This window comes from Arthrobacter sp. UYCo732 (assembly GCF_040547265.1).
Classification (GTDB): Bacteria; Actinomycetota; Actinomycetes; order Actinomycetales; family Micrococcaceae; genus Arthrobacter.
Map to the genome: position 1 here is coordinate 1 of NZ_JBEPPJ010000015.1, position 95,103 is coordinate 95,103.

At 65.1% G+C, this 95,103-nt stretch carries 94 protein-coding genes and 5 pseudogenes; 64 read left to right on the forward strand and 35 right to left on the reverse strand.

What is annotated here, in order from left to right; all coding sequences use genetic code 11:
* The first annotated feature begins 382 nt into the window (after positions 1–382).
* The 21 genes from ABIB45_RS16355 (at position 383) to ABIB45_RS16455 (ending at position 24,897) form a co-directional block, all read left to right on the forward strand.
* Positions 383–526 (forward strand): hypothetical protein, encoded by a 144-nt coding sequence (locus ABIB45_RS16355; protein ID WP_354216904.1) that lies wholly within the window; start codon positions 383–385, stop codon positions 524–526.
* A 62-nt stretch (positions 527–588) separates the two neighbouring features.
* Positions 589–2,055, forward strand: a complete 1,467-nt coding sequence (locus tag ABIB45_RS16360; protein ID WP_354216905.1) for a glycosyltransferase family 87 protein — start codon at positions 589–591, stop codon at positions 2,053–2,055.
* Positions 2,048–3,490: a phytoene desaturase family protein gene (locus ABIB45_RS16365; RefSeq protein WP_354216906.1), complete on the forward strand. Its 1,443-nt coding sequence runs from the start codon at positions 2,048–2,050 to the stop codon at positions 3,488–3,490. Before ABIB45_RS16360 ends, ABIB45_RS16365 begins: the two co-directional genes overlap by 8 nt.
* Before the next feature lie 71 nt (positions 3,491–3,561).
* Positions 3,562–5,550 (forward strand): penicillin-binding transpeptidase domain-containing protein, encoded by a 1,989-nt coding sequence (locus ABIB45_RS16370; RefSeq protein ID WP_354216907.1) that lies wholly within the window; start codon positions 3,562–3,564, stop codon positions 5,548–5,550.
* A 111-nt stretch (positions 5,551–5,661) separates the two neighbouring features.
* Positions 5,662–7,344, forward strand: a complete 1,683-nt coding sequence (locus ABIB45_RS16375) for an ABC-F family ATP-binding cassette domain-containing protein (protein ID WP_354216908.1) — start codon at positions 5,662–5,664, stop codon at positions 7,342–7,344.
* Between the two features lie 157 nt (positions 7,345–7,501).
* The gene (locus ABIB45_RS16380; protein WP_354216909.1) at positions 7,502–8,737 is read left to right on the forward strand and encodes an MFS transporter; all 1,236 of its coding nucleotides are present in this window, start codon (positions 7,502–7,504) and stop codon (positions 8,735–8,737) included.
* 59 nt (positions 8,738–8,796) lie between these two features.
* The gene (locus tag ABIB45_RS16385; protein WP_354216910.1) at positions 8,797–10,293 is read left to right on the forward strand and encodes a bifunctional phosphatase PAP2/diacylglycerol kinase family protein; all 1,497 of its coding nucleotides are present in this window, start codon (positions 8,797–8,799) and stop codon (positions 10,291–10,293) included.
* A gap of 163 nt (positions 10,294–10,456) precedes the next feature.
* Positions 10,457–11,419, forward strand: coding sequence for an ABC transporter ATP-binding protein (locus tag ABIB45_RS16390; protein ID WP_354216911.1), 963 nt, complete (start codon positions 10,457–10,459; stop codon positions 11,417–11,419).
* Positions 11,420–11,433: 14 nt separating this feature from the next.
* On the forward strand, positions 11,434–12,321 hold the full coding sequence (locus ABIB45_RS16395) for an ABC-2 transporter permease family protein (RefSeq protein WP_354216912.1): 888 nt from the start codon (positions 11,434–11,436) through the stop codon (positions 12,319–12,321).
* 20 nt (positions 12,322–12,341) lie between these two features.
* Positions 12,342–13,697 (forward strand): sensor histidine kinase, encoded by a 1,356-nt coding sequence (locus tag ABIB45_RS16400; RefSeq protein ID WP_354216913.1) that lies wholly within the window; start codon positions 12,342–12,344, stop codon positions 13,695–13,697.
* Entirely contained in the window at positions 13,694–14,386 is a 693-nt protein-coding gene (locus tag ABIB45_RS16405; RefSeq protein ID WP_354216914.1) for a response regulator, read from the forward strand. Before ABIB45_RS16400 ends, ABIB45_RS16405 begins: the two co-directional genes overlap by 4 nt.
* A gap of 27 nt (positions 14,387–14,413) precedes the next feature.
* Positions 14,414–15,730: a M18 family aminopeptidase gene (locus ABIB45_RS16410; RefSeq protein ID WP_354216915.1), complete on the forward strand. Its 1,317-nt coding sequence runs from the start codon at positions 14,414–14,416 to the stop codon at positions 15,728–15,730.
* A 478-nt stretch (positions 15,731–16,208) separates the two neighbouring features.
* Positions 16,209–16,658, forward strand: a complete 450-nt coding sequence (locus ABIB45_RS16415; RefSeq protein WP_354216916.1) for a GtrA family protein — start codon at positions 16,209–16,211, stop codon at positions 16,656–16,658.
* Positions 16,655–16,792, forward strand: a complete 138-nt coding sequence (locus ABIB45_RS16420) for a hypothetical protein (RefSeq protein WP_354216917.1) — start codon at positions 16,655–16,657, stop codon at positions 16,790–16,792. Before ABIB45_RS16415 ends, ABIB45_RS16420 begins: the two co-directional genes overlap by 4 nt.
* A complete protein-coding gene (locus ABIB45_RS16425; protein ID WP_354216918.1) occupies positions 16,783–17,901 on the forward strand; it encodes a glycosyltransferase family 2 protein in 1,119 nt (372 codons plus the stop codon). Before ABIB45_RS16420 ends, ABIB45_RS16425 begins: the two co-directional genes overlap by 10 nt.
* Entirely contained in the window at positions 17,901–18,068 is a 168-nt protein-coding gene (locus ABIB45_RS16430; protein ID WP_354216919.1) for a hypothetical protein, read from the forward strand. The genes ABIB45_RS16425 and ABIB45_RS16430 overlap by 1 nt, the downstream gene beginning before the upstream one ends.
* A complete protein-coding gene (locus ABIB45_RS16435; protein ID WP_354216920.1) occupies positions 18,065–19,561 on the forward strand; it encodes an ArnT family glycosyltransferase in 1,497 nt (498 codons plus the stop codon). Before ABIB45_RS16430 ends, ABIB45_RS16435 begins: the two co-directional genes overlap by 4 nt.
* Positions 19,558–22,323, forward strand: a complete 2,766-nt coding sequence (locus tag ABIB45_RS16440) for a galactose oxidase-like domain-containing protein (RefSeq protein ID WP_354216921.1) — start codon at positions 19,558–19,560, stop codon at positions 22,321–22,323. The genes ABIB45_RS16435 and ABIB45_RS16440 overlap by 4 nt, the downstream gene beginning before the upstream one ends.
* A 31-nt stretch (positions 22,324–22,354) precedes the next feature.
* On the forward strand, positions 22,355–22,834 hold the full coding sequence (locus ABIB45_RS16445; RefSeq protein ID WP_354216922.1) for a hypothetical protein: 480 nt from the start codon (positions 22,355–22,357) through the stop codon (positions 22,832–22,834).
* On the forward strand, positions 22,831–23,658 hold the full coding sequence (locus ABIB45_RS16450) for a polysaccharide deacetylase family protein (protein WP_354216923.1): 828 nt from the start codon (positions 22,831–22,833) through the stop codon (positions 23,656–23,658). Before ABIB45_RS16445 ends, ABIB45_RS16450 begins: the two co-directional genes overlap by 4 nt.
* A 66-nt stretch (positions 23,659–23,724) precedes the next feature.
* The gene (locus tag ABIB45_RS16455) at positions 23,725–24,897 is read left to right on the forward strand and encodes a glycoside hydrolase family 18 protein (RefSeq protein WP_354216924.1); all 1,173 of its coding nucleotides are present in this window, start codon (positions 23,725–23,727) and stop codon (positions 24,895–24,897) included.
* A gap of 35 nt (positions 24,898–24,932) precedes the next feature.
* On the opposite strand, the gene ABIB45_RS16460 is transcribed toward ABIB45_RS16455, so the two are convergent.
* From ABIB45_RS16460 to ABIB45_RS16475, 4 genes are all read right to left on the reverse strand, one after another.
* Positions 24,933–25,592, reverse strand: a complete 660-nt coding sequence (locus tag ABIB45_RS16460) for an acetyltransferase (protein ID WP_354216925.1) — start codon at positions 25,590–25,592, stop codon at positions 24,933–24,935.
* On the reverse strand, positions 25,589–26,755 hold the full coding sequence (locus ABIB45_RS16465) for a DegT/DnrJ/EryC1/StrS family aminotransferase (RefSeq protein WP_354216926.1): 1,167 nt from the start codon (positions 26,753–26,755) through the stop codon (positions 25,589–25,591). The genes ABIB45_RS16460 and ABIB45_RS16465 overlap by 4 nt, the downstream gene beginning before the upstream one ends.
* Before the next feature lie 148 nt (positions 26,756–26,903).
* A complete protein-coding gene (locus tag ABIB45_RS16470; protein ID WP_354216927.1) occupies positions 26,904–29,594 on the reverse strand; it encodes an AAA family ATPase in 2,691 nt (896 codons plus the stop codon).
* Between the two features lie 238 nt (positions 29,595–29,832).
* On the reverse strand, positions 29,833–30,504 hold the full coding sequence (locus tag ABIB45_RS16475) for a DUF1345 domain-containing protein (protein ID WP_354216928.1): 672 nt from the start codon (positions 30,502–30,504) through the stop codon (positions 29,833–29,835).
* 445 nt (positions 30,505–30,949) lie between these two features.
* Here ABIB45_RS16475 and rpsF point away from each other — a divergent pair, with 445 nt between their 5' ends.
* From rpsF to ABIB45_RS16510, 7 genes are all read left to right on the forward strand, one after another.
* Complete coding sequence (gene rpsF, locus ABIB45_RS16480) at positions 30,950–31,255, forward strand: 30S ribosomal protein S6 (RefSeq protein WP_013602900.1); 306 nt, start codon at positions 30,950–30,952, stop codon at positions 31,253–31,255.
* Positions 31,256–31,328: 73 nt separating this feature from the next.
* The gene (locus ABIB45_RS16485; RefSeq protein WP_354216929.1) at positions 31,329–31,907 is read left to right on the forward strand and encodes a single-stranded DNA-binding protein; all 579 of its coding nucleotides are present in this window, start codon (positions 31,329–31,331) and stop codon (positions 31,905–31,907) included.
* A gap of 127 nt (positions 31,908–32,034) precedes the next feature.
* The gene (gene rpsR / locus ABIB45_RS16490; protein ID WP_003800144.1) at positions 32,035–32,274 is read left to right on the forward strand and encodes a 30S ribosomal protein S18; all 240 of its coding nucleotides are present in this window, start codon (positions 32,035–32,037) and stop codon (positions 32,272–32,274) included.
* Positions 32,275–32,291: 17 nt separating this feature from the next.
* Positions 32,292–32,744 (forward strand): 50S ribosomal protein L9, encoded by a 453-nt coding sequence (rplI, locus tag ABIB45_RS16495; protein ID WP_354216930.1) that lies wholly within the window; start codon positions 32,292–32,294, stop codon positions 32,742–32,744.
* A 264-nt stretch (positions 32,745–33,008) separates the two neighbouring features.
* The gene (locus ABIB45_RS16500) at positions 33,009–33,863 is read left to right on the forward strand and encodes a PhzF family phenazine biosynthesis protein (protein WP_354216989.1); all 855 of its coding nucleotides are present in this window, start codon (positions 33,009–33,011) and stop codon (positions 33,861–33,863) included.
* Between the two features lie 91 nt (positions 33,864–33,954).
* Positions 33,955–34,581, forward strand: a complete 627-nt coding sequence (locus ABIB45_RS16505) for a CE1759 family FMN reductase (RefSeq protein WP_354216990.1) — start codon at positions 33,955–33,957, stop codon at positions 34,579–34,581.
* Between the two features lie 71 nt (positions 34,582–34,652).
* Positions 34,653–34,916 carry a TFIIB-type zinc ribbon-containing protein gene (locus tag ABIB45_RS16510; protein WP_354253843.1) on the forward strand — a complete coding sequence of 88 codons (264 nt, stop codon included), beginning with the start codon at positions 34,653–34,655 and terminating at the stop codon, positions 34,914–34,916.
* Positions 34,917–34,932: 16 nt separating this feature from the next.
* On the opposite strand, the gene ABIB45_RS16515 is transcribed toward ABIB45_RS16510, so the two are convergent.
* Together ABIB45_RS16515 and ABIB45_RS16520 are read right to left on the reverse strand one after the other, a co-directional pair.
* Positions 34,933–35,505 carry a hypothetical protein gene (locus ABIB45_RS16515; protein WP_354216931.1) on the reverse strand — a complete coding sequence of 191 codons (573 nt, stop codon included), beginning with the start codon at positions 35,503–35,505 and terminating at the stop codon, positions 34,933–34,935.
* 2 nt (positions 35,506–35,507) lie between these two features.
* Entirely contained in the window at positions 35,508–35,963 is a 456-nt protein-coding gene (locus tag ABIB45_RS16520; RefSeq protein ID WP_354216932.1) for a hypothetical protein, read from the reverse strand.
* Between the two features lie 669 nt (positions 35,964–36,632).
* Here ABIB45_RS16520 and dnaB point away from each other — a divergent pair.
* Positions 36,633–38,015 carry a replicative DNA helicase gene (gene dnaB / locus ABIB45_RS16525; protein ID WP_354216933.1) on the forward strand — a complete coding sequence of 461 codons (1,383 nt, stop codon included), beginning with the start codon at positions 36,633–36,635 and terminating at the stop codon, positions 38,013–38,015.
* A 28-nt stretch (positions 38,016–38,043) separates the two neighbouring features.
* Here dnaB and ABIB45_RS16530 read toward each other — a convergent pair whose 3' ends face one another.
* Both ABIB45_RS16530 and ABIB45_RS16535 read right to left on the reverse strand, forming a co-directional pair.
* Complete coding sequence (locus tag ABIB45_RS16530; protein ID WP_354216934.1) at positions 38,044–39,012, reverse strand: acyl-CoA thioesterase; 969 nt, start codon at positions 39,010–39,012, stop codon at positions 38,044–38,046.
* A gap of 172 nt (positions 39,013–39,184) precedes the next feature.
* Positions 39,185–39,477, reverse strand: a pseudogene (locus ABIB45_RS16535) (DoxX family protein).
* A 123-nt stretch (positions 39,478–39,600) separates the two neighbouring features.
* On the opposite strand from ABIB45_RS16535, the gene ABIB45_RS16540 reads away from it, so the two are divergent.
* The 3 genes from ABIB45_RS16540 (at position 39,601) to ABIB45_RS16550 (ending at position 42,039) form a co-directional block, all read left to right on the forward strand.
* Positions 39,601–40,950, forward strand: coding sequence for an MATE family efflux transporter (locus ABIB45_RS16540; protein WP_354216935.1), 1,350 nt, complete (start codon positions 39,601–39,603; stop codon positions 40,948–40,950).
* A 25-nt stretch (positions 40,951–40,975) separates the two neighbouring features.
* Positions 40,976–41,566 (forward strand): hypothetical protein, encoded by a 591-nt coding sequence (locus ABIB45_RS16545; protein WP_354216936.1) that lies wholly within the window; start codon positions 40,976–40,978, stop codon positions 41,564–41,566.
* Between the two features lie 107 nt (positions 41,567–41,673).
* Entirely contained in the window at positions 41,674–42,039 is a 366-nt protein-coding gene (locus ABIB45_RS16550) for a hypothetical protein (RefSeq protein WP_354216937.1), read from the forward strand.
* Here the strand turns inward: ABIB45_RS16550 and ABIB45_RS16555 are convergent.
* Positions 42,036–42,581: a CGNR zinc finger domain-containing protein gene (locus tag ABIB45_RS16555; RefSeq protein ID WP_354216938.1), complete on the reverse strand. Its 546-nt coding sequence runs from the start codon at positions 42,579–42,581 to the stop codon at positions 42,036–42,038. The genes ABIB45_RS16550 and ABIB45_RS16555 overlap by 4 nt on opposite strands.
* Positions 42,582–42,652: 71 nt before the next feature.
* Between ABIB45_RS16555 and ABIB45_RS16560 the strand changes: the two genes are divergently transcribed.
* A complete protein-coding gene (locus tag ABIB45_RS16560; RefSeq protein ID WP_354216939.1) occupies positions 42,653–43,654 on the forward strand; it encodes an EamA family transporter in 1,002 nt (333 codons plus the stop codon).
* A 97-nt stretch (positions 43,655–43,751) separates the two neighbouring features.
* On the opposite strand, the gene ABIB45_RS16565 is transcribed toward ABIB45_RS16560, so the two are convergent.
* Positions 43,752–44,015, reverse strand: a complete 264-nt coding sequence (locus ABIB45_RS16565; RefSeq protein ID WP_354215227.1) for a WXG100 family type VII secretion target — start codon at positions 44,013–44,015, stop codon at positions 43,752–43,754.
* A gap of 242 nt (positions 44,016–44,257) precedes the next feature.
* Between ABIB45_RS16565 and ABIB45_RS16570 the strand changes: the two genes are divergently transcribed.
* Positions 44,258–44,530, forward strand: a complete 273-nt coding sequence (locus ABIB45_RS16570) for a DUF2277 domain-containing protein (RefSeq protein WP_354216940.1) — start codon at positions 44,258–44,260, stop codon at positions 44,528–44,530.
* 7 nt (positions 44,531–44,537) lie between these two features.
* On the opposite strand, the gene ABIB45_RS16575 is transcribed toward ABIB45_RS16570, so the two are convergent.
* From ABIB45_RS16575 to ABIB45_RS16600, 6 genes are all read right to left on the reverse strand, one after another.
* On the reverse strand, positions 44,538–46,844 hold the full coding sequence (locus tag ABIB45_RS16575) for a heavy metal translocating P-type ATPase (protein ID WP_354216941.1): 2,307 nt from the start codon (positions 46,842–46,844) through the stop codon (positions 44,538–44,540).
* A gap of 24 nt (positions 46,845–46,868) precedes the next feature.
* Positions 46,869–47,099, reverse strand: coding sequence for a heavy-metal-associated domain-containing protein (locus tag ABIB45_RS16580; protein ID WP_354216942.1), 231 nt, complete (start codon positions 47,097–47,099; stop codon positions 46,869–46,871).
* Positions 47,100–47,185: 86 nt separating this feature from the next.
* Positions 47,186–47,533 carry a metal-sensitive transcriptional regulator gene (locus tag ABIB45_RS16585; protein WP_354216943.1) on the reverse strand — a complete coding sequence of 116 codons (348 nt, stop codon included), beginning with the start codon at positions 47,531–47,533 and terminating at the stop codon, positions 47,186–47,188.
* A 298-nt stretch (positions 47,534–47,831) separates the two neighbouring features.
* Positions 47,832–48,350, reverse strand: coding sequence for a universal stress protein (locus ABIB45_RS16590; RefSeq protein WP_354216944.1), 519 nt, complete (start codon positions 48,348–48,350; stop codon positions 47,832–47,834).
* 60 nt (positions 48,351–48,410) lie between these two features.
* On the reverse strand, positions 48,411–49,172 hold the full coding sequence (locus ABIB45_RS16595; RefSeq protein ID WP_354216945.1) for a class F sortase: 762 nt from the start codon (positions 49,170–49,172) through the stop codon (positions 48,411–48,413).
* 117 nt (positions 49,173–49,289) lie between these two features.
* Positions 49,290–49,889, reverse strand: a complete 600-nt coding sequence (locus ABIB45_RS16600) for a hypothetical protein (protein ID WP_354216946.1) — start codon at positions 49,887–49,889, stop codon at positions 49,290–49,292.
* Positions 49,890–50,296: 407 nt separating this feature from the next.
* Between ABIB45_RS16600 and ABIB45_RS16605 the strand changes: the two genes are divergently transcribed.
* From ABIB45_RS16605 to ABIB45_RS16615, 3 genes are all read left to right on the forward strand, one after another.
* Entirely contained in the window at positions 50,297–50,497 is a 201-nt protein-coding gene (locus ABIB45_RS16605) for a hypothetical protein (protein ID WP_354216991.1), read from the forward strand.
* Between the two features lie 79 nt (positions 50,498–50,576).
* Positions 50,577–51,713 (forward strand): WD40/YVTN/BNR-like repeat-containing protein, encoded by a 1,137-nt coding sequence (locus ABIB45_RS16610; RefSeq protein ID WP_354216947.1) that lies wholly within the window; start codon positions 50,577–50,579, stop codon positions 51,711–51,713.
* The gene (locus ABIB45_RS16615; RefSeq protein WP_354216948.1) at positions 51,706–51,993 is read left to right on the forward strand and encodes a MoaD/ThiS family protein; all 288 of its coding nucleotides are present in this window, start codon (positions 51,706–51,708) and stop codon (positions 51,991–51,993) included. Before ABIB45_RS16610 ends, ABIB45_RS16615 begins: the two co-directional genes overlap by 8 nt.
* On the opposite strand, the gene ABIB45_RS16620 is transcribed toward ABIB45_RS16615, so the two are convergent.
* Positions 51,976–52,230: a hypothetical protein gene (locus ABIB45_RS16620; RefSeq protein WP_354216950.1), complete on the reverse strand. Its 255-nt coding sequence runs from the start codon at positions 52,228–52,230 to the stop codon at positions 51,976–51,978. The genes ABIB45_RS16615 and ABIB45_RS16620 overlap by 18 nt on opposite strands.
* Before the next feature lie 169 nt (positions 52,231–52,399).
* Here ABIB45_RS16620 and ABIB45_RS16625 point away from each other — a divergent pair, with 169 nt between their 5' ends.
* Entirely contained in the window at positions 52,400–52,879 is a 480-nt protein-coding gene (locus ABIB45_RS16625; RefSeq protein ID WP_354216951.1) for a hypothetical protein, read from the forward strand.
* A gap of 15 nt (positions 52,880–52,894) precedes the next feature.
* Here ABIB45_RS16625 and ABIB45_RS16630 read toward each other — a convergent pair whose 3' ends face one another.
* Positions 52,895–54,121 (reverse strand): pyridoxal phosphate-dependent aminotransferase, encoded by a 1,227-nt coding sequence (locus ABIB45_RS16630; RefSeq protein ID WP_354216952.1) that lies wholly within the window; start codon positions 54,119–54,121, stop codon positions 52,895–52,897.
* 142 nt (positions 54,122–54,263) lie between these two features.
* Here ABIB45_RS16630 and ABIB45_RS16635 point away from each other — a divergent pair, with 142 nt between their 5' ends.
* The gene (locus tag ABIB45_RS16635; protein WP_354216992.1) at positions 54,264–55,340 is read left to right on the forward strand and encodes an ATP-dependent DNA ligase; all 1,077 of its coding nucleotides are present in this window, start codon (positions 54,264–54,266) and stop codon (positions 55,338–55,340) included.
* 56 nt (positions 55,341–55,396) lie between these two features.
* Here ABIB45_RS16635 and ABIB45_RS16640 read toward each other — a convergent pair.
* Positions 55,397–56,041, reverse strand: a pseudogene (locus ABIB45_RS16640) (MFS transporter); the annotation flags it as partial.
* Between ABIB45_RS16640 and ABIB45_RS16645 the strand changes: the two are divergent.
* From ABIB45_RS16645 to ABIB45_RS16675, 7 genes and pseudogenes are all read left to right on the forward strand, one after another.
* A pseudogene (locus tag ABIB45_RS16645) lies at positions 56,033–56,482 on the forward strand (3-oxoacid CoA-transferase subunit A); the annotation flags it as partial. The pseudogenes ABIB45_RS16640 and ABIB45_RS16645 sit on opposite strands and share 9 nt — an antisense overlap.
* 2 nt (positions 56,483–56,484) lie before the next feature.
* Positions 56,485–57,102: a 3-oxoacid CoA-transferase subunit B gene (locus ABIB45_RS16650; RefSeq protein WP_354216953.1), complete on the forward strand. Its 618-nt coding sequence runs from the start codon at positions 56,485–56,487 to the stop codon at positions 57,100–57,102.
* A pseudogene (locus ABIB45_RS16655) lies at positions 57,045–57,281 on the forward strand (IclR family transcriptional regulator domain-containing protein); the annotation flags it as partial. The gene ABIB45_RS16650 and the pseudogene ABIB45_RS16655, both read left to right, overlap by 58 nt.
* Before the next feature lie 107 nt (positions 57,282–57,388).
* A complete protein-coding gene (locus tag ABIB45_RS16660) occupies positions 57,389–58,597 on the forward strand; it encodes a Re/Si-specific NAD(P)(+) transhydrogenase subunit alpha (RefSeq protein ID WP_354216954.1) in 1,209 nt (402 codons plus the stop codon).
* A gap of 2 nt (positions 58,598–58,599) precedes the next feature.
* Positions 58,600–58,950 (forward strand): NAD(P) transhydrogenase subunit alpha part 2, encoded by a 351-nt coding sequence (locus ABIB45_RS16665; protein WP_354216993.1) that lies wholly within the window; start codon positions 58,600–58,602, stop codon positions 58,948–58,950.
* Positions 58,947–60,320 (forward strand): NAD(P)(+) transhydrogenase (Re/Si-specific) subunit beta, encoded by a 1,374-nt coding sequence (locus ABIB45_RS16670; RefSeq protein ID WP_354216955.1) that lies wholly within the window; start codon positions 58,947–58,949, stop codon positions 60,318–60,320. Before ABIB45_RS16665 ends, ABIB45_RS16670 begins: the two co-directional genes overlap by 4 nt.
* 51 nt (positions 60,321–60,371) lie before the next feature.
* Positions 60,372–61,304 carry a diacylglycerol/lipid kinase family protein gene (locus ABIB45_RS16675; protein ID WP_354216956.1) on the forward strand — a complete coding sequence of 311 codons (933 nt, stop codon included), beginning with the start codon at positions 60,372–60,374 and terminating at the stop codon, positions 61,302–61,304.
* Positions 61,305–61,370: 66 nt separating this feature from the next.
* Here ABIB45_RS16675 and ABIB45_RS16680 read toward each other — a convergent pair.
* Positions 61,371–61,783 (reverse strand): annotated as a pseudogene (locus tag ABIB45_RS16680) (amino acid-binding protein); the annotation flags it as partial.
* Between the two features lie 177 nt (positions 61,784–61,960).
* Here ABIB45_RS16680 and ABIB45_RS16685 point away from each other — a divergent pair.
* From ABIB45_RS16685 to ABIB45_RS16695, 3 genes are all read left to right on the forward strand, one after another.
* Entirely contained in the window at positions 61,961–63,013 is a 1,053-nt protein-coding gene (locus tag ABIB45_RS16685; protein WP_354216957.1) for an FUSC family protein, read from the forward strand.
* A gap of 43 nt (positions 63,014–63,056) precedes the next feature.
* Positions 63,057–63,821 carry an IclR family transcriptional regulator gene (locus ABIB45_RS16690; protein WP_354216958.1) on the forward strand — a complete coding sequence of 255 codons (765 nt, stop codon included), beginning with the start codon at positions 63,057–63,059 and terminating at the stop codon, positions 63,819–63,821.
* A 106-nt stretch (positions 63,822–63,927) separates the two neighbouring features.
* Entirely contained in the window at positions 63,928–65,118 is a 1,191-nt protein-coding gene (locus ABIB45_RS16695; protein ID WP_354216959.1) for a 4-hydroxybenzoate 3-monooxygenase, read from the forward strand.
* Here ABIB45_RS16695 and ABIB45_RS16700 read toward each other — a convergent pair.
* The 5 genes from ABIB45_RS16700 to ABIB45_RS16720 all read right to left on the reverse strand — a co-directional run bounded on the left by ABIB45_RS16700 (position 65,115) and on the right by ABIB45_RS16720 (position 70,487).
* Complete coding sequence (locus ABIB45_RS16700; protein ID WP_354216960.1) at positions 65,115–65,741, reverse strand: thymidine kinase; 627 nt, start codon at positions 65,739–65,741, stop codon at positions 65,115–65,117. The two genes, ABIB45_RS16695 and ABIB45_RS16700, sit on opposite strands and share 4 nt — an antisense overlap.
* A 57-nt stretch (positions 65,742–65,798) precedes the next feature.
* On the reverse strand, positions 65,799–67,628 hold the full coding sequence (locus ABIB45_RS16705; protein ID WP_354216961.1) for an ABC transporter permease: 1,830 nt from the start codon (positions 67,626–67,628) through the stop codon (positions 65,799–65,801).
* Complete coding sequence (locus ABIB45_RS16710) at positions 67,625–68,692, reverse strand: ABC transporter ATP-binding protein (RefSeq protein WP_354216962.1); 1,068 nt, start codon at positions 68,690–68,692, stop codon at positions 67,625–67,627. The genes ABIB45_RS16705 and ABIB45_RS16710 overlap by 4 nt, the downstream gene beginning before the upstream one ends.
* Before the next feature lie 66 nt (positions 68,693–68,758).
* Positions 68,759–69,844: an extracellular solute-binding protein gene (locus ABIB45_RS16715; protein WP_354216963.1), complete on the reverse strand. Its 1,086-nt coding sequence runs from the start codon at positions 69,842–69,844 to the stop codon at positions 68,759–68,761.
* Positions 69,845–70,058: 214 nt separating this feature from the next.
* A complete protein-coding gene (locus ABIB45_RS16720; RefSeq protein WP_354216994.1) occupies positions 70,059–70,487 on the reverse strand; it encodes an acyl-CoA thioesterase in 429 nt (142 codons plus the stop codon).
* 410 nt (positions 70,488–70,897) lie between these two features.
* On the opposite strand from ABIB45_RS16720, the gene ABIB45_RS16725 reads away from it, so the two are divergent.
* On the forward strand, positions 70,898–71,422 hold the full coding sequence (locus tag ABIB45_RS16725; RefSeq protein WP_354216964.1) for a MarR family winged helix-turn-helix transcriptional regulator: 525 nt from the start codon (positions 70,898–70,900) through the stop codon (positions 71,420–71,422).
* Between the two features lie 373 nt (positions 71,423–71,795).
* The gene (locus tag ABIB45_RS16730) at positions 71,796–72,653 is read left to right on the forward strand and encodes a serine/threonine-protein kinase (RefSeq protein WP_502909160.1); all 858 of its coding nucleotides are present in this window, start codon (positions 71,796–71,798) and stop codon (positions 72,651–72,653) included.
* A gap of 34 nt (positions 72,654–72,687) precedes the next feature.
* On the opposite strand, the gene ABIB45_RS16735 is transcribed toward ABIB45_RS16730, so the two are convergent.
* Both ABIB45_RS16735 and purB read right to left on the reverse strand, forming a co-directional pair.
* Positions 72,688–73,356 (reverse strand): histidine phosphatase family protein, encoded by a 669-nt coding sequence (locus ABIB45_RS16735; RefSeq protein ID WP_354216966.1) that lies wholly within the window; start codon positions 73,354–73,356, stop codon positions 72,688–72,690.
* 109 nt (positions 73,357–73,465) lie between these two features.
* A complete protein-coding gene (gene purB / locus ABIB45_RS16740; RefSeq protein WP_354216967.1) occupies positions 73,466–74,908 on the reverse strand; it encodes an adenylosuccinate lyase in 1,443 nt (480 codons plus the stop codon).
* A 231-nt stretch (positions 74,909–75,139) separates the two neighbouring features.
* Here purB and ABIB45_RS16745 point away from each other — a divergent pair, with 231 nt between their 5' ends.
* Positions 75,140–75,403 (forward strand): hypothetical protein, encoded by a 264-nt coding sequence (locus ABIB45_RS16745; RefSeq protein WP_354216968.1) that lies wholly within the window; start codon positions 75,140–75,142, stop codon positions 75,401–75,403.
* On the forward strand, positions 75,403–76,860 hold the full coding sequence (locus ABIB45_RS16750) for a hypothetical protein (RefSeq protein WP_354216969.1): 1,458 nt from the start codon (positions 75,403–75,405) through the stop codon (positions 76,858–76,860). The genes ABIB45_RS16745 and ABIB45_RS16750 overlap by 1 nt, the downstream gene beginning before the upstream one ends.
* A 61-nt stretch (positions 76,861–76,921) precedes the next feature.
* Here the strand turns inward: ABIB45_RS16750 and ABIB45_RS16755 are convergent, their stop codons facing one another.
* Both ABIB45_RS16755 and ABIB45_RS16760 read right to left on the reverse strand, forming a co-directional pair.
* Entirely contained in the window at positions 76,922–77,350 is a 429-nt protein-coding gene (locus ABIB45_RS16755; RefSeq protein ID WP_354216970.1) for a phage holin family protein, read from the reverse strand.
* A 12-nt stretch (positions 77,351–77,362) separates the two neighbouring features.
* The gene (locus tag ABIB45_RS16760; RefSeq protein ID WP_354216971.1) at positions 77,363–77,539 is read right to left on the reverse strand and encodes a hypothetical protein; all 177 of its coding nucleotides are present in this window, start codon (positions 77,537–77,539) and stop codon (positions 77,363–77,365) included.
* A gap of 86 nt (positions 77,540–77,625) precedes the next feature.
* Between ABIB45_RS16760 and hisC the strand changes: the two genes are divergently transcribed.
* The 5 genes from hisC (at position 77,626) to ABIB45_RS16785 (ending at position 83,133) form a co-directional block, all read left to right on the forward strand.
* Entirely contained in the window at positions 77,626–78,744 is a 1,119-nt protein-coding gene (hisC, locus tag ABIB45_RS16765; RefSeq protein ID WP_354216972.1) for a histidinol-phosphate transaminase, read from the forward strand.
* Between the two features lie 149 nt (positions 78,745–78,893).
* Positions 78,894–80,171 (forward strand): thiamine pyrophosphate-dependent dehydrogenase E1 component subunit alpha, encoded by a 1,278-nt coding sequence (locus ABIB45_RS16770; RefSeq protein WP_354216974.1) that lies wholly within the window; start codon positions 78,894–78,896, stop codon positions 80,169–80,171.
* Positions 80,171–81,151 (forward strand): alpha-ketoacid dehydrogenase subunit beta, encoded by a 981-nt coding sequence (locus ABIB45_RS16775; RefSeq protein ID WP_354216975.1) that lies wholly within the window; start codon positions 80,171–80,173, stop codon positions 81,149–81,151. Before ABIB45_RS16770 ends, ABIB45_RS16775 begins: the two co-directional genes overlap by 1 nt.
* Positions 81,152–81,203: 52 nt before the next feature.
* Positions 81,204–82,676, forward strand: coding sequence for a dihydrolipoamide acetyltransferase family protein (locus ABIB45_RS16780; protein ID WP_354216976.1), 1,473 nt, complete (start codon positions 81,204–81,206; stop codon positions 82,674–82,676).
* Positions 82,669–83,133, forward strand: a complete 465-nt coding sequence (locus ABIB45_RS16785) for a hypothetical protein (protein WP_354216977.1) — start codon at positions 82,669–82,671, stop codon at positions 83,131–83,133. Before ABIB45_RS16780 ends, ABIB45_RS16785 begins: the two co-directional genes overlap by 8 nt.
* Here the strand turns inward: ABIB45_RS16785 and ABIB45_RS16790 are convergent.
* From ABIB45_RS16790 to ABIB45_RS16815, 6 genes are all read right to left on the reverse strand, one after another.
* Positions 83,101–83,295, reverse strand: a complete 195-nt coding sequence (locus tag ABIB45_RS16790; RefSeq protein WP_354216978.1) for a hypothetical protein — start codon at positions 83,293–83,295, stop codon at positions 83,101–83,103. The two genes, ABIB45_RS16785 and ABIB45_RS16790, sit on opposite strands and share 33 nt — an antisense overlap.
* A gap of 37 nt (positions 83,296–83,332) precedes the next feature.
* Positions 83,333–83,680: a hypothetical protein gene (locus ABIB45_RS16795; RefSeq protein WP_354216979.1), complete on the reverse strand. Its 348-nt coding sequence runs from the start codon at positions 83,678–83,680 to the stop codon at positions 83,333–83,335.
* Between the two features lie 155 nt (positions 83,681–83,835).
* A complete protein-coding gene (locus ABIB45_RS16800) occupies positions 83,836–84,264 on the reverse strand; it encodes a universal stress protein (RefSeq protein ID WP_354216980.1) in 429 nt (142 codons plus the stop codon).
* A 53-nt stretch (positions 84,265–84,317) separates the two neighbouring features.
* Positions 84,318–85,622 (reverse strand): aminotransferase-like domain-containing protein, encoded by a 1,305-nt coding sequence (locus ABIB45_RS16805; RefSeq protein ID WP_354216981.1) that lies wholly within the window; start codon positions 85,620–85,622, stop codon positions 84,318–84,320.
* 78 nt (positions 85,623–85,700) lie between these two features.
* Positions 85,701–86,528 carry a hypothetical protein gene (locus ABIB45_RS16810; protein ID WP_354216982.1) on the reverse strand — a complete coding sequence of 276 codons (828 nt, stop codon included), beginning with the start codon at positions 86,526–86,528 and terminating at the stop codon, positions 85,701–85,703.
* A gap of 237 nt (positions 86,529–86,765) precedes the next feature.
* Complete coding sequence (locus ABIB45_RS16815; protein WP_354216995.1) at positions 86,766–87,260, reverse strand: NAD(P)H-dependent oxidoreductase; 495 nt, start codon at positions 87,258–87,260, stop codon at positions 86,766–86,768.
* A 33-nt stretch (positions 87,261–87,293) separates the two neighbouring features.
* On the opposite strand from ABIB45_RS16815, the gene ABIB45_RS16820 reads away from it, so the two are divergent.
* The 6 genes from ABIB45_RS16820 to ABIB45_RS16845 all read left to right on the forward strand — a co-directional run bounded on the left by ABIB45_RS16820 (position 87,294) and on the right by ABIB45_RS16845 (position 95,007).
* Complete coding sequence (locus ABIB45_RS16820; RefSeq protein ID WP_354216983.1) at positions 87,294–87,473, forward strand: hypothetical protein; 180 nt, start codon at positions 87,294–87,296, stop codon at positions 87,471–87,473.
* Between the two features lie 355 nt (positions 87,474–87,828).
* Positions 87,829–88,812 (forward strand): ABC transporter permease, encoded by a 984-nt coding sequence (locus ABIB45_RS16825; RefSeq protein ID WP_354216984.1) that lies wholly within the window; start codon positions 87,829–87,831, stop codon positions 88,810–88,812.
* A 2-nt stretch (positions 88,813–88,814) separates the two neighbouring features.
* Entirely contained in the window at positions 88,815–89,789 is a 975-nt protein-coding gene (locus ABIB45_RS16830; RefSeq protein ID WP_354216985.1) for an ABC transporter permease, read from the forward strand.
* Positions 89,786–92,023, forward strand: a complete 2,238-nt coding sequence (locus ABIB45_RS16835; protein ID WP_354216986.1) for an ABC transporter ATP-binding protein — start codon at positions 89,786–89,788, stop codon at positions 92,021–92,023. Before ABIB45_RS16830 ends, ABIB45_RS16835 begins: the two co-directional genes overlap by 4 nt.
* Before the next feature lie 49 nt (positions 92,024–92,072).
* Positions 92,073–93,791, forward strand: coding sequence for an ABC transporter family substrate-binding protein (locus ABIB45_RS16840; protein WP_354216987.1), 1,719 nt, complete (start codon positions 92,073–92,075; stop codon positions 93,789–93,791).
* A gap of 157 nt (positions 93,792–93,948) precedes the next feature.
* Positions 93,949–95,007: a Gfo/Idh/MocA family protein gene (locus ABIB45_RS16845; protein ID WP_354216988.1), complete on the forward strand. Its 1,059-nt coding sequence runs from the start codon at positions 93,949–93,951 to the stop codon at positions 95,005–95,007.
* The last annotated feature ends 96 nt before the right edge of the window (positions 95,008–95,103 follow it).

Here is a 95,103-nt window from a genome sequence, read left to right on the forward strand (position 1 = left end):
CACCCGCTACGACAAACTGGCTCTCACCTACCGCTCAGCAGCCGTTCTGCACGCCGTCGTCATCTGGAGCACCGCATTAGGAGACACACCCTAGGGAACATGAGCAGATTTGGGCTGAGCTTCCCGTACTTCCTGGTCGTGGAACCACGCGTAGCGCTGCGGCGCCTTCTTGCCGGGCCACGCGGTAACGCAGCATCCCTGTAATTTGGAACCCTGCTTGTTGTTGGGTACCGCGCCGCCGCTATCCTCACGTGCTCTTTTGACGCATATTCGAACAATTCATAAACCTCAGGCATTTCTGTGCCTTTTCACGCTTTTATCGTCCTCACTTTAGATGACGTTATTGCCATGCCCAATTTCCTTTCGAAAGGAGGTGGCCGCCATGGTCAAGAAGATGCCCAGGGCCCTGAGCCGTCTGCGCAGGCCTCTCCGGGCCGACCGCCGCGCATTCAACGGGGAGTTGCTGGATCAACAACGCGACGATGTGTTTGTTCTGATGCATCAGCAGATATCCGGCCTGAAGTGAGCCGGCGTGCATGCGGTCCATCGCGGGGCCGGCGTGCATTACGCTCCCGGTAAGCTCGGAGAATGCAGGAGACGAAGCACCCGGGGCGCCCACAGCGTGCCCGCCTGGTTGTTCCCAGCCGCAGTGACCTGCTGCTGAAGAACTTCACGGAACTGATTGGCGGGCCGATGGGCGCCCGGTCGGCGCCCGGCGTGGTCTCCCCCGGGGTGTTCACGGTTGAACGGGTGCTGATCATCCTGACAGTCCTGGCAGCGTTGGCGAGCCTCGCCATCAAGAGCTACTGCCGGACCAACGGCTGGCAGACCCCCGGTCAGTTCTACTCCACCTGCTATTCCGACTTCCCCGAGTTCTTCCGGGACCGTGGCCTGAGCGAGGATCCGTTCACGTTCCTTAGCCAGGGGAGCCTCTTTGAATACCCGGTCGTGATGGGCCTCATCGTTGGCGCTACGGCCTGGCTCATCCCGGGCGACGGCGTCACGGATGCCCGGATCCTGGGGTATTTTGACGTCAATGCCACGCTGATCACAGCCGTCTGGATCGTCACCGTCCTGGCCACAGCCCGGATGACCCAGCGGCGCCCCTGGGACGCGGCCATGGTGGCACTCGCCCCTGGCATCGTCCTGGCCGGAACCATTAACTGGGATCTGTGGGCGGTTGGGCTGCTGGCCGTTGGCATGCTGTGTTTTGCGCGCGGGCGGCTGGTACTGGCCGGACTCCTGTTCGGCCTTGCCGCAGCCACCAAGCCCTACACCGCCCTGATTCTCGCCGCCATCTTCCTCCTGTCCGTCCGTACGGGCCGGATGAGGGCATTCCTGATCACCGCCGGCGCGGCCGCCGCGGCGTGGCTCGCTGTCAACGCCCCTGCCGCGTTGGCCAATCCGACCGGGTGGGGGTACTTCTTCGGGTCCACGCAGTCCCGGGAAGCCGGCTACGGTTCGGTGTGGTTTGCCTACAACCTGGTGGCCCGGCGGCTCCGCTGGCAGGTCCTTGATCCGGCGGTCATCAACGTGCTGGCACTGGCCACCTTCCTGCTGGCGTGCGCCGCCGTGGCCTGTGTGGCGTGGACAGCCGCCAGGCGGCCGCGCCTGGCCCAACTGGCCTTCCTGCTGGTCGCCGCCCTTATTCTGACCAACAAGGTCTACTCTCCCCAGTTTGTGCTGTGGCTGATTCCGCTCCTGGCACTGGCCAGGCCGCGTTGGCGGGATTTCCTGGTCTGGCAGGGCATTGAAGGGCTCTATTGGGCTGCCGTCTGGATGTACTTGGGGCAGGTGACGAGCGAGGGTCCCACGCAGCACAATATTGATATGCCTTACTACGTCCTGGCAGTTTCCCTGCATATGCTTGTAACGGCATATTTGATGGTTCGGGTTGCGTGGGACATCTATGACCCCAACTACGACCCCGTGCGCCGGCACCACCTCGACGACCCCCACGGCGGACCCTTTGACGGGTTGCCTGACTGGTTGCGTTTCAGGCCCTTCCGACCCGCCCAGGCCGTCCTCCCATGGCGGGCGAAACACAATGCCTGATGTCGCCGTCGTCGGATCCGGGCCCAACGGACTGGCCGCCGCTGTGGTCATGGCCCGGGCCGGACTCTCTGTGGAAGTCCACGAAGCAGCTGCAACCATCGGCGGCGGCACACGGACCTCCGAACTGATGCAGCCGGGGCACCTCCATGACATCTGCTCGGCCGTGCATCCGATGGCGCTGGCCTCACCTTTCTTCCGTGCCTTCGAACTGCAACGCCGCATAGACCTGGTGGTCCCGGAGCTTTCGTTCGGATCACCGCTTGACGGTGGCCGGGCTGCCCTCGGCTATCACTCGCTCGAGCGGACTGTCCAGGCGCTTGGCCGGGACGGTGCAGCTTACAGCAGGCTCCTCGGGCCGCTTGTCAGCCGCATCGAGGGGGTTATGGACCTGACGCAGCACCAGTTGCTTCGGATCCCCCGCGATCCTTTGGCGGCCGCGCTCTTCGGGCTGCGGACTTTCGAACAGGGATCCCGGCTGTGGAATACCCGGTTCCGCGAGCCACTTGCGCCAGCCCTGCTCAGCGGTGTGGCGGCCCATGCGGTGTCGCACCTGCCTTCGCTGGCGGCCGCAGGGGCCGGCCTGATGCTTACCGCGCTGGCCCATGCCCAGGGCTGGCCGGTCCCCCTGGGTGGTTCGGCGGCCATCGCAGCGGCGTTGGCCGCCGACATCCGGGGCCACGACGGAGTGATCCGCACCGGGGAGCCGGTTGAAAGTCTTCGGCAGCTTGGCGGTGCACGGGCAACGTTGCTGGACGTTGCACCCCGTGGACTGCTGCACATCGCCGGAGCCCAGTTGCCTGGGAAGTACCGGAGGTCCCTGGAGTCATACCGCTACGGAAACGGTTCCTGCAAGGTGGATTACATCCTGTCCGGTCCGGTGCCGTGGGCTGCCTCTGACCTGGCGGATGCCGGGACTGTGCATGTGGGCGGAACACGGGACGAACTGGCCCGGGCCGAGAATGAGGTGGCCGCAGGGAAACACCCTGAGCGGCCTTACGTCCTCGTGACCCAGCCATCGCGTTTCGACAGCGCCCGGGCTCCAGCCGGACGGCACATCCTGTGGGCCTACTGCCATGTCCCCGCCGGATCAACACGGGACATGGGAGAGGCTGTGACTGCACAGCTGGAGCGGTTCGCGCCAGGGTTCCGCGATGTGGTGGTGCAGACCCACGTGACCACGGCGGCGGAATTGGCCAGCTATAACCGCAACTATGTTGGCGGCGACTTCAGCGCGGGCATCATGGACGTGCGCGGCCTCATCCAGCGGCCGGTTGTTTCCCCCGTTCCGTGGCGGACGCCGGTCCCCGGCGTGTACCTCTGTTCGTCCTCTACTCCGCCTGGCCCCGGGGTGACGGGGATGCCCGGCTTCTTCGCAGCGAAACATGCTTTGAAGGACATATTCGGTCTGAAAGTTCCGGCGCTTGGAATACCTTGAGGATCCCGCACCGTAGACCTGCGGCCCGCACGCCGGAGTCTGGGGTTGCCGCGGTGTTGGATAATAGCGCCGTGGGGAACTCAAAGAAACTGTCACTTGCCATAGCTGGTCTCATCCTCGGCGCCTCCCTGGTGGCCTGCGACGACAGCCGAGGGGGTGCCGAAAGTGCCGCCAAACAGTTTGCGGCAGCGGTGGCCGCCCTCGACGTCGGCTCAGTTGCCTTTGACGGCAAAGACCCCGCCGTGGCCAAGCAACAGGTCCTGGACGTTTTCAAAGCCCTCGACCCGGACAAGCCCTCAGTGGAAACCGGAGACCTCTCCCTGGAGGGCAATACCGCCACCGTTCCCCTCAACTACACCTGGAAGATCGGCGGCTCGGATGAGTGGAAGTACACGGTCTCCGCCGAGTTCAACAAGTCCGGCGACAAATGGCTGACGGTCTGGAACCCGGCCTCGCTGGTTCCGGAACTCGCCGACAACGAGATTCTGACCAAAGGCACGCAGTCGCCGCAGCGGGCCGACATCCTGGGCGCCGGCGACGCGAAGCTGGTCACCTACCGGCCCGTTGTGAAGGTGGGAATCGACAAACCTCGCCTGGGGACCGCCGACGCCGCCGCGTCGGCCACCAAGCTGGCTGAACTGGTGGGTGTGGATGCCGCCGCCTATGCCCAGCAGGTTTCGGCGTCCGGTTCCGAGGCCTTTATCCCGGCCATTACCCTCCGCGAAGAGGGCAGGACCGTCACTGATGAACAGATCAACGCCATCCCGGGTGCCCGCGCCATCGCGGAAAGCCAGCCGCTGGCGCCGAGCCGCTCTTTCGCCCGGGCAGTCCTCGGTTCCGTCGGTGCGGCCAGCTCTGAGCAGATCGAAGCCTCGGCCGGTGCGCTGAGCGCCGGGGACGTAACGGGCATCGGCGGCCTGCAGCAACAGTACGACGCCCAGCTCCGCGGCACCGACGCCGTGGTGATCCGTGCGCACCGGGCCGACCTCACCCGGGAACAGATCAACGCCGCTGGCGCGGATCCGCGCCGCGTGGTCTTCGAGAAGGCCCCCACACCCGGCACGCCGCTGAAGACAACCCTTGATCCGAACCTCCAGACCCTGGCGGAGAGCACGCTGGCCGGCGTGGGTCCGGCCTCGGCCATCGTGGCTCTCAGGCCCTCCACTGGCGCTGTGCTCGCAGCCGCCTCGGGACCCGGAAGTAACGGCTACAACACCGCCATGCTGGGCCAGTACGCCCCGGGATCAATCTTCAAGATGGTTGATTCGCTGGCGATGTTCCGCAACGGCCAGACCCCCGATTCGAAGGTGGAGTGCACACCCACCCTTGAGGTGGATGGCCGGACCTTCAAGAACTCGGAAGGCTACCCCGAGTCTTCCCTCGGGTCGATTGCCCTTCGCGATGCGTTCGCCCACTCCTGCAACACTGCGTTTATCGCGGCGCGGGACACCGTCACCCAGGCCCAGCTTGAGGCGGCTGCCGTCGCCATGGGGGTAGCAGTGGCGGCCCCCTCGCTGGGTGCCACGGCATTCCTCGGCTCCGTCCCCGGCGAGGCTGCCGGCACCGAACACGCGGCGTCGATGATCGGCCAGGGCAAGGTGCTGTTGTCCCCTTTGGCGGCGGCCATTATGGCCGGTTCCGTGGCAAAGGGCTCCCCGGTCTCACCGCAGCTGGTCCTGAACCCCGCCGCCGGAGCCACGGGAGGGACGCCCGGCGAGCCGACCGCTGACGCCGCGTCCCCGTCGTCGAGCGTTACACCGAAGGCGCCGTCCCAGGCGTCCGATAAACCGATCACGGCAGTGGAAGCCGCGGCCCTGTCCGACATGATGCGGGCGGTGGTCACGTCCGGCCACGCCGGTTTCCTGGCCAGCGTGCCGGGGGCACCCGTGCGCGCCAAGACCGGAACGGCGGAGTTCGGCAAGGAGACGCCGCCTAAGACGCACGCCTGGATTGTGGCCGTGCACGGTGATCTGGCGGTTGCCGTTTTTGTCGAGGACGGGGGCCTCGGTGCCACCACGTCCGGGCCGCTGCTCAAGCAGTTCCTGACCGCCGCCGGCTAACCCCCCGCCCCAATCCCGGAGTTTTTGTCCAGATAATGCATCGAAAGGTGCCTTGAGGGGTGATTATCTGGACAAAAACTCCGGTGGGGCGGGCGTGGGAAGATTGTTGGCGTGGCCCACATAGACGTTTCCGGTATTGACTACTTCCTCTCCGACGGCACCCAGCTCCTCAACAGCGTGACGTTCAAGGTCCCGGACGGCACCAAAACCGCCCTGATCGGCCCGAACGGTACGGGCAAGACCACCCTGTTCCGGATCATTTCCGGTGACCTCGTGCCGGACGAAGGTGTTATTGGGCGATCCGGGAACATGGGCATCATGCGCCAGTTTGTGGGCCAGGTCCGGGACGAATCCACCGTCCGCGACCTGCTGGTATCCGCCGCACCGCCGGCGCTGGCCGCCGCTGCCCGCGAGGTGGACGAGGCTGAGCTCGCCATGCTGGAGCACGACGACGAACCCTCCCAGATGCGGTACGCCCAGTCCATCGCGGATTGGGGAGACGCCGGCGGCTACGACGTGGAGACCGTCTGGGACGAAGTCTGCATGGCCGCGCTGGGATTGCCGTTTGACCGCGCACAGCACCGCCCGGCGTCCAGCCTTTCCGGCGGCGAGCAGAAGCGCCTGGTCCTCGAAGCACTTTTCGCCGGGCCCGACGAACTCCTGCTCCTGGACGAACCGGACAACTACCTCGATGTGCCCGGAAAACGCTGGCTTGAGGAGAAGCTGAACGAGTCCAAAAAGACGGTCTTCTTCATCAGCCACGACCGCGAGCTGCTCAACAACGCAGCCGGACGCATCGTCACCCTCGAACCGGGCATCAACGGCGCCGGCGCCTGGGTGCACGGCGGCGGCTTCGGCTCCTACGTGGACGCCCGTGCAGACCGGAACGCCCGCTTCGAGGAGCTGCGCAAACGCTGGGACGAGGAGCACGTGAAGCTCAAGGAACTCGTCAACATGTACAAGAACAAGGCGGCCTTCCGGTCCGACATGGCCAACCGGTACCACGCTGCCCAGACGCGGCTCGCGAAATTCCTGGAGGTGGGGCCGCCCGAGGCACTCCCCATCGAGCAGAACGTGCAGATGCGGCTCAAGGGCGGACGGACCGCCAAACGCGCCATCGTGGCCGAGAAGCTGGAACTCACCGGACTGATGAAGCCGTTCTCCACCGAAATCTGGTTCGGCGACCGCGTGGGCGTGCTGGGGTCCAACGGCTCAGGAAAGAGCCACTTCCTGCGGCTGTTGGCCACCGGCGGGACGGACCCGGAGCGCGAGCACCTGCCCGTGTCCGACGTCGAAATCGCCGAAGTGCCGCACGAGGGCACGGTGAAACTCGGGGCGCGCATCCGCCCCGGTTTCTTCGCCCAGACCCACGTGCGGCCGGACCTCCTGGGGAAGACCCTGCTGGAAATCCTGCACCGCGGTGACGAGCACCGCTCCGGGCTGGGCCGCGAGGCTGCGGCCGGGGCACTGGACGGCTACGGCCTGGCCGCGCAGTCAGAGCAGAAGTATGAGTCCCTGTCCGGTGGGCAGCAGGCCCGGTTCCAGATTCTGCTGCTGCAGCTCTCCGGCGCCACGCTGCTGCTGCTAGACGAACCCACGGACAACCTGGACCTGCACTCGGCCGAGGCGCTCGAGAAGGCAATCGACCACTTCGAGGGCACCGTCCTGGCCGTGACGCACGACCGGTGGTTCGCCCGGACCTTCGACCGCTTCCTGGTGTTCGGTTCGGACGGCAAGGTCTACGAATCCGGCGGGCCAGTGTGGGACGAAAAGCGCGTCGAGCGCGCCCGCTAGCCAGGACGCCCTTTCACTTAATGCACGTTTTTGCCACCCCTCTCACCGGTGAGAGGGGTGGTGTTTTTTCTGCAGTAAGTGAGAGAGCGTTTGGGGTGGGCGCGGGCGCGACGGCCCGGGAAACCGGCTGACTGCCAGCGGTTGCTAGCATTCGAGCATGAAGACCGACATCGCCAGTACCTCTCCCGGCCCCTCCCTCCGGGCAGCGGCCGCCGCAACCTTTGTGGTCTTCGGCATCAACGGCTTTGTTTTTGCCAGCTGGGCAGCGCGGATCCCCGCGGTCACGGAGAAACTTCACCTGACCTCGGGACAGATGGGCACCCTGCTGCTGTGCACCGCCATCGGCTCGCTGTTGGCGCTTCCGACGGCGGGACTCGTGGTGGACAGGATCGGCACCGCCAACGCGGTGCGCGCCAGCGGACTGGTTGCGGCCCTGGCCGGCGTGGGAATTGCGCTCTCCTTGTCAGCGGAATCGATTCCCTCCGTCGCCATCTCCCTTTTCTTCTTCGGCATCGGCATCGGACTGTGGGACGTTTCGCAGAACATTGAAGGGGCCGACGTGGAGCACAAGCTGCGGCGGACCATCATGCCCCAGTTCCATGCTGCCTTCAGTGGCGGGGCCTTCGTTGGTGCACTGATCGGTGCAGGATTGTCGAACATCGGTGTCGGCCTCCCGGAGCACCTGTTGGTCATCGCCGGGGTTGTGATGGTGGTGGCACTGGTTGCGCCCCGCTATTTCCTCCCCCATGTGGCGGAGGCGGCTCCTGCCGACGGTGAACCCAAGGCCGTCAAGGGCTCATCAGCCTGGCGTGACAGCCGTACCCTGCTGATTGGCGTCGTCGTCCTGGGAGCGACTCTTACGGAGGGGGCCGGAAACGACTGGATCGCCAAGGCCACAGTTGACGGCCTGGGGACCTCACAATCCAGCGGGGCCCTGATGTTTGCTCTGTTTGTCCTGGCCATGACCGCCATGCGGTTCTTTGGCGGCCGGGTGATTGACGCCTACGGCCGCGTGGCGGTGCTTCGCACCAGCATGGCCGCAGCGGCTGCCGGCCTCGGCCTGTTTGTGCTGGCCGGGAACGTGTGGCTGGCCGGCATCGGCGCCGCACTGTGGGGCGTCGGCGCAGCCCTTGCCTTCCCGATGGGCATGTCCGCCGCAGCAGACCATCCCAAGCACGCGGCAGCCCGGGTTTCAGTTGTATCCACTTTGGGGTATGTTGCGTTCCTTGCCGGTCCGCCCCTGCTGGGCTATCTGGGCGACCTCACAGGAATCCACCTTGCCCTGCTCGCCATCCTCGCCCCGATTGTGGTGGCCCTGGTACTCGCCGGAGCCGCGAAGCCGTTGATTTCCGGGCCCCCGCTCGCCGCCGATCAGCCGCTGGATTCGAAGTAAGTGCCTTGAAGAACGGCCCGGTCCAGGAAGGCAGGCCGACGCGGGATTAGGGTAGGGGAATGCACACCAAGTGGCGAAAAGGACCCGGGTGGATTAGCCGCCTTGACCGGCATCTGGTCCGGAGGGTTTCGTTGTTCCCCGGCGGAACCCATGACACATTCTTCCGCCGGCTCTCAGCGTCCGCCAACCACGGCAAGCTCTGGATAGGGGCGGCCGCGGTGGTGGCACTGTTCCCCGGCAGGCCCCGCCGGGCTGCCCTCCACGGGCTGATCGCCCAGGCCGTGGCGTCCGGTGCGACCAACGCAGGGTTCAAGACGTTGTTGCCGCGCACCCGTCCCCTGCCGGAGCACCTGCCGGTGTTCCGGTTTGTCCACCCGCAGCCCACCAGCTCCTCCATGCCGTCCGGACATTCGGCGTCCGCCATCGCCTTCGCACTGGGCGCCGGACTGGTCAAGCCGGCCCTCGGCGCAGCACTGGCACCAGCGGCGGTTGGTGTTGCGTATTCACGTGTCCACACCGGGGCGCACTGGCCCTCGGACGTGTTGTTCGGGTCCGCCATCGGCGCAGGTGCTGCCTTGCTTACCACCCAATGGTGGCCGGTCCGTCCTCCATTTCCAGAGGTCACGCGCACCGCAACGGATGCCCCTGAGCTGCCGGGAGGTGCCGGCCTCACCATCGTGGTAAACACCCTGGGCGGTTCCTTCACTGATGAAACCGCTGCAGCCCTCCAAGAAGTATTCCCGCATGCGCATATAAAGTCGGTTGCGCCGACCGAAAGTCTGGCGGAAGTCATCCAGGGCGCAGCAACTTACGAAGGCACCCGGGCGCTCGGCGTGTGGGGCGGCGACGGGACCGTGGGCACTGCGGCCGCGGCCGCCGTCGAACATTCCCTTCCCTTCCTGGTTCTGCCGGGGGGCACCCTGAACCACTTCGCCCGCGATACCGGAACGGGGAGCCTCAAGGAGGCGGTCGCGGCCGCAACCAAGGGCGAGGCGGCGCGTGCCGACGTGGGCATCATGACCGTGGAACGCGGGCTGGCAGGAAACCCGGAGACGGCCGAACTCATCATGGTCAACACGGCCAGCGTGGGGCTGTATCCCAACCTGGTCCGGCGCCGGGAACAGCTTCAGCCAGCCTTGGGAAAACCGCTGGCCGGAGTGGTGGCCATGTTCCGAACCTTCGCCGTGGGAACCCCCACCCACCTGACCGTGGATGGCGTGCGGCACAAAGTCTGGATCGCCTACGTCGGGCGCGGGCGCTACTACCCGCGGGACCACGCGCCGCTGTTCCGGCCGGTGCTGGACGACGGTGTGCTGGATGTCCGCATGATCACCGCTGACGAATCGTCCGCCAGACTGCGGCTCTTGTGGTCGGTGCTGACCGGAACGGTGGCGACGTCACGGATTACCCACCTGAGGGAAGCCACGGAGGTCCACATTGAATCGGAAGGTTCCCCGATGGCACTGGCCGTGGACGGCGAAGCGCTGGCCGGCGTGCGCAGCGTCCGGCTCCGGGTGGAGCCGCGTGCCCTGACGTACTACTCGCCCCGCCCGTGAGCCGGCGCTAATCCCCTGATCATCCATGCGGATTACCCTGATTGGACCCTGAATCATCCCTGAGACAGGCGAAATCCCGGATGGCCGTCGGTAGCGTGAAGCGTACACACCCACACGTCCCAGCATCCCGCAGCCATCCGGCTGCTGTTCGAAGGAACACTCCATGATTGAGGCATCAGGCCTGAGTAAGGCCTACGGAAGCAAGATGGCCGTTGACGGCATCAGCTTCACCGTCAACGCGGGGCAGGTGACGGGCTTCCTGGGCCCGAACGGCGCCGGCAAATCCACCACCATGCGAATGATCATGGGACTGGACCGGCCGACGTCGGGCACGGTCACCGTAAACGGCCTGCCGTACGCCGAGCACAAGGCCCCCCTGCACGAGGTGGGAGCGCTGCTGGACGCCAAGGCGGTCCACACCAGCCGCAGTGCCTACAACCACCTGCGGGCCATGGCTGCCACGCACAACATTCCCACGGCCCGGGTCTGCGAAGTCATCGAAATGACCGGCCTGGAAACCGTAGCCAAAAAGAAGGCCGGCGGGTTCTCGCTGGGCATGGGACAGCGCCTCGGCATTGCGGCCGCGCTCCTTGGCGATCCGCAGACCCTGATTCTCGATGAACCGGTCAACGGCCTTGATCCCGAGGGCGTTCTCTGGGTCCGCAACCTGGTCCGCTACCTCGCCACCCAGGGGAAAACGATCTTCCTGTCCTCACACCTGATGAGTGAAATGGCCCAGACAGCAGACCACCTGATCGTGATCGGACGCGGCAAGATCATTGCCGACGCCCCCGTCCAGGAAATCATTGCCGGCAGCCGCCAGGTCCGGACCCTCGTGCGCACGTCGGCGGCCACCCAACTGTCCGCCCTGCTGGCCGGCAACGGAGTGACGGTGGACCAGAACGAGCAGGAAAGCCTGGAGGTGACCGGCCTGGATTCGCGCCAGATCGCCCAAGTGGCCCTGGACAACGGCGTCCTGGTCTACGAGCTCACCCCGCAGTTGTCGTCTCTGGAAGACGCCTACTTCGACCTCACCAAGGACGAAGTGGAATACCACTCGCACCTGACCGGTGGACCAGCGGGCGCGCCCGCCCCGGAAACCGCCCCGGCAACGGCAGGAAAGTAAAGAGGATGACCGCCATGACTGATACCCAGACTTCCCGGGTCCGTTCCACCGCCGGCACCAAGGGCGTGACGTTCACCGGGGTGCTGCGCTCCGAGTGGATCAAGCTGTGGTCCCTGATGTCCACCCGGATCCTGCTGCTCCTGACTCTCGTGGCGATCGTCGGCGTCGGGGCCCTTGCCGTCCTGATCCGGTTCTCGTTTTTGGACTCCATGGCCCGGCAGGCGCGGGACCAGGGCCAGACGCTGACGCCGGAAATGATGGCGGAGTCGTTCCCGCCGGGATCGGGCTTTGACCTGTACAACCTGCCCAACGCCGGCCTCCAGATCGGTATCTTGGTGCTGGGATCCCTGGCTGTCCTGTTCATTTCCTCGGAATACGCCACGGGCATGATCCGCTCCACCATGAACGCGGTCCCGCGCCGCACCCCGGCTTTCGGGGCCAAGGCGATCATTCTCGCTGCGATCTCCTACGTGATCACCACCATCGCCGCCGTTGCCACGTTCCTGATCGCCATGCCGGTGTTCCAGGGGCTGGGCTTCGACCTGGACTGGGCCACGGACGGTGTGTTGTACAGCGTCTTCACGGGCGGCCTATACGTTGCGGGGGTGGCCCTGATCGGACTGTCGCTGGGCGCACTGCTAAGAAGCTCCGCCGGCGGCATCACGGTGCTGGTGGGCCTGTTCTTCGTCCTGTCCATCGCAGCCAGCTTCCTGACGCTGATCCCCGGTGAGTTCTGGAAGTACGTGCCCCAGTACATCCCCAGCGACGCCGGCGGACGGTTCCTGTCCATCGGCCACACCGACGGCGTCCTCGACCCCTGGCAGGGCGGGCTGGTTTTCCTGGGCTACGTGCTGCTGTTCCTGGTTCCGGCGATGATCGTGATCAAGAAACGCGACGTCTGACCTGAAGCTAGGCTCACAGCATGACTGAAGCGGTAGTGGTGAAGGACGCGTCGGCCGGATTGGCCCACTCGTCCTTTGCCGAAATCACGGCCAAGCGCCGCGGCGTGCTCCGGCGGTACCTCTACCAGCATCCGCGTGTCATGGATGCGGTGGTTGCCGCCAGTTACGCACTCCTGGTTGCCCCCACCATGGTGGATGCCATCCTGCAGGGCGCCTGGCTGGCGGCGGCGCTCCTTCTCGCAGTGGCAGGAGCACTGTTGTTCCGGCGCTCCTATCCGGTGGCGCTGGCAGCGTTCGCAGCAGTGATGGAAGTGGCGGTCACACTGCTCCACCCGTGGGGCTCCAACGTTTCGGCGGGGCTGTGGTTCTCGCTCTATGCCGTGGCGGTGGTGCACTCCCGCCGGTTCGCCCTGGTGTCCATGGCCGCGGCAACCGCCCCTCTGGCCTTGCTGTACCTCCTGGCCGCCGTGGGTCCCATGGAGAATTCCTTCGTCCACGACGCCGCCAGCCATCCCGGCGACTTCCACCTCCTGACAAGCATCGCCGCCGGCGCCACCATCGCCTTGTCCAACGTCATCGCCACGGGAATGGGAATCTCGGTGCGGCAGCGGCGCGAACATGAACAGGAAGTCGCGGCCTGGGTGGCGCGGACTGCCAGCCTGGCGTCCGTCAACGAACGGAACCGGATCGCCCGCGAAATGCACGACGTCGTGGCGCACTCCCTGACGGTCATGGTCAGCCTCTCCGATGGTGCCGCCGTCGTGGTCCGGAAAAGTCCCGACCGCGCCGGCGAGGTGCTGGGAGAACTTTCGCGGACCGGCCGGACCGCGCTGGCTGACATGCGGCGCGTCCTGGGGGTACTCCGGGACGACGCCGGAACGGCGCCGCGGCAGCCACTCGCGTCCGGCGACAGCCTGGCCAACCTCCTGGCAGGCTTCCGCACCGCAGGCCTGCCCGTGTACTGCTCACACACCGGGCCTGCGCTGCCGGACGACGCCGCGTTCCAGCTGACGGTCTACCGGATTGTGCAGGAGTCACTGACCAACGTGCTCCGCTACGGCAGGTCACTTGGGCGGGTGGAGGTCAGCATTGTGCGGGACAGTTCCACCGTGACCATTGAAGTGCTCGACGACGGCGCCGGGGCCGCAGGACCGGGCACCCCCGACGGCGGCGGGCCGGGTTCGGGGAATACGGGCCCGGGAAGCACCGGCTCGGGCCAGGGGCTCGCGGGTATGGCGGAACGGGCCGGCATCTACGCGGGCACCGTGGAGGCGGGACGGCGCGGCCGCGGCTGGCGCGTGCGGGCCGTCCTGAACTGGCCGGCCGACGACCTTCCGGATCCTGACCCCATTCCCCAACTGCAAGGCAGAGTATGACTGAGACGCAACCGATCACCGTCCTGCTGGTGGATGACCAGCCGCTGTTGAGAATGGGGTTCCGCCTCATCCTCGAGGGCGAGGATGACCTCAGCATTGTGGGGGAAGCGTCCGACGGCGCCGAAGCCGTCCGGCAGGTGCGCGAACTCAAACCGGACGTGGTGCTGATGGACGTCCGGATGCCCGTGCTGGACGGCATCGAGGCAACCCGCGCCATCACTGGCTCCGGCGCCGAGGCCCGGGTCATCATCCTCACCACCTTCGATGTGGACGAATACGCGTTCGCCGGCCTCCAGGCAGGGGCGTCTGCGTTCCTGCTCAAGGACGTGGCTCCGGCGGAACTGATCCACGCCGTCCGCGTGGTGGCCAGCGGCGATGCCGTAGTGGCGCCGCGCGTCACCCAGCGGCTCCTGGAAACCTACGTCCGCGGTGCCGCCCGGCCCTTGGCCGCCGCAACACCGCGGGATCCGCTGCTGGAAGACCTGACGCCGCGTGAAACCGAGATGCTCGAAGCGATGGCCGAGGGGCTGTCCAACGCCGAAATCGCGCACCGGTATTTCCTCTCCGAAGCCACCGTCAAGACCCACGTCCGCCGGATCCTCACCAAACTCCACCTCCGCGACCGCGTGCAGGCCGTGGTCTATGCGTACGAAACCGGCCTGGTGGTTCCCAGCAACCCTGATTACTGACGCTGGCGCGGCGTTAGACTCGGAACCATGCCTTCACCTGCCGCCGCCACAGACCACATTCAGGACCTTGGCGCTTACGTCAGCGCCTCGCCGTCGAGCTTTCACGCCGTCAACGAGGCCGCACGCAGGCTGAATGAGGCAGGGTTCACGGGCCTGGACGAGCGTAAGCCGTGGACCGGCGGGGCGGGCTCCTTCTACCTGATCCGCGACGGTGCCCTCATCGCGTGGGTAGTGCCCGAGGGCGCCGGGCCCACCACCGGGTTCAACATCCTGGGCGCGCACACGGATTCGCCGTCCTTCAAGCTCAAACCTAAGCCCACCACGGGCGCGTTCGGGTGGCTGCAGGCAGGGGTGGAAGTCTACGGCGGCCCGCTCCTGAATTCCTGGCTGGACCGTGAGTTGCAGCTGGCAGGCCGGCTGGTCATGCTGGACGGCACCCAGCACCTCACAGCCACGGGCCCGCTGCTCCGCTTCCCGCAGCTCGCCATTCACCTGGACCGGGCGGTGAACGACGGCCTGACCCTGGATAAGCAGCGGCACATGAACCCTGTGTGGGGCCTGGGGAATCCATCCGATTTTGACCTGCTTGGTGTTTTGGCGGCCAATGTTCCCGGCGGCGTCTCCGTGGACGCGGCAGAGATCGGCGGGTACGACGTCGTCATAGCGGACACGCAGGCACCTGCGGTTTTCGGGGCGAACAGTGAGTTCTTCGCGTCCGGGCGGCTGGACAACCTTTCGGCGACGCATGCGGGGCTGGCGGCGCTGATCGCGCACGCTGCTGCTGCGGGGCCCGGCGCTGGAGCCAGTGCGCCCATCGCCGTCCTGGCGGCTTTCGACCACGAGGAAATCGGTTCCAATTCCCGCTCCGGGGCCTGCGGACCCATCCTGGAGGATGTGCTGGTGCGGATCTCCGACGGCCTCGGCGCCACGGTGAGCCAGCGGCGTCAGGCGCTGGCGGCGTCGTTCTGTGTGTCCGCTGACGCAGGGCACGCCGTGCACCCCAACTACCCCGAACGGCACGATCCGGCCAATCACCCAGTACTCAACGGCGGCCCGCTGCTGAAGATCAATGCCAACCAGCGCTACGCCACCGACGCTGCCGGTGCGGCGCTGTGGGCCCGGCTATGCGGGGAGGCGGGGGTGCCTTACCAGGAATTTGTGTCCAACAACGTGATGCCCTGCGGCTCCACCATCGGGCCGCTGACCGCCACGCGCTTGGGGATCCGGACCGTTGACGTGGGGGTTCCTCTGCTGTCAATGCACTCCGCGCGCGAACTCTGCGGCGTGGAGGACCCACACCGGCTGGCCACGGTGACCGAGCTGTTCTTCCGGACCGCTGTGTAGGGCTCCGCCAAATCAGTCACCCTCGCAAGTGAATTTCGTGGCCACCGGCGAGCTTTGTGCGGGTACCCGCATAGCCCTCCATCCGTACGTATGCAGCATCGCGCGAGCTGTGAGCACGTACATTCTGCTGCGCTCCTTCCGTCGGGCACTCGTGACTTGTGACGCTTTCGCGAGGTCCTCCTGCAGCGTCACGAGGCCTTTCCCGTTATCCGAGGGCTGCTCAGTCGTGCCCGCATAAGGCCGGTTCCGCAGTTTCCGCAGGTTCCACAACGTCCCAGCGATATCCCGCACCGGTGTCCATTCCCGCGGGTAATTGCGCTCTCACAGTGCCTAGCTTGAAGTCAGTACAACGCCCCGGCAGCACTTTCGAGCTCAGGACTACGGTGAAGATGGCTACTTTCATTTCAGGACATGCACTGTGACCGCGCCCCTGCGCTTAGCCCCTGAACCGATGCGGGTTGGACGTCAACCACGAAAAATGACCATCAGTCCGATGGTCGGCCGGTTGTCCCGGTTCGCCGCCGTCGGCGCCTTCGGCACAGCCCTGAACCTGGCCATCATGGCGGTGATGCTCGGGCTGGGGACGCACTATCTGGTGGCCGCGATCGTGGCCACCGAGCTGACCATCCTGAGCAACTTCCTCATGCAGGAGCGGCTGGTGTTCCGCGACATGCGTGAGGGCCGCACGTTCCGGCAGCGCATCCTCGCGAGCTTCGGCTTCAACAACATCGAGACGCTCGTCCGGATGCCGGTGCTCGTGCTCCTGGTGGACCTGCTGCTCATTCCCGGCCTCGTCGCCCAGGCTGCGACCCTCGCGGTCGCATTCCTAATCCGCTTCGCCTTCACGTCCCGGGTCATCTACCGGGTTCGTCCCGTCGCGAGCCGTCAGGTGCTAGTGGCCTCACTTCAAGAGGAGCAGCAGTCATGACTCCCACCTTCGATGCGACCCCTGCTCTGTCGGTTTCCGAGCCGCAGCAGCAGCCCCAGACCGAGCAGGAGCGGCCCAAGGTGGGCTACCGCTACTGCTCCGAAGCTCGGAAAGGAGGTCCGTCGTGCAACTGAGCAACGACCTCAGCCAGAGCCCGCTCGCGCAGGCGGTCGATATGCCCCCGCCGCCTGCGCGAGTGATTGCGATCATCCCTGCCCACAACGAAGAGATCGGAATCGCACAGACGATCGATAGCCTGCGCCGCCAGACCCAGGCCCCCGACCACATCCTCGTCGCGGCAGACAACTGCACCGACGGTACTGTGGAAATCGCCACGGCTATGGGCGTGGAGGTCCTGGAGACCCGGGACAACAACGCAAGGAAGGCCGGCGCGCTCAACCAGGGGCTCGCCATAGTCCTCCCCTCCCTCCAGCCCCATGACGTCGTGCTGATGATGGATGCAGACAGCCGTTTGAACCACGACTTCGTGGCTGCTGGGATGGCGTACTTTGAGCGCTGGCCGCTGCGGGGCGGGATCAGTGGCTCCTATGTCGCCGCCGACCACCCGTCGCGCGTGGCCCTCCTCCAGAAGATCGAGTACACCCAAGGACTTCGCACGGTGCATCGGCGTGCAGGGCGCATCCATGTGTTGTCGGGCGCGGCCACCATGTTCACAGTCGAAGCGCTACGCAAGGTGGCCGAGATGCGAGGCAGCAGTGTCATCCCGGGAGTGAAGGGACTGGTATACGACGAGTCCTCACTCACGGAGGACTACGAGCTGACCGTGGCACTGAAGCGTGTGGGCTACGACCCCCGGTGTGCCATCGACTGCATTGTCTTCACCGATGTGATGCCGACATGGCACGACTGGATGGTCCAGCGACTGCGCTGGCAGCGGGGGACGCTGGAGACCCTGTTCACCTACGGATTCGTGGAGCACACCCGTAAGGCCTGGGCCGTGCAGATGTGGACATACTTTCGCACCATCATCCCGCTCCTGATGCTGGTGATCTGGGTCTATGCCTTGGCCTTCGAGGGGGTGGCATTCTACCCGTTATGGCTGCTGCTCATCCCGGTGTTTATGCTCGACCAACTGGTCGCCACCTGGAACGCCGGCTGGAGGGCGCGGATCTACGCCACCCTCATCATCCCGCTGTGGATCTACGAGGCTTATCAGTCAGTCGCGTACTGGAGGGCGCTTCGGCTTGCGTTGCGTGGCGGAGAGAAGGAGTGGCTGACCTAATGAACACTTTCCTGGGCCTCTTGGAGGAGGTCACGCACGACGGTTTCATGGCCGGGGCCGCCGGACTAACGGCTCTCACGCTGGTGATCCTCGGCATAGCCGTCCGCCGCATCCTGCCCAAGCACAAGCATGACACCACCCTGCCCCCGAGGAGGGAGCTCACATGACCGACACCCTCACTCGCCCGGTCGACTCGTACCGTCGGCCAGCCTGGAACGAGGCCGTCAGCCAGGCACTGCCGCCCAAGCTGCAGTTCAAGAGCACGCCGCGCTGGGTGGCCCGCGTCCCACTCATGACGCTGCTGGTGCTGCTGGCTGTACTCAGCTTGCGGCTGTCCAACACGGCCTTCATCGATGAGGCGCTCTACATCAACGCAGGACACGACTACCTCACGCACTGGCTGACGGGCGACGGTGTCGAGGCATATGGGGATTCGTTCTCCGGCGTGCCGTTCATTTACCCCGTGCTCGCTGCCGTGCTGGAAACCCTCGGAGGGCTCCTGCTGGTCAGGGGATTCAGCCTGCTCTGCGTGTTGGCGGCGACAATCTTCGTCTACCGCGCACTGGCGGACCTGGGGTACCGCCGTGAAGGCATGCTCGCTGCTGCCTTCTTCGCACTGACCGGCCCAGTCGTCTTTGCCGGTGCCCTGGCAACCTTCGACGCTCTGGTCATTGCCCTGCTGGCAGCCGCACTCTGGACAGGCGTTCAGAAGGGTTGGACGTCAGCAATGGCCACAGGTGTGATCCTTGGTCTGGTCCCCATCATGAAGTACACGGGTGCGATCTTCATCCCGGTGGTACTGGGCGTGGTTTTCCTGACCTCGCCGCGTTGGCGTGCATTGCCTGCCGGCGTCATCGCCACGGCGATCCCTTGGGCTGCCTGGCTCGCCTGGTCAGATCAGATCGCAGCAGGCATCGCGTTCACAACCACCCATCGAACCGCGCTCAGCCCGTACAGCATGGACGACCTAGCGGCATGGATGGTGCTCGACATCGGCATCCTCATCCTCATCGCGGTGGGCGGAGGACTGCTGCTTGCCCGGCGAGGGCCGGGTCACGCACTACTGGGACTGGGCCTGCTCGGCGGTGGCATGGCGCTGCCCGCCGCGCAGTTGATCCTTGGTGAGGCCGTCTCCTTCGACAAGCACATGGCGTACTCCGCACTGTTCCTTGCTCCCCTGGCTGGATACGCGCTGGCGCAGCTGTCCAGACGCACCTGGAAGCTGCTCCCGGTGGCGGTGCTACTTCTGACAGCCCTGCTATTCGGGGTTTCCCGCTCGGAGGCCATGTACAGTTCCTGGGTCAGCGTCCAGCCCGTCCTGCAGGTGATCGAGGACAACCCCAGGCCGGGCATCTACATCTCCTCGGCGACGGACTCCCTGAAGTACCACCTGCGAGACCACCCCGAGATCACCTGGGAGACGACCTTCTCCCTCTATCCCCAAGGGAACGATCTCATCAGGGTGGCCGTCGAGGATCAGCGGTTCCAGTCCGTCATCCTTCGCTCTGCCGGCACTGGGGCGCCCGACCAGGACGCCGGACAGGCGGTGTTGCTCCAGGCTCTGCGGGACAACCCGAACTATGAGCTAACCGCAACGATGCCCGCCCGCGAGCACTCCGAGACCGACTTTTGGCTCGTCTTCACAAAGAAAGAAGCATGATGAATAACCTTCGAAAGGGCGCCGCCAAGTTCGCAGCCGCATTGAGCCTGGCGGTCTTGATCGCTCCGTCGGCGCTGATCACCTCGGCACACGCGGCCCCGTGCCCCTGGGTCGAGGTGGGCCCGACTATATGCGTGGATGTACAGCTGATCTCTCCCAAGAACGGGGATGTGCTCACTGGAGACGTAGCCCTGGAATCCACGGCCCGCCAACTCCAAGCTGACCGGGGCAACGTCGTAAAGGTTGAGTGGTGGCTGTACCACCCAAGCTTTCTGCAGCAGAACCCGAACAACCACGAGGGCAAGGTCCTCATGACCGAGACCGTCGCACCGTCAAGCGGAACTCGCCTCGACGGCACTTGGCGCGGCACGTGGACTGTCCCTGCCGACCGCAGGGTAACCACCCGCGACGGCGACTACGAACATCCCGGAATCAGGACCTACACGCTGCCGACCACCGGCACCTACAAAATCGAGTCGCATGTGCTGGACGAGGAGTGGACTCGCACGGCCGGTGGGCCTGCCGGCCGCACGCCGCCGATCACGGTGACGGTCCCGGGTGGGATTACTGACCCACCGCCGCCCCCGCCGCCGGTTAACGATTCGACGGCCACCATCAACGGCCAGTCCCGGCCGATCGACGGGACCGACATCTACCGCGCGGCGGGCTTCTTGGTCCGCTATACCAAGACCGCCAGCCAGACCGAGTCTCCTGCCAACATGTGGGGTGCCGAGGCGGCCGTCGTCGCGGGCAAAGTCACGGCCTTCAACGATCGACAGAGCACTGGCGCGGCGGGTCTGGTGATCCCGGAGGGCGGCTTCGTGTTGTCGGGCCACGGTGCATCGCGGGACTGGCTCATTGCCAACGCACAGGTGGGTGCCACGGTGACGTCCCCGGCGTCCGGCGGCACCGCCCCGCCGCCCCCGCCGCCGCCCTCTGCGTGCACCGCCTTCACCGGCGAGTACTTCGACAACATCGAATTGAGCGGGGCTCCCGCCCTGACTCGATGCGACGCCGAGATCAACTTCTTCTGGCCTGGAACTACCGGAGCCGGACCAGGGCTCGATGGAACCAACGACTCGGCCCGGTGGACCCGCACGGTCGACCTGCCCGCCGGTGAACAGACCTTTACGATCACCGGTGACGACGGCGTGCGCGTAAAGCTGGACGGCACAATCATCATTGACGGTTGGAAGGACCAGGCTCCGTCAACCTACATGACCACACGAACGGTGGCTGCCGGGGCTCACACCGTTGTCGTGGAGCATTACGAGCGATACGGCGATGCCACCGTACGGTTCGCCATGGCAGCCGGGACAGCCACGCCGCTCGCGACCACCGGCTTTGCGGCCACGGGGCGTTGGACCACGCCGTCGAGCATGCCAGGACGGGCGATGCACGCCACCCTGCTGCGCGACGGTCGCATCCTGCTGATCGCGGGTTCGGGCAACGACTGGGAGGGCCAGTTCCTTCCGGGAACGTTCCAGACGCACGTCTGGGATCCGACTGCCAATACCTTCACAAGCGTCCCCACACCGGAGGACATGTTCTGCTCCGGGCATGTGACCCTCCCGGACGGGAAGATCCTCGTGCAAGGCGGCACGACCGCCTACGCGGGAACCCCGGGAAGCGTGTCGTACAAGGGCCTGAAGTCGTCCTACGTGTTCGACCCGGCCACCAATGCTTACACCAAGACGAACGACGCGATCGAGGGCCACTGGTACCCCACCCTCACCAAACTGGAGACCGGAGACGTCTGGATGGCTGGCGGCTACGACGAGAACGGTGGCGGCTCCACCGCGACAGAGCTGTTCAACTTCGCCCAGAGCCGCTGGCTCGCGCGCAACGAAGTTCCTCAGACTAACCGCTACCTGGGCACCTACCCGCACATGTTCCTCATGGCGGACGGCCGGATGCTTTACACCGGAGGCCACACCTTCGGTGACGCGCAGCCCGGGACCGGGTCCTTTATCTACGACTGGCGCCAGGCGCTGATAGGCGACATCCCCGGCCTGCGCGTGCCGCAGCTCCGTGACCAGGCTGGCTCTGTGCTCCTGCCGCCGGCCCAGAACCAGAAGTTCATGATCGCCGGCGGTGGCAGCACGGACTTCGGCGGCGCGACCAACACGGTGGACATCGTGGACATGAATCAGGCCAACCCGGCATGGACACCCGGCCCCAACCTGCCGGGGAGCGAGGGCCGCATGTACCTCAACCTCACCAACCTGCCCGACCGCAGCGTCCTGGCAAGCCACGGGGCCACGGGTAACCGGACCGGTGATGTTCTGCGTGCTGCGATCTACTCGCCTGCCAGCAACACCTGGGCGGAAGTGGCCGCAGACCCGGTCGGCAGGAACTACCACGCCTCGACGCTGCTGCTGCCTGACGGTCGCGTCGTCGCCATCGGATCCAACCCGGCCGACAACTCCTACGAGAAGCGGTTGAGCGTCTACGAGCCGCCGTATCTGTTCAAGGGCGACCGCCCGACGATCACGGCAGCCCCGGCCGAGGCGACCTACGGGCAGGCATTCGCCCTTGGCACCGCGGGCAACGTCATGAGCGCCTCACTCACGAGCCCGGGGTCGGCCACGCACCAGACGGACACCAACGCCCGTTTGGTGGACCTGCCCCTTTCGGGCGGGGCTGCTAAGACCGCCACCATCCCCGCCAACCGGGCACTCTTGCCGCCTGGCCCGTACATGCTCACAGTCCTGGACGACATGGGAGTCCCTTCGGTGGCTCGCTGGATCAACATCCGATGAGAGGAAGAAGACGATGACCAAGCAGCATCACATGAGCAAAAGGCGCAGGACTGCGGCCGGCGCTACGCTCGGCGTCGTAGCACTCCTCGTCGCATGGTCGACTACGGCTGGCGGCATGCTGGCAACAGCTGCGCCCCCGTCCGGCAGTGATGGGGTGGTCAGCGAGCCCGTCGCCAAACCGCATGCCATCGTCGAGCCCGAAGCTCGGGCCGTGAACGACGGCAAGCAAGGCCAGGCTGCAGGCGTGAAGATGCGTCCGGCGCCGCAGGTCGACGTCGAGAAGCTGAAGGGCACCGGGAATGGGGGCTGCGTCGCTGGCTATGGCAAACCCGGGCAGTGCTTGCCCGCCTTTCCGCCCAGCCACGCTGCCCACGGCATGGACATGCCCTGGACCTGCGAGGAGATGCGCACTATCTTCGTGGACGGCATCACGGTTGAGCGTGGCAAGGACACGCTGAAGCTGGACACCAACAATGATGGCGTAGCCTGTGGGGAGAGTGATGCAGCATGACTCGGACCCGTCGCAGGGCGGCCGTTGCAGCAGCGTCAGCTGCAGCCGCCGTCGTCCTCACCGGAGCGATCCATACGGTGGTCCAGTTTCACTCAGCCCCGCCGTCTGCTGCCACGAACGCTACCACTCAGAGCGTTCCGGCCGAGGAGCGCCCCCTTAAGAACAACTGCTCGGGTGGCTATGTCACTTTTACCTTCGATGATGGCCCGTTCACGAACACCGAGAAGGTGCTCGATGCGCTCGATGGATTCGGCATCGATGCCGTCTTCTTCTGGAACGGCCACAAGGTTAAGGGTCGTGAGCGCGTAGTGGCTCGCGCCCTCGCTGAGGGCCATGTCATAGGCAACCACACTTGGGACCACGGCAACATGACCACCGGGGACCTGCCCGATGGCACCAACGTGACCTGGGGGCCCAGCTGGGTGCGTAGCCAGCTCGAGCGAACAAACGAGGTCCTGATGGCTGCGGGTGCTCCTCGGCCGACCCTATACCGGCCCCCCTACGGGGCGATCAACAAGCAAGCGGACGGAATAGCCCAGGAACTCGGCCTGCGTCTCGTGATGCCTTGGGGATCCCAGGAGGAGGACAACATCGTGGACACCCACGACAACGAGGGTGCGAGCGTCAAGGAGATCGTCGATGTCACAATCCGGGGGATGCGGAACGGCTCAATCATCACCATGCACGACGGCCTGGGACAGGCGACGCTCAACTCCATCTACTCGCTTCAGGCCATCGTGGACGCGATGAACGAAAAGGGCCTGTGCGCCACCACAGAGGTACGCAAGGATGCTACGGGCCGCGTCTTGGAGGCGTATGGCTGAAGAGAACTTGGCGTCCGTCTGAGCCGCTACGAAGAGCCGTCTCCTGTCGCCGGGCTGCCCAGAAAGGTGGCTGCCGTCTACTGGACGCGCTGGAACTCTGCCATCCGGCTTACGCAGGTCCCGCAGTCATTCAACGTTCTCTACCTGTTCGCCGCTGGTCGATCCGGCGACCTGGGGGGCATCGGCTGGGGCATGAACGATATTGCCGCCGACATCAAGACTGTGCGCGCCAGGGGTCAGCGCGTTGTACTCTCAACGGGCGGCGCGGGCCAAGGGATCAACTTCTCCTCGCGGACTGTGAGCCAGCGCTTCGTGGACAGCGTCGTGCGCATCAACGCCGAGCTCGGCGGCACCCTGGCCAGCCCCATGATCGACGGGGTGGACTTCAACACGTTCGAGGCCGAGGCCACTCCTGAAACCGCCGAGTATCTGTGGATGTTCGCAGAGCTGAAGCGCCAGTTCGGCCAGGAGTTCGGCATCACGTCCCCACCTGCGCCGTGGAAAGACCAGGACAAGGCGATGATCCGCGAGGCCCTGTCCACCGGCCTCATGACCTACGCCGGGCCGCAGATGTATGACGGCCCGGGGCTGGCCGATCCTGCGTATATCATCAAGACCACGCGGGACTGGGTGCAAAACGTGGCCGGAGGGGATGCGAGCAAGATCGTGGTGGGCTTCGGCATGGAGGACATGGCGAACTTTTCCTCCATCGAGCAGATCCTCACTGCCTGGCGGGCCATCGAGAAGGAGTTTCCCGGGATCCGAGGGGCGTTCTTGTGGCAGCATAAGACCGACTTTGACAGGGGATGGGCCTTCGCCATGCAGGTTGCCCCTCTCATCCTGGACAAACCCATTCCGGAGCAGCCGATGCCCTGGACACAACCGTATACGCCGACTCAGCCTCCCGGCCCCATGGTCAGAATCGGCTCGGCCTCCTGCCCGCTTGCAGGTATCGACATCGCTCGCGAGCGGAATGCCTTGGTGGCGTACACGGATGAGGCGGCAACCACGACCACCAACCCGTACGGCTGCGAGGTGACCGTGACGGGCGGCAAGGTCATCCAGATCAACGACCGCCAGGTTGGCGAGTCCGTGACCGGAACACCCATCCTCAGGGGCGGCTTCGTGCTCTCGGGGCATGGCGAGGCTCGCACTTGGCTTTTGGCCAACGCCAAAATCGGTGCGGCGGTCGAGGTCGTCACGGTGTCGCCCCGACCTGGTCTCCCCACCCGCTCTTGATGCCGGGGTGGGCGGGAATCGAGGTTGCCGCCTGCTTACTGTCCCCGCTCGAAGCGGAAGGGTTCGCGATCGATTTGCCGGGCCGGGACACCTACCCAGGTTTCGCCGTCGGGCACGTTGCTGAGGACCGCGGCTCCCATACCAACCGTTGCGTACTCTCCCACCGATGTCCCCTCCCGGACACTGGAATTCATCCCCAGAAAGGCTGCGCGGCCAATCCGGACGCCGCCCCCCAATGACACTCCCGTATCGAGGGTCGCGAAGTCCGCCACGTCGTCGTCGTGCGTGAACGTTACGGACGGCATCGCCACCACGTGAGAACCGAGGGTGACCGACGCAGTCAGCGTCACATTGCGCAGTAGGATACTGCCCCGACCGATCCTGCACCCCTCCGGGTGTTCCACTGACGGATCGATCGCGGTGGCGTACCGTGCCTCGTTCAGTCCCATGCCAGCGAGCCGCTGCACGACACCTTCGCGCGACCTGCCCGAGCTGAGACAGACAAGGACTAAAGCATGCAAGTAGTCGGGTGCGTCGTCGATGGTTCCAAGGACCGGCGCTCCGTCCACGGTGACCCCGGCCAATTCCTTGTCATCGTCGAGCAGCCCCACAACGTCGTATTGGCCGCTGCTTCGCACCATCGCCATGACTTCGCGCGCCAGGCCGCTTGCAGCAATCAGGATCAGCTCACTCAACAGCCCACGCCTGTCCGAGCGGTTTGGATGGTGTTAATTACACGGTTGATGCTGACCGCATCCAGCTCGTGGAAGACGGGCAGGGTCAGCGTGCTGTCAGCAAGCCGTTCGGTGTGCTGCAGCCGTGCCCTGGCGGTTTCGCGCCAGCGGTATGCCGGTTGCCGATGGGCGGCCATGAGGCCGCGGGTTGCCGAGATGCCCGCGTCGGCAAGCCGGCAGAGCAGCCCGTCGCGGCTGATGGTGAAACCGGGCAACACCTCAACCCAGAAGGACTGGAAGTTGGTGGTTCCGTACAGCGGGTCCGCCACCAGCCGCAGGCCCTCTATCCCGGTCAGCCCGGCCGCATACATTCCGGCAATCTCGCGGCGCCGGGCAACCACCTGCGCGAGCCGGCGCAGCTGGACGATCCCCACCGCGGCCTGAAGGTCTGTCATCCGGTAGCTGAAGCCGATCTCGAGAAACACCTCCGGCGGTGCCGGTATGGAGCCCTGCCGGTCAGCCTCGGCAAGGCTTGAAGAATGTTCCCGGAGCGTTCGGGCCCGGGCAGCCCAGTCCTGCCGGTGTGTAGTGAGCATCCCACCTTCGCCGGTGGTTATGATTTTGCCAGCGTGGAATGACCAGACGGTCAAATCCGCTCCGGTGCCGACGGGCCGGCCCTTATAGAGGGATCCAACAGCGCAGGCGGCATTCTCGATCACGGTGATCTCGTGCCGGCCGCAAAGCTCCCGGATGGGGTCAAGATCAAGGGGGACACCGCCGTGGTCAACCACAATGACCGCGCGTGCATCCAAGGTCAGCGCCGCGCGGATTGTCTCGGCGGTAACGTTCCCCGTGGATGGGTCAACGTCGCAGAATACGGGACGCGCCCCCACATATGTCACTGCGTTCGCGATGGCGATGTAGGACAGCGACGGCACCACTACGTCGTCTCCGTGGCCGATACCGGCCACGACCAGAGCAAGGTGCAGTGCCGCGGTGCCACTGGAAGTTGCGACGGCGTGGGGAGCCTCGTGCGCTGCGCTGAAGTCCGCCTCGAACTCCTTGACTTTGGGCCCTTGCGCCACCCAGCCGGAAGCGACCACCTCAGCAAGGGCCTGGGCTTCTTCAGCACCGAGCCAAGGTTGCATGACGTTGATCCGGGCAATAACGGTTTCCGGATTCATCGGGTGCTCCACTTTCCTGGTCGCGGCGTTCGCACATTCTGCAAAGTTAGTCTGGAACAGGAGGTTATTCGTGCGAAACGTCGGAGCTATGTGGCTGGCTGAAAGGAACATTGCGGAAACTGCGGGTAGCTGCAAACTGGGCGCATGCCTAGATGACAGGCAGAACGTACGGTTCCCGCCGGGCGGCTGCTTTCCCGGCGGCCAAGGCCGTCAGCTGCGCCCGCGATTCCACTCCAAGCTTGCGGTAGATGGCTGTAAGGCGCACCTCCACGGTCCGGATGGAGACGAACAGTGTGGCGGCGATTTCCTTGTTGCGCATGCCGCGGGCCACCATCTGCGCGAGGGCGCGTTCGTGGTCGACGAGCATCAGCAAGGCCGGGTTTCCAGGCGTGCGCGCCGGTTCCACCCGCTCGTCAAGCAGCAGGGAATCAACATGCTGCGTCCAGGCAGCGGCGCCGGCCTCGTCAAACATCACCTTTGCGCGCAGCAGGCCGTCCCTGGATTCCCGCAGCCGGCCCAGGGCGCCCAGCCGCTCTGCGAAGCAAAGCAAAGTCCTGGCCCGCTCCAGCAGCGAATCGTGGCCGCTCCTGCTCTCAAGTGCGTGGTTGAACAGTTGAACCGACTGCTCCCCGTCGGCCAGCATGGCCCGGCTGCGGGCCACAGCCATGAGCAGCCAAGGCGACCTCAAGCCGACGGCCCGGCTCTCCAGCCGGTAAAGGGCAGCGGTGGCTTCGCGGTGCCGGCCCAGCCGGATCAGGACTTCCACAAGATCCGCTTCGCAGCGCAGCAGCGTGGGATTACTGAATCTCATGCCGATCTCCGCGGCGCGTGAGAGTTGGGCGGAGGACTCGGCCAGGTTTCCCCGCATCAGCGCGAAGTGGCCTTGGCAGGCCGCCAGCTGGGCCGTGATTGCCGGATGGCTGTCCGCTCCGGCGAAATGCTGGGCATCGGCAAAATACAGTTGCGCCAGCGCCTCGTCGCCCAGCGAATGTGCCCGCCACACCCGGAAAATGTGCCGCATCCCCCGGTGGTATTTGGTTTCGGGCTCGGTGAGTTCGAGGTCTTCGATGAGCCGGACGGCCTTCCCGACATTCCCCGCGCGGATCTCGTTGTCCACGGCGAAGTATTCTGCGGTTTCCCGCCAGTTGATGCTGCTGGCCTCAACGGAGCTCCGCACCATCGCGAAGGCCTCCTGGGCAAGTTCATGGTGCTCGCCGTAGGTCAGGGCGCGGCCCTGCACCAACAGGCCGGCCACGGTGCCACTGCCGGCGTCGTGTTTGCGGCCCTGTTGCGCCGGGGTCCCCTTGATGGCCTCGATCAGGAGCTTGGCGCGGTCAGCCACCGCGAGGCATTCCTTGGAGGCGGCGTCCCGGAACTCTTCGGCGTGGCGGAGCAAGCTGACGGCGTCGTCCACCTCCCACCGCTCGGCGTAAAAGAGTGAACCGACGCCCAACAGCGTGGCGGCATATGCGGGGTCGTGCTGCCCGAACTCCTTGACCAGGCGCAGCACCATGTTGGACCGCACCGTGGCACCCTGGATGAACTGGATCTCGAAGGCCAGTCCGGTCAGCCGCATAATCAGGGCCGGGTTGCGCGTCACCCTGCGGGCCCAGTCCAGGTAACGCTTCGCGTAGACAAGTTCACCGCGGTTGAACAGCAGCTCAGCCAGGGTTGTGAGCCGCGCCGCCGTTTCTGCTTCCCATGGGTTGATGGTCAGGGCGCGCTCGATGTACTCCACGGCGAAGGACACGTCCCCGCTGCGGATCAGGTCAACAGCAAACCGAAGGAGGCCGAACGGGGTCTGGCGTTCCAGCGAGCTGAAGCTCAGATGCCACCGGCGCGCGTACTGGTCGGTCTCACCGGCTGCTTCCGCGAGCGAGCGGTGGTTGGCTGTGCGGACCGACGGTGTCATGGCGGCGAAAACATATCCACGCAGGAGCTGGTCCTGGATCCGCAGGTGGGGACCGGAGCGGCTGACTATGCCGTTGGCCAGGAGCTCATCCACACCTGTCCACAGTTCGCTGTAGACGTTCTCCAGCGTGGCAATGTCGCTTCGGCAGGAAAGCGACATCAAATCAAGGGCTTGCCGGGCAGCTGGAGTGAGGGCGCCCACCGTCGCGGCGAACTCGGATTCAAAGCTTCCTTTGCAGGGCAGTGGAATGGGCAGCGCGTATTTGCCCTCGGCATGGCGTTCCAGCAGGCACGTGTATAGCTCGACGGCGGCGAGCGGGTTCCCTTGGGTTGCGGCGGCGACCGCATGGACCGCCGTCGGCGCAGTCTGCCGCGCCGGGATCGATTCCAGCATCCGGACGGTGTCGTTGTAGTTCAGGGCCATCAGATGCAGTGCTGGGAGGCTGCCGAAGGGGCTGTCCGGCACCTCATTCCGGACGCCGGCGAAGAGAACTATGTCCGTTCCGGACAGGCGGCGCGCGAGGAACCCGATGACGGCCTGGCTGCTGGGATCAAGCTGGTCTGCATCGTCCACCACAACGACGGTCCGTGAGGACGACCGCTGATGAAGCCTGTTGAGCAGCATTGTGGCGACTGCGGAGACATCCGTGGCGCCGGCTGAGTTCTGCAGCAGCTCCTCGGCAAACCGGCCAAGGACCGGGTCATCGATCCCGTTCAGCAGCGCTGTCAGGCCTGAGAGTGGCCAGTCCGACTCCGATGCGCTTGCCCGCAGAAAGACGGTCTGGTGATCGGAAAGCCGCGGGATCGCAGCCAACAGCGCGGACTTGCCCATTCCCCGCCCACCCACAACCGTGAGGGCAGATTCCTTCGGACCCCGGATCACCGCGAGGATCCGGTCCAACTCCTTGCTCCGGCCAATTAACGACATAAAGCCCCCATCCATCGAAGAATGAGACCTATTACCTGCTTTGAACTACACCCACGTCGAGGCCGTCCAGCCAACTGCCTGACTGCGGGCCAACTTCACGGTTCCCAGCCGATGGATCACAATCTAACCTCCAAGGATTGGGCCGCACCACAGTATTAGTTGACGCAAAGAACTAGGTACACCACCTAGGGTGTGCGGCTGGTACTCACCTTAGCGGCGTGGGCCCGGACCACCGGCTTTAGGCGGCGAGGCCTACCACCAGGTTGATGGTGGTGGCCAGAATCCCGACGCCGAAGACATACGACAGCAGACTGTGCCGCAAAGCTGCAGACCTCATCTCCCTGGTGGTGATGGAAGTGTCCGAGACCTGGTATGTCATGCCCATGCTGAACGCCATGTATGCGAAATCCGCGTACTGCGGCGGTTCGTCCTGGTTGAAGTTGATCCCGCGGGGCGGCCCAGCGGTGTAATACACCTCCGCGTAGCGCAACGTGAACAGCGTATGCACCAGCAGCCACGAAAAGACGGCCCCCAGCAGGGCAAGCAGGGCGAGCAGGAACTTGTCCAGGCCCTGCGCGTCCTTGGCTCCGAACATCACCAGGACAAACGCCGCAAGCGAGCCCACCGCGGCGCAGAGGATGAGAAAATCGGCGGTGGCACGTCGCGGATCTTCTTCCCGGGCGTGTCGTGCTGTCTGTTCGGCGTTCATGGGGCTGATGACTATCCACACGAAGAGGCTGTAGACACCCGCCGCCACCGCCCAGCCCACGGCCGGAGCGTAGATCCATTCGCCCCACAGGCCGGTGGCCAATCCGGCTACGACGCCCGCGACGACCATTGCCAGGAATCGCCACAAGGCGCGCTTGGCCCGTGGCGACGTGGGTGGGTGGCTGGATGAGGTGCCGGTCATAAGGAGATCATGCCACGCCGGCCTCGGTCACGAGGTGCGTTCTTTACCTCCGGTTGCCGTGCCGAAAGGCGCATAGTTGCGGGTTCCCTCGTTGATGTCCTTGTTGATGTCCTTGTTCAGCAATGTGATGCGCCGGACGGCCCTGACGCTTGGGTTTAAGGCTAGCCACATCGGGCCTTTGGTGCTGAGTTATCCACAGAAACCCCGACAGCCGGTTTGTGGCCACGGGTTTTCCACATAGCCGCGCTCCGGCTTCCGCCTTGCCACCACGGCGCCTAGCCTTGAGTCAAGCGCGAATCGCCTATCCGGTCCAAATGCACTAAGATATTGAAGTCTGTGCTGCGCCCTGCCTCCGTTCCGTTGGCCGGGCATGCATGGCATCGCAAATGAACCTCCTGTTACGGAAATGCCGTAACCGCTTAGCCCAAAGGAGGTGGGTTCACATATGCGTCCTTACGAATTGATGGTAATCATCGACCCCGAGGTCGAAGAGCGTACCGTTGAGCCGTCGCTTCAGAAGTTCCTGAACGTCATCACCAACGATGGTGGAACCATCGAAAAGGTTGACATCTGGGGCCGTCGTCGACTGGCTTACGAAATCAAGAAGAAGTCTGAAGGTATCTACGCCGTGGTGAACTTCACCGCCAAGCCGGAGACCGCCAAGGAACTTGACCGCCAGCTGTCTCTTAACGAGACCATCATGCGCACCAAGATCACCCGCCCCGAAGAGCAGAAGGTCGTTGCTGAATAATTTCAGCTCCGATTTTCATTCTTCACCCCGCAGGATCGAATTCTTCACCCAGGATCGAACAAGGAGGCAGTAGATGGCAGGCGAGACCACCATTACGGTCATCGGTAATCTCACCAATGACCCGGAATTGCGGTTCACACCGTCAGGTTCGGCAGTAGCGAACTTCACCATCGCTTCCACCCCACGCACCTTTGACCGCCAGTCCAATGAGTGGAAGGACGGGGAAACCCTGTTCCTCCGCGCAGCGGTGTGGCGTGAAGCAGCCGAGAACGTCGCCGAATCCCTCACCAAGGGCATGCGCGTGATCGTTTCCGGCCGTTTGAAGAGCCGTTCCTACGAAACAAAAGAAGGCGAAAAGCGCACCGTTATCGAGCTCGAAGTCGATGAAATCGGCCCGAGCCTGCGCTACGCCAATGCCAAGGTCAACCGCACCCAGCGCTCCGGCGGCCAGGGTGGTCAGGGCGGCTTCGGCGGCGGCAACAGCGGCGGTGGCTTCGGCGGCGGCAACTCTGGTGGAAACCAGGGCGGCAACTCCGGTGGCGGCTCCGGTGGCGGCAACCAGCAGGCTGCACAGGAGGATCCCTGGGCAACGCCCGGTGTCTCCAACGCAGGCGGCTGGGGCAACGGCCCCGATTCCGAACCTCCCTTCTAACCACCAAAAATTCAGGTCCTACGCCGGGACCGCCCGGTTGCCGCAAGGCACCAGGCGACTGCCGCCGTCGGACCACCACCATCCCGTGGATCAATATCCACGGGCTCCATAGAATAGGAGCTCCACGATGGCTAAGGCTGAACTCCGTAAGCCCAAACCAAAGTCCAACCCCTTGAAGGCCGCTGACATCACTGTCATCGACTACAAGGACGTAGCATTGCTGCGCAAGTTCATCTCCGACCGCGGAAAGATCCGCGCCCGTCGCGTCACTGGCGTCACGGTGCAGGAACAGCGCAAGATCGCCCAGGCAATCAAGAACGCCCGCGAAGTTGCTCTGCTGCCTTACTCCGGCGCTGGCCGCGGCTAAGGAAGGGATTAACTAACATGGCAAAGCTCATTCTGACCCACGAAGTAACCGGTCTCGGTGCTGCTGGCGACGTTGTGGAGGTCAAGGACGGTTACGCACGTAACTACCTGCTGCCCCGCAACTTCGCCCTGACCTGGTCGAAGGGTGGCGAGAAGCAGGTTGAGTCCATCAAGACTGCCCGTGCCGCCCGCGAGCACGCTTCCTTGGAAGATGCTCAGAAGCAGGCCGCTGCTCTCTCCGCCAAGCCGGTCAAGCTCGTTGTCAAGGCTGGCGAGACCGGACGCCTGTTCGGCACCGTCAAGCAGGCCGACGTAGCCGACGCTGTTGAGGCCGCTGGCCTTGGCAAAATCGACAAGCGCAAGGTTGAACTGCCGGCACACATCAAGTCGGTCGGTTCCTACCAGGCCAACGTCCGCCTCCACGCTGACGTTGCTGCTGTGATCGAACTCGACGTAGTCGCAGGTAAGTAGTCTTTACTGCTTGAAGACCCCCGTTGCCGGAATCCGGCGGCGGGGGTTTTCTTATGCCTCCCTTATGCAACGCGGGTCAGATGAGGCCCATTTTTAGCCGGCAAAGTGGCGCTAACTGACCCCGCGTTGCTACGTCAGGAGGCCAGGAACTCGTCCACTGACGCGCCGGTTGCGTGGGTTTGTTTTCAGCCATGCCGGAAGTCTGGCGGTGCCCGGGCCGTTTGTCAGCCGCACCGCCACGGGTGATAGCCTGCCGCGGTGAGCCTGAATCCTGCCCCCGCCCGCCGCCGTCGTCCGTTCACCCAGGTGGACGTGTTCACGGCCGAACCATACCGGGGCAATCCCGTCGCAGTAGTTGTTGACGCCGAAGACCTCGGCACAGAGCAGATGCAGCAGTTTGCCAACTGGACCAATCTCCCAGAGACCACCTTCCTTCTGCCGCCCACGCATCCTGAGGCCGACTACCGCGTCCGGATTTTCACTGCCCACGAGGAGTTCCCTTTCGCAGGCCATCCCACGCTGGGTTCGGCCCATGCATGGCTGGAAGCCGGCGGCGTCCCCAAGCAAGACGGCGTGCTGGTCCAGGAATGTGGGGCCGGACTGGTCTGTGTGAAGCGCGACGGCGGGCGGCTGGCGTTCGCGGCGCCGCCCCTGACGCGCACCGGACCGGTGGCTGAAGCGGACATGGCGCGGATCGCCCAAGGTCTTCGCCTGCCCCGCCATGAACTTCTGGATGCCTCTTGGCTGGTGAACGGGCCCCAATGGATCGGCGTGCTCCTGGAATCCGCCGGGCAGGTGCTCGGCATCAGGCCCGACTTTGGTGCCCTGGACGACCTGAACGTGGGCGTGATCGGGCCGCACACCGGGGACACTGGATCTGACTATGAAGTGCGGACATTCATCCCGGGCGATGCCGCTGCCGAGGACCCGGTTACGGGCAGCTTCAATGCCGGCGCGGCTCAATGGCTGATCGGCAGTGGCCGGGCGCCGTCGTCGTATACGGCCGCGCAGGGTACCGTGCTGGGCCGGGCGGGCCGCGTCCACGTGCACGCTGCCACCGGCGACGTCTGGGTGGGCGGCAACTCCACCACGTGTATCAGCGGAACAGTGCTGCTGTAATCCCGCTGGAATAAACACCGCGCATCGCCGGTTACCTCAGTACATGCAAACACATGCATTGTGTAACTGTTCCGAATCTGAGGAGTCCATGGTGGAAACCCGCCGCATCACTGTACTGTCCGCCGGCCTGGGCGTGCCGTCGTCGAGCCGGCTGCTCGCCGACCAGCTCGCTGCTGCCGCAGAGCACCACTTGGCGGACGCTGGCTACGAGGTGACCGTGGACGTCGTCGAACTCAGGGATCTCGCGGTGGACATCGCGAACAACTTCGTCACGGGCTACGCGGCTCCGCGTCTGGCAGAGGTCATCGCCGGCGTCGGGGCTTCCGAGGGCATCATCGCTGTCAGCCCGGTGTTCAGCGCGTCCTACAGCGGCCTCTTCAAATCCTTCATCGACGTCCTGGACCCCAAGTCCCTGGAAGGCAAAGCTGTCCTGCTGGGCGCCACCGGCGGCACGGACCGCCACCAGATGGTCCTCGAATATGCCATGCGTCCGCTGTTCAGCTACTTGCGTACCCGGATGGCCGCCACGGCCGTTTTCGCCGGCCCCCAGGATTGGGGACACACCGACGACGGCGGATCACCGCTTTCGGACCGCGTGGAGCGGGCAGCATCGGAGTTTGCCGGGCTCCTGAAAGGCGCGCAGCCCGGCTTGAAGCCCGCAGCGGCGGAGTCCTTGCCTTTTGAGCAGCTCCTGGCGGGCATCTCCGGCGGACGGTAGGACCTACCTGCCGCCTCCGGTTCAGGCTGCCGAACTAATTGCTGCCGCCGGTCGATTCAATTGACCTGATCATGAGTGAGCGCAGCGGAGTGGAGATCGATTACCGCCCACAGTGCCGTGGCGTCTGGTTGGACCGCGGAGAGCTGGACAAGATCATCGACCGCGCCAATGCCACCATGGGCGCCAGCGCTCCGGCGGCGCCCCGCGCCGCGAGCAGCCGCGGTCCGACGAGGCGCCGTACGACCAGCGGCGCTAGGATGACCACAAATACGGCAAGCAGGAACATGACCGCGACTACGACCGCAGGCAGCCCAAGACGAAGGAAGGGTGGCTAAGCTACCTGTTCGACTTCTAATCGTCCAGGAGGGCGATGAACTCGCGGGCCTGCTTGAGGGAAATATCAGAGTGTTTCGTCAGTGCCGTGGCGGCGCCCTCAGCGTCTCCACTGCGCGCCAGCGTGCGGATCCGTCCGTAGATCTCATCGTTGAGCATGTTGCTGCTGACCTCACGCGTCACGTCGCCTTTGCTGGCAATGGCACGGTAGCGGTACGGGAACCGCTGGGGCGTGTCATCGTCGTCGGGTTCCACGTCCTCAGCCTTGGCATCGGGGCGCCGGTAGGGCTGCGGGTGGGCGGCCAGCGCCCCCACAGCGTCCCGGGAGGCCCTCAGGCCGTCCCCCGTGGACTCGTAGTAGAGCTTGATGGCCGCCATCGCCTGCCCCTGGGCAATCAGCGCGTACAGCCTGCGGTGCTGGGCTTCGCTGAGCTTGGCGGCGGCTATGCGCGCCAGCTCGGTTGCGTCCGGCGCCGGGGCGGTTCCGGCCTGGCTGGCGGGAGCCCGCCGTTTGCCAAGCGCGCGGGCTGCCAGGGCTACGCCGGCGGCCACGACCGCAAGGATGATGACGGGGATCACGAGCGATTCCATTTCTAAAGCCGATCTATGTACTTCTTGGCGGTGGCCAGGTCTGTGTGGGTTGCTTGGCGCAGGAGTTTAATGGCCTGGATCTTATGCCCGTCGCGCGCCATCATCTGCAGCTGCATGGCCAGCTGTGGATCCAGCTGCCCGCCAGGGAGAGCCAGTTGGCCATAGGGACCGGCCCCCGGCCCGGACTGGGCATTCCGTGCCGCGCGGGCGTGGTCTTCCTGCTGGGACTGCTGCTGCTCATTCTGGCTTGGCCGGGTATTGGCTTCGAGGCGGGCACGCACTGCCGTTGCCACCCGTACCTGCTCGGCATAGTGCTCTGCCGAGCGCCTGGCGAGGTCCTGCTGGTACTTTTCCGCGTCCGAGGTCCCGGAATCGCGCGGCCGGAGAGCTGTTGCGAGCGTCCATAGAACTGCCACCAGTATTCCGGCAGGCAATAACACCATCAGTATGTCGCCCATGCTTAGAGCTTATGTCAGATGGCTGTTATCCACAGCACATTCTTCCCATTGCATACATCCGTTCGGCCCTACCGTCAAAACATCTCCGCCACCTGGGGGGTTCATCACCAACACCGCCTGAATGGGCGCCGCGGTGCCCCCAAAGCCGCCCGCGTTTCAACAGAGCCGTGCTGCAAGCTGTGGATGAAGGTTCCCGAAAAGAATATTTAGTCCACATGCTCTGAGAACGTTTCCGCAGGTCAGATGCCCGGTTGGCGCAAAAGTTTTTTTGTATCCACAGGTTCATGCACAGGCTGTGCACAAGCTGTGCCATGTAGTGCACAGGTTATCCACAGGCCCCGACGATGGCTGGCTTGGAGGCTGAGGCAGGGGCGGCTACCGTTGCGGGATACCTGTTTTTGGGGAGCGAGGGAACCCCGCTGCCTTGAGGTGGGACCAGCAACGGGCCAGGTCCCGCCCATGGTGCGGTACCTTCTGTGGATAACCTGTGGATTGTGGGGATAACTCCTGCGCCCGCCGCGCTGATTCTCTGTAGGCAGGGACGGTCGTCGATGTCAGTGGGCACTGGTAGACCTGAATGTACGCCGCTTTGTGGAAGTTCCGCAGGACGGTCCCCACAGGATAAATGGCTTACCCGCCGCATCAGCGGCACAACGGAGGACGGCAGCTTTGTCAGTAACGCACCTGGACTCGATCGAGGGCACCCGCGGTTCGGAAGCCAGCCGAAAACCTCCCCAGGACATTCCGGCGGAGCAGTCCGTCCTCGGTGGCATGATGCTGTCCAAGGATGCCATTGCCGATGTTGTGGAGATCCTCCGGGGCCAGGACTTCTACCGGCCCGCGCACGAGACCATCTACGAGGCCATCATCGACCTCTACGGCCGCGGCGAGCCCGCGGACGCCGTCACGGTCTCGGACGAACTGACCAAGCGTGCAGAGATCAATAGGATCGGCGGCCCCGCCTACCTGCACGAACTGATCCAGACTGTCCCCACCGCAGCCAACGCGGGTTACTACGCCGAGATCGTCGCAGAGCGCGCCGTCCTGCGCCGCCTGGTTAACGCCGGTACCAAGATCGTCCAGCTGGGCTACGGCTCCGACGGCGAAGTGGAGGACCTGGTCAACCAGGCGCAGGCCGAGGTCTACGCCGTGGCTGAGCGACGCACCGCCGAGGACTATGTGGTCCTCAAAGACGTCATGGAAGCCACGGTGGACGAGATCGAAGCGTCCGGCCACCGCGGCGAAGGCATGACAGGCGTGCCCACGGGCTTCTATGAGCTCGATGAGCTCACCCACGGCCTCCACCCGGGCCAGATGATTGTCATCGCAGCCCGCCCCGCCGTCGGTAAGTCCACGTTCGCCCTGGACTTCGCCCGGTCAGCAGCGATCAAGAACAACCTGGCCACCGTGATGTTCTCGCTCGAAATGGGCCGGAACGAAATCGCCATGCGCCTCCTCTCCGCCGAAGCAACCATTGGGCTCCAGGATCTGCGCAAGGGCACCATCAAGGACGAACAATGGTCCAAAATCGCCACCACCATGGGCCGGATGAACGACGCCCCGCTTTTCATCGACGACAGCCCCAATATGTCGCTGATGGAAATCAGGGCCAAATGCCGCCGCCTCAAGCAGCAGCACGATCTCAAGCTCGTGATTCTGGACTACCTGCAGCTCATGAGCTCCGGCAAAAAGGTGGAGTCCCGCCAGCAGGAAGTCTCCGAATTCTCGCGTGCGCTCAAGCTTCTGGCCAAGGAGCTCCAGGTCCCGGTCATCGCACTCTCGCAGCTGAACCGTGGCTCCGAGCAGCGCCAGGACAAGCGGCCCATGGTCTCTGACCTCCGCGAATCCGGCTCCATCGAGCAGGACGCGGACATGGTGATCCTGTTGCACCGCGAAGACGTCTATGACAAGGAGTCACCGCGTGCCGGTGAGGCGGACATCTTGATCGCCAAGCACCGCAACGGTCCCACGAAGGACATCGTGGTGGCCTTCCAGGGCCACTACTCGCGCTTCGCCAACATGGCGGCCGACGCCGGAGGCGGCGGCTTCTAGGGACCGGCCCCTGCAGTAGCCCGCCGGCTTAGCCCGGTGACAGCAGGTGGTTGGGCAGCCGGTTCCCCGGGGCGGTCCCGCGTATCTCAAGCAGTTCGCGGGCGTGTGCATGCAGGCGCTTGTCCTCCCCCGAGACTGGTACCCAGGCCCGGACGGGCACTGAGTTGCCGTCGGCGTCGCGCGCCACCATCACGGTGAGGCAATAGGTGGTGAGATTCAACTCTCCGCCCTTGGGGTCTCCCGAGCGGACGTGTACGGCGATGTGCATACCTTTGGTCCCGGTGTAGACCAGCCGTGCTTCGACTTCCACCACATGGCCGATCAGTAGCGGTCGGTAGAAGCGGACGCCGCCGGAGAACACGGCCACGGTGTCCCTCCCGCAGTATCGTGAAGCGCAGACGTAGGCTGCTTCATCGATCCACTTCATCACGATGCCGCCATGGACTTTCCCCCCCCAATTCACATCAGTGGGTGCCGCCATAAACCGCAGCGTTACGCGTTCGGCCGTTCCGGCGTCGGTATATTCCTGGGCATTCATGGCTTCAACGATCTGTTCTCGGATTTTGACCCGAGCCAGGGCGTGATCGCGCTCCTCGATCTCGGGAGGGGTCACCGGGTCGAACTGCTTGACTGGGATGGGCTTGCCGTCGTCGCCCACCGCCACAAAGATCACCATGCACTGGCTTCGCATGGTAGCCGGGCCACCCTTGGGGTCGCCGGAAGAGACCACCGTCCGGATGTGCATGGAGGAACGGCCGGTGTACACGATGGTGGCTTCCACCTCCACCATGTCGCCGCTGTTCACGGGGTCCGCGAAGTGGATGTTCCCCACGTAGGCCGTGACGCAGTAGGACTTGGCCCAGCCCACCGCGGCGGCATAGGCGGCCTTATCCACCCACTCAAGCACGGTCCCGGCGTCCACTGAGCCGCTGTGGCCCACATCCGTGGGTGCTGCCAGGAATCGAAGGGTGACGGAATTGGCCGCGGTCTCAATCATGCTGCCCACCTTAGGGGTTCCCCCTGCTCCGCCCCACTTGTGACGCCCCCGCCGGACGTTCTCCCACTTACGGGCCTTAAAAAATAAAACGCTCTCTCACTTTCAATCGAAAGTGAGAGAGCGTTGCGTTCAGACGCGCACTAAGTGAAAGAGCGTCCGGGGGGAGGGGTGCTTAGGCGAGGACTGCCAGTTTGTTGTTCATGCGGCCGAACACTGCGCGGTCCACGGAGATGCGGCCGGCGCCGGTCAGGGCGAAGGCCAAGGCAGCGGCGCCAAGGAGCAGCACCAGTTCGTAGCCGCCCTTGTCGGCGAAGACGCTGCAGGAACGCCCATCTGGGCAAACGCGGCCTGGGTGCCGGCGATGGTCCACTCGTTGAACTTCTGCCAACCGTGGGCAGCAAAGAGGAATCCGAGGGCGACGCGCAGGATGGTCAGGGCAGTGGTGGTGAGGCGTGACTGGTTCATGGTCCGAGTGTCCGGGATAATTGGTTGAAGTATCAACTAATGACCGGTTTTGTGTTCCATGTCATGACGCTGGGCGTCACGGAAGCCCGGTTGCCCCGCCGGCGACGTCGTTAAACTGGCTCGATGCCCAATCAATCCGCCCCTGCCGTGGAACGGTCCACGAGCCACACCCGGGAGATCCTGCGACTGGCCATTCCGGCGTTTGGTGCGCTGATCGCCGAACCCCTCTTTCTGTTGGCAGATTCGGCCATCGTTGGGCATCTGGGCGTTGCCCAGCTGGCAGGAGTGGGGCTGGCCTCCGCTGTGGTGCACACCGCCGTCGGACTGATGGTTTTCCTGGCCTACTCCACTACTCCGGCGGTGGCCCGCGCAATGGGCCACGGCCAGTTGGGCAAGGCTCTCGCCGCAGGGCGCGACGGCGTCTGGCTGGCATTTCTGCTGGGGGTTGTTCTTGCGGTGGCAGGGTTCTGGGCCGCCGAACCGCTGGTGACCGTGATGGGGGCGGAGGGGGACGTGCGGACCTTCGCCGTGGACTATCTTCGCTGGTCCATGCCCGGGCTCGTGGCTATGTTGCTGATTTTTGCCGGCACGGGCGTTCTGCGCGGTCTGCAGGACACCAGAACGCCGCTGGTGGTGGCCACCGCCGGCTTCACCCTGAATATCGTGCTTAACCTGTGGCTTGTCTATGGCCTCGGCTGGTCAGTGGCCGGATCGGCAATAGGCACGAGTGTGGCGCAATGGGCCATGGCCGCCGTCTATCTGGTGATGGTCCAGCGGAACGCGGCACGCCACGGCGTCAGCCTGCTGCCAGACTGGCGAGGCATCCGGAACATGACCCGTGTTGGTTCGTGGCTTATGCTCCGCACGCTGAGCTTGCGCATCGCCATCCTTGCCACCGTCTTTGTGGCCACCGGCCAGGGCGCTGTCAATCTCGCTGCGCACCAGCTGGCCATGACCATCTTCTCCTTCCTCGCTTTTGCCCTGGACGCCCTGGCCATCGCCGCCCAGGCCCTGATCGGCAAGGAGTTGGGTGCAGCAAACCCGGCAAAAGCGCGGCGGCTGACCGGGACAATGATCCGCTGGGGGGCCGGCTTCGGTGTGGTGACGGGGGCCATGCTGGCCGTCGCTGCGCCGTGGGCAGGGGTGCTCTTCACGTCCGACTCCGGCGTCCAGTCGGCGCTGACGTACGCGCTGTGGATCCTGGCGGCGGGCCAGCCCATCGCCGGTTACGTTTTTGTCCTGGATGGGGTGCTGATCGGAGCCTGTGACGCCAAATACCTGGCGTTGGCCGGGCTGGCCAACCTGGCCGTCTACGCTCCGCTGCTGGTGGCGGTGGCAGTCTCCGGGGTGACGGGGGCCGCCGGGCTTGTTTGGCTGTGGGCTGCGTTTGCCCTGGCCTATATGGCCGCCCGGGCTGTGACGCTGGGGCTCCGGGCCCGGTCGGACCGCTGGATGGTGCTGGGTTCGCCTTAGGACCCGCGGCCACTAAACTGGACCGGTGAACCAACCCCAGACACCCGTAGACACAGCCGCCGGCACCGCCCAGCAGCCTGACCTGTGGATGCCGGTACTGCTCCGTGCCCTGGCCGCACTGGTCTTCGGTGCCGTAACGATTTTTTGGCCGGGCCCGTCGATTGAGGCCATGGGCTGGTCTGGCGGACTGTACCTGCTGGCCACGGGGCTTCTGCTGCTCTGGGGAAGCCCGAAGGCCGGCTTTGCCCGGGACCTCATGCCCGGCAAGGTGCTGTCCGCCGCGGGGGCCTTGCTGACCGGTGCGGGCGCAGCGCTGATACTGCTTCATGGCGACAGGGTCTTCGGCATCGTCGCGGCACTGGGCCTCGGCCTCGCAGGCGCGGTGGAGATCTACTGCGGCATCCGCAACCGGGGCCGGCACGTGCTGGCCCGCGACTGGCTGGCTTCGGGCATCATCGGACTCGGCACTGCGGCCACACTGCCTTTCTTCATCAGCCTGGGAGCCCATGCCCTGCTCGGCGTCGCCGGCGGCGGCGCCCTCATCTCCGGCGTGCTGTGGGTCCTGTCCGGGCTGACCTTGCGGCACGATTCCCGGACCGCCGCCCCAACGCCGTAAACTAGAGGCAAACGTTTCTACCCGGTGTAGAAATCGCACTGGGCGGGACCACCGCCCACATTCGAACCAGCAGGCCATTGCGGCGTGACTGTAGGAGAGGAACTATCGTGGCAGACCAGAAACCAGGCAAACCGCGCAAGCTGCGGACCTCGGTGAAGGGGCCGCTGATGTTTTCTGCGTTCTGGGCCATCCTCACTTTTGTCTCAGTGCTGATTTTTGCCTCCGGCGGCAGTGCCCGCCCCCTGCGTTTCGATCTTGCCTTCACCGGCGCCGGCATCGCCTTCATTGTCACACTGGTCATAGCGGCCATGCTCTCCATGAGCCACAAGGAAAACGCCGAGCACTTGGGCAAGGGCTCCGGGGTCAACCGAAGTTCGGCCAAGAAGTCATCGCATGGATTCGGCGGGCACAGCCAGGGCCAGCAGGGCAGCACCTCCGGGGCGCCGGACGCCGACGGCCCCGGCCACTCCTAGCGCACTGAGGCTTGCCGCGCGCGGTAGGCCGCGACGTGAGCACGGTTGGCGCAGTTCCCCGTATCGCAGTACCTTTTCGACCGGTTGCGGCTGAGATCCAGCACCACCGCATCGCAGTCCTCCGCTTCGCAGACCAACAGCCGGTCCATCTCCTTGCTTCGGATGACGTCCACCAGCGCCATGGCGGCCTCAGTGCCCATCCGGTCTGCGAGGGGAGCCTCCCTGGTGGTGGCGTGCAGATGCCAGTCCCAGCCGTCATGCTTCTTAAGCTGGGGGAGGGCATTGGCCTCACGCAGCAGCCGGTTGACCGCGGCCACCGCAGTGTCTTCGTTTGCAGTCCACAGCGCCGCCAACTGGCTGCGCAGGCCGTGGACGCTGGCCACTTCCGCCGCGTTGTGGGTGCGGGAACCGCTGAACCGCTCGGCCTCAAGGAACTGGTCCAGATCCGCCCCGGTGGCCAGCGTTTCCCGCCCGTTCGCGGCCGTGTTGATCAGGTTGACCACGGTGCGCAGGGCAATCTCGGTGTCAGGGGCAAAGACCACCTTGACTCCTTACTGAGTACGGGCGTAATGTCAGGACCATTATCCCACTTTACTCCTGACAGGAGGCGACGGTGTCTGCCGCCCTCAACCGTGCATCTGCGCGGGGATTCCTCGGCTCCGGCCTGCGGATCGCACTGTTCTCCTCGGCTGTTTTCGGTCTGTCCGGCTCTTTCGCCAAAGCACTGCTGGAGAGCGGCTGGTCGCCGGGCGCGGCCGTGACGGCCCGGCTGACCGGCGCCGCGCTGATTCTTGCCATTCCGGCCATCCTGGCACTGCGGGGACGCTGGCATCAGCTGCGGGACAATTGGGTCACCATCGGCCTTTTCGGCCTGATCGGCGTGGCCGCGTGCCAACTCTTCTACTTCAACGCGGTGGCGCGCCTCTCCGTGGGCGTGGCGCTGTTGCTGGAGTACCTGGCCCCGGTGCTCATTGTGCTGTGGCTTTGGGCCGCCAGCCGCAGAAGACCGCGAGTCCTGACCTTCGGCGGAACCGCGCTGTCCCTTGCCGGCCTGGTCCTGGTGCTGGACCTCACCGGCACCGTCAGGATCGACGTCGTCGGGGTCCTCTGGGGATTGGCCGCTGCGGTCTGCCTGGCCATCTATTTCTTCATCACAGCCAAGGAAAACGATTCGCTGCCGCCGATCGTCCTCGCGTCAGCCGGACTGCTGGCGGGTGCGGCTGTGATGTGGCTCGCGGCAGCCACGGGACTGCTCCCCATGGCCTTCAGTAACGCGGACACGCGGCTGGGGCCGTGGATTGCGCCCTGGTGGGTTGCCCTGGGCGGCCTGGTCATCCTGGCCACTGTCCTTGCCTACGTGTCCGGCATCATGGCTGCCCGCGCGCTCGGCTCCAAGGTTGGCTCCTTCGTTTCGCTGACTGAGGTCCTGTTCGCCGTGATCTGGGCGTGGCTGCTTCTGGGTGAGCTGCCCGGCGCCGTCCAGCTTCTGGGCGGTTTGCTGATTGTTGGTGGCGTGGTCCTGGTGCGGCTGGACGAGCTGCGTCCGGCTGCCGCGGTTCCCGCGGGGTCTGGCGCGCCGCTGGAACACGCGAACGACGTCGAACCTGTCCCCTAAGTGCAGATCCGCCGCATAAGCACCCCATAACCAATGAGGGCCCGGGCACTTGTGGTGTCCGGGCCCTCAGTCAAGCGGGTCAGTCAAGCGGTGCTGGCTAGCGTGAAGCCTGGTCCTGCTCGTTGGCGTTCTTGGTGGCCTTCTGGCCGGCATCCTTCAGCGCCTGGATGACCTGGTTCAGCGCACTGGTGTGGGTGCCTGACCATTCGCTGCGGAAGTTCTTCGCGTCCGGGCCTTCCCAGGTGGTGCTGTCCAGAAGGCGGGACAGGTTGGACCTCTGCTGCTCGATCTCCGAAGCACCGGCCTGCAGCTTCGTGCCAAGAGTCCTGAGCTGCTCTACATCTGCGCCCCAAATAGCCATCAGTTTCTCCTCATGCGTCGTTGGATCCGATCCAGATCGGCATCCCCAGCGGCCCCCGGCTGATCCGGAAGATCCATTACCTGAAACCTATCCCGGCCCCGGAAACCCGTCGATGGGCACCGCTGCCCATGCCGGACAGCATTTCGGTGGTTTCAGCGTGCCGAACCTGGCGCCCGACAAGCTCGATCACCGCCCGGACCAAGGGGGTCGATTCCAAGCGTTCCAGAGCCTAGCATGTGCATATGTGCCGGAATATCCGAACCCTCCACAACTACGAACCGCACGCCACCTCGGAGGAAGTGCACGCCGCCGCCTTGCAGTACGTCCGCAAGGTGAGCGGGAGCACCAAGCCGTCCAAGGCTAACGAGGACGCCTTCGAAATGGCGGTGCACGAAATCGCCCACATCACGCAGCACCTGCTGGATTCGCTGGTGACGCACGCGCCCGCCAAGGACCGCGACGAAGAGGCGGCGAAAGCCAAAGCCCGGTCCGCCGTCCGCTTCGGTACCGCCTGAGCGCCGGCTATTTGCCGAAGCTGCGCAATCGCAGTGAGTTGGCCACCACCAGGACCGAACTCGCCGCCATCGCAGCGCCGGCAATCATCGGGTTCAGCAGGCCCAGGGCGGCTACCGGAATGCCGACTGCGTTGTAGAAGAACGCCCAGAACAGGTTGGTCTTGATGGTGGCCAGCGTCCGCCGGGACAATTCGATGGCCTGGGCCACCTGGCCAAGGTCATCGCCCATCACGGTGAGATCCGCCGCTTCAATGGCCACATCCGTGCCTGATCCCATGGCGATGCCCAGATCAGCCTGCGCCAGTGCGGCGGCGTCGTTGACGCCGTCGCCGGCCATGGCCACGGTGGCGCCGCCGGCCTGCAGCTTCCGGACGGCCTCGACCTTTCCGGCCGGCAGGACGCCCGCGTAGACATCGCCGGGGGAGATCCCGACGGCGGCGGCCACCTGTGCGGCCACTGCGGCGTTGTCACCGGTCAGGAGGATGGGCCGCAGCCCCAGGTTCTTGAGCCTGGCAATAGCGGCCGCGGAGCTGGGCTTGATGGTGTCCCGGAGGCTGATGATCCCCGCAGGTGAACCGTCCACCGCCAGCCAGATGGACGTGGCTCCGGTTGCTTCCGCAGCCGCCAGCGCCTCCTGCTGCACTGGGGAAATGCTGACGCCGTTTTCGCTGAGCCAGCCGGTGCGGCCCGCGATAATAGCCCGCCCTTCGACGGTTCCGGCGACTCCGCCGCCGGGTGCTGAACGGAAGTGTTCGACGGCGGGCAGCCGCGCGCCGTCGTCGTGCCCGTTTTGTGCGTGCAGGGCGGCCACCGCGATGGCATGCGCGATCGGGTGCTCCGAGGCGGCCTCGACAGCGCCGGCGAGCCGCAGCACATCCCGGCACTGGTAGCTGTCAAACGCCAGGGCGTCGTCCACGGCGAGCTTGCCAATGGTGACGGTGCCGGTCTTGTCGAGCAGGATGGTGTCCACGGCGCGGGTGTCTTCGAGGACCTGCGGGCCTTTGATCAGGATGCCCAGCTGGGCGCCCCGTCCGGTTCCAGTGAGCAGGCCCACCGGGGTGGCGAGCCCCAGCGCGCAGGGGCAGGCAATGACCAGGACCGTTACAGCGGCGGTGAACGCGGCCCGAAGCTCGGCGGGATCGATCACCGGGGCGCTCACGAGGAGCCACAGAGCAAAGGTGAGCACCGCGAGGGCAAGAACGATCGGGACAAAAACGGCACTGATCCTGTCGGCGAGGCGCGCGATGGGGGCTTTGCCGGTCTGCGCCTGCGATACCAGCCGCGCCATCTGGGCCAGGGTGGTTTCAGAACCCACCCTGGTGGCCCGGACCAGCAGCCGTCCGGACGTATTAATGGTGGCGCCGATGACCTTGCTCTCCGGCCCCACCTCCACCGGGACGGACTCGCCGGTCAGCAGGGAAGCGTCGACGGCGGAGCTGCCGTCGATCACCACGCCGTCGGTGGCGATCTTCTCGCCGGGGCGGACCACCACAACGTCTCCCACGCGGAGCTGACCGGCGGGGACTTTGCGCTCGGCACCGTTATGCAGGACGGAGGCGTCCTTGGCGCCAAGGTTCAGCAGGGCCTTGAGGGCGTCGCCGGCCTTCTGCTTGGCGTTCGCTTCCAGGAACCGGCCCAGCAGCAGGAAAGTGGTGACCACGGCAGCCACTTCGAAGTAGAGTCCGCCCGATTCCATCCCCTCCATAGCCGGGTGCCCGGTCATGCGGGGGTCCAGGGCCAGCTGCCAGACACTGAAGAGGTAGGCGGCCCCGACGCCTATGGAGACGAGCGTGTCCATGGTGGACGCAAGGTGGCGCGCGTTGACGGCCGCGGCGCGGTGGAAGGGCCACGCAGCCCAGCTGACCACCGGAAGGGCCAATATCCCAGCCACCCAGCCCCAATGAGGGAATTGCAGGGCCGGGAACATCGAGATCAGGAACACGGGTACCGTCAAGATTGCGGCCACGATCAGCCGCGGCCTCAGTTGCGCGGCAGTTCCGCCGTGGGACATGTGGTCTTCGTGGAGCACATGCTGATCGCCGTGCTCGGTAAATGAACGCGGGGCCGGGGGCATCGCTCGGAGCGTTGCCTTGTAGCCCGTGGCGTTGACCATGTCCACAATCTGCTGGTCTGAGATGCCGGCCGGGACGGTGACGTGGGCGGACTCCAGCGGAAGGTTGACCGAGGCTTCCACGCCGTCGAGCTTGCCGAGCTTGCGTTCCACGCGGTTGACGCAGGACGCGCAGGTCATGCCTTCGATGTCCAGTTCCACGACCCGGCTCGCTGCCTGGTCCAGTATGTGCTCGGTGCTCATGGCGGACCCCCGATCTTTACGTGATTACGCGTTGGTGGCCACAACGAGGTAGCCGGCCTCGGCCACCGCTTCGCCGATATCGGCCGGTGACAACTCCTGGCTGGACGTGATGGTGACGGTGGAGATGCCCCCGGCGTTGAGGTCGACGTCGATCCCTTCAACTCCTGTAAGCGACTCAATTTCCTCACTGACGGATGAAACGCAGTGACCGCAGGTCATGCCGGATACGCTCACGGTGGTGGTGATGATGCTCATGATGGGCTCCTCTGGGAGGGCCGGCGGCTGGCCGGCTGGTGGCTCGTGTGTTCTGTCTATTGAGTGCCCCGACGAAGGGACCGGCATCAGCGCAGTAGGCGGCCGATGGCCTCTGCCGCCTCCCTGACCTTGACGTCGATGGCTTCCGCCCTGAGGTCAGGATCGGGTTCCGCGGCGGCGCCCACCACGCAATGTCCGATGTGCTCTTCCATCAGTCCAAGGCTTACGGCGTGCAGGGCCTTGGTCACCGCAGAGACCTGGGTGAGGATGTCGATGCAGTATTTGTCTTCGTCCACCATCCGGGCGATTCCCCGGACCTGGCCCTCGATCCGCTTGAGCCTCCGTAGATAGGCCTCTTTGTTGGCCGTGTAGCCGTGCGACGGGGCGGGTGCGGCGCCCTCGCGGTTGGAAACGGTTGCTTGTGGAGATTCCATAAAGTCAACATATACCCCATAGGGGTATACCGCAAGTACCCCCTGGGGGTATCTTTGGCAGGGATTTTGCCCACAAAAAAGCTCCGGAGTGCGTTATTGGGGGATACGCACTCCGGAGCAGTCTTTGGGCAGATTCTCGCCAGCTCGCTGCCGGATCGCTCTGCTTGAACCAGCTTAGTTGCCAGTACGGCTGTGCGCCACCACCTTGAATAACTACTTTCGCTTTATTATTTCGGCCCCTCCCCGCAGCGTATTTCGTAGCCTCTTCTGAGCCCCCTTCCGGGGCGCTCCGCCGGGGTTATTCGCTGTCCTGATGCGCCGGCACTCGGTAGGGGACCACCAGCACGGGCCTGCTTTGATGATGGGTCAGCCAGAGGCCCACTGAACCGTTGAGCAATTCGGACAACCGGTGGGACAAACCGCGTTCCGACGTCCCCACGATGATCATGGGGACGTTGTTTTCCGCGGCGAGCCGGGCCAGGGCGCGGCCCGGATCCCCCGCGAGGGTGCGCAGGGTCCACTCCACTGGCACGCCTCCGGTGCCGGCATTGGCCGCGACGCGTTCGATCGAGGCCCTGAGGCCGGTGGTCACCGCGCGAAGTTCGTCGTCGTCCTTTTCCGGATGGAGTAAGAGTCGGTGGGCCGATCTGCCAGGATCCCATTCCACCAGGTAGCTGGCCTCATCTACATACGCGCAAAGCAACGGCGCCGACAGCTTGGCCGCGAGGACTGCCGCTGCGGTCAGTACTTCCGGGTGCTGATCGGGCAGCACCCCCACCAGGAGAGGGGGCGGCCCAATGAACCGTTCGGGAGTCATAACCCCATTTTGTCCCCGGCGGCGGTCCTTGAACAGGCCCCGCAATGTGGATCGTGCGGCCTACGCCATGGTGGGCGATGCCGTGACCACCACGTTCTTCCCCCACGGATCTTCGGTGTAGCAGCTGATGAGCACAACGCGGTTGGGCACCATCTCCCAGATGGGGCTGTCCTTAAGGCTGGCCTTGAGATATGTGGTGACACTGTCCACCCGGTAGCGGATGCTGCCCGATGCCGTGAAAAGGTTGAACTCGTCGCCTTCGGCCGCGTTGGAGCTGAGGTGGTTGAACGGCGCGTCCCGGTCTTCCCAGCTGTGCCCGATGATGTAGGTGGTGTTGCCCGAGCCGTTCCCCGGAACTCCGAACGGCGTCAGCCAGTAACCGTCCACGGTGGCTGGCGGCACTACCGTGCGGCTGGCCACAGCGGAGCCATCCGGTTCAAGTGGGTGGACCGCGGTATCGATTGCCGCCGCCGGGTACAGGATGCGCACCGGCGCTGACGCATCGGGCAGGGCCGGTCCGGGGCCTGCGGCTCCCGGCGTGGGGCTGGAGGCGGGCGCTTCGGGCGGCCCCGCGTAGGCCTGTCCCGTGCGGGACAGCGGCCATGGAAGGTGCGACGGCGGGCCAACAGACAGTGCCGGCCGCTCCGCCGCCAGGGCGCTGGAAGCCCCGTGGTTGCTAGTATCCCCGGCGTTGAACAGCGGACCTCCGAAGGTCAGCGACAGGAACCCCAAAACGCCGCACAGGAGGATGGCAAGGTCGCCCCGGTTCCATCCCCGGAGCTTGCGCCCCCGGGCGCCATGCCTGCCGGGCTGCTTCGCCATGATGCCCCCTCTATATTCGTTCGGTGCTCAGGTGCTGAAGATAGGGAAAGGTCCAAGGGCGTCCCGCCAGGTCTGGCAGGACGCCCTCAGTGGAGCCGTTTGGACGCTCTGGGGGCGTCAGCCCGCCGTCGGCGATTCCTTGCGGGACGTGCGCCGCACCGCAACCAGGGCACCCGCACCCAGCATGAGGCCCAGCCCGGCCAGCCAGGTGGTGTTCGCCTTGGATCCGCCCACTGCCGTTTGCGCATTGAAGCCCTGGTTGGTGCCGCGGCTCACTGCTGCTGCCGGCGTCTTGGCGACCGCACCCTGCGGCACTGCTGCCGGCGTCCTGGCGACCGCACCCTGCGGCACTGCTACCGCCTGGCCTGCAGGCGTCTGTGCTGCTGGTGTCAGAGTTACCGGTGTTTCAGGCTGGACGGCTGGCTGTTCCTTTGCGGGCTGATCGACAGGCGGGTCCACGGGCGGGTCGACCGGCGGGTCGACCGGCGGTACGGCCGGCGGGTCCACGGGCGGGTCGACCGGCGGGTCGACCGGCGGTACGGCCGGCGGGTCCACGGGCGGGTCGACCGGCGGTACGGCCGTTCCGCCGCATTGTGTGTAACCCAAAGCAACATCCCAGTTCAGCCCGGCCTTCAGGAATTCGTTGGGTGCGATGATGTCGTCGCTGTGACCGATGTGACCGTTCAGTGAGGCAGCGTTGTAATTGACGCTGTTCATCTTGCCATTATGGCAAATGTCGATTTTTTCATTCGTGGCGTAGGCCGGGGCCGTGACGCTGAGCAATGCCAGCCCCGCGACCCCCAAAATAGGAAAGGCTCGTTTCATGGTGTTTCTCCCCAGTCTGTTTGACACGGACCGTGGCGGGGTGGAGTAGCGGACTACCTGTGCCCCAGCAGCACGGTCAGCTTTGCGTGAGACTTCAGGCTAGGGGAGTGGGCGAGGGCTGGTCGTGAGTAGCGGGTACTCGTCTTTAAGCGCCTTTGAGCTGCGGTGATACCTGCCCCTACGCGGAAACGGCGGCACATTCCCGGGGTCGAACACTCGGGCCGCGCGGGTAGCCAGCACCCTTGAACGGTGACCTGCCCGCGCCTAACGTTGAGTCATACGAAAGGTGCGTGACTGGCATGGAAATCTACATGTGGTGGCTGGACCTGAGCCTGGAGAGCAAGGAATGGCTGCGGGAGAACCTCCGCGTTGAGGAGCTGCCGCTGCCGGTGCTGCAGGGCATCGCCGAAGCGGGCGGACCGCATCCCGGGACTCCCGTCGCGGTCCTCACCGAGGCGGACTGGGATTTTATCGAGACCCAGTCCGAATTTGTCGACTGAGCCGGCGCGTTTGCGGGCCTGACCCACATAGCCAAAAAACCGTTGCGGCCTCCCCGGCCGTGGTGGTTGCATAGGGTGCATGGCAACCGCAGAGAGTTTTGTCCTGGCGATCGGGACCAAAAAGGGCCTTTGGCTGGCTACGAGCCAGGACCGGCAGCATTGGTCCTTTTCCGGCCCGCACTTCCTCATGAGCGAAATACCCAGCATCGGCATAGACACCCGGGACGGCCGGACGCGGATCATGGTGGGCGTCAGATCCGAGCATTGGGGTCCCACGGTGGCCCATTCGGATGACCTTGGTGCCACGTGGTCCGAACCCGAAAAGGGCGCCATTACCTTTCCCGAAGACACCGGCGCGGCGGTGGAACGGATCTGGCAGATCTACCCGGACGCCGAGTCCCGGCCCGGCGTGGTGTGGGCAGGGGCCGAGCCGATTTCAGTCTGGAAATCCACCGACGGCGGTGAGCACTTTGAGCTCAACCGCGGGCTTTGGGACCATCCCCACCGCAGCGACTGGGGCGCCGGGTACGGCGGCGCGGCCGCCCACTCGATCGTGGTGGACCCGGCAGGGGATACCGTCCACATCGCCATGAGTACCGGAGGCGTGTACCGCTCGCTCGACGGCGGGACTTCCTGGGAGCCCCGGAACAAGGGGATCTCGGCCTACTTCATGCCGGATCCGAACCCCGAGTTCGGCCAGTGCGTGCACAAGATCGCAGCGGATGCCGCCGTCGAAGGCCGCCTGTACGCACAGAACCACCACGGCGTGTACCGCACGGACGACAATGGCGAGAACTGGAACTCGATCGCCGAAGGCCTTCCGGCGGACTTCGGTTTTGTGATGCTGACCCATCCCCGGCGGGAGGGCACCGCCTGGGTTGTCCCGCTGAAGGCCGACGGCGAGCGGATTCCGCCGGAGGGCAAGCTCGCGGTGCACCGCACGGACGACGCCGGGGCCACCTGGAAGCGGCTGGATTCCGGTCTGCCCGCCAACGAATACAACAGCGTGCTGCGCGACGCCGCGTCTGCCGATTCCGCTGAACCGGCAGGCGTCTACTTCGGCACGCGGGGCGGCACGGTGTACGCCAGTGCGGACGAAGGTGAAACATTCGCCGAGGTGGCATCGCACCTCCCGGACGTCCTCTGTGTCAGGGCGGCTGTGATCTCGGGTGCGGCGCTGCCGGTTCCGGAAGCGGCAGCGGCCCTCGGTGCCTGACATCAGGGTGGTGCTCCCCAGCGTCCTGCAGCCGCTGGCCGGCGGGCAGTCCATCCTGACTGCGCCCGCCGAAGGACCTCTGACGGTGGGAAAGTTGCTGGAAACGGTGACCGGGGATTACCCGGTGCTGGCTCGGCGGCTGCGGGACGAAACCGGAGCACTTCGCCGCTACGTGAATATTTACGTGAACGGCGACGAAGTGCGGCGGCTCCAGGGCCTGGAAACCGAGGTGGCTGCCGGCCAGGAGGTGCTGGTCATCCAGTCAGTGGCCGGCGGTTAGCCTCGCGAGACGCCACACGCTGCATTCGTCCGTGTTGATGGCCTTCCGCGAGCCGGTGTGGTGGTCCATGATCCACACAACGCCGATCCCGGGTGCTGTTTCCTGGACGCTGCCGCGGCGGATGACCACGTCGTCGTAGTTCGGGCCAACTGCCAGGCGCGCTTCGATTTCGTCGCCGGGGTGTAGCTGGTCCAGGGCGCGGATCCGGGTCACATTGGCTTTGGCTTCCTTCAACATGGCTGGGCCTCCTGGCTGGAGCTGATGCCTGCACTTGCCGGCACTTCCAGTGTGGCGGCGTATTGTTGCGGCCTTGTTTCCTGACGGTTAGGGCCCGGTAAGTTCTCTGCGCCGGGCCGGTTTCGGCGGCGTCAACCGCATCCTGCAGCTTGGAGCCTAAGGTGGTGGCATGGAGATCGCAACGGGCGTCTGGACCGGGTTGCTGGCCGTGGCGGCGGTGGCGCCGCTTGCGACCTTCGGAGTGGTTCTGGTGGCGTATTTGACCTACCGGCAGAGGGCGCGCGCGGACAGGCGCGACCAATGGTGGAAACGGGCCCAGTGGGGCATCGACTCCGCGTTGAACGCCATCGATCCCCCGCGGCGGCTGGCGGGGATCAAGGTCCTGGTGCAGCTGATCGGCAGCGATCTGGCTACACCGGAGGACGCTGACCTGATGAGCGCGCTGGCCGTGGGAATACAGGACCAGGAACTCGGCCGGGTTGCCGCGGCGGAGGCCACCCAGGGCATCCGCCCCGGGGCCGTGCCACGGGAGGTCCACCTGCCCTCGCGGAACATGACGGTGCGGGTCGGGTCCGGGACGGCGGGTCTCGTGCTGCGGGAAACCGAAAAGCTTATTGCAGCCGCCGAGGGGCGGGCCACACCACCGTGACGCTGCCGGCGTCGGTCAGTCCGCCACACTGCTCCGGTACGCGGCAAGGAACGTCGAGATCCTGCGCACGGCTTCTTCGATGTCCAGGACGGACGGAAGGAGCACAAAGCGGAAGTGGTCCGGCGTGGGCCAGTTGAAAGCGGAGCCGTGGGAGACCAGGATCTTCTGGTCCTGGAGGAGGTCGAGGACAAACTGCTCGTCGCTCCTGATCGCGTAGAGCTCCGGGTCGAGCCGGGGAAAGAGATACATGGCACCCGCTGCCGGGACACAGGTGACGCCGGGTATCGCCGTCAGGAGTTTGTAGGCGAGGTCCCGCTGATCGCGCAACCTGCCGCCGGGCCGCACCAGCGCCTCGATGCTCTGGTAACCGCCCAGGCAGGTCTGGATCGCATGCTGGGCAGGGACATTGGGGCAGAGCCGCAGTGACGCGAGGAGCTCCAGGCCCTCACGGTAGGCCGCCGTGGCGGCGAGCGGACCCGTGATGGCCACCCAGCCGGAGCGGTAGCCGGGCATGCGGTAGGCCTTCGAGAGGCCGCTGAAAGTCAGGCAGCACACGTCTTCCGCCACCGACGCCGTGTGGATGTGCTGGGCGTCCTCGTAGAGCACTTTCTCGTAGATTTCGTCGGAGAACAGCACCAGGTTGTGTTTGCGGGCCAGCGTCGCGAACTGTTCCAGGATGTGCCGCGGGTACACGGCGCCCGTCGGGTTATTGGGGTTGATGATCACGATGCCTTTGGTGCGGCGCGTGATCTTTGCCTCGACGTCGGCCATGTCCGGCCACCACTGTTCGGCCTCGTCGCAGAGATAGTGCACCGGGTTGCCGCCCGTCAGTGTCACCGCGGCGGTCCACAGGGGGTAGTCGGGGGCCGGGACCAGGATTTCGTCGCCGTTTTCCATAAAGGCCTGCAGGCACATGGAGATGAGTTCACTGACGCCGTTGCCGATGAAGATGTCTTCGACGCCGATCTGCATGAGGCCGCGGGTCTGGTAGTACTGCGAAATGGCGGTCCGCGCCGAGAAGATGCCTTTTGAATCGCTGTAGCCCTGAGCGCCGCGCAGGTGATGGATCATGTCCACCACCACCGACTCGGGCGCCTCCATGCCGAACGGCGCGGTATCGCCCAGGTTCATCTTGAGGATCCGGTGCCCTTCGGCTTCCATGTTCTTGGCGGCCTGGAGGATGGGCCCCCGGAGTTCGTACCGGACGTCCTGGAGTTTGCTGGAGTGCTGCATTTCGCGCATGGTAGATCATTTCACAGCGCACTTGGAAACGGCGGCAGCCGTAACGGTCCAGCTCAACGGACGAACCGCCGTCGAGCGTTCACCTGCGCTTTTGTTGTCCCAGGCCTACCCACGGAACGGCTCCCGGGCAAGAATGGGCACCATGGAACTTCCCGTGATGCCGCCCGTCCCGCCCATGCTCGCCAAGGCCGTCAGCGGCATCCCGGAGGGGGAGCTCAGCTACGAACCCAAGTGGGACGGCTTCCGCTCCATCATCTTTCGAGACGGCGATGAGGTGGAGATCGGCAGCCGCAACGAGAAGCCCATGACCCGGTACTTTCCCGACCTCGTGGAAGCCCTGAAGGAAAACTTGCCGCCGCGGTGCGTGATCGACGGCGAGATTGTCCTCATCGGAGCCTCCGGGGACCGGCTGGATTTCGACGCCCTGCAGCAGCGGATCCACCCCGCCGCCAGCCGGGTCAAGCTCCTCGCAGCCCAGACCCCTGCCAGTTTCGTGGCGTTCGACCTGCTGGCGCTGGGCGACGACGACTACACCGACCGAACCTTCACTGAGCGCCGCGCCGCGTTGGAGAAGGCGCTTGCCGGCAGCAATGCGCCCGTCCACGTCACCGCGGCCACCCGGGACAAGGACACCGCTGAACATTGGTTCCAACAGTTCGAAGGTGCCGGGCTGGATGGCATTGTGGCCAAGCGGCTGGACGGGAGCTATCAGCCGGACAAGCGGGTGATGTTCAAAATAAAGCACGAACGCACCGCCGATTGCGTGGTGGCCGGCTACCGGGTGCACAAGAGCGGGCCGGACCTGATCGGTTCGCTGCTGCTCGGTTTATACAAGGACGACGGCGGCCTGGCCAGTGTGGGCGTGATCGGCGCCTTCCCGATGAAACGCCGCCAGGAACTGTACGAGGAGCTCCAGGCGCTCGTCACCGATTTTGACGGCCACCCGTGGGCCTGGGCCAAGCAGGAAGAAGGCGAACGGACGCCCCGCAAAGCTGAAGGCAGCCGCTGGAGCGCCGGCAAGGACCTGTCCTTTGTCCCCCTGCGTCCGGAGCTCGTCGTGGAGGTCAGGTACGACCACATGGAGGGCGACCGGTTCCGGCACACGGCCCAGTTCTCGCGCTGGCGGCCGGACCGCGATCCCGAGTCCTGCACGTATGAACAGCTGGAGGAGCCAGTCACCTTCGACCTGGCGCAGGTGCTGGAGACCGGCAGGCTTTAGGCACGGAAAAGCCCGCCACCCCGGAAGGTGGCGGGCTGATCGCTGAAGCGCCGGACTTACTTCAGGCCGAGCTCCCTGGTGGGGACCTTGAAGGTTTCCTTGGCGGTCAGCGCGGAGATGGCCGCGATACCGCAGATGACGGCAGTGAAGATGCTGATCTGGACCCAGCCGCCGGGCCTGATGCCGCCCATCGCGGCCACGATGGCGGGGGCGAAGCCTGCCATCAGGAAGCCGAGCTGCGTGCCGATCGCCAGGCCGGAGAAGCGGACCCTGGTGCTGAACATCTCGGCGTAGAAGGACGGCCAGACCGCATTGGAGGCTGCGTAGCCGAAGGAGAAGAAGCCGATGGCTGCGACGAACATCAGCGGGATGCTGCCGGATTCGAGGCTGAGCAGGAACACCGGGGTGAGGATCGCGCTGGCTACCGCACCGTAGATGAAGACGGGCTTGCGGCCGATGCGGTCTGCCAGCTTGCCGAACAGCGGCTGGGTGCCCAGGGCCACCAGGTTGGCGCCGACCACGAGCCACAGGGTGGTGGTGCCGTCAACGCCGGCGACGGTCTTGGCGTAGCTGATGGCCAGGGTCCCGAACACGGTGGACACGGCGGCGATAAAGGCACAGGCCACGACGCGGAGGACGTCGCGCCAGTGGCCCTTGAGGAGATCGGCCACCGGGAGTTTGGAGATCTGGGCCGTCTTCTGATCTGTTCCTTCCCGCGGCAGTCCGACTTCTGGCACTTCGACGCCAAGTTCCACGCCGGCGAAATCGAACTGGAGCTCGTCCCGCAGGGCAACCTGGCCGAGCGGATCCGCGCCGCCGGCGCCGGCATCGGCGGGTTCTTCACGCCCACCGGTTACGGCACCATGCTGGCCGAGGGCAAGGAAACCCGCATCATCGACGGCCGCGGCCAGGTCTTTGAGACGCCCATCCACGCCGACGTCGCACTGATCAAGGCACTGAAGGCCGACGGCGTGGGGAACCTCGTGTACCGCAAGACCGCCCGCAACTTCGGCCCCATCATGGCAGCCGCCGCCAAGCACACCGTGGTCCAGGTGTCCGAGATCGTTCCCACCGGCGGACTCGACCCGGAAAATGTCATCACCCCCGGAATTTACGTCAACAGCATCGTGAAGGTGGCCTGACCATGAGCATCGCAACCAGCATCCAGACCAGCGACAAGCCCCTGGGCCGCAACGAACTAGCCGAACTCGTGGCGCGGGACATTGTGCCCGGCTCGTTCGTGAACCTCGGCATCGGCCAGCCCACGCTCGTCTCCAACTACCTCAAGCCGGAGCAGAACATCACGCTCCACACGGAAAACGGGATGCTGGGCATGGGGCCGGCCGCCGAGGGTGAGCAGATCGACGGCGACCTCATCAACGCCGGTAAGATCCCCGTTACCGAGCTGCCGGGTGCCTCCTACTTCCACCACGCCGATTCGTTTGCGATCATGCGCGGCGGCCACCTGGACATCTGTGTCCTTGGCGCGTTCCAGGTCTCGGCCACCGGCGACCTCGCCAACTGGCACACCGGCGCACCGGACGCCATCCCGGCCGTTGGCGGGGCCATGGACCTGGCCACCGGTGCCAAGGACGTCTTTGTGATGATGACGCTCCTGACCCGTGAGGGCGCGGCGAAGATCGTGGAAGCCTGCACTTACCCGCTCACGGGCGTCGGCTGCGTGACCCGCGTGTACACGGACAAGACACGGTCCGCGCCCAAGGCTGGTGCCTGCTGGACCAGGAACTGGAACTTGGGCTGATGTCCGTGGCCGCCCCGGTGTACGACGGCCCAACCAAGGTCGTGGCTGCGGTCAACGTGTCGCTGCAGGCCCAATCCGTCGCGGCCCAGCCTGACCCTGAGGCGTACCTGGCTGCGGCTGCCCGCGAAATCGTTGCCACGGCCAAGCTGGTTTCCGCGGACCTGACCGCGCGGGGCTGAGGCGCCAACCGGCAGCAGACGCCCAACGCGAAACTGACGGAATTAGCTGCCAGTTCGCGCAGGGGGCCATAGACTCGAGCCAACTACGTCCGTAAGGGAGTTGGCGGTTGAAACTGGGCATACCGCAGGAACGGCATGAAGGTGAGCGGCGTGTGGCCGCCACGCCGGAAACGGTCAAACAACTGTCAGGGCTGGGCCTGGAGGTCCTGGTTGAAGCGGATGCAGGCGCCGCGGCCGGCCACTCAGACCACGAGTACGCCCAGGCCGGAGCCCGGATCGTCCAGGCCCTCAACCTCGCTGACCTGGACATCCTCGCCCACGTGCGGCCCTTGGAACCCGCGACGGCGAAGGCCCTGAAAAGGGGCGCCGTCACAGTGGGCCTTGCCTCGCCGTCGTCCGAGTTGGCCACGGTGCAGGCCCTCGTCGAAGCCGGCGTCACCTCATTCGCCCTGGAACTGGTGCCGCGCATCTCCCGCGCCCAGTCCATGGATGCCCTTAGCTCCCAGGCCCTGGTGGCTGGCTACCGGTGCGTGCTGGAGGCCGCGATCCGGCTCCCCAGATTCTTCCCGCTCTACATGACCGCTGCCGGCACGGTTCCGCCGGCCCGCGTCCTGGTGCTGGGAGCCGGCGTTGCCGGGCTCCAGGCCATCGGCACCGCGAAACGACTCGGCGCCCGCGTTTCCGCCAACGACATCCGGCCCGCCTCCGCCGACGAAGTGGCGTCCATGGGCGGCACCTTCATCAAACTGGACCTGGAAACGGCCGAGGCCTCCGGCGGCTACGCCCGGGAGCTCAGCGCCGACCGCGGCGCCCTGCAGCGCGAACTCCTCGCCCCGCACGTCGCGCAGGCTGATGTCCTGATCACGACGGCGGCCGTCCCCGGCAGGCGGGCGCCGCTCCTGGTGAGCCGCCAAATGGTGCAGGGCATGCGCCCCGGTTCCGTCGTCGTCGACCTCGCCGCAGAGTCCGGCGGCAACGTGGAGGGTGCCGTTCCCGGTGCGGACATCCTGGTGCCCACCGCTGACGGCCAGGGCCACGTCACTCTGGTGGGGCTGAAGGATGCGCCGTCCGCGATGGCCTCGGACGCGTCCCGCCTGTACGCCAAGAACGTGGCCAACCTGCTCGCCCTGATGACCCGCGACGGCACGGTGGCGCCCGATTTCGAGGACGACGTGATCGCGGGTTCGTGCCTCACGCACGACGGCGGGGTTCGGCACCGGCCCACGGCCGAGGCGCTGGCGGCGCTCATTCCCGCCCTGCCCGACCATGCGCCCAGGCTAGAGGCCGACGGGGTCCGGAACGAGGGAGGAATCTGATGATGGATGGCATGAGCCTGCTGACGGTCACCGTGCTGGCGGTGTTTGTGGGCTTCGAAGTGGTCTCCAAGGTCTCCAGCACCCTGCACACGCCCCTGATGTCCGGCGCGAACGCCATTCACGGCATAATCCTGGTGGGTGCCGTCATCGTGGCCGGGCAGGCAGCCGATCCGTGGGTGCTGGCCGTGGCCCTGCTGGCCGTCGTGCTGGCCACCGCCAACCTCGTGGGCGGTTTCGTGGTCACCGACCGGATGCTGCACATGTTCCATGGCCGGACGGAGCCTGTCCGCAAGGATGCAGCGGGCAAGGAAGCGGCGGGCACGGGAGCTACGGCCAAGGGGGACCGAAAGTGAGCCTCCTCGGTCCGGTCTGGACCTCGCTCCTCTACCTCTCCGCCGCAGTGTTCTTCATCCTGGCCCTCCGCGGCCTCAGCTCTCCCCGCACCGCCCGCCGCGGCAACCTGATCGGCGCCTTCGGCGCGCTGCTCGCCGTCGTCAACGTGTTCCTGTCGGCCAGGCTGGAGAACATTCCCTGGATCATTGCCGCCATCGCGCTGGGAACGGCGGTGGCCGCGCCCGTGGCCCGGCGGGTGAAAATGACCCAAATGCCGCAGCTGGTGGCCTTGTTCAACGGGGTGGGCGGCGGTGCCGCGGCACTGGTCGCGCTCCTGGAACTCGGCCACACCGCGGACCCCTGGGTCCGCCTCGCCATCGTCTTCACCCTCCTGGTGGGCGCAGTGTCGTTCGCCGGATCCGGGGTTACCTTCGCCAAGCTCCAGGAGCTCATGACCACCCGCCCCGTGGTGTTCCCCGGGCTCCCCGTGGTGATGGCCGCCGTGCTGCTCGCCGCCGTGGGCACCGCCGTCGCCGTCGTCCTGACCGGTTCCCTGGCACTCGCGGTGCTGCTGATGGTGCTGGGCCTTGCCGCCGGCGCGCTGCTGGTGCTGCCGGTGGGCGGGGCCGACGTGCCCATCGTTATTTCGCTCCTGAACGCGTTCACCGGCCTGGCCGTGGCGGCGTCGGGCGTGGTGCTGGGCAACGTGCTGCTGGTGGTGGCCGGCACGCTGGTGGGCGCCTCCGGTACCATCCTCACCCGGGCCATGGCGGCCGCGATGGGCCGCAGCGTGGCCGGCATCCTGTTCGGTGCGTTCAAGGGAGGTTCGACGGCGGGATCCACCGCCGTGAGCGAACGTCCAGTCAGGTCCTCCAGCGCAGAGGACGTGGCAGTGCTTTTGGGGTACGCACAGCGGGTGATCATCGTCCCCGGCTACGGCCTGGCCGTGGCCCAGGGCCAGCACACCGCGGCAGAGCTGGCCCTGGCCCTTGAAGCCCGCGGCATCGAGGTGGACTTCGCCATCCACCCCGTGGCCGGCCGGATGCCGGGGCACATGAACGTGCTCCTGGCCGAGGCCAACGTGCCGTACGAATCACTCAAGGAGATGGGCGAGATCAATTCCGAATTCCGCATGGCCGACGTCGCTTTGGTGGTGGGCGCCAATGACGTGGTGAACCCGGCAGCGAAGACATCCGCCGGCTCGCCCATCTACGGCATGCCCATCCTGGAAGTGGCCGACGCCCGCCAGGTGATCTTCCTGAAGCGCTCCATGCGCCCAGGATTCGCCGGGATAGAGAACGAACTCCTGTACGAACCGCAGACGTCCCTGCTCTTCGGTGACGCCAAAGATTCCCTGGCCAAAGTGCTGGGAGCCGTGAAAGCGCTGTAGCCAAGTACGCTTCTCCACAGGCCCACTTCCCCCACCCCAGCGAAGGACACCATGACTGCCAACAGCCCCACGGCCCTCAAGCGCGCGGCCATCATCATCAATCCTGCCAAAACGGCGGACGTGGACGTCGAAGCACTCGTAGCCAAGCACAGCGCGGATAACGGCTGGGGTGAGCCCATCTGGCTGGAGACCACCAAGGGGGACCCCGGCGTCGGGCAGGCGAAGGAGGCACTTAAGCAAGGGGCCGACGTCGTGATTGCAGCTGGCGGTGACGGTACAGTGCGGTGCGTGGCTGAGGTCCTGGCCGGCGGTGACGTGCCCATGGGGCTGCTGCCGTTGGGGACGGGAAACCTCCTGGCCCGCAACCTCGGTATGGACATCACGGACTTTGACGGTGCCATGGCCGGGGCGCTGGCGGGAACTGAGCGGAAGATCGACGTGGTCCGTGCCCGGCGGGACGACCTCGACAAGGAGCAGGTCTTCCTGGTCATGGCCGGGGTGGGCTACGACGCCACCATCATGGCCGACACCAACGAGGACCTTAAGGACAAGGTGGGCTGGCTGGCTTACGTGGATGCCGGCATCCGGAACCTGCCCGGCAGGCCCGTGAAGGCCACCATCGAGATCGACGGCAAGGACGTGGTTCACCGCGGGGTGCGCAGCGTGATGGTGGGCAACTGCGGCAAGGTCCAGGGCGGACTGGAGATCTTCCCCGACGCCAAAATGGACGATGGCCTGGTGGACGTGGCGGTGCTGGCGCCCCACCACGGGCGCCTGGGCTGGCTCTCGGTGATCGTCGGGATCATTGGCCGGGGCCGGGGCCGGGGCCGGAACAAGGACACTGCGGTGGAGTATTTCCAGGGGAAATCCGTGGAGATCAGGCTTGAACACAACGACGACTACCAGATCGACGGCGACCATGAGGGCGATGCCAAGCAAGTCGTCATGACTATCGATCCCGGGGCCCTCACCGTGCGCCTGTAACCCGCCCAACTGACTCGCAGTTAACGTCGTGAAAAGCGCTTTTCACGACGTTAAGTGCCAGTCACTTGGGGGGCGCCGGGCGGCGGGGATCTTCAGGTGCGTCCCGGCGTCGTGCCGTTCCAAGGCAACTTCCGCCGGGGTGAGGATCCGGGCGCGGAGCAGTTCGGCGACTGCCAGCGGCAGTTCGTCCGGTGCGCCGGCGATCCTGGCAGCGAGGCTCAACGCCTGGTATGCCCGTCTGCCATGGCCAGCGCCGTGGTAGGCCAGACACGGGAACTGGACCCGCCGCCGTCGTGCAGGGCATCCAGCAGTTGGCGTTCGCTGATGTTTCCGGGGGCGGACAGCACAAACTCGTCCAATACACCGCCAGCCACCGGGTGGACGTGGATGCTCAGGATGTTGGTATCCAGGCGGGCGAGGGCGCGGGTGGGCTTCTGCAGCGCACCCGGCTGGTCGTGCAGAACCGTGCGGGGCCGCCAACCTCACACCTCAGCTGGGCAGCGGGAGTGTTGCTGGCAGTTCGCTTCATGCCTCAAGGATCACAGGGGGGTGTTTCGGCGGTGTTGCCCCGCTGTTCCGATCCTCGAACGGCGTGGGACATAGGATTTAGGTGGAGCGCTGTGTGCGGTCCGTCGAGGAAAGGCGCAAACCAGACCGTGAAAGTCCTCGAGGGCATGTTCACCATTGGCCCCAGCAAGAACGATCACCACCCTGCAATCCGGTGCGCGATTGGTATTTTCGTACCACTGATACTGCTGGTGGTGCTCGGCCGGTTGGACTTGGCAATCTTCGCCTCATTCGGTGCGTTTACCGGCATCTACGGACGCAACGAACCGCATGGAACCCGGCTGGTGCTGCAGCTCCGTGCCGGCCTCCTGATGCTGCTGGTGATGTTCCTGGCTGCGCTCGCCGGCCGCATGGGGGACGCGTGGGGGCTGGACGGGATGGCGTCCACCTGGCTTCTGGTCCTGGCTACAACGCTGGTGGCGGGCTCGTGTTCGGTGGCCATCTCGTTGCTGCGCCTGCGCCCTGCCGGTTCGTTGTTCCACATCTTCGCGTTTGCGGCCATCGCGTCCGTCCCCAACCAGCCGCCGCTGGGGGACGGGATGCTGGTGGCTGTCTTGACCACGGCGCTGGCCCTGGTGATCGGATTCTCGGCCAGGCTGATGCCCCGCTGCCGGACGCCCTGGACCTGGCCACCGCCGCTGCGGCTCCTGGCGGATGAACGGCGGGCCACCTGGCTCGAAGGCCTCGGTTATCTCGTGGCTGCCGGCGTGGCAGGTTCGCTGGCCACGGTGGCTGGTCAATGGCTCGGTTTCGGCCATAACTATTGGGCCATGGTGGCAGCGGTGGTGCCCCTTGTAGGGCACACGACGCGGCACCGCGTCAGCCGCGGCATCCAAAGGATTATGGGAACGATCCTGGGCCTGGCCCTGCTCGCCGGTGTCCTGCTGGTTGGACTGGCGCCGTGGCAGACGGTGCTGGTGATCGCGGTGTGCCAGTTCGGTGCGGAACTGTTCATTGCCCGCCAGTACGTGCTGGCGCAGCTGTTTGTCACGCCGCTGGCGCTGATTTCCACCCTGCTGGTGGTGCCCTCTTCGCCTGGCATCTTGCTTCGTGACCGGATTGTCGAAACGGTGATCGGTGCGGCCGTTGGCGTTGCCGTGGTGCTGGCACCCGTGGCTTGGCGCCGCCTGCGCCGGGTATAGTCTGGGGGCATTTCACCCGTACCGTTGAATGGAAGCGGCAGGCATGGCAAATTCAGTCTCCGGCGACTCGGTGGTGGACCGGGTGGTCCGGGTAATCTCCGCCTTTCCCGAGGGAGTCAGCACACTCCAGCTCTCTGACCTGGCAGTCCGCGCCGGACTCCCGCTCACCACCGCCCACCGGCTGGTCCGGCAGTTGGCCGGGCACGGACTGTTGGAAACCGGCGACGCCGGAACGGTGCGGTTGGGTCTCCGCCTGTGGGAACTCGTGAACCGCAATTCGCCTACTCTGGCGCTCCGTCAGGCCGCCATGCCATTCATGGAGGACATCCAGCAGGTCCTCAACCAGAACGTAAACCTAGCGGTACTGGACGGTTGGGAGGCACTGTTTGTGGAGCGGCTGTCCCGTCGCGGATCCGTGGCCAACCGGGCGCAGGTGGCCGGCAGGATGCCCGTTCATATCTCCTCGGCAGGACTCGCCCTGATGGCATACCAGGACAAAGTCACGCAACGGGACTACTTGAAGCAGTTCGGCGATCCGGCGGGAAAGATGCAGCCGGAAACCGTGCGGGTGTTGCTTGCTGAAGCGGCCCACCAGGGCTTCGCGCAGCTGGCCGGCGTGGTTGATCCGGATACCTGGGGAATCGCCGTCCCTGTTATGGATCCTAGGCAGCGCGCCGTGGCTGCACTCGGCGTCGTGGTGCCCTTGCGGGAGGTGCGGCTCCAGGCGCTGGTCCCGGCGCTGCAAACAGCCGCGCGGGGCATTGCGCGAAGGCTCGACAACAGCGAACGTAGTCCGCTCTTCCGTTGAATGGAATTGCCGTAACGCCTGGCACGTTGCCCGGCCCAAACTGTTAGCAGACCCAATCATCGGCCCGCCACCAGCGCCCGCCCCCGCAACGAAGCGAGAACTAGTCATGGCACCACGCAAAGCCATCACCACCCAGGTGGCCATCATGGGCGCCGGTCCCGCTGGCCTCATGCTTTCCCACCTGCTTGCCAAGGCCGGCATCGAGTCCAGGGTGATCGAGGTCCGCAGCCAGAAGGAAATCTCCGAAACGGTCCGCGCCGGAATCCTGGAACACGGCACGGTCAACCTGCTCGTGGACAGCGGAGTCTCGGACCGGGTGCTGCGCGACGGCGACCGGCACGACGGAATCGAATTGCGTTTCAACGGTGAAAGCCACCGCATCGACTTTAAGGATCTCGTGGGGGAGTCAGTCTGGCTCTACCCGCAGACGGACGTTTTCCTGGATCTCGCTGCACGCCGGAAGGCCGACGGCGGCGACGTCCGCTACAGCGTTACGGACACCTCCGTGCACGACCTCGAGGGTAAGCCGAAAGTGTGGTTTACCGACTCGGACGGAGTCGAGTACGAGATCCAGGCCGAGTTCCTCGTGGGCGCGGACGGTTCGCGCAGCCACTGCCGCCGCCAGGTGCCGGAGGCCTCACGGACCCAGTACTTCCACGAGTACCCGTTCGCCTGGTTCGGGATCCTTGCTGAAGCCCCGCGCAGCTCTGACGAGCTGATCTACGCCAACTCGGACAACGGCTTCGCCCTCATCAGCCAGCGGACCGAAACCGTCCAGCGGATGTACTTCCAGTGTGCTCCCACGGAAAGTGTGGCCGAGTGGGACGACGATCGGATCTGGGCCGAATTCCGCAGCCGCGTGAACGGTAACGGCTTCGAGCTCAAGGAGGGGCCGGTCATCGACAAGATGGTCCTGCCGTTCCGGAGCTTTGTACACACCCCGATGCGCCATGGGAACCTGTTCCTGGCCGGCGACGCAGCACACACCGTCTCGCCCACGGGCGCCAAGGGCCTCAACCTGGCCATCCAGGATGTCAAAGTTCTTTTTGAGGGACTGGAATCCTTCTACGGCAGCGGCTCCACTGCGCTGCTGGACAGCTTCAGCGACCGTGCCCTCGAGCGCGTATGGAAGGCGCAGCAGTTCTCTTACTGGATGACCACCATGCTGCACACCCCCACTGACGCGGATGACTTTTCCCGTGCCCGTCAGCTCGGCGAACTGCATTCCGTGGTCTCCTCACGGCACGGGATGGCCTATCTCGCCGAGGCGTACACCGGCTGGCCGGGCGCCGTCTAGGAGCCCAGCCGGCCGCCGGATTCTTCGAGGTAGCAGGCGCCGCATAGCGACTCGTACCAGACGTCCCTGCCGTCGATGGCCACCTGGTCGCCGTCGAACACCACTTCGTTGCCTACGCGGCGGGTGTTGAAGATGGCTTTGCGCCCGCAGCGGCAGATGGTCTTGAGCTCCTCCAGCGTGTGCGCCACTTCCAGCAGCCGGCGCGAGCCGGGGAACGCGTGGGTCAGGAAATCGGTCCGGATGCCGAAGGCCAGCACCGGCACGTTGTCCAGCACGGCAATACGGAACAGGTCATCCACCTGTTCGGGCGTGAGGAACTGCGCCTCGTCCACCAGCAGGCAGGCCACCGGCTTTTGGTCCACATGTTCGAGGAGTGCGTTGGGGTCGTCACCGGCGGCCTGGGCGGCGAAGAGCCCGCGGACGGACGCGTCAGGGGAGATCAGGAAGTCCACGGACCGCGTCATCCCCAGCCGGGACACAATGTCGGTGTCGCCCTTAGTGTCAACATCGGGCTTGGCCAGCAGGACCCGCTGCCCGCGTTCCTCGTAATTGAACGCGGCCTGCAGGAGCCCGGTTGACTTCCCGGAGTTCATGGCGCCGTAGCGGAAGTAAAGCTTGGACAAGTGGGTCCTTTCAATGGGTCCGGCTATCGATCCTATGCCGAACCCCGCGGCGCCTGCTTATGGCCGGCCGGCGGGCAGCACCGCCACATCGGGCGCGGGCGCGGGCGCTGCCTCTGCCACGGTCACCTTGCCGGCGGAAGCGCCGTCGCGCTTCCCGGCGGTACCGCTGAGGCTACTGCCGGCGCCGCGCCGGCTGGACCGGCCGTAGACAAGGTACATGGTCAGGCCCGTGATCACCATCAGCAGCACGGTGTAAACGAATGTGTTGGCCACGCCCTCCACCCCTTCGGCGCCGTCAGTGTTCGCCTTGATCACCAGGCCCAACGGCTGGACCAGGGGGTGCGCCAGGAAGATCGCCGTGTCGTAGTCATCGAGCATGCTGTTGAAATTCAGCGCGGCGATGGCTGCGGCGGCCGGAAGCACCAGGGGCAGCAGGATGCGGCGGAACACATAGAGGGTTTTCGCGCCCATGATTGACGCGGCTTCCTCCAGCGAGGAGTTGACCGACGCGAACGACGCCTTGAGCATGCGGAGCGTAAAGGGGATCTTGACCGTCACGAAGGCGATCAGCAGGATCACCGTGGTTCCGGTCAGCACCGCGCCACCAACGAGGGGGTTGGGGTGGTCGTAGCTGATGATCAGCCCCAGGGCGAGCAGGGCCGAGGGAAGGATCCAGGGGATGTGGAGGAGGTACTCAAAGAGGGAACTGACCCAGTTCCGGTACTTCTGCAGGAGGCGCGCCACAAACAGCAGCCCGCCCACGGCAATCGCCGTGGCGAGTGCACTGTAGATGACACTGATGATGAAAGGCCGCAGGCCGGATTCCTGGGTCAGCACGCGGATGTAGTTGTCCAGCGTCAGGCTGCCCAGCGAGAGTTGCCCGGTCTGGATGGCTGCCCCGTCAGCGAAGGAGTACAGCACGATCAGCAGCACGGGCAGGGTGTACACGGCGAACAGCAGGTAGGCGACCAGGTGCACGGCGGCGTTGGCTGCCCGGTTGGTGATCTGCTGCTTTTGCAGGGCAGAGGAAACTTTGGACACCGAGAAGTAAGTGCCGCCCTTCTCCAGCCGGGTCATCACGGCCAGCATCAGGATGGTGGCCACGCCCAGGATGACGGCCAGCAGGGCCGCCAGGTCCCGCGAGGTGGGGCTGTTGGTGAAGGTCAGGATCATGGGCGTGATGGTCTGGAAGTCGCGGCCGCCCAGTACTTGCGGTGCGCTGAGTGCTCCCAGCCCGGTCAGGAAGGACAGGATGGTGACGGCGAACAGCGTGGGTTTAAGCATGGGCAGGACCACCCTGCGCAGAATCGTCCAGGGGGAGGCGCCCAGGTTCTTGGCGGCCTCGATGGTCTGGTAGTCCACGCCTTTGAGGGCGTTGGCCACGAACAGCATGTGGTTGGTGGTGGTGGCGAACGTCATCACCACCAAGACTGCGAAGAACCCGGAGAACCATGCCGCATCCATGCCCGGAAAGACCTTCAGCAGCAGCGACGTGACAATGCCTTTGTCGCCGTAAATAAACTTGTAGCCGGCTGCCAAGACGATTCCGCCATAGATGAAGGTGGAGGCATAACCCAGGAACAAAATCCTGGACCCGCGGATCTTGAAGTAGTGCGTGACCAGCACAATGAAAATGCCCACCACGTTCACCGTGACGGACAGTGCCACGGCAAGCATAAAGCTGTTTCCAAGGGACTTCATGGCGCGCTGGGAGGAGAACAGCTTCTCCGCGGCCCGGCCCGAGAAGCTCCCGTCCGGGAAGAACGTTGAGATCAGGACATTCAGGTTGGGCCAGACCAGGAATGCGGCGATGAACCAGGTCAGCACCGTTCCCACGATCAGGATGAACGGGGAACGAAGCATGCTTTTCGCGGAGGACCGGCTCATGGCAGGGCCACCTCCCGGCCCCGTCGCTCCAGGGCGTTGCCGGTGTCCGGGTGGTACTGCAGCACGTGCCCGGGCTGGACGTACACGGTGGTTTCCGCTCTTGCTTCCGGGTGCGCGGCGCCGTCTTCCTTAACCAGCAGCCGGAGGTCCGCGCCGTGGCTCCGCACGATGTAGCGGCTGTGGAGCCCGTGATAAGTGCGCGAGACCACCTGCCCGGAGAGCCCGACGGCGGCGCCTCCATCCTCGGGCGGCGTCAGTGACGCCTTTTCCACCCGGAGGTAGGAGTTGGCGGTGGGGCTGAGTCCTGCGCCGGAGAGCCTGTTCAGTTCAGCGATGAACTCCGGTGTCAGCGGCGAACTGTCACCGATGAAGTTGCACACGAATTCGGTGGCTGCGTGATCGTAGATGGACTGCGGAGTCCCCACCTGTTCCACGACGCCCTTGTTGAAGACGGCCACCCTGTCGCTCATGGCCAGGGCTTCATCCTGGTCGTGGGTGACGTATACGGTGGTGATGCCGAACTCGCTCTGCAGGTCCTTGAGTTGCTGGCGGAGTTGATGCCGGAGCTTGGCGTCCAGGTTGGAGAGCGGCTCGTCCAACAGGAGGATTTTGGGCCGCAACACCAGCGCGCGGGCCACGGCCACACGCTGTTGCTGGCCGCCGGAAAGTTCCGCCACGTTCTTATGCAGCTGCTCATCGCTGAGCTCCACCCGGCGCGCGATGTCGCGCACCAGGCGGTCGCTCTCGGCGGACTTTTCCTTCCGGACCCGCAGCCCGAAGGCGATGTTTTCCCAGACGCTCATGCTGGGGAACAGGGCATAGTTCTGGAACACCATGCCCACCTGCCGCTTGTCACTTGGAAGCCGGGTGACGTTCTTCCCGTCCACGTGGACCGTACCCGCAGAAGGTTCGATGAAGCCCGCCAACGTGCGCAACGCCGTCGTTTTCCCGCACCCGGAGGGACCAAGCAGTGTGAAGAACTCGCCAGGTTTGACGTGCAGGTCAAGGTTCGGAATGGCTACGAAATCGCCGAAGGTAACTTCGATGTTGTCTAGGCGGATCATGGGTTCCTGTCTGGGGGAAAGCCGGCTGGCCCGGCTGCGGTGCGGGGACGAGGCGGTAGGTGAGTCCTACTGCATGTATTCGAGCTCGATCTTCTCCACCCAGGCACCCATGTTTTCCTGGACAAATCCCCAGTCGATGTCCTGTTGCTTCACGGTGGAGAAGAACTTCACCACGTCAGGGTTGGCCTGCTCTGCCGCGACTTTGTTGACAGGCATCGAGTTAAACTTCTTGGCAAAGGCAGCCTGCACGTCCGCGCTGCCGAACCAGTCGATGAACTTCACCGCCTCAGCCTTCTTGTCCGTCCCCTTCACCAGGGCAATCTGCTCCACAGCGAGTGGAACGCCGGCGGAGGGAATGACCGTTTCCACGTTGACTTTGAACGACTTCTCACGCTCGGCAATGATGGACGACGGCATCTGGCCCATGTCCACGTCGCCGGAGGCAATCCGTGCAAAGAGGTCAGTCTTGGCCACGGCCGGGGAGCCGTTCCGGAAGTACTGCTCCACCTGCTTCCAGCCCTCGGCGGAGATGCCCAGGTCACCGGAAGCGTCCTTGTAGCGGGACAGGATGCCGGCGAAAACCAGCTGCGCAGTGGCGGTTCCGAGGCCTGTGACCCGCTCGTAGCGGGACTTGAACTCATCCTTGGTCCAGAGGTCCGTCCAGTCCTTGGGCGCGGCGTCTGGGCTGAACTTGTCCGAGTTGTAGCCGAGTAGGATTGCCTGCTTCACGAGTGGCCAGTACGCCTTCCCATCACCGGTGTCTCCCACGGCGGTGTCCACTTCCCCCGCCCATGCGGGCTCGAACGGCTCGAGGGCGCCAGCGGCCTTGACCTGGGCGAAGTACATGTTGTTCAGCCCGAAGGCGACATCGGCAATGGGGTTGTTCTTTTCCGCGATGAGTTTGTTCGTGGCGTCTGCGCCGCCAGCTCCCACCACTTCGATCTTGAAGCCGGCTTTGGTGGCCTCAGCGGTCAACCAGTCGCCGCGGCCTTCGCCGTTGGAGTTGGTGTAGACCACCAGGGTTTCGCCGGTAGGAACGGTTGACGTGGAGGAGGGAGCCCCGGACGCCGCCGGGGTTGCGGTACCGGCTCCGCAGCCGGCCAACAGGCTGGCGGCGACGGCGGCTGCCATCAAAGTCTGCAATTTAAGCACGGTCAGGACTCATTTCTGGACTTGGTTCGGAGCATGGTCCGGCTAGCCTATAGCTGGATTCGAGAGATATGGGCTTGAAAAGCTATCGATTCGATAAACAACCCGGCTGTTGAGTCTGGTCCAGTTGCCCGAACATTCCGGGCACAGTGCGTAAACGCGCGGTGAACGTTGCGGGAGAAGGCAGACCGGATCACGAAGGCGCGTCCCGCCGTCGTCAGTCCTGGTTGAGCGTTTCGGTGAGGTGGTGAGAGGGGATCCGGTCCCGGTCGTAGGTGATTTCGGTGTAGCCGTGCGGCTCGGGCTGGCCGGAGGGGCTGAGGTTCACAAAAACGATCTGCTCAATGGTGAGGATGCTCTGGCGTGTGATCATGTTCCGCACTTCGGCGCGCATGGTCAGGGACGTCCGGCCGAAGCGCGTGGCGGTCAGGCCCATCTCGATCAGGTCGCCCTGGACGGCGGAGCTGACGAAGTTGATTTCGGAGATGTACTTGGTCACCGCGCGCCCGTTGCCGAGCTGGAGGATGGCGTAGATGGCCGCTTCCTCGTCGATCCATTTCAGCAGGCTGCCACCGAACAGTGTGCCGTTGGCGTTGAGGTCCTCGGGCCGGACCCATTTGCGCGTCCGGAAGGTGGGAGTACGCAGAGCCGCTTGATCTTGGCAGCGGCATCGTCCAGGATCCTGAGGCCGCCGCAGCCTACGGGCTGGCCGGAGCCTTTACCGTACGCAACCAGGAACACTGCACAGTCGGCGGCCGACGGCGGGGTCCCGGGTCGTGGTCAGGCGTACCGAAGCGGGTGTCCAGTTCCGCCTGCTGGGCCTTCCGCAGATCGGCGCCCACGGGGTTGGACCAGGTCACGACCTTGATGTTGAGACGGGGTTGGTCTGCATGACTGCCTCGATTCGCCGAAGGGTTATTCCTGCCCAGCCTATGGGCGGGTGGTTACGCGTGTGTTTCTTTGCGGCAAGGACTGGGCGAACGACGCCCTCCCGGACTGCGGTGCGTGGCGAAACATTCTCGATAGGCTAGTTATACGTCCGACTAAGATCAGTGCATGAGTCCCGCAGCTAATGAAGGTTCTGGATATTGGTATGGGCCGGATGGCCAACTGGACTCCAGCGTCGCGGTCCTGAAGGCACTGCGGGATTACCGCACCGCCGAGACAGCAGTCCGCCGTTCCACCCGCGACTCCATGGGAATGGGTGAAACGGACATCCTGGCGTTGCGGTACCTCCTGCGGGTGCAGGCTTCGGGAGGCACCGTAGTGCCCAAGGACCTCAGCCGGTTCCTCGGTATTACCAGCGCCTCCACCACGTCACTCATCGACAGGCTCGTGGGCAGCGGCCACGTCCGGCGGGAAGCCCATCCCACGGACAGGCGCTCCGTGGTGGTGGTTCCCACTGTCGAATCCGACCGCGAGGTGCGGGTTACTCTCGGGTCCATGCATCGGCGGATGATGGCCGTGGCGGAAGGGCTGTCCGCCGCCGACGCACGCGTGGTGGTCGAATTCCTGCAGCACATGACGTCTGCAATCCAGGATGAAAAGGAGAGCCGGCAAGAAAGCGGCCCGTCGTTTTAGTTAGCTGAACTAGTAATATGTAGGCTTATGATTGATCCTGACAGAATCCAGAGGGAGTCATGAGCGCGATCCAAGCATTATCCGAGGCGGCTTCGCCGGGTTCTTTACCTTCTGTATCCGCTGAGGGCAGCAACGCGCCGCCCACCTGGCCGGTCCATTGCTCCACAGAAATGGAAATAACCACACCTGCGGTGGGGGCGGCTGCCGTTGGCTCCACGTTCGAACCACAGGACCACCCTGTGCTGCTGCCTCCCGTGTGGCGCTGCAGCTGCGGCTTCCAACTCGACGCCTGGGTTTCAGGCCAAACCGACATGTCCGAAGAACCCACAGCCTGGGGTGAACCGTTCCCAGCGCTGAGCGGCGCCCTGCACGCATGATCGCGGTGTCACCCGCACGCCCGGCATCAGGCGACGCCAACTTCCTGCCAGCCGGGGAAGTCGTGTTGGAAGGCCGGTTCGACCTCAAGGAGCGGTTGGGCAGGGGCTCCATGGCGGATGTGTTCCGTGCCGTCGACCTCGCCGGCGGGTGTGACGTTGCGGTGAAAGTGGCCGCTGATGCCTCCCCGAAGCATCGAGCCAGGATCGACAGCGAGGCCCGCATCCTGGCGGCGCTGGATCACCCGTCCATCATCACGTTTTTGGGGCAAGGCACTATGCCCGTGGAGGGGCGGTGGTCCGGACGGCCTTACCTGGTGGAGGAATTGGCGCTTGGCTCCTCCCTCGCCGCGACGCTCAGTGGCCCGCCATGTTCTCCCCGGGACGTGGCAACATGGGCCGGGGGCCTGTTTGACGCCCTCGCTTATCTTCACGGCAAGGGTATGGTTCACCGCGATATCAAGCCAGGAAACCTCATGCTGAGTGGATTGCGGCGAAGCCCGGTGCGAGTGGTGGACTTTGGCATTGCCGTGGATGCTGGTGCGGCACCTGAGCCCGGCATTTCCTCGGGCACGGTCCATTACATGAGCCCGGAGCAGGCCTCGGGCGGGGCAGCCCAGCCGTCGTGGGATGTCTACGCCCTGGGGCTGGTCCTTCTGGAGCTCCTGACGGGGACCCGGGCCTATTCCGGCACGGCCGTTGAGTCACTGGTGGCCCGGACCCTGCGCGGGCCCGTCATCCCAACCTCGTTGGGATCCGGCTGGGGTGAGCTGCTGCATGCGGTGACCGCCATGGGCAGCGCAGATCGGCCTTCCGCTGCCGAGGCGGCCGTCAAGGCGCGGAGGCTGGCCAGGTAGCTTGCCACCGGCAGCCGGCCGCGTTGACCACGGGTCACATTTTCCCGGTGGGGTCCTCTGCGGTGGGATCTGCCAGGGCCAGGCCGCCGATGGGGCTGCCGTCCCAGTGAATGAGCTTCCAGCCGGAGTCGGGGTCGCCTTCCACGGCCACGATCCCGGTGTTGGCCAGGACATGACGGGCAACAAAATCAGCGTCCGCGTCGGCGGCGCGCAGGCCTGCCCAGGTGCGGATTGCGGCGCCGTGGCTGACCACGGCGGCAACGGCTGAGTCCCCGTTGCGGGCGGCGCGTTCGGCCACCCGGGCGATGTCGGCGTCGTACCGTTCAAAAAACTCGTGGCCGTCCGGCCCGGCCGGCATCCTGCGCTCAAGGTCGCCGGCAGCCCACGCGAAGACGGTGCCCATATAGCGCATGTGCGACTCGTGGTCGGTCAGTTTCTCCAGTGACCCGGCTTCGATTTCGTGCAGGCCCTCCAGCACCTCAACCTTGAGGCCCTGTTTCCTGGCCAGCGGGGCGGCGGTGATCTGCGTCCGCACCAGCGTGGACGCGTACAACGCCGCGATCTGCTCGTTGGCCAGCGACCGCGCCATGGCTTCAGCCTGCCGCTCACCCAGTCCTGTAAGCCCGGGTCCCGGATGGGCGGTGTCCAGCTGGCCCAGTACGTTTCCGGGGGTCTGTCCGTGGCGGATGAGGAGGAGCTTCATGACTCCAGTTTGGCACTTAAAGCGAAGGCGCCGGGCCCGATTGAGCCCGGCGCCGCCGTCGTACTTCCTGGTTCCCGCGGTTCGCACAAGCTCAACCGCGGGAAGGGTCTTACTTGAGGTGGTCCACCAACTGGTCCGCGATGCCGGTGTACTTGCCGGGGGTGAGGGCGAGCAGCCGCGACTCGGCGTCCTTGGAGAGGCCCAGAGTTTGGACGAATTCCTGCATCCGGGCGGCGTCCACACGCTGTCCGCGGGTGAGGTCCTTGAGGCGCTCGTACGGGTTTTCCATGCCTTCGACGCCGGCGATCGCCTCGGCGCGCATGACCATCTGGACGGCCTCGCCCAGGACTTCCCAGTTGTGGTCCAGGTCGCCCGCGAGGACGTCCTCGGCAACGTCCAGCCGGTCCAGGCCCTTGGCAACGTTGGATATGGCAAGCAGGGAATGGCCGAACGCCACGCCGATGTTGCGTTGGCTGGAGGAGTCGGTGAGGTCGCGCTGCCAGCGGGAGGTCACCAGCGTGGAGCCCAGCACGTCCAGGAGGCCCGAGGAGATCTCCAGGTTGGCCTCGGCGTTTTCGAAGCGGATCGGGTTGACCTTGTGCGGCATCGTGGAGGACCCGGTGGCGCCCGCCACCGGAATCTGGGCGAAGTAGCCGATGGAGATGTAGCTCCAGATGTCCGTGCAGACGTTGTGCAGGATCCGATTAAAGCGTGCGACGTCGGCGTACAGCTCGGCCTGCCAGTCGTGGCTTTCGATCTGGGTGGTCAGCGGGTTCCACGTCAGGCCCAGGCCCTCGACGAAGGACTTGGCCACGTGCTGCCAGTCTGCGCCCGGAACGGATGCCACGTGTGCGGCGTAGGTGCCGGTGGCGCCGTTGATCTTGCCGAGGTATTCAGTCTTGGCGATCCGGTCCAGCTGGCGGGTCAGGCGGTGCGCCATGACTGCCAGTTCCTTGCCCAGCGTAGTGGGCGTGGCAGGCTGGCCATGCGTGCGTGACAGCATGGGAGCCGCGCGGTTGTCTTCGGCCATCTTGCTGATCTGGGCCACGAGGGCACCTGCGGCGGGCAGCCACACGTCCTCCACAGCACCCTTGACGCCCAGGGCGTAGGAGAGGTTGTTGATGTCCTCGGACGTGCAGCCGAAATGGACCATGGCGGTCAGGTTTTCGATGCCGATCGCGGGCAGGCGGCGGCTGATGTAGTACTCCACGGCCTTGACGTCGTGGACCGTGACGGCTTCGATTTCGGCGAGTTCTGAGACGGATGCGGCGTTGAATTCCGTGACGATGGCGCGGAGCTTTTCCTGCTGTTCCGCAGTGAGCGGGCCTGCGCCGGGGAGGACGTTGTTGCTGGTCAGGTGGATGAGCCACTCGACTTCCACGGCTACGCGGTCACGGTTCAGTGCCGCCTCGGACAAGTAGTCAACGAGGGGTCCGACGGCGGACTGGTAGCGGCCGTCCAGCGGGCCCAGGGCGATCGGCTCCGGCGACGCGGCGAGGGCCAGGCGTCCGGAGGGCGTTCGGGTATCAGCTGTGGCGGCAGTTTCAGGCATGTGCTGATTCTTTCACGAAGTCCGGGCGGTCGCTTAAGCGGTCAGTCCGGGGTGGCTTATGCACATAGCCGACTGCGGTGGTTCCGGCGCCTGGGCGGCTTCCGTAGCCTCGGAGTTCATGGGCGACGCGACACGTGATGCGGCAGGCAGCACGGTTCGTCAGCCAAAGGCAGTGCATTGGGCAAGGGGAGACGCGTGGGTGGTGAGATGACGGGAGCTGACGCGGGGCGCATGGCTCGCGCCTATGAGATCCAGCGGTTGGCGTCCCGGCTCGCCCAATGTACTGAACAGGTGGAAACGGTCATGGCGAGGGCCTGGGATATCCAGCTTCTGACGTGGCAGTCGCCTGCCGGGCGGGCATACCGAGATTCCCTGGCCCTCCAGGCGTCCGCGTTGGGACGGGCGCATGGACGGATTACGGACGCCCAGCTCGCCGTGGGCCGCCATGCGCGGGCGGTCGCGGCGTCGGCCGGCACGGCCGCGGGGCGGAACTGATGGCCGAGGTGACGCCGTCGGGCAGTGGGGGGCCCATAGAGCTGACCGGGCCAGCCGTGGACGGAGGGCTGGAAATCAGGGGCGGCCTCGGGGGTATTGCCTTCCAGCTTGAAGAACTCATGGTCGGGGCTGGCAAACTCGATGTCCTTGCGGATGTGCTGGCCGCCGTGGAAGTCGAAATTCATCGCATTTGGGGAGACCTCGGGGCATACCAGAACGATTCGCGGCTGTCCGGGACGGAGGCGCTGATGTCGGTCGGGGAGGCCCAGTGGAGCGTTCAGGCTGTCCGTGAAGAACTGCGGACAATCAGCAGCCAAGTGCGCGCCAGCAAGCAGAACTACGAGGCGGCGGAGGCGTGGGCGAGTGTCGCGCGTGGACTGGGCGGCGGGCTGACCAGTACCGGAACAATGAGCCGGCAGGCACAAGACCTTGGGCTGGGCTTCGTTCCCAACAGGGAAGTGGCCGAACTCGCCGCTGGGCCCTTGGCCATGGTTGCCTTACTGGCTCTCTCGCCGGAACGCTTCTTCATTGCGCTCAGCGTGGACCTGGCGGCAGGGAGGCACATTGCGGCCGCGGTTCCACTGCTTACCGGTATGTTCGGCAGCGCGGCCAGCAGTCTCCGGCCGCGTCCGGTCATCGCGGACCGCAAAGAGTCATTGTCTGTGGAGTTCGATGGCTCTCCAGCCGCCCTTCTGGAACGTGCCCGGATCATCGATGCGCGGGGCGCGGGCTACATCGAGGTTATCGAAGTGGATAACGGCGGCCAGAAGGCCTACGTGGTGGTTATTCCCGGAACGCAGGCCGGAGGAGAAGTGGGCGGGACCAACCCCTTCGATGAGGCAGGCATTGCGGAGGGCCTGGGTAACCGTTCCGCGGAAGTGAAGGCGGCCATACTGGACGCTTTGCAGTCCGCCGGCGCGGAGAAAGGGGCTTCGGTGGTGGCAGTCGGCTACAGCCAGGGCGGGATCCACGCCATGAATCTTGCCGCCGATGAGCTGTTCGTCAACGATTACGACATGAAATATGTGCTGACGGCAGGGTCTCCCGTAGGTGGCATCGTTCCGGCCGCAGCCGTCAGTTCCCTACATCTGGAGCATAGACAGGATTGGGTGCCCGGGGCTGACGGAACACCGAACCCGGACACCAGAGATCGGGTCACGGTAACGCTGAGCAGCCCGGTGGCCACGCAGGAGGGTGAAGACTTAGGCCTCGGTCCGGGCCACAGGCTGGCGAATTACCAGGACGCTGCACGCCTTGTGGGTGCCAGCGACGATCCCACCCTGAAGGATTCCACAGCTGTCCTCGCCGGTGTGCTTGGTGCCGGCGGAACGGCCACGGCCACGCGCTTCTCCTTGACGCGGACCAAGGCTGAAACGGTGAGTGCGCCCGGGCCGAGGCTGCAACCCACGCGCCAGCCCTCACCACAGCAATCGGAGTCGGGCTGGCCGGTCGCGTAGGGCAGCAGCTAACTGCAAGAGCTGCGCCAGGCAGCAGGCCTGGCCAACCTGCATCGTGGCTTTAGCGCCTGCGGCCGCCCGGCACCCTTCCCGCGACGAGCGAGATGAGGGTGATGATGATGGCCGCGAAGACCGCTGTCCAAAAGAACGAGTCGATGGTGAAATACACCGGTGTGTAGCTGCTGAGCCAGGACGTCAGGTACAACATGGCGGCGTTGATGACGATTGTGAAGAGGCCCAGCGTGAGGATGGTGATCGGCAGGGACAGGAAGCTGACCAGGGGCCGGACAAACGCGTTAACCACGCCGAAGATCAGGCCGATAAACAGATAGGCAAGGATGATGCCGACAGTCTCCGTGCCCTGGTTTACGCCCGTGCTGACCACAGCCTCGGTAGTAGCGGTGGTGGAAATATCAAGGCCCGGCAGGATCCAGCCGGCAATCCAGAGGGCCAGTCCGTTGATGAGGACCCGAACAATGAAGGAGAGCATAAGCCAATGCTGTCACATGCGGACTGTCCCTCGGCCAGCCCTGCGGGCCGCCCTGCGGAACCGCAGCGAATCCACTGCGGACACGGATTCATTCCTGCCCACGGGATGGTCGAAGAGAGACACTTCCACGACGTCGTACGTCTGCAAGGGGGCCTGGGCGAGCTGAGCCTCCGCCGGGAGTTCAGGCATCCGGCTCATTTCGGCTGCAGGTACCGTCAAAAGTATCCGGTCCTGCACCCAGCATGCAGGCATGCCCAGCAAAGTAGGCTGGTTTCATGACGTCATCAGAGATCCGGTCCGGGGAAATCCGGCCCCGTCCAGTGGTGGACCGGCTTCCCCGTTACACCGCAGGAAAGCCCCCGGCCGCCGTGGACGGTTTGGCAAGCTACAAACTTTCCTCCAACGAGAACCCGTTGCCGCCACTCCCGGCAGTGCTTGAGGCCATCGCTGGCCAGACAGACTTCAACCGTTACCCGGACCCGCTCAGCACTAAGCTGCGTATGGCGCTCGCCGAATTCCTGGATGTCCCGGCGGCGGACATCGTCACCGGCGCCGGCAGCCTCGGGGCACTGAACCAACTGCTCACCACGTTCGCCGGCCAGAACGACGACGGCAAAGCTGACGAGGTGATCTACGCGTGGCGCTCCTTCGAGGCTTATCCCATCAGCGTGGGCCTGGTGGGTGCGGAAAGCGTCCGGATCCCGCTCACAGCAGACGGACGCCATGACCTTGACGCCATGGCCGCGGCTGTCACCGTTCGGACTAAAGTCATTCTCCTTTGCACGCCCAACAACCCCACTGGTCCCATCCTGACCACCGCCGAAATGGAGTGGTTCATCCAGGCCGTCCCGGCGGATGTGGTGGTGGTCATCGATGAGGCATACCAGGAGTTTGTCCGCGCCGAGGATGCTGTGGATGGCATCGCGATGTACCGCAAATACCCCAATGTGGTGGTGCTCCGGACGTTCTCCAAGGCCCATGGCCTCGCTGGCCTAAGGGTGGGCTACAGTGTCTCGAACCCGGCGCTGACCCAGTACCTGAGGGTGGCAGCCACGCCCTTCGCCGTCTCGCAGGTTGCCGAACAGGCCGCGATAGTTTCGCTGCAGAACTACCCTCAGGTTGTAGAAAGGGTACAAAGCATCGTGGACGAGCGCGCCCGGGTGACTTCCGGGTTGCATGACCTGGGCTGGTCAGTTCCCAACGCGCAGGGCAACTTTGTCTGGCTGGATCTGGCCGAAAACAGTGGGGAATTCGCCGAGCTGGCAGGGAAGCAAGCACTTTCGGTGCGCGCCTTTGGCAGCGAGGGAGTGCGTGTCAGCATCGGCGAACCGGAAGCCAACAGTCGGTTCCTCCAGCTCTGTGCGAACTACACAAGGCCGCCACGGCATTCCTAGCGCCTAACCTGCGTCAGGAGCGGCGCCTACTGAAGATAAAGTAAGGACCAGAAAGCCACCATATATGCCATCAGCGGAATGCATTCCCCGCGCGGCATATATCCCAGCGAGATTGCGGCGCATCCGCGTGCGGCAAGCAAGGAGACGGTATGGGCGCCACACATCTGCCCTCCACCGAGTTCAATGGAACAGCGGTAGACGACCAGCTCGAGGCCGAGGCCGAGGCCCGGCTGGGTGATCCCGTCGAGCCCATGGTGCAGTTGCTGGCGCCCGACGGTACCCTGGGCACAGACCCGGTTTTTTCGCCATACGCGGACCGGCTGGACGGCGACAAGCTCCGTGGCTTTTACGCTGATATGGCCACGATCCGCCGCTTTGATGTCGAGGCCACTGCACTCCAGCGCCAGGGCCAGCTCGCGCTCTGGGTTCCGCTCACCGGCCAGGAAGCCGCTCAGATCGGTTCCGGACGGGCCAGCCAGCCGCAGGACTACATCTTCCCGACTTACCGGGAGCACGGTGTGGCACTGACCCGCAATGTGGACCTCGCCGAACTCCTGCGCCAGTTCCGCGGCGTCTCCAACGGCGGCTGGAACCCTCAGGACACCAATTTCCACCTCTACACCCTGGTCCTTGCCGCGCAGACCCCGCACGCCGTCGGGTATGCGATGGGGATCCAGCGCGACCAGAAAATGGCGGCTGCGGCGACTGATGCAGCGGCAGACCGCCCGGCCGAGCCGAAGGCCGCAGTCATGGTCTACTTCGGGGACGGAGCCAGTTCCGAAGGCGACGTCCACGAATCCATGGTGTTTGCCGCCTCCTACAACGCGCCGGTGGTGTTCTTTTGCCAGAACAACCACTGGGCCATCTCCGTGCCCAGTTCCGTACAGACCCGGATTCCGCTGTCCAACCGTGCCAAGGGCTATGGTTTCCCGGGCATCCGCGTGGACGGCAACGACGTCATCGCCGTCCACGCCGTAACCGAGTGGGCATTGGAGCATGCCCGCGAGGGCCACGGGCCTGTGCTCATCGAAGCCTTCACCTACCGGGTGGGCGCCCACACCACAGCCGATGACCCCACAAAATACCGGGAGTCAGCCGAAGAAACACTCTGGCGTGCCAAAGATCCCCTAGACCGCCTGGAAAAGTACCTCAGGGCCCAAGGCTTGGCGGACGACGCCTTCTTCGAGCAGGTCAAGGCCGACGGCGACGACCTCGCCGCCTATGTGCGCAGAACCACGCATGACCTGGAAACCCCGGACATCCGGACCGCCTTCGCCAACACGTACGTCGAAGCGCACCCGTTGGTGGCCGAGGAACTGGCCTGGTTCGAGGAGTACAGCGCAGGATTCGCGGACGAAGCCGACGCCGGCGGCGCCGGGCCTGACAGGGCCAAAACCGATGACGCAGGGACAGGAGCGGCCCGCTGATGACCACCATGACCATAGCCAAGGCCATCAACGAAGGCCTGCGCGCCACCCTGGGCAACAACCCCCGCTCGCTGCTGATGGGCGAGGACATCGGCGCCCTCGGCGGCGTCTACCGTGTCACGGACGGCCTCCTTGCGGAATTCGGCGAAGACCGCGTGGTGGACACCCCGCTTGCGGAGTCCGGCATCATCGGCACGGCGATAGGACTCGCCCTGCGCGGCTACCTGCCTGTCTGCGAGATCCAGTTCGACGGCTTTGTCTTCCCCGGTTTCAACCAGATCACCACCCAGCTGGCAAAGATGCACGCGCGCAGCAACGGCAACCTGTCAGTTCCCGTCGTGGTCCGCATTCCGTACGGCGGCGGCATCGGCTCAATCGAACACCACTCGGAATCACCGGAGGCGTTGTTCGCCCACACGGCGGGCCTGCGCATCATCACGCCGTCCAACGCCCACGACGCCTACTGGATGATCCGGCAGGCTGTCGAGTGCCAGGACCCCGTGATCTTCTTCGAACCGAAACGCCGCTACTGGCTCAAGGGGGAGGTTGACACGGAATCCCCGGGTGCGTCGGCCGATCCCTTTAAGGCCCACGTGCTGCGCGAGGGGACGGACGCCACGGTGGTGGCCTACGGTCCCCTCGTCCCCGTGGCCCTCGCCGCGGCGGAGGCCGCCGCAGAAGACGGCCGCAGCGTCGAGGTCATCGACCTCCGCTCCATTTCGCCGATCGACTTCGACACCGTCACGGCCTCCGCCAAGAAGACCGGCCGCCTCGTGGTGGCCCATGAAGCCCCGACGTTCGGCGGCATCGGCGGCGAGATCGCGGCCCGGATCAGCGAACGCGCCTTCCTGTCACTGGAGGCTCCCGTGATCCGCGTTGGCGGCTTCCACATGCCGTACCCCGTGGCTAAGGTCGAGGAAGACTATCTTCCCGGCATCGACCGCATCCTGGAGGCGCTGGACCGCGCCTTGGCCTACTAAGCGCCCGGCCCCGCCTGCGCTCGCCGCAAAACTCGTCGCAAAAGAGGACATCATGACGCTCAACAAGTTCAACCTGCCCGACGTGGGCGAAGGTCTCACGGAGGCGGAAATCGTCGCCTGGAAGGTTAAGCCGGGGGACATGGTGGCCGTCAACGACGTCCTCTGCGAGATCGAGACCGCGAAGTCGCTCGTTGAGCTGCCGTCCCCTTTTGCCGGCACTGTCACCGAACTGCTGGTCCCTGAGGGCGTGACCATCGACGTCGGCACCGCCATCATCAGTGTCTCGGATGCCCTCTCGGGGGACCCGAGCCCCGCCGATGTCCCGGCGCCCGCCACTCCCGTCCAGCCGCTGTACGGCAAGCTTCCCGCGGACGACGGCGACTCGTCCGGCGTTGCCCTTGCCGGCGGACCGCTGGTGGGATCGGGTCCCAAGGCGGACGCCCTGAAACGGCGCCCCCGGAAGGCGGCTCCCGCCGCCACCAGCTCAGTGGTCGAGCCTGCCGAGAACCGCCCAGCCACGGGAGCGGTCACCCGTCCGCCGGTGGTCAATCCTCGTGCGACCCAGGCAATTACCGGGGCGGTCGATACCCGTCCCACGCTGGGTGGAACCATCACCGGCCTCGTGAACCGCGTCCTGGCCAAACCACCCGTCCGCAAGATCGCAAGGGACCTGGGGATCGATCTCGCCGACGTGGTGGCCACCGGTTTCCGCGGGGAAGTGACGCGCGAGGACCTGGTCAGCTACCAGTCCCAGCGCGATGCAGAGCTGGACAAAGCCGACGGGTTCTGGGGCAAAGCCGGCAAGCCGCAGGGCCAGCGGATTGAACGGATCCCCGTGAAGGGGGTCCGGAAGGCGACGGCCAAGGCCATGGTGGAGTCGGCTTTCGCGGCGCCCCACGTGAGCATCTTTGTTGACGTTGACGCCAGCCGCACCATGGAATTCGTCAAGCGGCTGAAGGGTTCGCGCGATTTTGAGGGGATCAGGGTTTCTCCGCTGCTGATCCTGGCCAAGGCCGTCATCTGGGCCGCTGCCCGGAACCCCAGCGTCAACGCCACCTGGGTGGACAACGTGGACGGCACCGACACCGCCGAGATCCAGGTCAAGCACTACATGAACCTCGGCATCGCAGCGGCCACCCCGCGCGGACTGATGGTTCCGAACATCAAGGACGCGCAGGATCTTTCGCTCAAAGAGCTGGCGCTGGCGCTGAACAACCTGGCCACCACGGCGCGCGCGGGCAAGACCCAGCCGGCCGAGATGCAGGGCGGTACGCTCACCATCACCAACATCGGTGCGCTGGGAATCGACACTGGAACACCGATCATTAATCCGGGCGAAGTGGCCATCGTGGCCTTTGGAACCATCAAGCAGAAACCGTGGGTGCTGGACGGCGAAGTCATTCCGCGCTGGATTACCACGCTCGGCGGTTCCTTCGACCACAGGGTGGTTGACGGTGACCTGTCCGCCCGCTTTATGGCCGACGTCGCCGCCATCCTTGAGGAGCCGGCGCTCCTTCTTGACTAGGAAGAACAAGTCCGTGGACCCGGCCGCCGTCCGGGGTAGGAACCGGGCGGCCAGATGGCTGACCGAGCTGTTCCAGCCTCCGGTGGTGGTGACGCTGCAGCTGCTCATCAGCTCCGTGATCGAACCGGGCTTCCCGGGCACACTGGGGTATGGCGCGCTGGCGGCCCTTTTTGTCTGCGTACTTCCGCTGTTCGTGCTGCTCGCCCTCGTCAGGCTGGGCAAGGTCTCCGACCATCACATCAGCAACCGCCACCAGCGTGCACCCGTGCTGATTATGGCGCTGGCATCTGTCATCGCGGGGCTGGTGGTGCTGGAAACCGTCGGTTCGCCGCGCAGCGTGGTGGTCATGGTGCTCGCCCTCGTCGCTGGCATCGTAGTGCTGGCCGCAGTCAGCCCGTTCTGGAAGATCAGCGGACACGCGGCGCTAGAGAAGCCAGCCGCGCAGAAGCAGCCATAAACAGGGCATCACTATCGCGCCGAAGAGTGAGCCGGCCATCGCAGGCTCGGGTTCGAACGATTCGAAGGCGCCGGGCTGGATGATCGTACCGGGGACGAACTCAATGAACGCGTCGCCGGCGCCGTCTTTGTTGTCGCGCCTGATCCAGCCGGAGATGTCCACGGGCTCCGTGCCCGCGTTGGTGAGAGACTCTCACCCCTTAGAAGGGGTGTGCGGAGTAGGCCGTAAGCATCTCGACCATTTCAGGATCACCGGCCCAAGTCCCCGCCAGGGCCGCGGACGTTCCGAACAGCAGGCCGACAACGATCAGGGCGGCGGCTGTGACGGCAGCGAAGAACTTCCGGTCCTCGCGCAGGACACTCCGTATGGTGGCCGGGAGGCGAAGATCCGGCGAGATGAGGTTGGGTGCGCTGTCCACGGAGCCGTCATCCAGAAGCGCAATCACCCGGCCGCTGCCGTGGTCCACCCGCATGGAGCAGATGTGGTTGCCGTGGCGGGCGAGGAGGATGTCGTGGCCAACAAGCTGGCGGCGCTGGAGAGTAAGCAAGGAGGGCCCCTTTGGCTGAGTGGGAGGTGGTTGTCCGCTCCGTTGGGGGCACTTCGATTTTATCGCCTCGGCTGTGCCGGATCCGGCCTCAAAGGGGTGAGAACAGACACCATGCACCGGATAGGTGTGGCCGGTGCATGATGTCAGGTCATCAGTTAGTCGGCGTCATAGGTGTTGGCGATATAGACGTCGCAGGTGGCATTGTGGGCAACACTGTTGGCCACACTTCCGAGCACACGGCCAATGCCGCGCATCCGCCGGTTGCCCACCACGATCATCCGGGCGCCAAGGCGCTCGGCTTCGCTGATCAGGGCGTCGGCCGGCTTGCCGCGAGCCGCCGAGTAGGTCACCTTGATTGAACCGGCCAGGGCATCGGCAACGGTCTTGGCCACGTGCTCGGCGCCGTCGGCATCGGAAACGATCCACCGGTCGCTGCCGGAGCCGAAGACCTCGGTGCGGTCGCTGTCGAAGGCTGAGACCACGTGCAGCGAGGAGCCGACGGCGACGGCGAGATCCCGCGCCGCTTCGGCGGCCTTCTTGGCAGTTCCGCTGCCGTCAACGCCCACGACGATTATTCCGCTCATGCTTTGCACTCCTTGGTAGAGATGAAATAGGCCATAGTTCAGTCCGGCCAACGTTACAACGCTGCGACGGAATCCCGCAGTACCCCGGCCAACTTGCGGACACCTTCCTCGATGGCGGCCGGCGGCACGGCGCTGAACGCCAGCCGCAGCCTGTTGGAGGGTTCATCGGAGGGGGTGAAGGCAGCCCCAGGGATAAAGACGACACCGGCGTCGATCGCCTTTTGCAGCAGGGGGTACGTGTCCACGCCCTCCGGCAGTGTGACCCACACGAAGAAGCCACCCTCGGGGCTGGTCCAGCTGGTGCCGGCCGGCATGTGTTCGTCCAGCGCCGTCAGCATCGCTGCGCACCTTTCGGCGTAGAGTCCGCGGTAGGTTTCGATCTGGCCCTTCCAGTCGTAGTCCCGGAGGTACGCGGACACCAACATCTGGTTGAGGGTGGGCGGGCACAGTGTGACCGACTCGGACGCCAGATAGTAGCGGCGCTGGAGATGTTCTGGGACAAGGGCCCAGCCGATGCGCAAGCCGGGAGCGAAAATCTTGGAGAAGGAACCCAGGTAGATTACGTCGGTGGCGTTGGCTGCGCGGAGTGGTTCAAGTGGCTCGCCTCTGTAGCGCAGGAGGCCGTAGGGATTGTCCTCCAGCACCAAAATATTCGCCTTCCGGCATATATCCACAATCTGTTGCCTGCGATCCCCGGCCAGGGTAATTCCGGAGGGGTTGTTGAAGTTGGGAATGGTGTAGAGGAACTTGATGCTCTTTCCTGCCGTCTGAAGTGCTGCGATCTTTGCCTCCAACAGCTCGGGCACAAGGCCTTCGTGGTCCATCTCCACGGCGGCCACCTCCACTTGGTACGACTCGAACGTATTGAGGGCACCAACGTAGGTGGGGTCCTCCACCAGCACCACATCGCCAGGGTTGCAGAAGACCTTCGTGGCCACGTCCTGGGCCGACTGGGAGCCTGCCGTTATCACCACGTTCTGCGGCAGGGCATCCGGGATTCCTTCGGCCGCCATGACCTCGCAGATCTGGGTGCGCAGTTCTTCGGTCCCCTGCCCGCCGCCGTACTGGAGCGCGGTCAGCCCGTCGTTGGCGATGATGCCGGCGGCCGTGGCTGCCAGCCGCGCCAGGGGAAGGGACTGCAGGTAGGGGCTGCCCCCGGCGAGGGACACGAGGCCGGGGCGCAGCGAGATGTCGAAAACGTCCCGGACGGCGGACTGCTTAATATTGGCTGCCCGCTCCGAAAACAGCGCCTCGTGCGGATGGGCCGAGCGGTGGGCGGACGTGGCGGCTCGTTCGATGGCGTCAATGGCTTCGGCTGGGAGCGGCACTTCTGCAGCGTCAAGTGTTTCGTGGGTCACGTCCTCAGGATACAGCCGACAGTTGCCAATAAGGCAACACCTGTTGTTTCTTGAACTTGCCCCAACGCGCCGACGGCGTTACCTGAGGCTCAGGGTTTTGGCGAGGCCCACGCCATTGACGTAGACCTCAGCGCGGATGGCGCCCACTGACGCCACGGCGGTCTGCGTGAGTTGGGCCTCGACCCGTGGGATGTCGCACACGCCGCCCGGACGGAGCTTTCCGGCCAGGTAGACGGTGACGGTGGTGCCGTCGAACGTCCCGGACAGGAATGTCAGCGTGGAGGACGCCAGTGCGTTGTGCAGCCCGGGCGCAGGCTCTGCGGATCCGTCCAGCAGAGCGTTCATGGCGGCGGCCAGCGGGTCGGCGGATCCTCTCTCGGAGCGGCGGACGCTGGCCAGGCTGTCATTGCAGCCAAAGCGAACCCCGCCGGCGCCGCCGTCGTCAAGCAGCACGTAGTAGGCCGTGACCGGCCTGGCCCCGGTCTGTTGGCTGGGCGGCCCGGCGGGTCTCCCGGCGGAGGGCCGTCCCGGCGGTGCCGCGGAGGCCTCAGGGCTTGGCGAAGGCCGCGGCTGGGCGGCGCCGGACAGGGACCCCGGCACCCGTGCAGTGCTTCCGCCGGCATCCGGGGTGCTCCCGTAGGCGGAGGGTACCGCAGACTGTTGCGGGGGCGGCGCGGCGGCTTCGGCTTCAACAGGCGTTGTCAGGGGCGGGGGAGGTGCCTGCGGCTGGGGCGCCGGGACCAGAACTGCCGCTGCGGACTCTGTGGGTTCAACCGCGGTGGCCCCGGCGGGGATGCTGCCGCCGGCGAATGGGACTGAGCCGGGATTGCAGGAGCCGAGCAACAGCGGAAGAGTCAGCGCCGCCGCCGTCGCCATGAGTCCCCCGGCCGTCCGTGTGCCTGCCATGTCCGCACCGCGTTCCCATTCCCGTGCTTACCGTGCATTAACGTTACGGCGCTCTCGGGGCGCTGAACATGTCCGCGCGGTACCGGTTGGGGCAAGAGTTGGTCACGCAGGCGCCAATGGTCACTTGCATGCTCACGGTGCGGTAACAAAATACCGGCACAGACTGATGCCCCGGGCACCACTTGGGTGTCCGGGGCATGCAGTTGGCTTGATCGCGGGCTTACGCCTGCGGCGGCCCTACGCTGCGGGCTGGGCGGCGGTCAGCGCGTCGAAGACGCCCTTGATCTGCTCAACAGCCTCGGCGTCGTCCTTCGGGTGCAGTTCGGCGAAGCGGACCATGGAACCCGGAACCGCCAGCTTGACGTCCTCCAGGACCTGGGCGCCGGCGATGCCGACGGCCTTGCGGGCCTCGTCCTGGGCCCAGACGCCACCGAACTGGCCAAAGGCGGTACCGACGACGGCGGTGGGCTTGCCGGACAGGGCGCCTGCACCGTAGGGGCGGGACAGCCAGTCGATGGCGTTCTTCAGCGATGCCGGAACCGTGCCGTTGTGCTCCGGGGTGACCAGGAGGAGGGTGTCGGCATCGTTGGCGGCGGCGCGGAGGGCGGCCGCTGCGGCGGGGACCTGGCCTTCGACGTCGATGTCCTCGTTGTAGAACGGGATGTTGTCCAGGCTTTCGTGGATGACCACGTCAACCTGCTCGGGGGCGTTCAGCTGGCCCAGAACCGGCATGACGTACCCGCAGCTGTTCTCTGGCAGCGCCACGTGGAGATCCTGCTGCGGGAGGAAGGGATGGACGCGGACCCCGCACTCATGGCCATGGCGCTGATGGCCACGCTGGAACCGGAGCGGCTGTTGCACGCCGTCCGGGCCCGGGGCCTGGCGCCGGAACGGTTGACAGCCTCGTGGCGCGAACTTGTTACACGGGTGATCGGCGGCCAATAGGATATTCCAGATTCCGGCATCGCCCAGTCAAATCAGTTTTAAGGAATTATTCATAACGATCTGATACGGGCCGGCGGTTTTGGTGCAATGGCGCGCCCCGCGGCTCCGTGTATGTGGTACTTTCCTCTGGACTGTGACCCGTAACATGGTCCACTATCCGGGCGTGCCTGGGGTCGCTGGAGGCCAGCGACGCGCTGGTGGACACCCGGCAGCAGCAAGATCCGCAGGCTGCCGGACATCGGAAGGATCTGGAACATGGATGAAGTCAAGGCAAGTTATCCGGTGGCCCACCAGGACGAGCCGCTGGGGATTCCTTCCGCACCCCGAGCGGCCTCGATCCTGAGATAGACGCCATATGCTCCGGTACCTTGCCAAACGTGGCATCACCTACATTTTTATGATTTTCCTGACCACTTCGGCCGGATACTTCCTGGCGGTCAGCTCCCTCAAGCCAGCCCTCCTTGAACAGGAGCGGATTCCCCGGCCCACCCCTGAGCAGGTGGCCAACTCCATGCGCCTGAAGGGGCTGGACCCGGATCTCAGCCCGTGGGAGCGCTACGTGGAGTGGCTGATAAGCATTGTGACCCGTTGGGACTGGGGGCGCAGCCCCAACGGCGCCTATATCAACGCCGAATTCGGCGACCGCGTCTGGATCTCCACCCGGCTCTTCCTGGCTGCCATCATTCTGACGCTGGTCATCGGCGTTGCCCTCGGCGTGTATTCGGCGGCCCGCCAGTACAAGTTCCAGGACCGGGCCATCACGTCCTACAGCTACCTTGCCTACATCGTGCCCGCACCCATCGCGTACTTCCTGGTGCAGTTGGGTGCCATCAACATCAACGAGACCGTCGGTGAACGCATCTTCTTCGTCACCGGTATCTCCACTCCCGGCATGGCACCGGGGTGGGGGCAGTTCGTGGACATGCTGGCGCACTATGCGGTACCCACCATCGCCATCACCCTGGTCGGCTGGGGTTCGTATCAAATCGCGCAGCGGCAGTACCTGCTGGACAACGTCAACGCGGACTTTGTCCGGACGGCCCGCGCCAAGGGCCTGACCCGCAACCAGGCCATCTCCAGGCACGCCCTTCGGGTGTCGTTTATTCCCGTCGCCCAGAGCATCGCATTTACCATTCCCGCCATTTTTGCCGGCGGCTTCTTCGCCGAGAAGATCTTTGCCTGGCCCGGAGTCGGGTCCTGGAGCATCGACGCCATCTCCCTGCAGGACGTCAATGCTGCCACGGCCACCCTTGCTTACGGCTCGGTGATCTTCGCCCTTGGCGCCATCCTGGCCGACTTCGCCACAACGCTTGTTGACCCGAGAGTGCGGGTGCAGTAACCATGACGAACCTCAACGCCGTTGACCCGGCAGCTGTTGCCCAGGACGCGCATCTGGAGAGCACCGATGCGGTGATCGGCAAGTCCACCATCATCTTCCGCCGCTTTATGCGCAATAAGACGGCGGTCGCGGGGCTGGCGATATTTCTGGCGCTGACCGTCTTCTCCTTCGTGGGCGGCTTTTTCACGCAGTGGGACAAGGAGACCATCGATCCCTTCAACATTGCCATGCCACCTTCCGGGGAGCACTTCCTGGGAACGTCGCAGGCGGGCATAGATCTCTACGCCATGACCGTTGAAGGCACCCGCATCTCCATCCTGATCGGCCTGATCGTGGGACTCGTTTCCGTCCTGATAGCGGCAGTGTACGGCTGCACTATGGCCTATTTCGGCGGCAAAGTGGACAGGGTCATGCTCTTTGTCCTCGAAGCGCTCATCATGATGCCCGCCCTCCTGGTGGTGGCGGTTGCCACGAGCGGCGGCGGCGCGAACTTCAAGCAGAACCTGCCGTCCTGGCTGCTGCTGATCATTGTGCTCCTGGTGTTCAGCTGGATGGGTACCGCCAGGCTGATCCGGTCCATGTCCATGTCCCTGATGCAGCGGGACTTCGTGAAGGCGGCCCAGTACATGGGTGTGCCGCCGCGCCGGATCGTGTGGCGGCACCTGGTGCCAAACATCGGGTCACTCCTCGTCCTGGACGTCACCCGGGGCGTCACCGGAGCCATCCTCGCCGAAGTCGCGTTTTCCTTCATCGGTATCGGCATCAAGGTTCCCGATATCAGCCTTGGCGTCCTGATCGGCGGTGCCTCATCGCAGGTCCAGACCTTCCCGTGGATGTTCTGGGTTCCCCTGATGGTGATGTTTCTGCTTACCGGATCGCTGGCCATGATGAACGATGGCCTGCGGGACGCCTTCGATCCGAGCTCCAGTTCAGTGGGCAAAGCCAGGAAGAAGCGCGGACAGGGGAAGGGCAAATGAGCAACGGAACCTTCATTGAGCCGGCTGACGCCGCCCGGACGACCGTCGAACGGCTCCACGTCGCAGGCCTGAACGCGCCGTCGGACGCCGTGCTGTCCGTCCGGGACCTAAACGTCAGCTTCAACACCGAGAACGGCTCAGTGCACGCGGTCCGCGGTGTGGACTTCGACCTGCTGCCGGGCAGGACGCTGGGAATCGTGGGGGAATCCGGGTCCGGCAAATCGGTGACGTCGCTGGCGATCATGGGCCTCTTGCCGGCAACGGCGGAGATCTCCGGCTCGGTCCGGCTCAACGGCAAGGAACTGCTTGGCCTTAGCGACAAAGCCATGTGTGCGCACCGCGGCAACGACATGGCCATGGTGTTCCAGGACCCGCTCTCCTCCCTCACCCCGGTGTACACGGTGGGAGCACAGATCGCCGAGGCCCTGACCATCCACAATCCGGGCATGAGCAAACTGGCGAAGGAAGCCCGCGCCGTCGAACTTCTGGCCATGGTGGGCATTCCCAGCCCAAAGAACAGGCTCAAAGCCTTCCCCCACGAGTTCTCCGGCGGCATGCGCCAGCGCGTGATGATCGCCATCGCCATCGCCAACAATCCCCGGGTGCTGATCGCGGACGAGCCGACGACGGCGCTGGACGTCACCATCCAGGCTCAGGTGCTGGAGGTGCTGCATACGGCGCAGGAGGAAACGGGCGCCGCCGTCGTGATGATCACCCACGATCTGGGCGTGGTGGCGGGCATCGCCGACGACATCATGGTGATGTACGCCGGGAAGCCGGTGGAAACCGGCGGAGTGGACGACATCTACTACAACCCGCGGATGCCGTACACCATGGGCCTGCTCGGCGCGGTGCCTAGGGTGGACGTCGCGGAGAAATCCTCGCTCGTCCCCATCGACGGGATCCCGCCGAACCTGCTGCACACGCCCACCGGCTGCTCCTTTGCGCCGCGCTGTCCGTTGGTCACAGACGCCTGCCTCGCCGGCGAACCGCCGCTGCTGGCAGCCGACGGCAACGCCGGGCACAGGGCGGCCTGCATCCGGTCCGACGAGCTTGGTGCGGGTGCGGATGCCCTGGAAATCTTCTCGGCGCCTCCGGTTCCGATGTCCCGGTTTGACGCCATTCCCCGCGGGAAACGTGCCACCGTGCTGGAACTCAGAGACGTCCGCAAGCATTTTCCGCTGACCAAGGGCGCCCTCCTCAAGCGACGCATCGGGACCGTCAAAGCGGTGGACGGCCTGAGCTTCGACATTCGCGAAGGCGAATGCTTTTCCATCGTTGGGGAGTCCGGTTCCGGCAAAACCACCACCCTCCTGGAAATCATGGAGTTTCACAAGGATCAGGACGGCGAGGTGGTCATCGGCGGCATCAGCAATAAGCAGGCCGTCGATGCCAAGGCCAAGGGTGCCATGCGCAGGGAAATGCAGATGGTCTTCCAGGATCCCACGGGAGCCCTCGACCCGCGTTTCACCGTCTACGAGGTCCTGGCTGAACCACTCCAGAACGCAGGCATGGACAGGCCGGCCATCAAGAAGCGCATCATGGAACTGATGAAGCTTGTGGGGCTGCAGCCTGACCACGTCAACCGGTTCCCCAACCAGTTCTCCGGCGGCCAGCGGCAGCGCGTCGGCATTGCCCGTGCCCTTGCGGTCAACCCGAAGCTCGTGGTCCTGGACGAACCGGTCTCTGCCCTGGACGTTTCGGTTCAGGCCGGGGTCATCAACCTCCTGGACAAGCTCCGTGCCGAGTTGGGCCTCAGCTACTTGATGGTGGCGCATGACCTCTCCGTGGTCCGGCACATCTCCGACCGCGTGGCTGTGATGTACCTCGGCAAGATCGTGGAAATCGGCGAGGTGGCCCGGGTCTTTGACAACCCGCGCCATCCGTACACGCGGGCCCTGCTGTCAGCCATCCCCGTTCCGGATCCGCAATTGGAGCGCACCCGCGAACGCATCATCCTGCAGGGCGACCCTCCCTCGCCACTGGACGCCCCGAAAGGCTGCAACTTCGCCACCCGGTGCCCCGTATATACTGCGCTTCCGGCCGCGAAGCAGGAAAAGTGCCTCACCCTCGAGCCGCCACTGGAAGCTGTGCGCCCTTCTGCCGCCGTGCAGGCCCTCGAAGCCGGACCCACCGCGCCCCTTGACCAGCAGTTCGCCTGCTTCTTCCCGGACGGGGAGCTGGAGCCGGACATGGTGGTTGTCTACGACCGGGTGGACCACAATGCACCCTAGCTTTCATACACTCATCACAAGCACCACCCGCACTTATGAAGGGAAAATTATGAGGAATCTGACCAAGATCGGCGGAGCCGCGGCCATTGCCGCGGCCCTCACGCTGACGGCCTGCGGCGGTGGAGGCTCGCCCACCGGACCGGAAACCGCTAAGGGTCAGGGGGCAGGCAGCGACCTCTCCAAGCTCATCAGCATTAACGAAAAGCCTGCAGCCGATCTCCAGCAGGGCGGCAAGGTCACCCTGCCGCTTGGCAGCATCGGGCCGGACTTCAACGGGTTCTCCAACAACGGTAACAGCTCGGACAACTCCGCACTGATGGCCCCGATAAATCCAGTCGCGGTCACAGGTGGAGGCATTGGCGGCTGCTGGAAGGTCGACTTCGCGGGTAAGGTCACGCCCAACAAGGAATTCTGCGAGTCTGTGGACAGCAAAGTGGTCGACGGCAAGCAGACCATCACCATCAAGGTCAATGACAAGGCCACCTACAATGACGGCACGCCGATCGACGTCAGGGCTTTCCAGAACACCTGGAACGTCCTGAAGAGCCCCGACGCGGGCTACGACATCGTCAGCTCCGGTGCGTACCAGTTCGTTGAATCGGTGGAGGCCGGCAGCAGCAACAAGGAAGTCATCGTCAAGACCACCCAGCCGGTCTACCCCATTGACTCCCTCTTCTTCGGCCTGATCCACCCGGCCGTGAACACCCCCGAGATCTTCAACGAAGGTTTCAACGGCAATATGCACCCCGAGTGGATGGCCGGTCCCTTCAAGCTGAACCAGTACGATGCTGCCGCGAAGACGGTCAGCCTGGTACGCAACGACAAGTGGTGGGGCACTGAACCGATCCTGGAAAGCGTGGTCTTCCGCCAGTTGGAGACGAGCGCACAGGTCGCTGCTTTCAAGAACGGCGAAATCGACGGCATGTCGGCCAACACCATCTCCCTCTACAAGCAACTCGACGGCACCAAGGACGCAGAGGTTCGCCGCGGCCAGCGCCTGTTTGCCGGCGGCATGAACATCAACGCCAAGAGGATCACCGACGTCGACGTGCGCAAGGCGATCTTTGCCGCGGTTGACCGCGAGGCTCTCCGCAAGGTGCGCTTCAACGGCCTGAACTGGGAAGAGCCCAGCTCCGGCTCCATGATGCTCCTGCCCTTCTCCGACTACTACCAGGACAACTACCCCGTGAAGGAAACCGGCCCGGACGCAGCCAAGAAGGTGCTCACTGATGCCGGCTACACACCCAACTCCGCGGGCATCATGGCGAAGGACGGCAAGCCTGCCGCCTTCAAGATCAGCAACTTCGGTGACGATCCCACCACCCTCGCCTTCACCCAGACCCTGCAGAAGCAGCTCCAGGCCGGCGGCATGGATGTTGGCATCGATCAGCGAGCATCTGCCGACTTCGGCAAAGTCCTGGGCTCACGCGAGTTCGACCTCAGCGTCTCGGGTTACACCGTGGGCCCCGACGCCACGGATGCCGTCAAGCAGTACTACGACTCCAAGACCGACCTGAACGGCTTGGGCGATGCCGAGCTGGACAAGAAGATCGCCGCCCTGGCCTCCATCGAGGACAACGCCGAGCGCAACAAGGCAGCAATGGACGTTGAAAAAGAGCACATGGCGAAGTACTTCTCCATGGGTGTGGTGATGAACGGCCCGCAGATCTCATTCGTTCGCACCGGCCTCGCCAACTACGGCCCGTCCCTCTTCCAGAGCCTGTCCCAGGTTCCGGACTGGACCACCCTCGGCTGGGTAAAGAAGTAGAACTCCCGCCCCATCGGACGCTCTCTCACGTGTTGCTGGTTTTTCCCGGACGCTCGCTCACCGTCGGGCCGTCGCCGGTCAACGACCCTTAAAGGGTGCGAGAGCGTACGTCCTAAACATGCAGGAAGTGAGAGAGCGTGCAGGTAGCGTTTACCCTATGACCTGGCCTGAACCTGAACGCACCATCCGGACGGCCGTCGTCGGTTATGGCCTCTCCGGAAGCGTTTTCCACGCGCCGTTCATCGCGGCGGACAGCCGCTACTCGCTGGAAGTCATCGCAACGTCCGACGCCGGCCGCCAGGCTGCCGCAACGGAGCGTTACCCGGGCATCAAAACCGTGCGCGACGGCGGTGCCGTCCTTGAGCTGGCTGGTGACCTTGACCTCGTGGTGCTGGGGACGCCGCCGGCCACCCATTTCCCGCTAGCCAAGGCTGCGCTGGAGGCCGGCCTGGACGTTGTGGTGGACAAGCCCTTCGCCGTCAGCAGCGCCCAGGGGCAGGACCTCATCGCGTTGGCTGAACAGCTGGGCCGGGTCCTTACGGTCTTCCACAACCGGCGTTGGGACGGGGATTTCCTGACCGTCCGCAAGGTTCTGAATGGCGGCGCGCTGGGCAACGTGACGCGCTTTGAATCCAGCTTTGAGCGCTGGACTCCCCAGATTTCTAAAGCCTGGAAAGCCAGCGCGACGGCGGCAGACGGCGGCGGTGTGCTGTTCGATCTCGGCACCCACCTGATCGACCAGGCCCTGCAGCTGTTCGGGCCCGCCACGGTGGTCCATTCTGAACTTCGAATCCGAAGGCCCGAGGAGAAGGCTGACGACGACGCGTTTGTGGTCCTGCGGCACGAGTCGGGCGTCCTCAGCCACCTGGCCATGAACAAGCTCTGCGCCCAGCAGGGTCCCCGGTTCCGCGTCCTCGGCTCCACCGGCGGTTTCACCAAGCACGGGATCGACCCGCAGGAACCGTACATCGTGGCCGGAGGCAGCCCGCTGGATTCAGATTACGGCGTTGAAGCCCCGGAATGGGCGGGTGTGCTGGGCCGCGACGGCCACCTGGACGCATTGCCCACCGAACGCGGCGCCTATCCGGAGTTCTACCGGCTGCTGGCGGACAAGATCCGCGCCGGCGGAACCACCTCCGTACTGCCGCTCCCGGTAGACCCAACAGCCGCCGTCGACGTCCTTAAACTCATAGAAGGAGCACGGGACCTGGCTTAAACTGAAGTTACGTTGGTCCTTTCCTCGTTTTCCTTCTGGATTCCGGGGGAAGGACCATTTTTGTACCGACATTTGTAGCCACTAAATTATTTTGAA

What these genes read in the sequence shown, in the direction of transcription:
- ABIB45_RS16355 (WP_354216904.1), top strand. Translation starts at nt 383, where the DNA reads ATGGTCAAGAAGATGCCCAGGGCCCTGAGCCGTCTGCGCAGGCCTCTC.
- ABIB45_RS16360 (WP_354216905.1), top strand. Translation starts at nt 589, where the DNA reads ATGCAGGAGACGAAGCACCCGGGGCGCCCACAGCGTGCCCGCCTGGTT.
- ABIB45_RS16365 (WP_354216906.1), top strand. Translation starts at nt 2,048, where the DNA reads ATGCCTGATGTCGCCGTCGTCGGATCCGGGCCCAACGGACTGGCCGCC.
- ABIB45_RS16380 (WP_354216909.1), top strand. Translation starts at nt 7,502, where the DNA reads ATGAAGACCGACATCGCCAGTACCTCTCCCGGCCCCTCCCTCCGGGCA.
- ABIB45_RS16385 (WP_354216910.1), top strand. Translation starts at nt 8,797, where the DNA reads ATGCACACCAAGTGGCGAAAAGGACCCGGGTGGATTAGCCGCCTTGAC.
- ABIB45_RS16390 (WP_354216911.1), top strand. Translation starts at nt 10,457, where the DNA reads ATGATTGAGGCATCAGGCCTGAGTAAGGCCTACGGAAGCAAGATGGCC.
- ABIB45_RS16395 (WP_354216912.1), top strand. Translation starts at nt 11,434, where the DNA reads ATGACTGATACCCAGACTTCCCGGGTCCGTTCCACCGCCGGCACCAAG.
- ABIB45_RS16400 (WP_354216913.1), top strand. Translation starts at nt 12,342, where the DNA reads ATGACTGAAGCGGTAGTGGTGAAGGACGCGTCGGCCGGATTGGCCCAC.
- ABIB45_RS16405 (WP_354216914.1), top strand. Translation starts at nt 13,694, where the DNA reads ATGACTGAGACGCAACCGATCACCGTCCTGCTGGTGGATGACCAGCCG.
- ABIB45_RS16410 (WP_354216915.1), top strand. Translation starts at nt 14,414, where the DNA reads ATGCCTTCACCTGCCGCCGCCACAGACCACATTCAGGACCTTGGCGCT.
- ABIB45_RS16415 (WP_354216916.1), top strand. Translation starts at nt 16,209, where the DNA reads ATGACCATCAGTCCGATGGTCGGCCGGTTGTCCCGGTTCGCCGCCGTC.
- ABIB45_RS16420 (WP_354216917.1), top strand. Translation starts at nt 16,655, where the DNA reads ATGACTCCCACCTTCGATGCGACCCCTGCTCTGTCGGTTTCCGAGCCG.
- ABIB45_RS16430 (WP_354216919.1), top strand. Translation starts at nt 17,901, where the DNA reads ATGAACACTTTCCTGGGCCTCTTGGAGGAGGTCACGCACGACGGTTTC.
- ABIB45_RS16435 (WP_354216920.1), top strand. Translation starts at nt 18,065, where the DNA reads ATGACCGACACCCTCACTCGCCCGGTCGACTCGTACCGTCGGCCAGCC.
- ABIB45_RS16440 (WP_354216921.1), top strand. Translation starts at nt 19,558, where the DNA reads ATGATGAATAACCTTCGAAAGGGCGCCGCCAAGTTCGCAGCCGCATTG.
- ABIB45_RS16445 (WP_354216922.1), top strand. Translation starts at nt 22,355, where the DNA reads ATGAGCAAAAGGCGCAGGACTGCGGCCGGCGCTACGCTCGGCGTCGTA.
- ABIB45_RS16450 (WP_354216923.1), top strand. Translation starts at nt 22,831, where the DNA reads ATGACTCGGACCCGTCGCAGGGCGGCCGTTGCAGCAGCGTCAGCTGCA.
- ABIB45_RS16465 (WP_354216926.1), bottom strand. Translation starts at nt 26,755, where the DNA reads ATGAATCCGGAAACCGTTATTGCCCGGATCAACGTCATGCAACCTTGG.
- ABIB45_RS16470 (WP_354216927.1), bottom strand. Translation starts at nt 29,594, where the DNA reads ATGTCGTTAATTGGCCGGAGCAAGGAGTTGGACCGGATCCTCGCGGTG.
- ABIB45_RS16475 (WP_354216928.1), bottom strand. Translation starts at nt 30,504, where the DNA reads ATGACCGGCACCTCATCCAGCCACCCACCCACGTCGCCACGGGCCAAG.
- rpsF (WP_013602900.1), top strand. Translation starts at nt 30,950, where the DNA reads ATGCGTCCTTACGAATTGATGGTAATCATCGACCCCGAGGTCGAAGAG.
- ABIB45_RS16485 (WP_354216929.1), top strand. Translation starts at nt 31,329, where the DNA reads ATGGCAGGCGAGACCACCATTACGGTCATCGGTAATCTCACCAATGAC.
- rpsR (WP_003800144.1), top strand. Translation starts at nt 32,035, where the DNA reads ATGGCTAAGGCTGAACTCCGTAAGCCCAAACCAAAGTCCAACCCCTTG.
- rplI (WP_354216930.1), top strand. Translation starts at nt 32,292, where the DNA reads ATGGCAAAGCTCATTCTGACCCACGAAGTAACCGGTCTCGGTGCTGCT.
- ABIB45_RS16510 (WP_354253843.1), top strand. Translation starts at nt 34,653, where the DNA reads ATGAGTGAGCGCAGCGGAGTGGAGATCGATTACCGCCCACAGTGCCGT.
- ABIB45_RS16515 (WP_354216931.1), bottom strand. Translation starts at nt 35,505, where the DNA reads ATGGAATCGCTCGTGATCCCCGTCATCATCCTTGCGGTCGTGGCCGCC.
- ABIB45_RS16520 (WP_354216932.1), bottom strand. Translation starts at nt 35,963, where the DNA reads ATGGGCGACATACTGATGGTGTTATTGCCTGCCGGAATACTGGTGGCA.
- ABIB45_RS16530 (WP_354216934.1), bottom strand. Translation starts at nt 39,012, where the DNA reads ATGATTGAGACCGCGGCCAATTCCGTCACCCTTCGATTCCTGGCAGCA.
- ABIB45_RS16540 (WP_354216935.1), top strand. Translation starts at nt 39,601, where the DNA reads ATGCCCAATCAATCCGCCCCTGCCGTGGAACGGTCCACGAGCCACACC.
- ABIB45_RS16565 (WP_354215227.1), bottom strand. Translation starts at nt 44,015, where the DNA reads ATGGCTATTTGGGGCGCAGATGTAGAGCAGCTCAGGACTCTTGGCACG.
- ABIB45_RS16570 (WP_354216940.1), top strand. Translation starts at nt 44,258, where the DNA reads ATGTGCCGGAATATCCGAACCCTCCACAACTACGAACCGCACGCCACC.
- ABIB45_RS16575 (WP_354216941.1), bottom strand. Translation starts at nt 46,844, where the DNA reads ATGAGCACCGAGCACATACTGGACCAGGCAGCGAGCCGGGTCGTGGAA.
- ABIB45_RS16580 (WP_354216942.1), bottom strand. Translation starts at nt 47,099, where the DNA reads ATGAGCATCATCACCACCACCGTGAGCGTATCCGGCATGACCTGCGGT.
- ABIB45_RS16585 (WP_354216943.1), bottom strand. Translation starts at nt 47,533, where the DNA reads ATGGAATCTCCACAAGCAACCGTTTCCAACCGCGAGGGCGCCGCACCC.
- ABIB45_RS16590 (WP_354216944.1), bottom strand. Translation starts at nt 48,350, where the DNA reads ATGACTCCCGAACGGTTCATTGGGCCGCCCCCTCTCCTGGTGGGGGTG.
- ABIB45_RS16595 (WP_354216945.1), bottom strand. Translation starts at nt 49,172, where the DNA reads ATGGCGAAGCAGCCCGGCAGGCATGGCGCCCGGGGGCGCAAGCTCCGG.
- ABIB45_RS16600 (WP_354216946.1), bottom strand. Translation starts at nt 49,889, where the DNA reads ATGAACAGCGTCAATTACAACGCTGCCTCACTGAACGGTCACATCGGT.
- ABIB45_RS16605 (WP_354216991.1), top strand. Translation starts at nt 50,297, where the DNA reads ATGGAAATCTACATGTGGTGGCTGGACCTGAGCCTGGAGAGCAAGGAA.
- ABIB45_RS16610 (WP_354216947.1), top strand. Translation starts at nt 50,577, where the DNA reads ATGGCAACCGCAGAGAGTTTTGTCCTGGCGATCGGGACCAAAAAGGGC.
- ABIB45_RS16620 (WP_354216950.1), bottom strand. Translation starts at nt 52,230, where the DNA reads ATGTTGAAGGAAGCCAAAGCCAATGTGACCCGGATCCGCGCCCTGGAC.
- ABIB45_RS16625 (WP_354216951.1), top strand. Translation starts at nt 52,400, where the DNA reads ATGGAGATCGCAACGGGCGTCTGGACCGGGTTGCTGGCCGTGGCGGCG.
- ABIB45_RS16630 (WP_354216952.1), bottom strand. Translation starts at nt 54,121, where the DNA reads ATGCGCGAAATGCAGCACTCCAGCAAACTCCAGGACGTCCGGTACGAA.
- ABIB45_RS16635 (WP_354216992.1), top strand. Translation starts at nt 54,264, where the DNA reads ATGGAACTTCCCGTGATGCCGCCCGTCCCGCCCATGCTCGCCAAGGCC.
- ABIB45_RS16650 (WP_354216953.1), top strand. Translation starts at nt 56,485, where the DNA reads ATGAGCATCGCAACCAGCATCCAGACCAGCGACAAGCCCCTGGGCCGC.
- ABIB45_RS16665 (WP_354216993.1), top strand. Translation starts at nt 58,600, where the DNA reads ATGGATGGCATGAGCCTGCTGACGGTCACCGTGCTGGCGGTGTTTGTG.
- ABIB45_RS16675 (WP_354216956.1), top strand. Translation starts at nt 60,372, where the DNA reads ATGACTGCCAACAGCCCCACGGCCCTCAAGCGCGCGGCCATCATCATC.
- ABIB45_RS16690 (WP_354216958.1), top strand. Translation starts at nt 63,057, where the DNA reads ATGGCAAATTCAGTCTCCGGCGACTCGGTGGTGGACCGGGTGGTCCGG.
- ABIB45_RS16695 (WP_354216959.1), top strand. Translation starts at nt 63,928, where the DNA reads ATGGCACCACGCAAAGCCATCACCACCCAGGTGGCCATCATGGGCGCC.
- ABIB45_RS16705 (WP_354216961.1), bottom strand. Translation starts at nt 67,628, where the DNA reads ATGAGCCGGTCCTCCGCGAAAAGCATGCTTCGTTCCCCGTTCATCCTG.
- ABIB45_RS16710 (WP_354216962.1), bottom strand. Translation starts at nt 68,692, where the DNA reads ATGATCCGCCTAGACAACATCGAAGTTACCTTCGGCGATTTCGTAGCC.
- ABIB45_RS16725 (WP_354216964.1), top strand. Translation starts at nt 70,898, where the DNA reads ATGAGTCCCGCAGCTAATGAAGGTTCTGGATATTGGTATGGGCCGGAT.
- ABIB45_RS16730 (WP_502909160.1), top strand. Translation starts at nt 71,796, where the DNA reads ATGATCGCGGTGTCACCCGCACGCCCGGCATCAGGCGACGCCAACTTC.
- ABIB45_RS16735 (WP_354216966.1), bottom strand. Translation starts at nt 73,356, where the DNA reads ATGAAGCTCCTCCTCATCCGCCACGGACAGACCCCCGGAAACGTACTG.
- purB (WP_354216967.1), bottom strand. Translation starts at nt 74,908, where the DNA reads ATGCCTGAAACTGCCGCCACAGCTGATACCCGAACGCCCTCCGGACGC.
- ABIB45_RS16745 (WP_354216968.1), top strand. Translation starts at nt 75,140, where the DNA reads ATGGCTCGCGCCTATGAGATCCAGCGGTTGGCGTCCCGGCTCGCCCAA.
- ABIB45_RS16750 (WP_354216969.1), top strand. Translation starts at nt 75,403, where the DNA reads ATGGCCGAGGTGACGCCGTCGGGCAGTGGGGGGCCCATAGAGCTGACC.
- ABIB45_RS16755 (WP_354216970.1), bottom strand. Translation starts at nt 77,350, where the DNA reads ATGCTCTCCTTCATTGTTCGGGTCCTCATCAACGGACTGGCCCTCTGG.
- ABIB45_RS16760 (WP_354216971.1), bottom strand. Translation starts at nt 77,539, where the DNA reads ATGCCTGAACTCCCGGCGGAGGCTCAGCTCGCCCAGGCCCCCTTGCAG.
- hisC (WP_354216972.1), top strand. Translation starts at nt 77,626, where the DNA reads ATGACGTCATCAGAGATCCGGTCCGGGGAAATCCGGCCCCGTCCAGTG.
- ABIB45_RS16770 (WP_354216974.1), top strand. Translation starts at nt 78,894, where the DNA reads ATGGGCGCCACACATCTGCCCTCCACCGAGTTCAATGGAACAGCGGTA.
- ABIB45_RS16775 (WP_354216975.1), top strand. Translation starts at nt 80,171, where the DNA reads ATGACCACCATGACCATAGCCAAGGCCATCAACGAAGGCCTGCGCGCC.
- ABIB45_RS16780 (WP_354216976.1), top strand. Translation starts at nt 81,204, where the DNA reads ATGACGCTCAACAAGTTCAACCTGCCCGACGTGGGCGAAGGTCTCACG.
- ABIB45_RS16800 (WP_354216980.1), bottom strand. Translation starts at nt 84,264, where the DNA reads ATGAGCGGAATAATCGTCGTGGGCGTTGACGGCAGCGGAACTGCCAAG.
- ABIB45_RS16810 (WP_354216982.1), bottom strand. Translation starts at nt 86,528, where the DNA reads ATGGCAGGCACACGGACGGCCGGGGGACTCATGGCGACGGCGGCGGCG.
- ABIB45_RS16815 (WP_354216995.1), bottom strand. Translation starts at nt 87,260, where the DNA reads ATGCCGGTTCTGGGCCAGCTGAACGCCCCCGAGCAGGTTGACGTGGTC.
- ABIB45_RS16825 (WP_354216984.1), top strand. Translation starts at nt 87,829, where the DNA reads ATGCTCCGGTACCTTGCCAAACGTGGCATCACCTACATTTTTATGATT.
- ABIB45_RS16830 (WP_354216985.1), top strand. Translation starts at nt 88,815, where the DNA reads ATGACGAACCTCAACGCCGTTGACCCGGCAGCTGTTGCCCAGGACGCG.
- ABIB45_RS16835 (WP_354216986.1), top strand. Translation starts at nt 89,786, where the DNA reads ATGAGCAACGGAACCTTCATTGAGCCGGCTGACGCCGCCCGGACGACC.
- ABIB45_RS16840 (WP_354216987.1), top strand. Translation starts at nt 92,073, where the DNA reads ATGAGGAATCTGACCAAGATCGGCGGAGCCGCGGCCATTGCCGCGGCC.
- ABIB45_RS16845 (WP_354216988.1), top strand. Translation starts at nt 93,949, where the DNA reads ATGACCTGGCCTGAACCTGAACGCACCATCCGGACGGCCGTCGTCGGT.